The organism is Roseovarius amoyensis (assembly GCF_003260265.1).
GTDB lineage: Bacteria > Pseudomonadota > Alphaproteobacteria > Rhodobacterales > Rhodobacteraceae > Roseovarius > Roseovarius amoyensis.
Map to the genome: position 1 here is coordinate 1 of NZ_QITQ01000009.1, position 112,519 is coordinate 112,519.

At 64.9% G+C, this 112,519-nt stretch carries 111 protein-coding genes, 2 tRNA genes, 1 other RNA gene, 1 pseudogene and 1 riboswitch (1 of these 116 cut by a window edge); of the genes and pseudogenes, 63 read left to right on the forward strand and 52 right to left on the reverse strand.

Features of this window, described 5'->3' with window-relative positions:
* Positions 1–129: 129 nt before the first annotated feature.
* Together DL899_RS09455 and DL899_RS09460 are read left to right on the forward strand one after the other, a co-directional pair.
* A pseudogene (locus DL899_RS09455) lies at positions 130–990 on the forward strand (trimethylamine methyltransferase family protein); the annotation flags it as partial.
* A gap of 7 nt (positions 991–997) precedes the next feature.
* Positions 998–1,693 (forward strand): TetR/AcrR family transcriptional regulator, encoded by a 696-nt coding sequence (locus DL899_RS09460; protein WP_239494665.1) that lies wholly within the window; start codon positions 998–1,000, stop codon positions 1,691–1,693.
* A 594-nt stretch (positions 1,694–2,287) separates the two neighbouring features.
* On the opposite strand, the gene cueR is transcribed toward DL899_RS09460, so the two are convergent.
* The 7 genes from cueR to DL899_RS19860 all read right to left on the reverse strand — a co-directional run bounded on the left by cueR (position 2,288) and on the right by DL899_RS19860 (position 8,267).
* Complete coding sequence (gene cueR, locus DL899_RS09465; RefSeq protein WP_111734117.1) at positions 2,288–2,689, reverse strand: Cu(I)-responsive transcriptional regulator; 402 nt, start codon at positions 2,687–2,689, stop codon at positions 2,288–2,290.
* Positions 2,690–2,703: 14 nt separating this feature from the next.
* Positions 2,704–5,223 (reverse strand): heavy metal translocating P-type ATPase, encoded by a 2,520-nt coding sequence (locus DL899_RS09470; protein ID WP_111734118.1) that lies wholly within the window; start codon positions 5,221–5,223, stop codon positions 2,704–2,706.
* Positions 5,224–5,350: 127 nt separating this feature from the next.
* On the reverse strand, positions 5,351–6,694 hold the full coding sequence (locus DL899_RS09475) for a glycosyltransferase family 87 protein (RefSeq protein WP_111734119.1): 1,344 nt from the start codon (positions 6,692–6,694) through the stop codon (positions 5,351–5,353).
* 132 nt (positions 6,695–6,826) lie between these two features.
* Positions 6,827–6,902, reverse strand: a tRNA-Val gene (locus tag DL899_RS09480).
* 63 nt (positions 6,903–6,965) lie between these two features.
* Positions 6,966–7,544: a histidine phosphatase family protein gene (locus tag DL899_RS09485; RefSeq protein ID WP_111734120.1), complete on the reverse strand. Its 579-nt coding sequence runs from the start codon at positions 7,542–7,544 to the stop codon at positions 6,966–6,968.
* A gap of 26 nt (positions 7,545–7,570) precedes the next feature.
* Positions 7,571–7,645: transfer RNA gene (locus DL899_RS09490), tRNA-Val, on the reverse strand.
* A 19-nt stretch (positions 7,646–7,664) separates the two neighbouring features.
* Positions 7,665–8,267, reverse strand: a complete 603-nt coding sequence (locus tag DL899_RS19860; RefSeq protein ID WP_239494666.1) for an HU family DNA-binding protein — start codon at positions 8,265–8,267, stop codon at positions 7,665–7,667.
* Positions 8,268–8,305: 38 nt separating this feature from the next.
* Here DL899_RS19860 and DL899_RS19380 point away from each other — a divergent pair, with 38 nt between their 5' ends.
* Complete coding sequence (locus DL899_RS19380; protein ID WP_162685542.1) at positions 8,306–8,503, forward strand: hypothetical protein; 198 nt, start codon at positions 8,306–8,308, stop codon at positions 8,501–8,503.
* Positions 8,504–8,751: 248 nt separating this feature from the next.
* Here DL899_RS19380 and DL899_RS09505 read toward each other — a convergent pair whose 3' ends face one another.
* The 3 genes from DL899_RS09505 to tgt form a co-directional block, all read right to left on the reverse strand.
* The gene (locus tag DL899_RS09505; RefSeq protein WP_162685543.1) at positions 8,752–9,876 is read right to left on the reverse strand and encodes a hypothetical protein; all 1,125 of its coding nucleotides are present in this window, start codon (positions 9,874–9,876) and stop codon (positions 8,752–8,754) included.
* Between the two features lie 294 nt (positions 9,877–10,170).
* Complete coding sequence (gene lon, locus DL899_RS09510) at positions 10,171–12,582, reverse strand: endopeptidase La (RefSeq protein WP_111734124.1); 2,412 nt, start codon at positions 12,580–12,582, stop codon at positions 10,171–10,173.
* Positions 12,583–12,775: 193 nt separating this feature from the next.
* Positions 12,776–13,900, reverse strand: coding sequence for a tRNA guanosine(34) transglycosylase Tgt (gene tgt / locus DL899_RS09515; protein WP_111734125.1), 1,125 nt, complete (start codon positions 13,898–13,900; stop codon positions 12,776–12,778).
* A 105-nt stretch (positions 13,901–14,005) separates the two neighbouring features.
* Between tgt and DL899_RS09520 the strand changes: the two genes are divergently transcribed.
* From DL899_RS09520 to tpiA, 6 genes are all read left to right on the forward strand, one after another.
* Complete coding sequence (locus tag DL899_RS09520; RefSeq protein WP_111734126.1) at positions 14,006–14,899, forward strand: SPFH domain-containing protein; 894 nt, start codon at positions 14,006–14,008, stop codon at positions 14,897–14,899.
* Positions 14,899–15,174 carry a hypothetical protein gene (locus DL899_RS09525; protein ID WP_111734127.1) on the forward strand — a complete coding sequence of 92 codons (276 nt, stop codon included), beginning with the start codon at positions 14,899–14,901 and terminating at the stop codon, positions 15,172–15,174. Before DL899_RS09520 ends, DL899_RS09525 begins: the two co-directional genes overlap by 1 nt.
* Before the next feature lie 125 nt (positions 15,175–15,299).
* Positions 15,300–16,733: a 30S ribosomal protein S6--L-glutamate ligase gene (gene rimK, locus DL899_RS09530; RefSeq protein ID WP_111734128.1), complete on the forward strand. Its 1,434-nt coding sequence runs from the start codon at positions 15,300–15,302 to the stop codon at positions 16,731–16,733.
* 85 nt (positions 16,734–16,818) lie between these two features.
* Positions 16,819–17,181, forward strand: coding sequence for an SUF system Fe-S cluster assembly protein (locus DL899_RS09535; protein WP_111734129.1), 363 nt, complete (start codon positions 16,819–16,821; stop codon positions 17,179–17,181).
* A 30-nt stretch (positions 17,182–17,211) separates the two neighbouring features.
* Positions 17,212–17,562 carry a HesB/IscA family protein gene (locus DL899_RS09540; protein WP_111734130.1) on the forward strand — a complete coding sequence of 117 codons (351 nt, stop codon included), beginning with the start codon at positions 17,212–17,214 and terminating at the stop codon, positions 17,560–17,562.
* A 56-nt stretch (positions 17,563–17,618) separates the two neighbouring features.
* Positions 17,619–18,371 carry a triose-phosphate isomerase gene (tpiA, locus tag DL899_RS09545; RefSeq protein ID WP_111734131.1) on the forward strand — a complete coding sequence of 251 codons (753 nt, stop codon included), beginning with the start codon at positions 17,619–17,621 and terminating at the stop codon, positions 18,369–18,371.
* A gap of 60 nt (positions 18,372–18,431) precedes the next feature.
* Here the strand turns inward: tpiA and DL899_RS09550 are convergent, their stop codons facing one another.
* Positions 18,432–18,893 carry an Lrp/AsnC family transcriptional regulator gene (locus tag DL899_RS09550; protein ID WP_111734132.1) on the reverse strand — a complete coding sequence of 154 codons (462 nt, stop codon included), beginning with the start codon at positions 18,891–18,893 and terminating at the stop codon, positions 18,432–18,434.
* Between the two features lie 163 nt (positions 18,894–19,056).
* Here DL899_RS09550 and DL899_RS09555 point away from each other — a divergent pair, with 163 nt between their 5' ends.
* The 7 genes from DL899_RS09555 to DL899_RS09585 all read left to right on the forward strand — a co-directional run bounded on the left by DL899_RS09555 (position 19,057) and on the right by DL899_RS09585 (position 25,059).
* A complete protein-coding gene (locus DL899_RS09555) occupies positions 19,057–19,371 on the forward strand; it encodes a DUF2849 domain-containing protein (RefSeq protein WP_111734236.1) in 315 nt (104 codons plus the stop codon).
* Between the two features lie 19 nt (positions 19,372–19,390).
* The gene (locus DL899_RS09560; protein WP_111734133.1) at positions 19,391–21,058 is read left to right on the forward strand and encodes a nitrite/sulfite reductase; all 1,668 of its coding nucleotides are present in this window, start codon (positions 19,391–19,393) and stop codon (positions 21,056–21,058) included.
* Entirely contained in the window at positions 21,045–21,779 is a 735-nt protein-coding gene (locus DL899_RS09565; RefSeq protein WP_111734134.1) for a phosphoadenylyl-sulfate reductase, read from the forward strand. Before DL899_RS09560 ends, DL899_RS09565 begins: the two co-directional genes overlap by 14 nt.
* On the forward strand, positions 21,776–22,183 hold the full coding sequence (locus DL899_RS09570; protein WP_111734135.1) for a DUF934 domain-containing protein: 408 nt from the start codon (positions 21,776–21,778) through the stop codon (positions 22,181–22,183). Before DL899_RS09565 ends, DL899_RS09570 begins: the two co-directional genes overlap by 4 nt.
* Before the next feature lie 86 nt (positions 22,184–22,269).
* Positions 22,270–23,115, forward strand: a complete 846-nt coding sequence (locus tag DL899_RS09575; RefSeq protein ID WP_111734237.1) for a ferredoxin--NADP reductase — start codon at positions 22,270–22,272, stop codon at positions 23,113–23,115.
* Positions 23,116–23,293: 178 nt separating this feature from the next.
* Positions 23,294–24,595 (forward strand): SDR family oxidoreductase, encoded by a 1,302-nt coding sequence (locus DL899_RS09580; protein ID WP_111734136.1) that lies wholly within the window; start codon positions 23,294–23,296, stop codon positions 24,593–24,595.
* Complete coding sequence (locus DL899_RS09585) at positions 24,592–25,059, forward strand: DUF2269 family protein (RefSeq protein WP_111734137.1); 468 nt, start codon at positions 24,592–24,594, stop codon at positions 25,057–25,059. Before DL899_RS09580 ends, DL899_RS09585 begins: the two co-directional genes overlap by 4 nt.
* A 50-nt stretch (positions 25,060–25,109) precedes the next feature.
* Here the strand turns inward: DL899_RS09585 and DL899_RS09590 are convergent, their stop codons facing one another.
* Positions 25,110–25,886, reverse strand: coding sequence for a translation initiation factor 3 (locus DL899_RS09590; protein WP_111734138.1), 777 nt, complete (start codon positions 25,884–25,886; stop codon positions 25,110–25,112).
* Positions 25,887–26,011: 125 nt separating this feature from the next.
* On the opposite strand from DL899_RS09590, the gene infC reads away from it, so the two are divergent.
* The 8 genes from infC (at position 26,012) to cobT (ending at position 34,779) form a co-directional block, all read left to right on the forward strand.
* Entirely contained in the window at positions 26,012–26,632 is a 621-nt protein-coding gene (gene infC / locus DL899_RS09595) for a translation initiation factor IF-3 (protein ID WP_239494667.1), read from the forward strand.
* 229 nt (positions 26,633–26,861) lie between these two features.
* A complete protein-coding gene (locus DL899_RS09600) occupies positions 26,862–28,592 on the forward strand; it encodes a peptide ABC transporter substrate-binding protein (RefSeq protein ID WP_420820970.1) in 1,731 nt (576 codons plus the stop codon).
* A 22-nt stretch (positions 28,593–28,614) separates the two neighbouring features.
* Complete coding sequence (locus tag DL899_RS09605) at positions 28,615–29,631, forward strand: ABC transporter permease (protein WP_111734139.1); 1,017 nt, start codon at positions 28,615–28,617, stop codon at positions 29,629–29,631.
* On the forward strand, positions 29,628–30,518 hold the full coding sequence (locus DL899_RS09610; RefSeq protein ID WP_111734140.1) for an ABC transporter permease: 891 nt from the start codon (positions 29,628–29,630) through the stop codon (positions 30,516–30,518). The genes DL899_RS09605 and DL899_RS09610 overlap by 4 nt, the downstream gene beginning before the upstream one ends.
* Positions 30,519–30,583: 65 nt before the next feature.
* A complete protein-coding gene (locus tag DL899_RS09615; RefSeq protein ID WP_111734141.1) occupies positions 30,584–30,991 on the forward strand; it encodes a hypothetical protein in 408 nt (135 codons plus the stop codon).
* Between the two features lie 120 nt (positions 30,992–31,111).
* Positions 31,112–31,735 (forward strand): J domain-containing protein, encoded by a 624-nt coding sequence (locus DL899_RS09620; protein ID WP_111734240.1) that lies wholly within the window; start codon positions 31,112–31,114, stop codon positions 31,733–31,735.
* Positions 31,736–31,826: 91 nt separating this feature from the next.
* Complete coding sequence (cobS, locus tag DL899_RS09625) at positions 31,827–32,813, forward strand: cobaltochelatase subunit CobS (protein WP_111734142.1); 987 nt, start codon at positions 31,827–31,829, stop codon at positions 32,811–32,813.
* 97 nt (positions 32,814–32,910) lie between these two features.
* Entirely contained in the window at positions 32,911–34,779 is a 1,869-nt protein-coding gene (cobT, locus tag DL899_RS09630; protein ID WP_111734143.1) for a cobaltochelatase subunit CobT, read from the forward strand.
* Positions 34,780–34,788: 9 nt separating this feature from the next.
* On the opposite strand, the gene DL899_RS09635 is transcribed toward cobT, so the two are convergent.
* Genes DL899_RS09635 through DL899_RS09645 form a run of 3 tightly spaced genes read right to left on the reverse strand, consistent with a single transcriptional unit; the run spans position 34,789 to position 36,634 of the window.
* Positions 34,789–35,583 (reverse strand): DUF4336 domain-containing protein, encoded by a 795-nt coding sequence (locus DL899_RS09635; RefSeq protein WP_111734144.1) that lies wholly within the window; start codon positions 35,581–35,583, stop codon positions 34,789–34,791.
* Positions 35,584–35,586: 3 nt separating this feature from the next.
* Positions 35,587–36,135 (reverse strand): peptidylprolyl isomerase, encoded by a 549-nt coding sequence (locus tag DL899_RS09640; protein ID WP_111734145.1) that lies wholly within the window; start codon positions 36,133–36,135, stop codon positions 35,587–35,589.
* A complete protein-coding gene (locus DL899_RS09645) occupies positions 36,128–36,634 on the reverse strand; it encodes a peptidylprolyl isomerase (RefSeq protein WP_111734146.1) in 507 nt (168 codons plus the stop codon). Before DL899_RS09645 ends, DL899_RS09640 begins: the two co-directional genes overlap by 8 nt.
* Before the next feature lie 135 nt (positions 36,635–36,769).
* Here DL899_RS09645 and DL899_RS09650 point away from each other — a divergent pair, with 135 nt between their 5' ends.
* The 5 genes from DL899_RS09650 (at position 36,770) to ilvN (ending at position 42,901) form a co-directional block, all read left to right on the forward strand.
* Positions 36,770–37,984 carry a phosphoglycerate kinase gene (locus DL899_RS09650; protein WP_111734147.1) on the forward strand — a complete coding sequence of 405 codons (1,215 nt, stop codon included), beginning with the start codon at positions 36,770–36,772 and terminating at the stop codon, positions 37,982–37,984.
* A 110-nt stretch (positions 37,985–38,094) separates the two neighbouring features.
* Positions 38,095–38,985 (forward strand): fructose bisphosphate aldolase, encoded by an 891-nt coding sequence (locus DL899_RS09655; protein ID WP_111734148.1) that lies wholly within the window; start codon positions 38,095–38,097, stop codon positions 38,983–38,985.
* Positions 38,986–39,285: 300 nt separating this feature from the next.
* Entirely contained in the window at positions 39,286–41,043 is a 1,758-nt protein-coding gene (locus DL899_RS09660; RefSeq protein ID WP_111734149.1) for an acetolactate synthase 3 large subunit, read from the forward strand.
* A gap of 19 nt (positions 41,044–41,062) precedes the next feature.
* A complete protein-coding gene (locus DL899_RS09665) occupies positions 41,063–42,307 on the forward strand; it encodes a glycosyltransferase family 87 protein (protein ID WP_162685544.1) in 1,245 nt (414 codons plus the stop codon).
* Positions 42,308–42,340: 33 nt separating this feature from the next.
* Positions 42,341–42,901: an acetolactate synthase small subunit gene (gene ilvN / locus DL899_RS09670; RefSeq protein ID WP_111734151.1), complete on the forward strand. Its 561-nt coding sequence runs from the start codon at positions 42,341–42,343 to the stop codon at positions 42,899–42,901.
* Here the strand turns inward: ilvN and DL899_RS09675 are convergent, their stop codons facing one another.
* The gene (locus DL899_RS09675; protein ID WP_111734152.1) at positions 42,902–43,291 is read right to left on the reverse strand and encodes a hypothetical protein; all 390 of its coding nucleotides are present in this window, start codon (positions 43,289–43,291) and stop codon (positions 42,902–42,904) included.
* Positions 43,292–43,571: 280 nt separating this feature from the next.
* On the opposite strand from DL899_RS09675, the gene DL899_RS09680 reads away from it, so the two are divergent.
* The 6 genes from DL899_RS09680 (at position 43,572) to DL899_RS09705 (ending at position 48,342) form a co-directional block, all read left to right on the forward strand.
* On the forward strand, positions 43,572–44,342 hold the full coding sequence (locus DL899_RS09680; protein ID WP_239494668.1) for a helix-turn-helix domain-containing protein: 771 nt from the start codon (positions 43,572–43,574) through the stop codon (positions 44,340–44,342).
* A gap of 121 nt (positions 44,343–44,463) precedes the next feature.
* Complete coding sequence (locus DL899_RS09685) at positions 44,464–45,606, forward strand: acyl-CoA dehydrogenase family protein (protein ID WP_111734154.1); 1,143 nt, start codon at positions 44,464–44,466, stop codon at positions 45,604–45,606.
* A complete protein-coding gene (locus DL899_RS09690) occupies positions 45,603–46,646 on the forward strand; it encodes an enoyl-CoA hydratase/isomerase family protein (RefSeq protein ID WP_111734155.1) in 1,044 nt (347 codons plus the stop codon). Before DL899_RS09685 ends, DL899_RS09690 begins: the two co-directional genes overlap by 4 nt.
* Before the next feature lie 4 nt (positions 46,647–46,650).
* The gene (gene mmsB / locus DL899_RS09695; RefSeq protein ID WP_111734156.1) at positions 46,651–47,523 is read left to right on the forward strand and encodes a 3-hydroxyisobutyrate dehydrogenase; all 873 of its coding nucleotides are present in this window, start codon (positions 46,651–46,653) and stop codon (positions 47,521–47,523) included.
* A gap of 118 nt (positions 47,524–47,641) precedes the next feature.
* Positions 47,642–48,040, forward strand: coding sequence for a hypothetical protein (locus DL899_RS09700; protein WP_111734157.1), 399 nt, complete (start codon positions 47,642–47,644; stop codon positions 48,038–48,040).
* Positions 48,041–48,150: 110 nt separating this feature from the next.
* Positions 48,151–48,342 carry a YgaP family membrane protein gene (locus tag DL899_RS09705; protein ID WP_111734241.1) on the forward strand — a complete coding sequence of 64 codons (192 nt, stop codon included), beginning with the start codon at positions 48,151–48,153 and terminating at the stop codon, positions 48,340–48,342.
* A gap of 33 nt (positions 48,343–48,375) precedes the next feature.
* Here DL899_RS09705 and uvrA read toward each other — a convergent pair whose 3' ends face one another.
* Positions 48,376–51,258, reverse strand: a complete 2,883-nt coding sequence (uvrA, locus tag DL899_RS09710) for an excinuclease ABC subunit UvrA (protein ID WP_111734158.1) — start codon at positions 51,256–51,258, stop codon at positions 48,376–48,378.
* Positions 51,259–51,426: 168 nt separating this feature from the next.
* Positions 51,427–51,732, reverse strand: a complete 306-nt coding sequence (locus tag DL899_RS09715; protein WP_162685546.1) for a hypothetical protein — start codon at positions 51,730–51,732, stop codon at positions 51,427–51,429.
* Between the two features lie 237 nt (positions 51,733–51,969).
* On the opposite strand from DL899_RS09715, the gene DL899_RS09720 reads away from it, so the two are divergent.
* Complete coding sequence (locus DL899_RS09720) at positions 51,970–53,712, forward strand: pre-peptidase C-terminal domain-containing protein (RefSeq protein WP_111734160.1); 1,743 nt, start codon at positions 51,970–51,972, stop codon at positions 53,710–53,712.
* Positions 53,713–53,769: 57 nt separating this feature from the next.
* On the opposite strand, the gene lpdA is transcribed toward DL899_RS09720, so the two are convergent.
* The 5 genes from lpdA to DL899_RS09745 form a co-directional block, all read right to left on the reverse strand.
* On the reverse strand, positions 53,770–55,164 hold the full coding sequence (lpdA, locus tag DL899_RS09725; RefSeq protein WP_111734161.1) for a dihydrolipoyl dehydrogenase: 1,395 nt from the start codon (positions 55,162–55,164) through the stop codon (positions 53,770–53,772).
* Between the two features lie 164 nt (positions 55,165–55,328).
* On the reverse strand, positions 55,329–55,913 hold the full coding sequence (locus DL899_RS09730; protein WP_111734162.1) for a DUF924 family protein: 585 nt from the start codon (positions 55,911–55,913) through the stop codon (positions 55,329–55,331).
* 130 nt (positions 55,914–56,043) lie between these two features.
* Positions 56,044–57,300, reverse strand: a complete 1,257-nt coding sequence (locus tag DL899_RS09735; protein WP_111734163.1) for an MFS transporter — start codon at positions 57,298–57,300, stop codon at positions 56,044–56,046.
* Positions 57,301–57,401: 101 nt separating this feature from the next.
* Positions 57,402–58,451: a tRNA preQ1(34) S-adenosylmethionine ribosyltransferase-isomerase QueA gene (queA, locus tag DL899_RS09740; protein ID WP_111734164.1), complete on the reverse strand. Its 1,050-nt coding sequence runs from the start codon at positions 58,449–58,451 to the stop codon at positions 57,402–57,404.
* Complete coding sequence (locus DL899_RS09745; RefSeq protein WP_111734165.1) at positions 58,451–61,810, reverse strand: YhdP family protein; 3,360 nt, start codon at positions 61,808–61,810, stop codon at positions 58,451–58,453. Before DL899_RS09745 ends, queA begins: the two co-directional genes overlap by 1 nt.
* An 80-nt stretch (positions 61,811–61,890) precedes the next feature.
* On the opposite strand from DL899_RS09745, the gene DL899_RS09750 reads away from it, so the two are divergent.
* The 5 genes from DL899_RS09750 (at position 61,891) to DL899_RS20085 (ending at position 64,889) form a co-directional block, all read left to right on the forward strand.
* Positions 61,891–62,352 (forward strand): peroxiredoxin, encoded by a 462-nt coding sequence (locus tag DL899_RS09750; protein ID WP_111734166.1) that lies wholly within the window; start codon positions 61,891–61,893, stop codon positions 62,350–62,352.
* Positions 62,353–62,537: 185 nt separating this feature from the next.
* Positions 62,538–63,857 carry a M23 family metallopeptidase gene (locus DL899_RS09755; RefSeq protein ID WP_204355291.1) on the forward strand — a complete coding sequence of 440 codons (1,320 nt, stop codon included), beginning with the start codon at positions 62,538–62,540 and terminating at the stop codon, positions 63,855–63,857.
* Positions 63,847–64,404, forward strand: coding sequence for a bactofilin family protein (locus DL899_RS09760; protein ID WP_111734167.1), 558 nt, complete (start codon positions 63,847–63,849; stop codon positions 64,402–64,404). The genes DL899_RS09755 and DL899_RS09760 overlap by 11 nt, the downstream gene beginning before the upstream one ends.
* A gap of 78 nt (positions 64,405–64,482) precedes the next feature.
* Positions 64,483–64,620, forward strand: a complete 138-nt coding sequence (locus DL899_RS19385) for a hypothetical protein (RefSeq protein ID WP_162685547.1) — start codon at positions 64,483–64,485, stop codon at positions 64,618–64,620.
* 143 nt (positions 64,621–64,763) lie between these two features.
* A complete protein-coding gene (locus DL899_RS20085; protein WP_275426790.1) occupies positions 64,764–64,889 on the forward strand; it encodes a hypothetical protein in 126 nt (41 codons plus the stop codon).
* Between the two features lie 69 nt (positions 64,890–64,958).
* Here DL899_RS20085 and ndk read toward each other — a convergent pair whose 3' ends face one another.
* Positions 64,959–65,381, reverse strand: coding sequence for a nucleoside-diphosphate kinase (gene ndk, locus DL899_RS09765; RefSeq protein ID WP_111734168.1), 423 nt, complete (start codon positions 65,379–65,381; stop codon positions 64,959–64,961).
* Positions 65,382–65,517: 136 nt separating this feature from the next.
* On the opposite strand from ndk, the gene DL899_RS09770 reads away from it, so the two are divergent.
* From DL899_RS09770 to DL899_RS09790, 5 genes are all read left to right on the forward strand, one after another.
* Positions 65,518–67,377, forward strand: a complete 1,860-nt coding sequence (locus DL899_RS09770; RefSeq protein WP_111734169.1) for an ABC-F family ATP-binding cassette domain-containing protein — start codon at positions 65,518–65,520, stop codon at positions 67,375–67,377.
* A gap of 149 nt (positions 67,378–67,526) precedes the next feature.
* The gene (locus tag DL899_RS09775; protein ID WP_111734170.1) at positions 67,527–68,159 is read left to right on the forward strand and encodes a MarC family protein; all 633 of its coding nucleotides are present in this window, start codon (positions 67,527–67,529) and stop codon (positions 68,157–68,159) included.
* Positions 68,160–68,196: 37 nt separating this feature from the next.
* Positions 68,197–68,778 (forward strand): retropepsin-like aspartic protease family protein, encoded by a 582-nt coding sequence (locus DL899_RS09780; protein WP_111734171.1) that lies wholly within the window; start codon positions 68,197–68,199, stop codon positions 68,776–68,778.
* Positions 68,779–68,942: 164 nt separating this feature from the next.
* Positions 68,943–69,377: a DsrE family protein gene (locus DL899_RS09785; RefSeq protein ID WP_111734172.1), complete on the forward strand. Its 435-nt coding sequence runs from the start codon at positions 68,943–68,945 to the stop codon at positions 69,375–69,377.
* A gap of 14 nt (positions 69,378–69,391) precedes the next feature.
* Complete coding sequence (locus DL899_RS09790; RefSeq protein ID WP_111734173.1) at positions 69,392–69,985, forward strand: rhodanese-like domain-containing protein; 594 nt, start codon at positions 69,392–69,394, stop codon at positions 69,983–69,985.
* 243 nt (positions 69,986–70,228) lie between these two features.
* Here DL899_RS09790 and DL899_RS20240 read toward each other — a convergent pair whose 3' ends face one another.
* The 3 genes from DL899_RS20240 to DL899_RS09805 all read right to left on the reverse strand — a co-directional run bounded on the left by DL899_RS20240 (position 70,229) and on the right by DL899_RS09805 (position 72,639).
* On the reverse strand, positions 70,229–70,630 hold the full coding sequence (locus DL899_RS20240) for a type II toxin-antitoxin system PemK/MazF family toxin (protein WP_111734174.1): 402 nt from the start codon (positions 70,628–70,630) through the stop codon (positions 70,229–70,231).
* 63 nt (positions 70,631–70,693) lie between these two features.
* Complete coding sequence (locus DL899_RS09800; RefSeq protein ID WP_111734175.1) at positions 70,694–71,167, reverse strand: DNA polymerase III subunit chi; 474 nt, start codon at positions 71,165–71,167, stop codon at positions 70,694–70,696.
* Entirely contained in the window at positions 71,167–72,639 is a 1,473-nt protein-coding gene (locus tag DL899_RS09805; RefSeq protein ID WP_111734243.1) for a leucyl aminopeptidase, read from the reverse strand. Before DL899_RS09805 ends, DL899_RS09800 begins: the two co-directional genes overlap by 1 nt.
* A 148-nt stretch (positions 72,640–72,787) precedes the next feature.
* Here DL899_RS09805 and lptF point away from each other — a divergent pair, with 148 nt between their 5' ends.
* From lptF to rsmA, 6 genes are read left to right on the forward strand one after another with little or no spacing between them, the layout of a single operon-like run.
* Complete coding sequence (gene lptF / locus DL899_RS09810; RefSeq protein ID WP_111734176.1) at positions 72,788–73,909, forward strand: LPS export ABC transporter permease LptF; 1,122 nt, start codon at positions 72,788–72,790, stop codon at positions 73,907–73,909.
* The gene (gene lptG / locus DL899_RS09815; RefSeq protein WP_111734244.1) at positions 73,906–74,997 is read left to right on the forward strand and encodes an LPS export ABC transporter permease LptG; all 1,092 of its coding nucleotides are present in this window, start codon (positions 73,906–73,908) and stop codon (positions 74,995–74,997) included. Before lptF ends, lptG begins: the two co-directional genes overlap by 4 nt.
* Positions 74,994–77,174, forward strand: coding sequence for an LPS-assembly protein LptD (locus tag DL899_RS09820; RefSeq protein ID WP_111734177.1), 2,181 nt, complete (start codon positions 74,994–74,996; stop codon positions 77,172–77,174). Before lptG ends, DL899_RS09820 begins: the two co-directional genes overlap by 4 nt.
* A 17-nt stretch (positions 77,175–77,191) precedes the next feature.
* Positions 77,192–78,424 carry a peptidylprolyl isomerase gene (locus DL899_RS09825; RefSeq protein WP_111734245.1) on the forward strand — a complete coding sequence of 411 codons (1,233 nt, stop codon included), beginning with the start codon at positions 77,192–77,194 and terminating at the stop codon, positions 78,422–78,424.
* Entirely contained in the window at positions 78,421–79,392 is a 972-nt protein-coding gene (pdxA, locus tag DL899_RS09830; RefSeq protein ID WP_111734178.1) for a 4-hydroxythreonine-4-phosphate dehydrogenase PdxA, read from the forward strand. The genes DL899_RS09825 and pdxA overlap by 4 nt, the downstream gene beginning before the upstream one ends.
* The gene (gene rsmA / locus DL899_RS09835; protein WP_111734179.1) at positions 79,389–80,231 is read left to right on the forward strand and encodes a 16S rRNA (adenine(1518)-N(6)/adenine(1519)-N(6))-dimethyltransferase RsmA; all 843 of its coding nucleotides are present in this window, start codon (positions 79,389–79,391) and stop codon (positions 80,229–80,231) included. Before pdxA ends, rsmA begins: the two co-directional genes overlap by 4 nt.
* A 69-nt stretch (positions 80,232–80,300) precedes the next feature.
* Here rsmA and DL899_RS09840 read toward each other — a convergent pair whose 3' ends face one another.
* The 3 genes from DL899_RS09840 to prfA all read right to left on the reverse strand — a co-directional run bounded on the left by DL899_RS09840 (position 80,301) and on the right by prfA (position 83,011).
* Complete coding sequence (locus DL899_RS09840; protein WP_111734180.1) at positions 80,301–80,882, reverse strand: DUF4167 domain-containing protein; 582 nt, start codon at positions 80,880–80,882, stop codon at positions 80,301–80,303.
* A gap of 228 nt (positions 80,883–81,110) precedes the next feature.
* Complete coding sequence (gene prmC / locus DL899_RS09845; protein ID WP_111734181.1) at positions 81,111–81,965, reverse strand: peptide chain release factor N(5)-glutamine methyltransferase; 855 nt, start codon at positions 81,963–81,965, stop codon at positions 81,111–81,113.
* Positions 81,962–83,011: a peptide chain release factor 1 gene (gene prfA / locus DL899_RS09850; RefSeq protein ID WP_111734182.1), complete on the reverse strand. Its 1,050-nt coding sequence runs from the start codon at positions 83,009–83,011 to the stop codon at positions 81,962–81,964. The genes prmC and prfA overlap by 4 nt, the downstream gene beginning before the upstream one ends.
* Before the next feature lie 62 nt (positions 83,012–83,073).
* Between prfA and DL899_RS09855 the strand changes: the two genes are divergently transcribed.
* Positions 83,074–83,370: a hypothetical protein gene (locus DL899_RS09855; RefSeq protein WP_111734183.1), complete on the forward strand. Its 297-nt coding sequence runs from the start codon at positions 83,074–83,076 to the stop codon at positions 83,368–83,370.
* Here DL899_RS09855 and DL899_RS09860 read toward each other — a convergent pair.
* Genes DL899_RS09860 through DL899_RS09870 form a run of 3 tightly spaced genes read right to left on the reverse strand, consistent with a single transcriptional unit; the run spans position 83,305 to position 85,896 of the window.
* A complete protein-coding gene (locus tag DL899_RS09860; protein WP_111734184.1) occupies positions 83,305–83,718 on the reverse strand; it encodes a DUF1499 domain-containing protein in 414 nt (137 codons plus the stop codon). The genes DL899_RS09855 and DL899_RS09860 overlap by 66 nt on opposite strands.
* A gap of 7 nt (positions 83,719–83,725) precedes the next feature.
* On the reverse strand, positions 83,726–84,700 hold the full coding sequence (gene speB, locus DL899_RS09865) for an agmatinase (protein WP_111734185.1): 975 nt from the start codon (positions 84,698–84,700) through the stop codon (positions 83,726–83,728).
* Positions 84,701–84,732: 32 nt separating this feature from the next.
* Positions 84,733–85,896, reverse strand: coding sequence for a M20 aminoacylase family protein (locus DL899_RS09870; protein WP_111734186.1), 1,164 nt, complete (start codon positions 85,894–85,896; stop codon positions 84,733–84,735).
* Between the two features lie 62 nt (positions 85,897–85,958).
* Between DL899_RS09870 and mazG the strand changes: the two genes are divergently transcribed.
* Positions 85,959–86,783, forward strand: a complete 825-nt coding sequence (mazG, locus tag DL899_RS09875; protein WP_111734187.1) for a nucleoside triphosphate pyrophosphohydrolase — start codon at positions 85,959–85,961, stop codon at positions 86,781–86,783.
* 10 nt (positions 86,784–86,793) lie between these two features.
* Here the strand turns inward: mazG and DL899_RS09880 are convergent, their stop codons facing one another.
* The 6 genes from DL899_RS09880 to dtd form a co-directional block, all read right to left on the reverse strand.
* Positions 86,794–87,582 carry a DUF2189 domain-containing protein gene (locus DL899_RS09880; RefSeq protein WP_204355292.1) on the reverse strand — a complete coding sequence of 263 codons (789 nt, stop codon included), beginning with the start codon at positions 87,580–87,582 and terminating at the stop codon, positions 86,794–86,796.
* Positions 87,583–87,728: 146 nt separating this feature from the next.
* Complete coding sequence (prfB, locus tag DL899_RS09885; RefSeq protein ID WP_111734188.1) at positions 87,729–88,859, reverse strand: peptide chain release factor 2; 1,131 nt, start codon at positions 88,857–88,859, stop codon at positions 87,729–87,731.
* An 87-nt stretch (positions 88,860–88,946) separates the two neighbouring features.
* Positions 88,947–91,463: a penicillin-binding protein 1A gene (locus DL899_RS09890; RefSeq protein WP_111734189.1), complete on the reverse strand. Its 2,517-nt coding sequence runs from the start codon at positions 91,461–91,463 to the stop codon at positions 88,947–88,949.
* 91 nt (positions 91,464–91,554) lie between these two features.
* Positions 91,555–92,784: an N-acetylmuramoyl-L-alanine amidase gene (locus DL899_RS09895; protein WP_338049653.1), complete on the reverse strand. Its 1,230-nt coding sequence runs from the start codon at positions 92,782–92,784 to the stop codon at positions 91,555–91,557.
* A gap of 95 nt (positions 92,785–92,879) precedes the next feature.
* Positions 92,880–93,380: a DUF2244 domain-containing protein gene (locus tag DL899_RS09900; protein ID WP_111734191.1), complete on the reverse strand. Its 501-nt coding sequence runs from the start codon at positions 93,378–93,380 to the stop codon at positions 92,880–92,882.
* Between the two features lie 10 nt (positions 93,381–93,390).
* Positions 93,391–93,828, reverse strand: a complete 438-nt coding sequence (gene dtd / locus DL899_RS09905; protein WP_111734192.1) for a D-aminoacyl-tRNA deacylase — start codon at positions 93,826–93,828, stop codon at positions 93,391–93,393.
* A 74-nt stretch (positions 93,829–93,902) separates the two neighbouring features.
* On the opposite strand from dtd, the gene DL899_RS09910 reads away from it, so the two are divergent.
* Positions 93,903–94,925, forward strand: coding sequence for a GlxA family transcriptional regulator (locus tag DL899_RS09910; RefSeq protein ID WP_111734193.1), 1,023 nt, complete (start codon positions 93,903–93,905; stop codon positions 94,923–94,925).
* Here the strand turns inward: DL899_RS09910 and DL899_RS09915 are convergent.
* The gene (locus DL899_RS09915; protein ID WP_111734194.1) at positions 94,886–95,734 is read right to left on the reverse strand and encodes a pseudouridine synthase; all 849 of its coding nucleotides are present in this window, start codon (positions 95,732–95,734) and stop codon (positions 94,886–94,888) included. The genes DL899_RS09910 and DL899_RS09915 overlap by 40 nt on opposite strands.
* Positions 95,735–95,796: 62 nt before the next feature.
* Here DL899_RS09915 and DL899_RS09920 point away from each other — a divergent pair, with 62 nt between their 5' ends.
* Positions 95,797–96,246 (forward strand): nucleoside deaminase, encoded by a 450-nt coding sequence (locus tag DL899_RS09920; protein WP_111734195.1) that lies wholly within the window; start codon positions 95,797–95,799, stop codon positions 96,244–96,246.
* 11 nt (positions 96,247–96,257) lie between these two features.
* On the opposite strand, the gene DL899_RS09925 is transcribed toward DL899_RS09920, so the two are convergent.
* A complete protein-coding gene (locus tag DL899_RS09925; RefSeq protein ID WP_111734196.1) occupies positions 96,258–96,950 on the reverse strand; it encodes a metal-dependent hydrolase in 693 nt (230 codons plus the stop codon).
* Between the two features lie 162 nt (positions 96,951–97,112).
* On the opposite strand from DL899_RS09925, the gene gatC reads away from it, so the two are divergent.
* From gatC to argE, 6 genes are all read left to right on the forward strand, one after another.
* Positions 97,113–97,400, forward strand: a complete 288-nt coding sequence (gene gatC, locus DL899_RS09930) for an Asp-tRNA(Asn)/Glu-tRNA(Gln) amidotransferase subunit GatC (protein ID WP_111734197.1) — start codon at positions 97,113–97,115, stop codon at positions 97,398–97,400.
* A gap of 4 nt (positions 97,401–97,404) precedes the next feature.
* Positions 97,405–98,892 (forward strand): Asp-tRNA(Asn)/Glu-tRNA(Gln) amidotransferase subunit GatA, encoded by a 1,488-nt coding sequence (gene gatA, locus DL899_RS09935; RefSeq protein WP_111734198.1) that lies wholly within the window; start codon positions 97,405–97,407, stop codon positions 98,890–98,892.
* A 35-nt stretch (positions 98,893–98,927) separates the two neighbouring features.
* Positions 98,928–99,638: a hypothetical protein gene (locus DL899_RS09940; protein ID WP_111734199.1), complete on the forward strand. Its 711-nt coding sequence runs from the start codon at positions 98,928–98,930 to the stop codon at positions 99,636–99,638.
* Position 99,639: 1 nt separating this feature from the next.
* Entirely contained in the window at positions 99,640–100,332 is a 693-nt protein-coding gene (locus DL899_RS09945) for an N-acetylmuramoyl-L-alanine amidase (RefSeq protein ID WP_338049654.1), read from the forward strand.
* Positions 100,333–100,343: 11 nt separating this feature from the next.
* Positions 100,344–100,707, forward strand: an RNA gene (gene rnpB, locus DL899_RS09950) — RNase P RNA component class A.
* Between the two features lie 200 nt (positions 100,708–100,907).
* Positions 100,908–102,071, forward strand: a complete 1,164-nt coding sequence (gene argE, locus DL899_RS09955) for an acetylornithine deacetylase (RefSeq protein ID WP_111734201.1) — start codon at positions 100,908–100,910, stop codon at positions 102,069–102,071.
* A gap of 15 nt (positions 102,072–102,086) precedes the next feature.
* Here the strand turns inward: argE and trmB are convergent, their stop codons facing one another.
* From trmB to miaB, 9 genes are all read right to left on the reverse strand, one after another.
* Positions 102,087–102,800: a tRNA (guanine(46)-N(7))-methyltransferase TrmB gene (gene trmB, locus DL899_RS09960; protein WP_111734202.1), complete on the reverse strand. Its 714-nt coding sequence runs from the start codon at positions 102,798–102,800 to the stop codon at positions 102,087–102,089.
* A 207-nt stretch (positions 102,801–103,007) separates the two neighbouring features.
* Complete coding sequence (gene metK, locus DL899_RS09965) at positions 103,008–104,189, reverse strand: methionine adenosyltransferase (protein WP_111734203.1); 1,182 nt, start codon at positions 104,187–104,189, stop codon at positions 103,008–103,010.
* Between the two features lie 6 nt (positions 104,190–104,195).
* Positions 104,196–104,245: riboswitch (SAM-SAH riboswitch) on the reverse strand.
* A 37-nt stretch (positions 104,246–104,282) separates the two neighbouring features.
* Complete coding sequence (lnt, locus tag DL899_RS09970) at positions 104,283–105,800, reverse strand: apolipoprotein N-acyltransferase (protein ID WP_111734204.1); 1,518 nt, start codon at positions 105,798–105,800, stop codon at positions 104,283–104,285.
* Between the two features lie 6 nt (positions 105,801–105,806).
* The gene (locus DL899_RS09975; protein ID WP_111734205.1) at positions 105,807–106,691 is read right to left on the reverse strand and encodes a transporter associated domain-containing protein; all 885 of its coding nucleotides are present in this window, start codon (positions 106,689–106,691) and stop codon (positions 105,807–105,809) included.
* Positions 106,692–106,747: 56 nt separating this feature from the next.
* The gene (gene ybeY / locus DL899_RS09980) at positions 106,748–107,236 is read right to left on the reverse strand and encodes an rRNA maturation RNase YbeY (protein WP_111734206.1); all 489 of its coding nucleotides are present in this window, start codon (positions 107,234–107,236) and stop codon (positions 106,748–106,750) included.
* Between the two features lie 24 nt (positions 107,237–107,260).
* Positions 107,261–108,271 (reverse strand): PhoH family protein, encoded by a 1,011-nt coding sequence (locus DL899_RS09985; protein WP_239494669.1) that lies wholly within the window; start codon positions 108,269–108,271, stop codon positions 107,261–107,263.
* A 155-nt stretch (positions 108,272–108,426) separates the two neighbouring features.
* Complete coding sequence (locus tag DL899_RS09990; RefSeq protein ID WP_111734208.1) at positions 108,427–108,726, reverse strand: hypothetical protein; 300 nt, start codon at positions 108,724–108,726, stop codon at positions 108,427–108,429.
* A gap of 9 nt (positions 108,727–108,735) precedes the next feature.
* Positions 108,736–109,242 (reverse strand): OmpA family protein, encoded by a 507-nt coding sequence (locus tag DL899_RS09995; protein ID WP_111734247.1) that lies wholly within the window; start codon positions 109,240–109,242, stop codon positions 108,736–108,738.
* 276 nt (positions 109,243–109,518) lie between these two features.
* Positions 109,519–110,853 carry a tRNA (N6-isopentenyl adenosine(37)-C2)-methylthiotransferase MiaB gene (gene miaB, locus DL899_RS10000; protein ID WP_111734209.1) on the reverse strand — a complete coding sequence of 445 codons (1,335 nt, stop codon included), beginning with the start codon at positions 110,851–110,853 and terminating at the stop codon, positions 109,519–109,521.
* A gap of 130 nt (positions 110,854–110,983) precedes the next feature.
* Between miaB and DL899_RS10005 the strand changes: the two genes are divergently transcribed.
* Entirely contained in the window at positions 110,984–111,853 is an 870-nt protein-coding gene (locus DL899_RS10005; protein WP_111734210.1) for a hypothetical protein, read from the forward strand.
* 45 nt (positions 111,854–111,898) lie between these two features.
* Here the strand turns inward: DL899_RS10005 and DL899_RS10010 are convergent, their stop codons facing one another.
* On the reverse strand, positions 111,899–112,216 hold the full coding sequence (locus DL899_RS10010) for a hypothetical protein (RefSeq protein WP_111734211.1): 318 nt from the start codon (positions 112,214–112,216) through the stop codon (positions 111,899–111,901).
* A 65-nt stretch (positions 112,217–112,281) separates the two neighbouring features.
* Positions 112,282–112,519, reverse strand: the end of a protein-coding gene (locus DL899_RS10015; RefSeq protein ID WP_111734212.1) for an enoyl-ACP reductase FabI. It continues 554 nt past the right edge of the window; 238 of the gene's 792 nt are visible here — the last part of the coding sequence; its start codon lies off the right edge, out of view; it ends in the stop codon at positions 112,282–112,284.

Sequence of the window (112,519 nt, forward strand, 5' to 3'; positions counted from 1 at the left end):
GGCCCTTGGCGGCAGACCACCCGCCGTGGTCTATTGGCAGAGAAATGAAACAACCAACCCCGATCAGCAGATGCAAAGAGTAGCTTGAATTACGCCAGATCCTGTCCAACCGATGGGGAGTAGCTCAGTTACACCATCATCAACACCAACTCGCCCCGCCAGATCGACATCCCCATGGCGCAGGGGCTGATCGACTTTGCCCGCGCCGGGCAACTGGCGATTGTCACGCCCTTTACCCTGATGGGGGCAATGGCGCCGATCACCGTGGCCGGCGCGATCACCCTGTCGCATGCCGAGGCGCTGGCGGCGATCACGCTGGGCCAGCTTGTCCGCCCCGGAGCGCCGGCCTGCTATGGCACCTTCACCTCGAACGTGGATATGAAATCGGGGTCTCCGGCCTTTGGCACGCCCGAACATTTCAAGGCGTCGCTGGCGGCAGGGCAACTCGCGCGCCATATCGGCCTGCCCTGGCGTTGCGCCACCGGATCGGCGGCCAACATCAACGACGCCCAGGCCGCGCATGAAACCCAGTTCGGCCTTTGGGGCTCGGTTCTGGCCGGGGCCACGGTGATCATCCACGCCGCCGGTTGGCTGGAAGGCGGGCTGACGGTTTCCTATGAAAAGCTGATCACCGACCTTGAGGCGGTGCAGATGGTGGCCGATCTTTGCAGCCCGACCCCGGCAGGCCCCGCCGAAATCGCCCGCGAGGCGCTGGACGAGGTGGCGCCAGGCGGGCATTTCTTTGGTTGCGCCCACACCATGAGCCGCTATCAAAGCCAGTTCTACGAGCCGCTGGTGGCGGACTGGTCGAACTACGGCACATGGAGCGAGAACGGCGGCAAGACCGCCAGCGAACGGGCCACCGCCATCTGGCGCGAGATCGTGGAAAACCACACCCCGCCCCCCGCCGCCGACCCCAACCGGCTGGAGGCGCTGGATACCTACATCGCCCGCCGCACCAATGAGGGCGGCACCGCACCGATCAGCTGAGGACGGCATGACGAAAATGACCCCGGACGCCCCCGCCACGGCCACGACCACGACCACGACCACGACCACCCACTCCGATGATGCCCTGCCCGGCAACGTCAAGGTCACGCGCGAGGACTGGCTGAACGCCGCCATGGATATCCTGGTCAGTGACGGCGTGTCCGAGGTCAAGATCCTGACGCTGGGCAACCGGCTGGGGGTCTCGCGGTCGTCCTTTTACTGGTATTTCGAAAGCCGCGAGGACCTGCTCAACCAGTTGCTGGAAACTTGGGAGCAGACCAATACCGGCGTCATGATCCGCTCGACCGAGTTGGAGGCAAAAACCATCATCGAGGCGGTGAACAACTTCTTTCACTGCGTCGTTGACCCCGACGGGTTCGACTACCGCCTTGATTTCGCGGTCCGTGAATGGGCCCGACGCGACGAGGCGGTGCACCAAATCGTCCAGCGCAGCGACACCGCCCGGCACGAGGCACTGGCGCGGATGTTCCTGCGCTTTGGCTATGACGCGGCAGAGGCCGACATCCGCGCCCGCGTGCTCTATTACCAGCAGATCGGCTATTACGCGCTGGAGCTGTCGGAAACGATGGAAGAGCGGCTAACCCGCGTTGCGGGCTACCTTTACTGCTTTACCGGGGTCAAACCGTCACCCGCCGAGCTCGACGCCTTCTTCGAATATGCCAGGGCCGTGAACCAGACATGAAACGCTATAAACGCTATTCCGCTCTTTCACGCGCAGCCCAGGGGCTGCGCGGCCATCGCAGCTGGAAACCGGCCTGGCGCAAGGCCCGTCCGCAAACGCCTGCGACGCCATCGTGATAGGTGGCGGCGGACACGGGCTGGCCGCTGCCGCCGGAGATGTCGGATGCGGACCTTGAGCGGCTCCTCTATCCGCGAACTGCCCGGGAGGCGGCGCGGCGCGCATTTCAGCCAGAAGTTCGGTCGCCGCCCAGGCCGGCGACATCGCCAGCACCGCGGCCACGGCGCCCGCAGTCATGATATTTCTGTTGAACATCTCATATTGCCTGTTGATAGGGTGCCCCGCGCGATGTGCCGGATGCCCATGGCCCGAAAGGGCGGACATAGATGTCCATAGCTGTCAATCGGGATCACCCACGCCTCGAGACCCGGCGCTTATCCGTGCGCGACATCCGAAACAGGAAAGCGGCGCAGGCCCCTGCGGCCGGGCAGAAATAAGCCGCGCCGGGACCTGTCCTGTCAGCGGGACGAGGCCTCGGGTCAGGCCCGGGACGCGGGTGTTTCGATTGAACCCGGCACGCCCAGCAAGGGGAAAACGCTATCGGGTATCGGTTCCGGCGCAGGCCAGGTCCTGCAGGATCGGGCAGTCGGGACGCTCGTCACCGGCGCAGGCGTCTGTCAGGCGCGCGAGCGTCGCGCGCATCTGCTGCAACTCGGCAATCTTGGCGTCGATCTGGTCCAGATGCTGGCGGGCGATACGCTTGACGTCTGCGCTGGCGCGATCACGGTCCTCGTATAGCGCCAGCAGATCGCGGCATTCGCCGATCGAAAACCCCAGCGAGCGAGCGCGCCCGAGGAATGTCAGCTTGTGCAGGTCGCTGTCGCGGAACTGGCGATAACCGTTGGCGCTGCGCAGCGGGGCGATCAGGCCGATATCTTCGTAATAGCGGATGGTCTTGGCCGGCAGGCCAGAGGCTTGCGCCGCTTGCTTGATGTTCATCGCGTGCCTCCCCCCTATTCCGCCGGAGCGGCGCTGACCGCCGCAGCGGGCGCGCGTGCGGGCGTGCTGCTTTCATCCATCGCCGGGCGCACCCGGCGCAGCCGCAGCGCGTTGGTCAGGACAAAGACCGACGACAGCGCCATCGCGCCCGCCGCCAGCATCGGCGACAGCAACAGTCCCGTCGCCGGATAAAGCACCCCCGCCGCCACCGGAATGAGCAGCACGTTGTAGCCGAACGCCCAAAACAGGTTCTGCCGTATATTGCGCATCGTCCGGCGCGAGATTTCGAGCGCATTCACCACCCCGCGCAGATCGCCCGACATCAGCACCACATCGGCGCTCTCAATCGCGATATCGGTGCCGATACCAATGGCGATGCCCACATCCGCCGCCGCCAGCGCCGGGGCGTCGTTGATGCCGTCGCCGACAAAGGCCACCCCGGCGCCGCCCTTGCGCAGATCGTCCACCGCCGAAAGCTTGGCGTCGGGCAGCACGTCGGCGATGACCTCGTCGATGCCGGTCTCGCCGGCGATGGCGTGGGCTGTCTCGGGTCGGTCGCCGGTGATCATCACCACGCGCATCCCCTGTCCTTTCAACGCCGCAATGGCGGCCGCGCTTGATGGTTTCACCGGATCCGCCACCGCCAGCAGCGCCGCCGCGCGCCCGTCGACGGCGGCATAAAGCGCGGTGCGCCCGCGTGCTGCCAGGTCGGCCACCGCGCCCTCCAGCGCGCTGGTGTCGATGCCTTCGCGCGCCATCAGGCGGGCTGCGCCCACCAGCACGTCACGCCCCCCTGCCCGCGCCCGTGCGCCATGCCCGGTGATGGTCTCGAACCCCTCGGCCTGCGGCAGATCCAGCCCCTCGGCCTGCGCCGCGCGCAGGATGGCGCGGGCGACGGGGTGCTCGGATCGCGCCTCGACCGCCGCCGCCAGCGCCAGCACCTCGGCCCGCTCAAAGCCATCGGTCGGCACCAGGTCGGTCAGTTCGGGGCGCCCCTCGGTCACGGTGCCGGTCTTGTCCAGCGCCACCACGCCCACGGATGACAGCGCCTGCAGTGCGTCGCCCTTGCGAAACAGCACCCCCAACTGCGCCGCGCGCCCGGTGCCCACCATGATCGAGGTTGGCGTCGCCAGCCCCATAGCGCAGGGGCAGGCGATGATCAGCACCGACACCCCCGCCACCAACGCCAGCGTCAGCGCCGGGTCGGGGCCGGCAACCAGCCACACCACCACCGTCAGCGCGGCCGCCGCCATCACCGCCGGCACGAACCACAACGTGATGCGGTCGACCAGGCCCTGGATCGGCAGCTTGGCCGCCTGCGCATCGCCGACCATGCGCACAATCTGCGCCAGCGTGGTGTCGGCCCCCACCCGCGTCGCACGATAGCCGAGGCTGCCCGCCCCCATCACCGTGCCGCCGGTGATGGTGTCCCCCGGTGCCTTGGCCACCGGCAGAGGCTCGCCCGTGATCATGCTTTCGTCGATATGGCCTTCGCCCTCGGTCACCTCGCCATCGACCGCCGCACGTTCGCCCGGGCGCAGCAGGACGGTGTCGCCCGGCACGATATCGGCAATGTCGATGTCGCGGGGATTGCCGTCGCGCATCACCCGCGCGCTGCGCGGCTGCAGCCCCATCAGGCGCTCGATGGCCGCGCCGGTGCGGCCCTTTGCGCGCGCCTCCATCCAGCGGCCGACGAGGATCAGCACCACGATCACCGCCGCCGCCTCGTAATAGACCGCGCGCACCGCCACGGGCAGCAGGCCGGGCAGGAAGGTCGCCACCACCGAATAGGCCCAGGCCGCCCCGGTGCCCACGGCGACAAGGCTGTTCATGTCGGGCGCGCCGCGCAGCAGCGCCGGCACCCCCTTGGTGAAAAAACCCCGCCCCGGCCCGGCCAGGACGGCGGTGGTCAGGACGAACTGCAACAGCCAGCTCGCCTTGTGCCCGATGGTGGCGGCGATCAGGTGATGCAGGGCGGGAAAGACATGCCCGCCCATCTCTATGATGAATACAGGCAGCGTCAGTGCGGCGGCGATGATGGCCTTACGGGCCACCGCGCGCGCCTCGGCGGCATGGCGTTCGACGGCGGTTTCGCCGCTGTCCGTGCCACCCGCGGCATCTGCGACCTCTGCCGGATAGCCTGCCGCGCCGGACGCTGCCGCCAGCTCTGCCGGGGTTATCACCCCCTGGGCATAGCGCAGGCTGGCGGTTTCGGTGGCAAGGTTCACCTCGGCCTCCAGCACACCGGGTGCTGCCGCCAGCGCGCGTTCCACCCGCCCCACGCAAGAGGCGCAGGACATCGACGCCACCTTCAGCGTCGCGCGTTCGGTGCGCATGGGATATCCCGCCGCCTGCAGCGCCGCGGCGGCCCGCACCAGCGCATCCGCGCCGCTGACTGTCAGGCGGGCCTCGCCAGTGGCCAGGTTGACCGCCGCATCGGCGACACCCTCGACCCCGGCCAAGGCCTTTTGCGCACGGCCAACACAGGACGCGCAGTTGAGGCCGTCGATACGGATGGTCAGAGAGGTGGTCATGGCGGCGCTCCGGAATTGCTGGATACCACCAAGATAGGGCTTCCATTTACTGGAAGGTCAAGACCCCGCACCAGGAGTTTTTGCGCAGGAATGCCGGCCTGGCACCTACCGGATCATATCCGGTCGATCATGTGCCCTGCCTGGCCGGCTCGACACTGCCCAAACTGCAAAGCCGGGCGAAAAGGCATCCCCAATAGCAAACCGGCACGATGACGGACAGGGCCGTGGCATGCGCAGACGTCTGCACCAGAAACAGCACTGGCGCCGAAAGAAGGATCAGCGGAAACGCGATCCAGACGAGCGCCTCGTAACGCTGCATGAGGCCAGACAGAGCCGGCAGGAACAGGACAGGCAGCAGGTAGTAATGTGCCCAACCGACCGGTGCGGTCAGGGCAAGCATGATACCAACACCAAGAACACGTACCGCCAGGCGTGCGTGAACGTCCAACTGCCGGGTTTGCCGAAAGAGCACTAGCACGCTGCCAAGAAAGACAAGCTTCATGGCCGCGCCAAGGAAGGCGGGGTTCACGAGGGTCAGCATGGGCGTCTCGAGCTGCAATGCATCGGACACGGCAGGCCAATCGGAAATCTGTGCCCAGATCACCGAAAGGGAGTGGTTATGCGCCGTGGCAATGATGTGCCCGTCGAACTGCTGCACACGCTCGAGAAAGACGGTGTGCGCATCCCAGCCGACAAGCAGGATGCTCAGGAGCGCGAAGGCCGCAAAAGTCAGCACGAACGCGGCTGCGGCACGCAGATCACGATCATACAGGAAGATCAGCAGAAAGGCGGCCGGGGTCAGCTTGATCGCGGCAGCTGTCGCCAGTATCGCGCCGGCCTGCCCGCTCCGCCCGGCACTATAGCGCTCAAACGCAAGGACGATCAGCACCGTGACCAGGATCTGCGGCTGGTTCTGGAACAAGGCCAGCGCCGAGGGGAGCGAAAGGTAGAGAAGCGCATAGGCAATGGCTGTGTACGTCAGCTTGGCGTTGGCCCCACCCACTATGCGCCACACCAGAAAGGGCGCGATCGCAAGCACGACGATCTGCGTGATCTGGGTTGCCGAAAAGAACGCCTGTGCACTCATGACGGTGGTGAAAGGCGCCAGCAACGCCGCCCAGAGCGGGGGATAAACGTAAGGCACCAGCTTGGACGTGTCCGTCGCGCCCGAGGCCAGACCTCGCTCTGCCCATATCCCCGGCATCTCGCCGATAAAGAACCGGTCTGGCGCGAGGTACATGTAGTCCGGCTGCCCGTCGGCGAAAAACCCTGCGGCGATCCAGACGGCGCTCATGTCCTGGAACCAGTCATTGTGATAGACAAGATACGCCGCCAAAACGAACAAGATGCAGATTGCAGCGCTGAGCAGCGTTTCCTTGGACTGTGGCAATGATCGTGGTGAGGTCAATTTCGCGACAACATGATTGAGGGGCATTGCATCGGACCAGCTAGAACGAAGCGGCCTCCGCATTCAAGCACCTGGCGCAACAAGGCTGTGACGAACAGACACGCATCGACGCAATCCACCGAAGGGACACAGCCCGAATGGCATGCATGATCCGGAAACCTTTCGGGAGCCCACGCCGGAAAACAGGTGGCTGCTTGGTGGGTCGTGAGAGACTCGAACTCCCGACATCTTCGGTGTAAACGAAGCGCTCTACCAACTGAGCTAACGACCCGGTGACGCGCCTCATACAAAGACGGGCGCCGGCGCGCAAGCGGCAAGCGTCGCCAGGGGCGCACTATTGCGCAATCGTTCGCGCCACGCCGTCGCGCAGATGGTACACCATGCCCTGCCCGCCCGGCATCGATGCCAGATCGCTCGCCGGCCGGCCCAGCGCCAGGCAGCGCAGCACGCGTGACGTGACCCCGTGGGTGAACAGCACCGTCGGTCCGTCGAGCCGTGCGAGAATCCGTTCCAGCCGCGCGGTCATCGCCGCCATCCCCTCGCCCCCCGGAGCGTCGAATTTCCACAGATGCGGATCGTCCGCCGCGAGGTCGGGCAGTTCGGCGCGCAGGTCTTCGATCTGCCGACCGGACCAGTCGCCCAGGTCGATTTCCTGCAGGTCGGGATCGGGCAGAACCGTCAGGCCCAGCCCCTCGGTGGCGATCTGCGCGGTGCGCCACGCCCGGTCGGCCGTACTGGAAAGCACCGTGACACCGGCGGGCAGAATGCGCCGCAGGATCGCGCCCTGCGCGCGCGCCTGCAAAACACCGGTTTCGGTCAGCGGGCTGTCCAGCCTGCCCTGCAGGCGGCCGGCGGCGTTCCATTCGGTCTGGCCGTGCCTGAGCAGCCATAATTCCGGCAGGCGGCGGGACATGGGCGAACCTGTTCAAAAGGTGAAAATGGTGGGTGATAGAAGATTCGAACTTCTGACATCTTCGATGTGAACGAAGCGCTCTACCACTGAGCTAATCACCCGCCGAGCCGGTTATTAGCTTCACTCCGCGGCGTCTGCAACCGTCTCTTTCGATTTCCCGGCATCCGCTTTATCGGCCGGGTCGAACGCCGGTCCGGCAGCCTTGCTCTGGCGGATGCGGGCCATGGTCACGCGCGCATTGGCGGTGTCCTTGGTGCGCTTGCGGGTGATCTTGCCCAAGGGTTGCAGGTTCAGTTCGCGCCCCTCTGAAATCGCCTCACCCAGGATGTCGATCATCGCCTCGACCGCCGGCTTGGCGTATTTCTTGCGAACGCCAGAGCGTTCGACCACCGCATCAATCAATTCCCTCTTTTTCAATTCCTTCTGGGTGTCCGCCGCCGCCTTGAGCATGCTGCCGCTCGCGCCTTTGGCCTGGCTCATGGCCGGGGCCGGCGCTGCCTTGGTCTTGGCAGCGGTCCTGGTGACGGTTTTTGCAGGCTTGGCGGTCTTTGCAGGCGTGCTGCGCGGCTTGCTGCCGGCACCTGCGGCCGCGGTGGATGCCGTTGTTTTTCTCGATCTGCCCGTTGTCGTTGCCATGGTGTGCCCCATTTGTTGCATCTGCCAACAAACCCTAGCTGTTTTGCCTTGACATTGCCACCAGTCAGTTGACGCTACGCCAGCCACGCCGTTAAATCGCCGGGAACTGTATTTGGGGGACAGACGTGAAAAAGACACTTGCCATTGTCGCTATCGCTTCGATCCTAGTGGCCGGTACGGCCTATGCCGGATCGCTTTCCGATCCCATCGTTGCGCCCGACGTGATTGCCGCCGACACGATTCAGAGCGCCTCTCACGTCGAAACGATCATCGCCGCACTGGCGATCATCACCATCATCCTGGGCGCCGCCGGCGCGTTCTGAACGGCGCGGCACGCAAGCGCCGCTGCCCCCGCCTTGGCGGGTGAAAGCCGTTGTTCGGCGCCCCTTTGGTTAGCCGTCTGGCAGACATGTTTCGCCACGAGATAAAGCGCGCGGTGTAACCCGGTGTTCGATGATCAGACGCCCCCGCAGGAAACTGCGGGGGCGTCTGATGTCTGGCTGTCTGCGTTGCGTGACGGAGCGGCCATTCGCTGCAATTGCGCCAATGTCTGCTTTAACCCCAACCGCATCTAACTAATACCGTAAATCATGGCCGCATACTCGCGAACCTCATCTGGTGTTTGGCCTTCTATTTCCCGTAAGTATCCCAAGAATTCATCTGGGTCGCTCAGAGAGAATATACGTGCCTTGTACTCCAACTCAGCCCGCAGTGGTTCTTCCTTCAATAATGCAGCGCATCGCATGTCGATGAAGAGTGCATCCGCATAAGGAGCGTACGTCGAGATTGTCCTCACATCGTTCATGAGTCCACGATCAACTATTTTCTTATCGCCGATGACGACCCGCCTAGCTACAGCGGCAAATAAGTATGATGAAATCCTTCGATGTAGTATTTCGCGTTGCCGGTCCCAATGCCAAAACTTGATGATTTCAATCAAGTGTTTATCTTCATCAACTTCCCGATCTTTAAGAAGGTGGCAAAGCTCTCGATACTCACGAAATATCGGCCTGCCAGAACTCTCGAATAGTGCCAGAGGGTCACTTGGATCAGGATTTGAGACATCCTCAAACCACTTCGCTAAGGCCTGCTTCTTTGTTGGCCCAATTGCTGAAAACTCACTTTCAAGAACACCCGCGAACGACGCCTTCTTCTCAAGCCACGTGTCCGCAAGTTGTTTCAATTCATCATGCACTTCGCCTCTCACAGTTCGAATGTGATCCGCGAATTGGCTGTAGTCTGCCCGCACGCCAACGTGCATATCCGGCAACCACTCATTTCTTCGACTGTCCACAATCTCATCTATATCAAAAGAAACCTCAGGCTCTTTGCCATCAAAGTATGCCTTTGCAAACTGAATGTCCTGCAAGAGCTCCACATCGCGAGAATCCATTAGGGAAACGTCGCCACCGAAGAACTCATACAAGCCGCGCAAGTCTTTGGGACTGTGGAAGACCGTCGTCTCATCGTGGTGGATGTCGGAGTGAGGCAAGAAGACCTGCTGTAGAAGAACGCACCGTCTCAGCAGGGCGTATACTTCTTTTGCGAAGGCTTCATGCCCCTTTGGCAGGTTCCCTTCGTTCTTGACGTTGTAGATCATGCTGAACATGAACTGGTCCAGATAGATCGCCTTCTTGTCTAATTCGGGCAGAGGTAGTTGCACCGTCCTTCGGCAGTTGGTGCAGCGTTTGGTCAACAATTGCCCCCCGGCAGAGAGTATGCCCATTGTCGTTTGACCGCACTTGGCGCATCGTGTGAACGGCCCGCGTTCCCATGTAAATCCGTTCAATGTGAAACTTCCGCTTGCAAGTAGTGGATCTTGACCGTGCTCCTGAAAGCGAACCTTTGTGCAATTCGCAGCATCGGTCAATCTGGCTTCAAACCTGCCATTCCGACAAGACGGATCGCTGCCACCAACAGGCAAGATGTGGAAAGGGCGCCCGAACGGGGCGCCCTTTCTCTGTCACGGATCAAGTCGCCAGGCAGAAGGTCAGTGCGCGACCGCTCCCGCTCCTTCGCCGCCGGTCTTGCGCGCGGCCTCGGCGGCGGCGGCCTCTTCGGCGGCCTCGTCCCATTCGACCGGCTCGGGCTGGCGCACCAACGCCAGCCGCAGCACGTCGCGGACATGGTCGACGGGAACGATTTCCAGCCCTTCCTTGACGTTGTCGGGTATCTCGGCGAGGTCCTTTTCGTTGTCACTGGGAATCAGAACGGTCTTGATTCCACCGCGCAGCGCCGCCAGCAGCTTTTCCTTCAACCCGCCGATCGGCAGGGCATTGCCGCGCAGCGTCACCTCGCCGGTCATGGCGATGTCCTTGCGCACCGGGATGCCGGTCAGCACCGAGACGATCGAGGTCACCATCGCCAGACCTGCCGACGGCCCGTCCTTGGGCGTGGCGCCCTCGGGGACGTGGACGTGGATATCCCATTTCTCGAACTTGGGCGGCTTGACCCCGATCCGCGGTGCGATGGAACGCACATAGCTTGACGCGGCGTCGATCGATTCCTTCATCACGTCACCCAGCTTGCCGGTGGTCTTCATCCGGCCCTTGCCGGGCAGGCGCAGTGCCTCGATGTTCAACAGCTCGCCCCCGACCGAGGTATAGGCCAGCCCGGTGACGACACCGACCTGGTCCTCGTCCTCGGCCATGCCGTACTTGAACTTCCGCACGCCAAGGAACTCGTCCAGGTTGTCGGCCGTCACCTCGACCTTTTCGGCCTCGCGCTTGATCAGCTTGGTCACCGCCTTGCGGGCGATCTTGGCGATCTCGCGTTCGAGATTCCGCACCCCGGCCTCGCGCGTGTAATAGCGGATGATGTCGGTCACCGCGCCATCGTCCAGCGAGAACTCGGATTTTTTCAAGCCGTGGTTCTTGACCTGTTTGGGGATCAGGTGGCGGCGCGCGATCTCGCGCTTTTCGTCCTCGGTATAGCCCGCCAGCGGGATGATCTCCATCCGGTCCTTCAGCGGCTCGGGCATGTTATAGCTGTTGGCCGTGGTCAGGAACATCACGTTGCTGAGGTCGTATTCCACCTCAAGATAGTGATCGACAAAGGTCGCGTTCTGCTCGGGGTCAAGCACCTCAAGCATGGCGCTGGCCGGGTCGCCGCGAAAATCCTGGCCCATCTTGTCGATCTCGTCGAGCAGGATCAGCGGGTTGGTTGTCTTGGCCTTTTTCAGCGCCTGGATGATCTTGCCCGGCATCGAGCCGATATAGGTGCGCCGGTGGCCGCGGATTTCGCTTTCATCACGCACCCCGCCCAGGCTGATGCGAATAAATTCGCGGCCCGTGGCGCGCGCCACCGATGCCCCGAGCGAGGTCTTGCCCACGCCCGGCGGGCCGACAAGGCACAGGATCGGGCCTTTCAGCTTTTTCGACCGCTGCTGCACCGCCAGGTATTCGATGATCCGTTCCTTGACCTTTTCCAGGCCATAGTGATCGGCATCGAGGATCTTTTCGGCGCGGGAAAGGTCCTTTTTCACGCGGCTTTTCTTGCCCCAGGGCAGGCTGAGCATCCAGTCCAGATAGTTGCGCACCACGGTGGCTTCGGCGCTCATCGGGCTCATGGACTTGAGCTTTTTCAGCTCGCCCTCGGCCTTTTCGCGCGCCTCTTTCGACAGCTTGGTGGCGTTTATCTTTTCTTCCAGCTCGGCGATCTCGCCGGCGCCGTCTTCGCCGTCGCCCAACTCTTTCTGGATCGCCTTCATCTGTTCGTTGAGGTAATATTCGCGCTGGGTGCGCTCCATCTGGCTTTTCACGCGGGTCTTGATCTTTTTCTCGACCTGCAGAACGCTCATCTCGCCCTGCATCAGACCATAGACCTTTTCCAGCCTTTCGCTGACGCTCAGCGTTTCCAGCAGCTCCTGCTTGCGCGCGACATCGACGCCCAGGTGCCCCGCCACCAGGTCGGCCAGCTTGGCCGGCTCGTCGCTTTCGGCCACGGCCGACAGCGCCTCTTCGGGGATGTTCTTCTTGATCTTGGCGTAGCGGGCGAATTCGTCCGTCACCGTGCGCAGCAGCGCCTCGATGGTGGCGGCGTCGCCCGGCATTTCCGAAAGCGTCTCTGCCCGCGCCTCAAAGAAATCGTCGTTTTCGAGATACTCGACGATGCTGACACGGCGCACGCCCTCGACCAGCACCTTGACGGTGCCGTCGGGCAGCTTGAGCAGCTGCAGCACGTTGGCCAGCACGCCGGCGTCATAGATGCCGTCAGCGGTGGGGTCGTCATCGGCGGGGTCGATCTGGCTGGACAGCAGGATCTGCTTGTCGTCCGCCATCACTTCCTCCAGCGCGCGAACCGATTTTTCACGGCCCACGAAAAGCGGCACGATCATGTGGGGGAAAACCACGATGTCGCGCAGCGGCAGCACCGGGTAGGATTGGCTGAGGGTGTCTTGCATGCTCGTGTCCTGTTTTATTGGCAAGACGGCTCTGGCCCCGATAACACGGCAGCCCCGTCCGTCTCCGTCTTCTGAGGGCTGATGTGGGGACCGCGCGCGCCCCTTTCAACCACGGTGGGCGTGAGAATGCCTTGAGCGGGCCACGGGGGCAAGCAGCAATTCCGGCACATGCAGCCACATCCGCCCGCACGGCTTACAACGGTTCGATGTCACCCTCGGCCCGCCCGGCGTGAAAGGCGGCCTCCCACTCGGCAAAGCGGCCCTCGGAAATGGCCGCGCGCATGCCTGCCATCAGTTCCTGGTAATAGTGCAGGTTGTGCCAGGTCAGCAGCATCGAGCTGATGATCTCACGAGCCCGAAAGACGTGATGCAGGTAGGCACGGCTATACCCCCGGCAGGCCGGGCAAGTACAGTTTTCATCCAGCGGGCGGGGGTCGTCGGCATGGCGCGCGTTCTTGATGTTCACGACCCCGTGGCGGGTAAAGACCTGCCCCGTGCGCCCCGAACGGGATGGCAGCACGCAATCCATCATGTCCACGCCCCGTTTGACCGCGCCGACGATGTCGTCGGGCTTGCCCACCCCCATCAGGTAGCGCGGTTTTTCCTCCGGCAGCATCCCGGGCGCATAGTCAAGCACGGAAAACATCGCCTCCTGCCCCTCGCCCACCGCCAGCCCGCCGATGGCGTAGCCGTCAAAACCGATCTCGCGCAGCGCCTCGGCGCTTTCGGCGCGCAGATCGCGGTTTACCCCGCCCTGCTGGATACCGAACAGCGCGTGCCCCGGCCGGTCGCCGAACGCATCTTTCGATCGCTGCGCCCAGCGCATGCTGAGGCGCATGGCGCGCGCCACCTCTGCATCCGTGGCCGGCAGCGCGGGGCATTCGTCGAAACACATCACAATGTCCGACCCCAGAAGCCGCTGAATTTCCATCGAGCGTTCCGGCGTCAGCATGTGCCGCGCCCCGTCGATATGGGATTTGAAGGCAACGCCCTCTTCGGTCAGCTTTCGCAGCCCGGCAAGGCTCATCACCTGAAAGCCGCCCGAGTCGGTCAGAATCGGGCGATCCCAGTTCATGAACTTGTGCAGCCCGCCCAGCCGCGCCACCCGTTCGGCGCCCGGGCGCAGCATCAGGTGATAGGTATTGCCCAGCAGGATGTCGGCCCCCGTCGCCGTCACGCTTTCGGGCAGCATCGCCTTGACCGTCGCGGCGGTGCCCACCGGCATGAAGGCGGGGGTGCGCACCTCGCCCCTCGGGGTGCTGATGACACCGCTGCGCGCGTGGCCGTCCTGCGCCTTTATTTCGAAACTGAACCGCATGGATGCGCCTCGCCGTTGATTTCCTTGCCGCGCCCCCCTTTAATGCGCTTGGGCGGGCAGTGCCAAGCACGCCCTTCCTGCCTGTCGGCTGTTTAGGGGCCCCGCATGACCGAAGACATGATCCTTGACCTGATTTCCTCGAACCTCGTGCTGATCCTGATCGCCGTGCTGGTGATCCTGATCATCTTCCGCGGCATAAAGATCGTGCCGCAGTCCGACCAGTTCGTTGTCGAACGCTTCGGCCGCCTGCACAAGGTGCTGGGCCCGGGTATCAACCTGATCGTGCCGTTCCTCGACAAGGTGGCGCATCGCATCTCGATCCTGGAACGGCAGCTGCCCAACGCGACCCAGGATGCCATCACCCGCGACAACGTGCTGGTGCAGGTCGAAACATCGGTGTTCTACCGCATCCTTCAGCCCGAGCGCACGGTCTACCGCATCCGCGACGTGGATGGTGCCATCGCCACCACCGTTGCAGGTATCGTACGCGCCGAGATCGGGATGATGGACCTTGACGAGGTGCAGTCGAACCGCAGCCAGCTGATCTCGACCATCAAGGCGTCGGTCGAGGATGCGGTCGATGACTGGGGGATCGAGGTCACCCGCGCCGAGATCCTGGACGTCAACCTGGACGAGGCAACCCGCGCGGCGATGCTGCAGCAGCTCAACGCCGAACGCGCCCGCCGCGCCGCCGTGACCGAGGCCGAGGGCGAAAAGCGCGCCATCGAACTGCGCGCCGATGGCGAGCTTTACGCCGCCGAACAGGTCGCCAAGGCCCGTCGTGTCAGCGCCGATGCCGAAGCCTATGCCACCAGCGTCGTCGCCGCCGCCATCGCCGAAAACGGGCTGGAGGCCGCGCAATACCAGGTGGCGCTGAAACAGGTCGAGGCGCTCAACTCGCTTGGGTCCGGCGCCGGTTCGCAAACCATCGTCGTACCCGCCCAGGCGCTGGAGGCATTCGGCAACGCATTCCGCATGCTCAAGGGGCGAGACGGATGATGGAAGGCGATTTCTGGCATCTGTGGTGGGTGTGGCTGGCCGCGGCGCTGGCACTGGCGATTCTGGAAACGCTGGCGCCGGGGTTCATCTTTCTGGGCTTTGCCGCCGGCGCGGCGCTGACCGCGCTGGTAGTGCTGCTGCCATGGAAGCTGGGGATCGCCGCGCTGCTGGCAGTATTCGCAGTGCTGTCGCTGGTGTCCTGGCTGCTGCTGCGGCGCCTGTTCCGCACCCCCGATGACCAAACCCGCGTCATCCGCGAGGACATCAACAAATAGGCCGGCAGCGGCTGACAGGCCACCGCCGCCCTTGTCGCGCCCATGGTGTTTCCGCTAACATCAGTGTTTCCGCCAACAAGGGGCGCGGGCGGTCACAGCACCGCCGCCAGAGGAGGGCCACCGCCATGACCCGCACAGCTGACGACGCCGACGGCCCTGCCACGCCCGTAACCCTGCAATTCGGGTGGGAGGAATGGATCGCCCTGCCCGATCTGGGCGTGCCCGCGTTGCGGGCCAAGGTCGACACCGGCGCACGCACATCCGCGCTGCATGCCTTTGACATCGAAACATTCGGCCCGCAGGCGCGACCCAAGGTGCGCTTTACCGTCCACCCGATCCCGGGGCGCGACGACTTGGTCATCCCGTGCTCGGCCCCTATCGTCGACCGGCGCGAGGTGGCCTCGTCCAACGGCGAAAAAGAGCTGCGCTTTGTCATCGAAAGCACGCTGTCGGTGGGGGGCCAAAGCTGGCCCATCGAGATCACGCTGACAGACCGTTCGGCGATGGCCTCGCGCATGTTGCTGGGGCGGCAGGCGATGAAGGATCACATCTCGATCGTGGCGACCGACCGATTTCTGCAGCCGGAACTGAGCTTTGACATCTATCACACCACCCGCATGCGCGAGGCCCAGCCGCGCCGCGCGCTGCGTATCTGCGTGCTGTCGCGCGAAAACAACTATTCCACCCGCCGCCTGGTGGAAGAGGGCGAAAAACGCGGCCACACCATCGAGGTGATCGACACCGCCCGCTGCTACATGGCGATCAACGCGCTGGCGCCCGAGGTGCATTACGACGGCAAGCGCCTGCCGCGTTTCGACGCGGTCATCCCCCGCATCGGCGTCTCTATCACCGCCTATGGTGCCGCCATCATACGCCAGTTCGAAACCATCGGCACATATTGCGTCAACGGCTCGGCCGGGATCACCGCCAGCCGTGACAAGCTTTATGCCCATCAGTTGATGGCGAGGGCGCGCATCGGCATGCCCAACACCGCATTCGCCAATTCGCCGCGCGATACCAACAACATCATCGCCCTGGTCGGCACCGCGCCGCTGATCGTCAAGTTGCTGGAATCGACGCAGGGCAAGGGCGTGGTGCTGGCCGAAACCAAAAAGGCCGCCGAATCCGTCATCGACGCCTTTCGCGGACTCAAGGCCAATTTCCTCGTGCAGGACTTCGTCAAGGAGGCCGCGGGCGAGGACATCCGCTGTCTTGTGATTGGCGGCAAGGTCGTGGCGTCGATGAAACGCACCGGGGCCGAGGGCGATTTTCGCTCCAACCTGCATCGCGGCGGCACCGCACGTTCGGTCCGCATCACGCGCGAGGAACGCGAAACCGCGATCCGCGCCGCGCGTGCCTTTGACCTCAACCTTGCAGGGGTCGACCTGCTGCGATCCGAGTCGGGGCCAAAGGTGCTGGAGGTCAATTCATCCCCCGGCTTCGAGGGGATCGAGACCTCGACCGGCAAAAATATTGTGTCCGGGCTCTATGACCAGATCGAGACCCGGGGGCGCCCCGAGCCCATAAGACGGCGCAAACCGGCGGCATCGAAACGCTGATCGCGACAGTTTGCCCGCCCGCGCCTCTGGACGCTGGGGCCCTAGAAACTTATATGTTTGGTCAGAATAGAAGCAGGATACCCGGATGACTGAAAGTCCCGAACCGCTGGAAGGCGCACCGCTGATCGCCCCGTCAAGCACCGAACACCCGCTTTACGACACTATCGTAGAGGCGTGCCGTTCGGTCTATGACCCTGAAATCCCGGTCAACATTTATGATCTGGGACTCGTCTACACCATTGATATAAATGATGAAAACGCCGTCCATGTGACCATGACGCTGACCGCGCCGGGCTGTCCCGTGGCGGGCGAGATGCCCGGCTGGGTGGCCGACGCCATCGCCCCGGTCGAAGGTGTGCAGCAGGTCGATGTCGATCTGACCTGGGACCCGCCCTGGGGCATGGACATGATGAGCGACGAGGCCCGCCTCGAACTGGGCTTCATGTGACGCGCCCACAACGCTGAGAGGCAAAAACCGATGTTCGGCATTCCTGGCAAACAGGCCGTGACCATGACCCCCGCCGCCGCCGCCCAGATCGCCACGCTGATGCAGAAGGGCGGCACCAAGGGCCTGCGCATCGGCGTGAAAAAGGGCGGCTGCGCGGGCATGGAATACACGATGGACTATGTCGATGAAATCGACTCCAACGACGAGGTGATCGAACAGGAGGGCGCGCGCGTGATGATCGCGCCGATGGCGCAGATGTTCCTGTTCGGCACCGAGATCGACTATCGCAGCACGTTGCTGGAATCGGGTTTCGTCTTCAACAACCCCAACGTGGCCGAGGCTTGCGGCTGCGGTGAATCGATCCGCTTCGAAGACATGTGAACGTTGCGCCCCGGTCCCTCGCAGCCTAAAGACTGGGGAAACGAGGGGCACGAGGAATGAGACGCAAGCTGGCCGCAGGCAACTGGAAAATGAACGGCGACCGCGCGGCGCTGGCCGAGATCGAACAGGTGGCCAAGGCGCCGTCTGCCGCCGGGGTCGAGGTGCTGATCTGTCCGCCCGCCACCCTGCTGGCCGAGGCCGCCGCGCGCGCCGCCGGCACCACGGTGACGATCGGCGGGCAGGATTGCCACCCCGCCGCCGCCGGCGCCCATACCGGCGACATCTCGGCGCCGATGCTGGCAGACGCCGGTGCGCGCGCCGTCATCCTGGGCCATTCCGAACGCCGCGCCGATCATGGTGAGACCAGCAAACTAGTGCGCCACAAGGCCGAGGCCGCACAGGCCGCCGGCCTGGTCGCCATCATCTGCGTAGGCGAAACCGAGGCCCAGCGCGACGACGGCACCGCACTGGATGTGGTCGCCCGCCAACTGGCCGAGTCGCTGCCCGACAGCGCCGGCGCCGAAAATACCGTTCTCGCCTATGAACCGGTCTGGGCCATCGGCACCGGCCGGGTGCCCGACACCGCCCAGATCGCCGAGATGCACAGCCACCTGCGCGCCCGCCTGGCCGCGCGGCTGGGTACGAACGTGGCCCAGGGCATCCGCATCCTTTACGGCGGGTCGGTCAAGCCCGGCAACGCCACCGAGATATTCGCCACCCCGAACGTCGATGGCGCGCTGGTCGGTGGTGCATCGCTGAAGGCGGGGGATTTCATCCCCATCATCGACGCGCTCGCCGCCGCCGGCTGAGACGGGGCATCCATGCAGGTTCCCCTTCGCACGGCGGCACGCCGGGCGCGCGCCTGCCCTTCAGACCGGCAGCACTGTCGTCGACTTGATTTCTTCCATCGACAAGAGCGCCGTGACGGTGTGCACCTTCACCTCGGAAATTAGCGCCTGGTAGAACTCGTCATAAGCGCGGGCGTTGGGCACGACCACCTTGAGGATATAGTCGATGTCGCCGGCCAGGCGGTGCGCCTCCAGCACCTCGGCCCGGTCTTTCAGCGCCTTGAGAAACCGCGCCTGCCATTCGGCGTCATGCTCTGACGTGCGGATCAGGACAAAGAAACACGCCTCGAATCCCAGCTCGGCCGCATCCAGCAGGTAGGTCTGGCCACGGATGACCCCGCCTTCGCGCATCTTGCGGATGCGGTTCCAGACCGGGGTCTTGGAACTGCCGACAGCGCGCGCGATTTCGTCCAGCGACCGGCTGCCGTCCTGCTGCAGTTCCATGAGAATTTTCCGATCCAGCGCGTCGAGACGAACAGCCATTCCGGTTTCTTTCCTTTGCTGGAACGCCCCCGGCACACCCGGCCACACATGGAACGTTCGTTCTTATTTCTGCCGCCATATGGCGGTTTCGTGGGAATATTTTCTATATTGGCGGCAGAGTCAAATCGCTTCGTCAAACCGGTTGCAAGGGAATATCCGCATCATGGCCCGTGCCTTTACCCCCAAGGTCGTCACCGCCAATGCCCTGGTCGAGGGCGACGCCGTCTATCTTGCCGCCGATGGCACCTGGGTGCGCCACCTTTGCCAGGCAGAGCTGATCACCGACGAGGTCCGCGCCGACGCTCGCCTTGCGCTTGCCCAGGCCCAGCCAACCGTTGTCGTCGGCCCCTACCTGGCCGATGCGGTGGCCGGCGCGGACGGCCCCGAACCCGCCCATTTCCGCGAGGATTTTCGCCGCAAGGGCCCCTCGAACCTTTTCCACGGCAAGCAGGCAGAGCGTGCCGCGCCCCAACGCTGACCCCGCAGGAGGCCCGAGAATGTACCAATACAACGACTTCGACACCGCGTTCGTGAAAAACCGCGTCGCCCAGTTCCGCGCCCAGGTTGAACGCCGCATCGCCGGCACCCTGACCGAGGACGAATTCCGCCCCCTGCGCACCATGAACGGGCTTTACCTGCAACTGCATGCCTACATGCTGCGGGTGGCCATTCCCTATGGCTCGCTCGACCCGGCCAAGCTGCGCCAGCTTGCCTATATCGCCGAACGCTGGGACAAGGGCTATGGCCACTTCACCACCCGCACCAACATCCAGTTCCACTGGCCGCGTCTCAGCGACGTGCCCGACATGCTGGAGGCGCTGTCAGAGGTCGGCATGCACGCGATCCAGACCTCGGGCAACACCGTGCGCAACGTTACATCCGACCATTTCGCCGGCGCCGCCGAGGGCGAGATCGAAGACCCCCGCCCCATCGCCGAACTGATCCGGCAATGGTCGACCGACCACCCCGAGTTCCAGTTCCTGCCGCGCAAGTTCAAGATCGCCGTGATCGCCAGCGAGGCCGACCGCGCGGTGATGAAAAGCCACGACATCGGCCTGCGCATCGTCGAACAGGATGGCGCGCGCGGTTTCCAGGTCTGGATCGGCGGCGGCATGGGGCGCACGCCGATGGTGGCGCGGCTCTTGCGCGATTTCCTGCCGCGTGCCGACCTGCTGCCTTACCTGGAGGCGGTGCTTGCCACCTACAACCGGCTCGGGCGGCGCGACAACAAGTTCAAGGCGCGCGTCAAGATCACCGTGCATGAAAACGGTCTCGACGAGATCCGCCGCCAGGTCGAAGCCGAATTTCCCCGCCGCCGCGCGGTGTTCTCGGGCGTCGATCAGGACTGGCTGGCGCGCATCGAGGCGGCGTTCATCACCCCGTCTCTTTCGCCCCGCGACACGGCCGCCTATCACGCCGCACGCGACGCCGATCCGGTGTTCCGGTCGTGGTGCGACACCAATGTCGCGCCCCACCGCCGCGCCGATCACGGCATCGTCACGATCAGCCTCAAGGCGCACGGGCAGACCCCCGGCGACATGAGCGCCGAACAGATGCGGCTGGTGGCCGACCTGGCGGAACGTTACGGCCACGACGACATCCGCGTCAGCCACGCCCAGAACCTAGTGCTGCCGCATGTCGCGCTGACCGACCTTCCGGCACTGCACGCGGCATTGAAGCCGGCAGGCCTGGCAACCGGCAACATCGGCCTTGCGTCCGACCTCATCGCCTGCCCGGGGATGGATTATTGCGCGCTGGCGACGGCGCGGTCGATCCCGGTGGCAACCGGCATCGCCAAGCGGCTGCAAGAGTTGAAGATCGAACACGACGTGGGCCATCTGCAGATCAAGATTTCCGGCTGCATCAACGCCTGCGGGCACCACCATGTCGGCCATATCGGCATTCTCGGGCTCGACCGTGGCGGGGTGGAAACCTACCAGATCACGCTGGGCGGCGATGCGTCCGAGAGCACCGAGATCGGCACTCGCACCGGCCCCGGATTTGGCTATGACGAGATCGTGCCGGCCATCGAGAGGCTGATCTTTGCCTATCTCGACCTGCGCGAAGCCCCCAAAGAGACCTTTCTGGAAACCTATCGCCGGGTGGGCATGACCCCGTTCAAGTCGGCGCTTTATGACGAGGCCGCCGCCTATGCCGCAGAATGATCTGATCGCGCATGTCCGGGCATTGAACGAGCAGTTTCGCCACCACTCGGCCGTGCCGGTGCTGGCGCACGCACTGAGCGATCCGGCATTCGGGCGCATCGCGCTGGTGTCCAGCTTCGGCGCCGAATCGGTGGTGCTGCTGCACATGCTGTCGATCACCCGCCGCGATACGCCGGTGATCTTCATCGACACCCGGCTGCTGTTTGCCGAAACCCTGGTTTATCAGCAGGAACTGGCCGAACGCCTGGCGCTGAGCGACGTGCGCATCATCCGCGCAGGCCAGGCCGATCTGGCCCGCCACGACCCGGACGGCACCTTGCACCAGCGCGACCCCGATACCTGCTGCGCGCTGCGCAAGACCGCCCCGCTGGAGGCCGCGCTGACGCAATTCGGCGGCTGGATCACCGGGCGCAAACGCTTTCACGGCGCCACGCGGCAGGCGCTCGATTTCTTCGAGATCGAGGCAGAGACCGGGCGCATCAAGGTCAACCCGCTGGCGCATTGGCGGCGCGAGGACGTGCAGACCTATATCGAGGAAAACCGCCTGCCCCGGCATCCGCTGGTGGCGCAGGGGTACCCCTCGATCGGCTGCATGCCCTGCACCTCGTCGGTGCGCGAGGGCGAAGACATCCGCGCCGGCCGCTGGCGCGACCGCGAAAAGACCGAATGCGGCATCCATTTCGCCGCCGGCAAGGTGACACGCAACGGAGTAAGCGCATGAGCGTTATCGTGACCGACACGGGCTTTGCGCCCGACGACTGGCAGGGCGGCTTCACCCCCCTGGCCGAAGCTGGGCCCGAGCCCACAGCGCTGGACCTGCCCGACGACACCGACCCTTTGACGCTCGCGGACCGGCTGGCGAACGTGGCGATGATCCGGGTGGATTTCCCGGTATTTTCGAACGGGCGCGGCTTTTCCATCGCGCGCGAGCTGCGCCTGATGGGCTATGCCGGGCGGCTGAGGGCGCGCGGCCATGTCATTTCTGACCAATACGCCATGGCCCGCCGGTCGGGCTTTGACGAGGTCGAGATTTCTGACAATCTGGCCGCGCGCCAGCCCGAGCAGGATTGGCTTTTTCGCGCCGAATGGCAGAATTTTGATTACCAGGCGCGGCTGCGAGGTTAGGCTGGTTGCGCGGATAAGTCACCTTTGCCCTGATGTGGATCAAGGAATATCAGGCGTCTTTCGAATTATCCAAGCCCGAGGAACGAATGAACGAGACAACGACAGTGACGCAAGCAAAGGCCGAAACGGCCCGCACCCTGCCCGACGCCCAGACCGTGACCGCCGTCAAGCATTATACCGACCGGCTGTTTGCGTTCCGCGTGACCCGTCCCGCCAGCCTGCGCTTTCGCTCGGGCGAATTCGTGATGCTGGGCCTGATGCAGGAAGACCCCAAGACCGGCCGTGAAAAGCCGCTGCTCAGGGCCTACTCCATCGCCAGCCCGGCTTGGGATGAGGAGTTGGAGTTCTACTCGATCAAGGTGCAGGATGGTCCTCTGACCTCTCGCCTGCAGCATATCCAGCCGGGCGACCAGATCATCCTGCGGCCCAAGCCCGTGGGCACGCTGGTGCATGACGCGTTGCTGCCCGGCAAGCGCATCTGGTTCTTTGCCACCGGCACCGGGATTGCGCCCTTTGCCTCGCTCCTGCGGGACCCGCAGACCTATCACGACTATGACGAGGTGATCCTGACCCATACCTGCCGCGAGGTCGGCGAGCTGCAATATGGCGCCGATCTGATCGAAACGATCCGCACCGACGAGATGCTGGCCGAACTGATCGGCGAGGGCTTTCACGAAAAGCTGCGCTATTACCCCACCACCACCCGCGAAGAGAGCCCCAAGATGGGCCGCATCACCGACCTGATGCGCTCGGGCGAGGTATTCGCCGATCTGGGGGTGGAGCCGCTGTCGCCAGAGACCGACCGCGCGATGGTATGCGGCAACCTGGCCTTCAACCTCGAACTCAAGGACATGCTCGAGGGCTATGGCCTGACCGAAGGCGCCAATTCCGCCCCCCGCGAATACGTGGTGGAAAAGGCCTTTCTGGACTGAGCAGACCCCCGGTCGCGCGGCCAGCGCACCATCAAGGATTTCCGGACAAGAAAGCCACGCCCGCGGGGGCCGACCCGGCGGGCGTTTGATTTCTTTCGGCCATTCTTGATAGCATCCAAGCCATCCCGCAGGCGATCCGTTTCGCGGCATCACGGCCGGGAAAATCAAAGCGGGGCGCATGAGCGTGCAAAAAGCGGTTGTTCTTGGCGGCTATGGCCTGATCGGGTCCGCCTGCATGCGGGCCCTGGCTGATGCCGGTCTTGACGTGGTCGGGGTCGGACGCTCAACGCGGTCTGCCATGGCTGCGAGCCCGGCTGCCGATTGGGTGATCCGGGACATCCCGACAATCACGGTCGACGAGTGGCGCGATTTGCTGACCGGGGTCGATGTCGTGGTGAACGCCGCCGGGGCGCTGCAGGACGGCGCGCGCGATGATCTGGAGGCAATCCACGTGACGACGGTCTCTCGCCTGGTCGAGGCCGCCGCCGGAATGCCGGTTCGGGTTGTGCAGATATCCGCCGCGGGTGTCTCCGACACCGCTTCGACGGATTTCTTCCGCACCAAGGCGCGCGGCGACGGCATCCTGTCCGCGGGTTTGGACGACTGGGTCATCCTGCGCCCGACGCTGGTGCTGTCGGAAGAAGCCTATGGCGGTACAGCCCTGTTGCGCGCCGTTGCGGGTTTGCCCCTGGTCCTGCCCGTGGTCTTTCCCGACGCGAAGGTCCAGACGGTTCATGTCGGCGATGTCGCCTCTGCCGTTGTCGCCGCCGCCCGTGGACAGGTGGCCGCCGGCACGATCGCGGACCTGACGGAACACGACGCGCACAGCTTTCCCGACCTTGTCGAGGCGGTGCGGCGCTGGCAGGGCTGGGCGCCCCCGGTCTGGCGCCCGGCCATTCCCGGCCTCGTGCTTTCCATCCTGGACCGGGGCGCGGACCTGCTTGGCCATCTTGGTTGGCGCTCGCCACTGCGAACAACAGCGCTGCGGGCCCTTGCCGATGGCGTCCGGGGCGACCCGGCGGCGTGGGAAAAGGCGGGGGGCACGCCTTGCCGGTCGCTGACTGACACCCTCGCGCGCCTGCCCGCCACGCGGCAGGAAAGGCTGTTCGCGCGCGCCTATTTTGCCCTGCCCCTGGCCATCGGGACGCTGGCGCTATTCTGGTGCGTGTCGGGCCTTGTCACCCAGCTTGCCCCGTCTCGCGCGCTGTCAGTCCTCGCAGATCGCGGCGTGCCCATTTGGGTGGCGGGGCTGACGGCCATCGGCGGGGTGGTGGCCGACATCACGCTTGGCCTTGCGATTTTGTGGCGGCGCTGGACAAGGCCCGCCGCGCTGGGAATGCTGGCGCTGTCCGGCGCCTATCTGATCGGCAGCCTAGCCGTCGCGCCTGATCTCTGGACCGATCCGCTGGGTCCGATGGTCAAGGTCTTTCCCGGTATGGCGTTGGCGGCGCTGGTCTGGCTGCTGGTGGAGGACAGATGACCTATGACATCCTGCGCCTCTTGCATGTCCTCGGCGCGACGGTCCTGTTGGGAACCGGGGCCGGCATCGCCTTTTTCATGGTCATCTCGAATCGAAGCAGGGACGCGCGCCTGATCGCGCATGTCGCGGGCATCGTGGTGCTTGCCGACACCGTCTTTACCGCGACCGCTGCCGTCATCCAGCCGATCACCGGCTATCTGCTGGCGCGCGAGGCCGGCTGGCCATTGCTGACCGGATGGGTCGCGTGGTCGCTCGCGCTCTATGTCATTGTCGGGCTGTTCTGGCTGCCGGTGGTCTGGATGCAGGTGCGGATGCGCGACCTTGCAGTCACCGCGCGCGACGCCGGCACGCCGCTGCCGGCGCTGTACCATCGGCTTTATCGCTGGTGGTTCGCCTTTGGCTTTCCCGCTTTCGCAGCGGTCCTTGCGATCATCTGGCTGATGCTCACCAAGCCATCATTCTGATGGTGGTTCCGGGTGCCCCATCCGTATAGGGCACCCGTCTGGTCATTTGTTCAGAGCCCCAGCGCAGCGCGCGCCGATTCCAGCGCGGTGCTCAGCATCTCTGGGTTGTCGACGGCGCTGCGAATGGACTGCGTCAGCGCGGTCTTTTTGAGCGGGCTCAGGTCGGAATCCTCGATCGCCGACACCACGGTGTCGAGGTCAAAACCATCGACACTCAGCGCATCCATCAGGCTGCCGGACTGATCATCTGCCGCTTCCATCGCGTCGCCGGTGGCCTCTTCGGCCTGATCGGTCATCCCCTCGACGGCCTCGGTCGCCTCATCCGCCATCTCTTCGGCGTCTTGCATGGCATCATCCGCGGCTTCCCCGGCCTGATCGGTCACATCCTCGACCGCCTCTGCCGCCCCGTCAGCAGCCTCTGCCGCGGTATCGTTGGCCTCTTCGGCAACGTCCGTCACCGCATCGGCTGCCTCTTCGGCGGCGTCTTCAGTCGCCTGCATGGCGTCGTCTGCAGCTTCTTCAGCGGCTGTCGCGGCCTCTTCGGCGGCGGTGGCGGCTTCTTCCGCCGCGCCTTCGGCAGCAGTTGCCGCCTCTTCGGCAGCGCTTTCTGCCTCGGCTGCGGCTTCTTCAGCGGCGCTCTCAGCCTCGGTTGCGGCCTCTTCGGCAGCGCTCTCCGCCTCGGCTGCGGCCCCTTCGGCCTCGGTCGCGGCCTGGGTGGCCGCATTATCGGCTGCGCCGGTCAGATCATCCAGCGTCTTGCCGGTAAAAAGCATGTAACCGCCGCCGATGACCACGATGGCCACGACGATCCAAATCAGGTTTCTCATAAACTTCTCCAGGTCAGTTGCCGTCCGCGAGACATCGCGGACTTTGGCGCATTTGTCGCAGATGCCGTGTCTGGACGAAACCAGCAAGTGAAATCAACCGGCTTTTCGGCCCCGGACCGCCTATTTTGCAGCTTGAATCAGCACCAGTGCGCGGTTACGTTGCTGCCTCGAACGATTGCAATGTCAGAAGGACCAATACCATAGCCCGCAGACCTCACAACGCGCCGCCAACGCGCGACACCGGCCCCCGCGTCAATGATCGCATCCGTGCTGCCGAAATCCGCCTCATCGGCGCCGAGGGCGAGAACGTCGGCGTCGTGACCCCTGAAAGGGCCATGGAAATGGCCTATGAGGCCGAACTTGACCTTGTCGAGATTTCGCCCAACGCCAATCCCCCGGTCTGCAAGATCATGGATTACGGCAAGTTCAAGTATGAACAGCAAAAGCGCGAATCCGAGGCCCGCAAGAAGCAGAAGATCATCGAGGTCAAAGAGGTCAAGTTCAGGCCCAACACCGACACCCACGACTATGAAGTCAAGATGCGCAACGTCACGCGCTTTCTGGAAGGCGGTGACAAGGTCAAGGTGACGCTGCGTTTTCGCGGTCGCGAAATGGCCCACCAGCAGCTTGGCCGCGAGTTGCTGCAGCGCGTGGCCGGCGATGTCGAAGGGCTTGGCAAGATCGAGAACATGCCCAAGATGGAAGGCCGGCAGATGATCATGATCATCGCGCCTGCCGCCCGCTAGGGCACAGCCCCCCGAACCGGTTCACAAGGCGGTGCATCAGGGCGCAAACCCTGGTGCCTGCGGTGCCTTCTGATCCGATCCTGACGCGCCTGGAACAAGAGAACCCCTTGATATTCCAGCAGCAGACGTCACTATTCCGCCCTGACTGCCGGAATTCGGGCCCCTGCCCGGTACCGAATTCCGGTGCAAAACGGCGTAAAGACCGAACCACGAGGGAAGGAATTTCGGCATGAATTTCAGGCGCATCCGGCGTCTTGCGATGGCATTTCTGACGCTGGCAGGCACGCTGGCGGCGCCGTTGGCGACCGCGGACGAGGCCCAGCGCGGGCGTGATGGGCAGGTCAGCATCCTTTACTGGCAGGCCCCGTCGATCCTGAATCCCTATCTCAGCGGCGGCACCAAGGATCTTGAGGCGGCAAGCCTGGTGCTGGAGCCGCTGGCGCGGTTCGACGAGACCGGCACGCTGGTGCCCTGGCTGGCCGAAAGTGTGCCGAGCGTGGAAAACGGTGGCGTGTCCGGGGCGCGTGACACCATCACCTGGGTGCTGCGCGAGGGGCTGGAATGGTCCGACGGCACGCCGGTAACATCGGCCGACGTGGTCTTTACCTGGACCTATTGCATTGCCGAAGGCGGCGGCTGCGCCCTGCGTGAAAAATTCGACGGTATCGCCGCCATCGATACCCCCGATGCGCGCACCATCGTCATCCGCTTTGACGCGCCCCGCCCCAACCCGCATGTGGCCTTTGTCGGGGCGCAGTCGCCGATCCTGCAGGAGGCACAGTTCAAGGACTGTCTCGGACCGCGCGCGCCCACCTGCACCGGCGCCAATTTCAACCCCATCGGCACCGGCCCGTTTGTCGTCACCGATTTCCGGCCCAACGACGTGGTCCAGTTCGCCGCCAATCCGCACTATCGCGAGCCGGGCAAGCCCGCCTTTTCAGAGGTCGTGATCAAGGGCGGGGGCGACGCCACTGCCGCCGCGCGGGCGGTGCTGGAGACAGGCGAATTCGATTACGCCTGGAACCTTCAGATTGACCCGCATGTGCTGGCCAACATGGCGGCGGCGGGCCGTGGACAGGTGGTTTCGGCCTTCGGGACGCTGGTGGAACGGGTCGTGCTGAACCAGACCAACCCCGACGCGGCGCATGGCGCGCGGCGTTCGACGCTCGGTCATCCGCACCCGTTCCTGTCCGACCCGGCGGTGCGGCAGGCGCTGTCACTGGCGATCGACCGCGCATTGCTGGTCGAGATCGGCTATGGCCCGGCAGGGCGGATCACCTGCAACCTGATCCCGGCGCCTGATATCTATGTCTCGCAGGCCAATGATGGCTGCGCGATGCAGGATCTTGACCGCGCGCGCGCCCTGCTGGACGGTGCGGGATGGACGGACAGCGACGGTGATGGCGTGCGCGACCAAGACGGCGTGCCATTGTCACTGGTCTTTCAGACCTCGACCAACGCCGTGCGGCAGGATTTCCAGGCGCTGATCAAGCAGTGGTGGTCGCAGATCGGCGTTGCGACAGAGCTGCGCAACATCGACGCCAGCGTGTTTTTCGGCGGCGATCCGGGCAGCCCCGACACGTTTCAGAAATTCTATGCCGACGCGCAGATGTTCGCCGGCGCCTTCGATGGCACCGATCCCGAGTCCTATCTTTCCAGCTGGCGCTGCGACCGCATTCCCACCCCGGAAAACCAGTGGCAGGGCAGCAATATCGCGCGCTACTGCCAGCCCGCTTATGATGCGCTGGTCGAAGATATGCGCGAGGCCGGCGATATCGAGCGGCGGGCCGAACTGGCGCGGGCGATGAACGACATGCTGGTGCAGGATCACGTGATTCTGCCGCTGGTCAATCGCGGCCGCGTCTCCGCCCATGCCAACGACCTTGGCGGCGTGGTGCTCAACCCCTGGGACAGCGAGCTGTGGAACATCGCCGACTGGCACCGCAAGACGGCCGAGTAATGCCGCGCTGGCGGGCCGGGTCATGCTGAGCTATGCCCTTCGCCGGCTGCTCTTCGCGGTGCCGGCGCTGCTGTTCATCGCGCTGGTGCTGTTTGCGCTGCTGGAACTGGCGCCGGGCGACCCGATGGCGCAACTGCCGCTGACCATCCCGCCCGAGGTGCGCGCCGACATGCGCGCCGCGCTGGGGATAGGTGAGTCCGCCCATATCCGTTTCGGCAAGTGGCTGTGGCAGCTTTTCGCGGTCGAGCCGATGGCGCTGGCCGACCGCGCGCTCGGCACCGACATGGCCGCCGACAGCCAGCGCATGATCAGCTGGCAGACCCGCGGCCCGGTGATGGATACCATCATCCAGCGCCTGCCGCAGACCCTGTGGGTGGTGGGGATGGCCTATGTGGTGGGGGTGCTGATCGCGCTGCCGGTGGGCGTCATCTCGGCCTGCCGTCAGCATTCGGTCTTCGACCAGGCAGGGACCTTTGTCACCATGGTGGGCTATTCGGTGCCGCCCTTCTTTTCGGGGGTGCTGGCAATCGTGATCTTTTCGGTGCAGCTGGGCTGGCTGCCCTCGATCTATGACACCACCCACCAGGTGACGGACTGGCACAGTTTTACGGTTCAGTTACGGCAGATGGTGCTGCCGGTGATGGTGCTGTCGCTGCAGACCACGGCGCAGCTGTCGCGCTATACCCGCGCGGCGATGCTGGACAGCCTGCACCAGGACTACGTGCGCACCGCCCGCGCCAAGGGGCTGTCGGAAACCGCGGTGGTGCTGGGGCACGGGTTGCGCAACTCGCTGATCCCGGTGGTGACGGTGATCGCGCTGGGGCTGCCGCAGGTGTTCGGCGGTGCCATCATCACCGAGCAGATATTCAAGGTGAACGGTCTGGGACAATTGCTGATCACCGCAATCCAGGCGGGTGACCTGCCGATGGTGCAGACGATCACCTTTCTGCTGGCGGTGATGGTGGTGCTGGCCAATATCGCCGCCGATCTGACCTATGGCCTGCTGGACCCGAGGATACGACAGGAAGGAAGGCCATGACCCTCCTTTCCCCTCCCCGCCCCGGGCACACGGTCTGGCGCCGCTTTCGCCGCCATCGCGGCGCAGTCGCGGGCGCGGCGGTGCTGGGGTTCCTGGTGCTGGCCGTGCTGCTGGGCCCGTGGCTGTGGTCGCTCGATCCGACCTATATCGACGTGCGCGCGCGCAGCGCCGGGCCCAGTCCGGCCCATCCGCTGGGCACCGATCAGCTGGGCCGCGACATGCTGGCACGGCTGCTGGCCGGCGGGCGGGTTTCGATCGCGGTGGGGCTGGCGGCGATGGCGGTTTCGCTGGGGCTGGGCACGCTGATCGGCGTGCTGGCCGGTTTCTTTCGCCGCCTAGACAGCCTGCTGATGCGACTGACGGACCTCTTTCTGGCGCTGCCGGTAATCCCGTTGGTTCTGGTGGCGGTGATGCTGTTCCGCGAGCCGCTGAACCACAGCTTTGGGCCGCAGGCGGGGATATTCGTGCTGGTTGTCCTGGCCATCGGCCTGACCAGCTGGATGCCCACCGCGCGGGTTGTTCGCGGGGCCGTGCTGGAACTGAAAGAGCGCGAATTCATCCTTGCCGCGCGCGGGATCGGCACCCCCGATGCCGCGATCATCACCCGCCATGTCCTGCCCAACGTGGCCTCGCCGATCCTGGTGTCTGCGGCGCTGGGCACCGCCAACGCAATCCTCACCGAATCGGCGCTCAGCTTTCTCGGCCTCGGCTTTCCGCCCGATTTTCCCACCTGGGGGCGACTGCTGAGCGACGCCACTGTCTATCTGCAGGATTACCCCGGGCGCGCGCTGTGGCCAGGCGGGCTGATCTGCCTGACCGTGCTGGGCGTCAACTATCTGGGCGACGGGCTGCGCGACGCGTTCGACATCCGCGGCGACGCCAGGTGAAGCTGCCCTTGCGCCCACCGCCGGGCACGTTAGGATGCGTGCCCGGTTGAACAAGGGCAGGTAGCATGACGCAATATATCTACAGGGTCGTTCCGGCCCCGGCAAAGGGCGACAAATCCAGCGGCGCCAAAGGCGCCGAGGCGCGCTTTGCCCGCGGGCTGGAAGCGGTGATTAACACTCAGGCGCGCGACGGCTGGGAATACCTGCGCGCCGAAAACCTGCCCAGCCAGGAACGCAAGGGTTTGACCGGCACCCAAACCGTGCAACGCAGCGTGCTGGTCTTTCGCCGGCCCGCGGACGCGGCCAGTGAAACCGCGGCCGAAACCGCGCCCGCCAGATCGGCGCTTTTCGCCCGGCGCGAGCCGCCGCTCAACACCGGACCGATAAAGGAGGCCCCCGCACCACGCCGCGCGGACACCGACACCGGCCCCGAAAACGACGCCCCGGCCGGCGATGATACGCCCCGGCCCTGACCCCGCCTGCCCAACCGGCAGGCCGCACCCCGCCGATCGGGTGGTTTTGCCAACTGCCCCCTTCAATTTGACGCCCAATAATCTAAACTCACCGCTTCGACTCGCAGAGGGATGCGCCCCATGTCCAAAACCGACCCTTTCGGATTCGACCTTTCCGTAAGTTCCGCGAAGAAAAAGAACCCGCGCGGCCGGCGGGGCATGTCCGGGGCGTCGGAAACCTCTACCCGCGTCTGCGACCATCCGGGCTGTACCGAACCGGGTAAATACCGTGCGCCCAAGGCACCGGACGTGCTGGATGACTATTTCTGGTTCTGCAAGGACCATGTGCGCGAGTACAATCTCAAGTGGAACTTCTTCGACGGCACGACCGAGGCCGAAATCAACGCGCAGATGTCCAGCGACAAGGTGTGGGAACGGCAAACCCGCCCCCTCAACGACCCCGAGGCCCGCGCATGGGCGCGGCTCGGCATCGAGGACCCCCATCAGGTACTGGGCGAGAACGCGACCAAGAACCCCGGCAAGGGCCGCACCGGTCAGCGCAAACTGCCGCCGACCGAACGCCGCGCGCTGGAAATCCTCGAGGCCGAGGACAACTGGACCAAGGCGGATATCCGCAAATCCTACAAGGCGCTGATCAAGGTGCTGCACCCCGATATCAACGGCGGCGACCGCAGCCAGGAAGAACAGTTGCAACAGGTCGTGTGGGCCTGGGACCAGATCAAGCCGAGCCGCAACTTCAAATGACGCGGGCGCCCGGGCGCACGCCCTGCCCCTTGCCCTTTGGCGCCATATGTTGCACCACGAGGCCCGAAACTGAGTTGAAGGACAAGGCCCAATGGCGGACGGAAGCACCGATATGAACGCGCGCCCCACCGAAGAGATCTCGGTCAGCGACGTGTTCGGCATCGACAAGGACATGGTCGTAAAGGGCTTTGCCGAACGCACCGACCGCGTGCCCGATATCGACAGCACCTACAAGTTCGACCCCGACACCACGCTGGCGATTCTCGCGGGCTTTGCCCATAACCGTCGGGTGATGATCCAGGGCTATCACGGCACCGGCAAGTCGACCCATATCGAACAGGTCGCCGCGCGGCTGAACTGGCCCTGCGTGCGGGTCAACCTTGACAGCCATATCAGCCGTATCGACCTGATCGGCAAGGACGCGATCAAGCTGCGCGATGGCAAGCAGGTGACCGAGTTCCACGAAGGCATCCTGCCCTGGGCGCTGCGCAACCCCGTCGCCATCGTCTTTGACGAATACGACGCCGGGCGCGCCGACGTGATGTTCGTCATCCAGCGGGTGCTGGAACATGACGGCAAGCTGACGCTGCTGGACCAGAACGAAATCATCACCCCGCATCCCTGTTTCCGGCTGTTCGCCACCTCGAACACCGTGGGGCTGGGCGATACCACCGGGCTTTACCACGGGGTGCAGCAGATCAACCAGGCGCAGATGGACCGCTGGTCGATGGTGGCCACGCTGAACTATCTCAGCCACGACGCCGAAAGCGCGATCGTGCTGGCCAAGAACCCGCTCTACAACACCGAAAAGGGCCGGCGCACCATCGCCCAGATGGTGACCGTGGCCGACCTGACGCGTACCGCCTTCATGAATGGCGACCTGTCCACGGTGATGAGCCCGCGAACGGTGATCAACTGGGCACAGAACGCCCATATCTTCCGCGATGTCGGCTATGCCTTCCGGCTGACCTTCCTCAACAAGTGCGACGAGCTGGAGCGCCAGACCGTGGCCGAGTTCTATCAGCGCTGCTTTGACCAGGAACTGCCCGAAAGCGCCGCCAGCGTCAGCCTGGAATAAGGCGCCTTCACCGCCGTCAGGGCGCGGCAGGCTGGCCTTTGCCGCGTCCGGTCCCTAACCTGCCGGCCACACCAGTGATGCAACCGGGGGCACCGTCATGGCCCAGTCCGACAATCCCGCCGATCCCTTCAAAAAGGCCCTCGCCGAGGCCACCAAGGTGTTGGCCGACGACCCGGACCTGACCATCAGCTATTCGGTCGATCCCTCGGGGCAGACCGGCGAGGCGATGTGCCTGCCCCAGGTCAGCCGCCGGATGACCCGCGACGAGGTGCTGCAGGCCCGCGGCACCGCCGACGCGCTGGCGCTCAGGCACAAGTATCACGACGAAGCCACCCACGCCCGCTATGTTCCCTCGGGCGAGATGGCACGCGACCTGTACGAGGCGATGGAAACCGCCCGGTGCGAGGCCGTGGGCGCACGCGAAATGCCCGGCACCGCCGGCAACATCGACGCCCGCATCGGCGCCGAGGCGGTGCGCCGCGGCTATGACCGGATCAGCGACGCGTCAGAGGCGCCGCTCGCCACCGCGGCGGGATACCTTATCCGCCACCTGGCGACGGGGCGCACCCTGCCCCCGGCGGCCGACAACGTCATGCAGCTTTGGAAGGGGTTCATCGAAGACCGCGCCGACAGCACGCTGGAGGGGTTGCAGGACACCCTGGCCGACCAGGCCGAATTTGCCCGCTTCGCGCGCAAGATCATTGCCGATTTGGGCTATGGCGACCAGCTGGGCGACGACCCCGACGCGACCGAAGACGACGACCAGGACGAAGAATCCGAACCTCAGGAAGAGGAACAACCCGACAGCACCGGCGAGGACGACAGCGATGACGCCCAGGCCGATACCGACCCCGACACGCAGGAGCAGGACGGCCAGGACCAGTCCCAGGCCGAAATCAGCACCGACGACATGGCCGAGGACGAAACGGGCGAGGAAACAGAGCTGCCCGAGGGCGAAGCGCCGCTGGAACCGCCCCTGCCCCCGGTGTCAGAGGCCGATCCCGACTATGCCGTCTATACCACCGATTTCGACGAGGAAATCACCGCCGAGGACCTGGCCGAACCCATCGAACTGGAACGCCTGCGCGCCTATCTCGACCAACAGCTTGAGCCGCTCAAGGGCGCGGTCGGCCGGCTGGCCAACAAGCTGCAGCGCCGCCTGCAGGCGCAGCAGAACCGGAGCTGGGAATTCGACCGCGAGGAAGGCATCCTGGACGCCGGCCGCCTGGCCCGCGTCGTCGCCAACCCCACCACGCCGCTCAGCTTCAAGATAGAAAAGGACACCGAATTCCGCGATACCGTTGTGACGCTCTTGCTGGACAATTCGGGCTCGATGCGGGGACGGCCGATCTCGATCGCGGCGATCTGCGCCGACGTCCTGTCCAAGACGCTGGAACGCTGCCAGGTCAAGGTCGAGATCCTGGGCTTTACCACCCGCGCCTGGAAAGGCGGCCAATCGCGCGAGGCCTGGCTGAACTCCGGACGGCCGCAACTGCCCGGGCGGCTGAACGATCTGCGCCACATCATCTATAAGTCCGCCGATGCACCGATGCGCCGGACGCGCAACAACCTTGGCCTGATGATGAAAGAGGGGCTGCTCAAGGAAAACATCGATGGCGAGGCGCTGGAATGGGCCCACCGCCGGCTTGTCGCCCGCCGCGAGGCGCGCAAGATCCTGATGGTGATTTCCGATGGCGCCCCGGTCGATGACAGCACCCTCAGCGTGAACCCGGCGAACTACCTTGAAAAGCACCTGCGCGACGTTATCGACATGGTTGAACGGCGCGGCCAGGTGGAATTGCTGGCCATTGGCATCGGCCATGACGTGACCCGGTATTACCAACGCGCCGTGACCATCACCGATGCCGACCAGCTGGCCGGCGCGATGACCGAACAGCTGGCCGCGCTGTTCGATTCCGATCCGCGTGCGCGCGCGCGGATGATGGGGATCAGGAAGGCAAGCTGAGCAGACTGGTTACCGCGTCTTGTCGCGGTTTTTCTCGCGCGCCTCTTCATAGGCGACTTCCCAGCGCCTGGGGCGCAATACCCGGCGAAAGGCGCGCTCCAGTTCGGCCACGCCGTTGGTCTGGTACCAGCGCCCATGCGCCAGGATCACGCGTCGGGGGTCCCAGCCGATCATCTTTTCGACATCCTCGGCCAGGGCCACCTTGTCACGAAAGGTCCAGGCCATGTCGGGGGGCATCTTGCCGTCGCTGTCGTCGATGCCGACAAACCAGATCAGCGGCCGCGCCCAGACCGGCATGTGCCGCGTTTCATGCGCCTCGATCAGGTCGGTCAGGATCAGGCTGCGGGTGCTTTTGTGAAAGAACACCGCCTCGCGGTGTTTCTTGCTGCCGCGCACGATCATCTGCCTGATCTGGCCGCGCCAGGGCGGCTCGGCGCGCTCAGAATTCAGATCGCGGTCGAACGACAGCGTCAGCCCGTTCTTTGCCGCGCGTTCCGCCACCCCCGGCGCCGCCCAGGCGGTGGCCTTGGGCCATGCCGCCTGCCAGTCGGCGATATGTGCATAGTGCAGCCAGTTGGGCGCGATCAGGTGGCGCACGGGGCCCAGCGCGTCAAGCTCGGCCTTCAGCGCGTCGGTCAGCCGGGTCGGCGAATGGACCCACAGCGTGCCTTCCTTCAGCCGCACCACCGTGGCGCGGGTGGAAAACGGCAACCCGTAAAACCGGATCGCGGGGCCGTCGATCAGCCAGAGCCCGTCATCGACGGGCTTTGGCGTATTGAGCGGCTCGTACCCGGTCTTGCGCATCCGTCAGTCGGTCACGGTGACCCGGGTCATCACGTCGGGCTGCCCCTTGACCGCACCGTTGGGGCCGCGACCGCGCTTGATCTTGTCGACAATGTCCATCCCACCGGTCACGCGACCGACGACCGTGTACTGACCGTTCAGGTTCGGCGCGGGGGCAAACATGATGAAGAACTGCGAATTGGCGCTGTCGGGGCTCTGCGAACGGGCCATGCCGACAACGCCGCGTTCGTACGGCACATCGCTGAATTCTGCCTTGAGGTTGGGCAGATCGCTGCCGCCGGCCCCGGCCCGGATATAGCTGTCCTGCCCGGTGCGGCCGAATTTCACGTCGCCGGTCTGGGCCATGAAGCCCTCGATCACGCGGTGAAAAACGACCCCGTCATAGGCGCCTTCGCGCGCAAGGGTGGTGATGCGCTCGACATGGTTGGGCGCGACCTCTTCCAGCAGGTCGATTTCGATGGTGCCGTTGGCAACGCCCGAGACCTCGATCTGCAGGCCGGTGGCGGCGGCGGGCGAGGCAAGAAGCCCCAGGATGAACGCTAGTTTACGCATCGGCGGCCACCTTGACGCTGATCATCCGGTCGGGGTTCGCGGGCGGCTCGCCGTGGGTGATGGCGTCGACATGTTCCATTCCCGAAATCACCCGGCCATAGACGGTGTATTGACCGTTCAGGAAATGGTTGTCCTTGAAATTGATGAAAAACTGGCTGTTGGCGCTGTCGGGGTTCTGGCTGCGGGCCGCGCCCAGCGTGCCGCGATCATGGGGGATGTTGCTGAACTCGGCCTTGAGGTTGGGCAGGTCGCTGCCGCCGGTGCCGGCCATGCGCGGGTTCCAGCCCGATTCCATGTTGGCGTTCTGCACGTCGCCGGTCTGAGCCATGAAGCCGTCGATCACCCGGTGAAAGGCAACATTGTCATACTTGCCGGCGCGGGCCAGTTCCTTCATCCGGGCGCAATGGCCGGGGGCGATATCGCTGAGCAATTCGATCGTGACGGTGCCGTCCTTCAGCTCCATCAGGATGGTGTTTTCGGGGTCCTTGATCTCGGCCATCGGGGGCTCCTTTTCATTCGCGTTGCAGCGATACCTAAGGCGTTCGGCCCACGATGCCAAGCCGGGAGGTTGACGCCCCCGCCACGGCGGGCCAATAGGTGCGCGACAGATGCAGCAGCAAGGGGCGACGTGACGATGGCAGAGGCGGCGGCAAAGGTGCGCGCGACGCGCTGGAAAACCCTCGACGATCTGGACCTGAGCGGCAAGACGGTGCTGACCCGGGTCGACATCAACGTGCCGGTCGAGGCCGGGCAGGTCACCGACACCACCCGCATCGACCGCATCGTGCCTACGGTGGATGACATCATCGCCAAGGGCGGCAAGCCGCTGTTGATCGCCCACTTCGGCCGCCCAAAGGGCAAGGTGGTGGCCGAAATGTCGCTTAGGCAGGTGGTGCCGGCGCTGGCCAGCGCGCTGGGCCGCAAGGTGCAGTTCATCGAAACGCTCGAAGGCGCCGAAAACCCCACCGACGAGGCCCGCGCCGCCGAGGTGCTGTTGCTGGAAAACATCCGCTTTCATCCGGGCGAAGAGGCCAACGACGCCGATTTTGCCGCGCGACTGGCGGCGCTGGGCGATGTCTATTGCAACGACGCCTTTTCCGCCGCCCACCGCGCACACGCCTCGACCGAGGCACTGGCACGCCTGCTGCCGGCCTGTGCCGGGCGGCTGATGCAGGCCGAGTTGCAGGCGCTGGAAAAGGCGCTGGGCGATCCCGAACGCCCGGTCATGGCACTGGTCGGGGGCGGCAAGGTTTCGACCAAGCTCGACCTGCTCGACAACCTGGTGGAAAAGGTCGACATGCTGGTGATCGGCGGCGGCATGGCCAACACCTTTCTGGCCGCGCAGGGGCTGGGCGTGGGCAGGTCGCTGTGCGAACACGATATGACCGACACCGCCCGCGCCATCGCCGAAAAGGCCAAACGCACGGGGTGCGAGATCCTGTTGCCGCACGATGTCGTCATCGCCGAGGAATTGCGCGAGGGCGCCGAGAACGAGGTGGTCGCTGCCGGGGATTGCCCCGATGACAAGATGATCCTCGATGCCGGGCCTGACAGCGTGGCCCATATCGAACAGGCGATGGACCGGGCCCGCACGCTGATCTGGAACGGCCCGCTGGGCGCGTTCGAATTCGCGCCCTTCGACGCCGCTACCAATGCTGTCGCCGCCCATGCCACCGATCTTTGCCAGGCAGGCAAGCTGATCGCGGTCGCCGGCGGGGGCGACACGGTTGCCGCGCTCAACCGGACCGGCGCGGCGGAGAAATTCACCTATATCTCGACCGCCGGCGGCGCATTCCTGGAATGGATGGAGGGCAAGACCCTGCCGGGGGTTGCCGCGCTGGGGGGATAACCCCTCACGCCCCCCCGATGTTAGCGTCACCAGAATTGCAACCGCGCCCCCCCTCGCCTAGAAGCAGGCCTAAGCAGCGGCAGGGCCGCGAAAGATAGCGGAGCGTTTTCATGAGCAAGCAGGATCAAGCGAACCGGATGCGCACGGGCAAGGGTTTTGTCGCCGCGCTCGACCAGTCAGGCGGTTCCACCCCCAAGGCGCTGCGGCTCTACGGTATCGCCGAGGATCGCTATTCGAATGAGGCCGAGATGTTCGACCTCATTCACCAGATGCGCACGCGCATCGTACAATCGCCCGCATTTTCGGGCGAGCGCATCTTGGGCGCGATCCTGTTCGAACAGACGATGGAACGTGACATCGCCGGCAAACCCAGCCCACATTACCTGTGGCAGGAACGCGGCGTCGTGCCGTTCCTCAAGGTCGACAAGGGGCTGGACGAGGAAAAGGATGGCGTGCGCCTGATGAAGCCGATGCCGGGGCTCAAGGACCTGCTGGTGCGGGCCAATGCCGCCGGCATCTTCGGCACCAAGATGCGGTCGGTCATCGACGCGGCCAACCCCGGCGGCATCGCCGCCGTCGTCGGTCAGCAGTTCGAGATCGCCGGTGAAATCCTGGATGCCGGGCTGGTGCCGATCGTCGAACCCGAGGTGACCATCTCGATTTCCGACAAGCGCGAGGCCGAAGACTTGCTGCTGGCCGAAATCACGCGACATCTCGACGCACTGCCCGCCGACCGGCAGGTGATGCTGAAACTGACCCTGCCCGAGGCGGCCAACCTGTACCGCCCGCTGGTCGAGCATGACCGCGTGATGCGTGTGGTGGCCCTGTCGGGCGGCTATTCGAGGGACGAGGCAAATGCCCGACTGGCCGAAAATCCGGGCATGATCGCCAGTTTCAGCCGCGCCCTGACCGAGGGGCTGAGCGACGATCAGACCGACGAGGAATTCAACCAGGTGCTGCAAGCATCGGTCGACAGTATCTACGCCGCGTCAACCGCCTGATGGCGTTCCTTTCCGCTGGCGCGGCCCCGCGCCGGCACATAACGCGCAACTTTTGCAAAGCGTTCCGGCCACATTCGGCATCATTGTGAAAAATCTCGGTTGACGGGTCCGCCGCCCGCCCATAGTGTTCCGCGCACGAAAATCGGAGTAAACCCCGTGATCCGCATGATTGTACTTCTGGTAGGAACTTGGCGCATGGGCCGGTAACGGACACCCTGAACGGTACCCCATGCGCCCCCGTCTGACCGGGGGTTTTTTTATGCTCGAAAGAAAAGATGACGTCATGAACGGAGCAAACATATGACACGTCAGATGACCGGAGCGAAAATGGTGGTTCAGGCGCTGAAGGATCAGGGCGTGGATGTTGTATTCGGCTATCCCGGCGGGGCGGTGCTACCGATTTATGACGAGGTCTTTCAGCAAAACGATATTCGTCACATCCTGGTGCGGCACGAACAGGGCGCGGTGCACGCGGCCGAGGGGTATGCCCGTTCGACCGGAAAACCGGGTGTTGTGCTCGTCACCTCCGGCCCCGGCGCCACCAACGCGGTCACCGGCATCACCGACGCGCTGATGGATTCGATCCCGATCGTGGTGCTGTCAGGCCAGGTGCCGACCTTCATGATCGGCAACGACGCCTTTCAGGAGGCTGACACTGTGGGCATCACCCGCCCCTGCACCAAGCACAACTGGCTGGTGTCGGACACCGGCAAGCTGGCCGACACCCTGCACCAGGCGTTCCACGTCGCCACCTCGGGGCGGCCCGGGCCGGTGCTGGTCGACATCCCCAAGGATGTCCAGTTCGCCAGCGCCGAATACGTGCCGCCGCAAAAGGCGCGCACCTCGCACTATCAACCGCAGGTCAAGGGCGACACCGCCACGATCACCGAACTGGTCGAGGCGCTGGAAACGGCCGAGCGGCCGATCTTTTACACCGGCGGCGGGGTGATCAATTCGGGCCCGGCGGCCTGTCAGCTGTTGCGCGAACTGGTCGATGCCTCGGGCATTCCGATCACCTCGACCCTGATGGGGCTAGGCGCCTACCCGGCATCGGGCAAACACTGGATGGGCATGCTGGGGATGCACGGGCTTTACGAGGCCAACATGGCCATGCATGGCTGTGACCTCTTGATCAATATCGGCGCGCGTTTCGACGACCGCATCACCGGGCGCGTCGATGCCTTCAGCCCGCATTCCAAGCGCGCCCATATCGACATCGACCCCTCGTCGATCAACAAGGTGATCCGCACCGACATCCCCATCGTCGGCGACATCGCGCATGTGCTCGAGGATGTGCTGAAGATCTGGAAATCGCGTGGCCGCAAGGTCAACCGCGAAGGGCTGCAGAAATGGTGGGCCCAGATCACCGAATGGCGCAAGACCGATTGCCTGGCGTTCAGCCAGAAAGGCAAGGTGATCAAGCCGCAATACGCCCTGCAGCGGCTCGAGGAACTGACCAAGGGGCACGACCGCTATATCTGTACCGAGGTCGGCCAGCACCAGATGTGGGCGGCGCAGTACCTGGGGTTCGATGATCCCAACCGCTGGATGACGTCGGGCGGCCTAGGTACGATGGGCTATGGCCTGCCCGCCTCTGTCGGCGTGCAGGTGGCCCACCCCGACGCGCTGGTCATCAACGTCGCGGGCGAGGCTAGCTGGCTGATGAACATGCAGGAAATGGGCACCGCGGTGCAATTCAGGCTGCCGGTCAAGCAGTTCATCCTGAACAACGAGCGTCTGGGCATGGTGCGCCAGTGGCAGGAGCTACTGCACGGTGAACGCTATTCGCATTCCTGGTCCGAGGCCCTGCCCGATTTCGTCAAGCTGGCCGAGGCGTTCGGCGCCAAGGGCATCATCTGCACCGATCCCGCCGACCTGGACGACGCGATCATGGAAATGATCGAATATGACGGGCCGGTGGTGTTCGACTGCGTGGTTGAAAAGCACGAGAACTGTTTCCCGATGATCCCATCGGGCGAGCCGCACAACAAGATGCTGCTGGGCGCAGACGCCTCGACCAAGGACGTCATCGGCGCCTCGGGCGCGGTCCTGGTCTGAGTCCGGGGTGCAGCAGCCGGTGACCTTGAACCCCGCATCGACCGGCCCCGAGGCCGGTGATGCCCGGCTTGCGGTCTTTGACCACCGCCGCGGCTGGCAGTTGGGGCTGCTGGGTGCGGCACTGACGCTGATGTTCTGCGTCATCTTCATCGGCGGCGCCGTCGTCGAAATCGGCGAAAAGGGCCTGATATCGTTCTCGGTCGATTTCTACGTGTTCTGGGCCGCGGCAAAGCTGGCGCTGGCGGGCACACCGCTTGATGCCTTCAGTGTCGAGCGGATCACCGAGGCGGCGGGTCTGGTCAATTCGGACTGGATGCCCTGGGCCTACCCACCAGGTTTCCTGCTGATAATCTCACCTCTGGGGGCCCTGCCGTTTGCCCCCGCTTGGGCGGTCTTCACGCTGGTATCCCTGGCCGCCGTCATCTGGGCCACGCGGCCATTTGCCGGAGGACGGATACAGGTGGTGGCCGCTGCCGCGCTGGCCCCGGCGATGCTGCCATGTCTGCTGGTCGGACAAACGACGCTGTTGTGGATTGCGGGGCTGCTGGCCGCCCTCGCCGCCCTTCGTGACGGCCGGCCGGTCCTCGCCGGCTTGTTCATCGGGCTACTGACGCTGAAGCCGCAACTCGGGCTGCTGATACCGGTGGCGCTGCTGGCATGCGGCGCCTGGCGGACAATCATGTCGGCCACACTGACGGCGGTGGTGGCGGCCGGCATTCCGACGCTGATCTACGGCACTACCTACTGGGGCAGCATGTTGGCGATGATGTCCGAGCATGGCGAAATGGTACGCGGCGCGATCAGCCGCCTGGACCTGATGGTCAGCCCATATTCGGCTATTGCAAGGCTTGGCGTGCCGGAAACGACCGCACTGCTGCTGCAATGGACAATCGCCGCCGTTGCGGCCTGCGCTGTCTTTGTCGTCTGGCGCAACCCCACGGCTTCGTTCGACCCGCGCGCGGCGGTACTTCTGACGGCGATCCCGCTCGCCTCGCCCTATCTGTGGCACTACGAATCCGCGTTTCTCGCGCCGGCGGCATTGTTCATGCTGCGCGCAGGGGCGATCACCACCCGCCCCGCCGGCATCGTGCTGGCACTGGCGATGTGGCTAGGGCTTGCACCTTCGGCGCTGGCGATGCTCCATTCAGGCACGGCCGATGTCTTTCGCCTTGTCTTTTTGCCGATCGCATGTATCGCCTTTGCCGCCTGTCTGCGCCACGCATTCTTTCACCCCCGGGCGGGCACCCGCCCCGCGACGCCCTGACCACCTACCGTTCACGAGGAAAGGCACCAACGCATGTCCGCTCTGAAAATCAAGAAAGGCTCGACCAAGCATTCGGCCTATAACCTGCGCCCCACCTTTTCCGACACCACCGAGACGCACACGCTGGCGGTGATCGTCGACAACGAACCCGGCGTTCTGGCGCGGGTGATCGGGCTGTTTTCGGGGCGCGGCTACAACATCGACAGCCTGACCGTGGCCGAGGTCGACCACACCGGGCACACCAGCCGCATCACCATCGTCACCACCGGCACGCCGCAGGTGATCGAACAGATCAAGGCGCAGCTGGGGCGCATCGTGGTGGTGCACGAGGTCCACGACCTGACGGTCGAGGGCCGCTCGGTCGAGCGCGAATTGGCGCTGCTCAAGGTCGCGGGCGAGGGGGAAAAACGGGTCGAGGCGCTGCGGCTCGCGGATATCTTCCGCGCCAACGTGGTCGACAGCACGCTTGGCAGTTTCGTGTTCGAGATCACCGGCACGCCCGACAAGATCGACGCGTTCGCCGACCTGTTGCGCCCGCTGGGCCTGACCGAGATCGCGCGCACCGGCGTCGCGGCCCTGCCCCGCGGGGCCTGATCAACAGTAGGCGCGCGCCGCCAGCCGTTCTTCGACGCCGTTTCCGGGGTGCAGCACCACCACGCGCGCCGACTGCTTTTGCGGCCGGACGCGGGGATCGTGCGTTTCCGGACGGGGCAGAACGATCGGGTCGCGCTGCAGCCCGGCCGTGGCCGATTTCAGAGTGGCCGCAAGCGCGGGATATTCATGCGGCGCGACGACACAGGGGTCGACGGCGAGGCGCAGTTCGTTTTCTTCGCGCAGGTCGAATTCGACCAGATCGCCCGGGGCTAATTGTGACACCTCCGGGGCATCGCAATCGTGTTTGAAGAACGCGAGATTCTGGTGGTCTTCGCACCAGATTACCGCCTTGTTGCGCTTGCTGTCGCTCCAGAGCACCACACCGTACATGGCTTCCCCCAAGTGATTAATTACACTTGGAGTTTGAAGCAGATGCAGAAGAAATGAATGGGGCTATTTGAGTGCAGGAAAGAGAGATTTGTAACAGATACCCCCAATGGTGACGCTAATTAGCGTCAGCCCTGCCTCTTATTGGCGTCGAATGCGCTGGAAAGGGGCCGGAATCTCGTTTAGTTTCGCCCCAAAGCGCCCATCTAAACCGGAAGTTTATTTCATATTGTCAGAACAACGTAAAGAAGAACGGCATCGTTCCGCCGAAGATCCGGCAGCGTTGCGCAAGGTCTTCGGCGAGAACCTGCGCGTGCTTTGCCAGGGCTATCCGTCGATCTCGGGGCTGTGCCGCGACCTGGGTATCAACCGGACCCAGTTCAACCGCTATATTTCCGGGGAAAGCTTTCCCCGCCCTGACGTGCTGCACCGGATCTGTGGCTTTTTCGAGACCGACGCGCGCATCCTGCTTGAACCCGTCGCCGACCTGCAGGCCGCATCAGGCGACATGGTTAACCATCCCTTTCTGAGAGGCTTTTTCGGCAGCGCCACGATCGAGATTTCGGAGTCGCTCTTTCCCAGCGGATTCTACCGTTTTGCACGCCGCAGTTTTGTCGATGCGCACCGCTTTGTCCTGGGGCTGGTGCGGATTTCGCGCACCGATGGCTATACCTTTCTGCGCGGGTTCGAGCCGCGCAACGCCGTGCGGGAACAGGGCCTGTCGATGGCCCGCCGCGACCGCGAATACCGCGGCATCGTCATGCGCCAGGAAGAGGGCATCATGGCCATCGTCACACACCGCGATTCGCTGTCCTGCTCGTTCAACTTCCTGACTCCGGAAACCGCCTTTCAGTCGAACCTGTGGGAAGGCTATGCCAGCCGCACGGTGCGCGAAAAGGTCACCGGCGACCGCGCCACGCGGATGGTCTATGAACATCTCGGCGCCAGCGCCAGGCAGGCCTTGCCCTCGGCAAGGAAAACCGGCGTCGTGGGCGTCGATGAACTACCGCCCTTTTATGTGCATCTCCTGCGTCCCAACCAGCCCTTCCGCTAGGGGCTGGTCCGGGGTGGCGGCGTGTTGCGCCGTGCGGGGATGGTCTTTACCCTTGCATTGTGCCCTTCAGCGCAGGTAATTAAACATACGTTCAATTCCTCGAACGACAGGAGGCCAGCCCATGGATTTCGCCCTTTCCGAGGAACAGACCGCCATTTTCGAGATGGCCCGTGCGTTCGGACAGGAACACATCGCGCCCCATGCCCGCACCTGGGAACGCGAGGGCACCATCCCCCGCGAGTTGTGGCCGCAGCTGGCCGAACTGGGATTCGGCGGGCTTTACGTATCGGAGGGCGCGGGCGGATCGGGGCTTTCGCGGCTCGAAGCCACGCTGGTTTTCGAGGCGCTCAGCATGGCCTGCCCGTCTGTGGCCGCGTTCCTGTCGATCCACAACATGTGCGCACGGATGATCGACAGCTACGCCGACGACGCGTTCAAGGACCGGGTGCTGCCCGGCGCCCTGTCGATGGATACGGTGCTGTCCTACTGCCTGACCGAGCCCGGCTCTGGCTCTGACGCCGCCGCGCTGCGCACGCGCGCAAACCGCGACAATGCCGGCTATACCCTGAACGGCACCAAGGCGTTCATCTCTGGCGGCGGTTATTCGGACGGCTACGTCGTGATGGTGCGCACCGGCGAAGACAGCCCCAAGGGCATTTCAACCGTCTATGTCGAGGCCGGCACGCCGGGGCTGTCATTCGGCGCGCCCGAGGACAAGATGGGCTGGCGCGCCCAGCCGACCGCGCAGGTGCAATTCGATAATTGCACCATTCCCGCCGAAAACCTGATCGGTGAAGAGGGCAAGGGTTTCACATATGCGATGGCCGGGCTGGATGGCGGGCGGCTGAACATATCGGCCTGTTCGCTGGGGGCGGCACAGACGGCGATGGACGCAACCCGCGCCTACATGCGCGAACGCAAGACCTTCGGCAAAAGCATCGACAGTTTCCAGGCGCTGCAGTTCCGGCTGGCCGACATGGAGATAGAGCTGCAGGCCGCGCGCACCTTTCTGCGGCAGGCGGCGTGGAAGCTGGACACACAGGCGCCCGATGCCACCAAGTTCTGCGCCATGGCCAAGAAATTCGTCACCGAGGCCGGCAGCCGCATCGTCAACCAGTGCCTGCAACTGCATGGCGGCTATGGCTACCTTGCCGACTACGGCATTGAAAAACTGGTGCGCGACCTGCGCGTGCACGAAATCCTCGAAGGCACCAACGAAATCATGCGCATGATCGTGGCGCGTCAACTGATGGCCGAGACATGAACGACATCTCGATTCGAAAACAGGGCAAAGCCGGCCGGATCACCCTGACCCGTCCAAAGGCGCTGAACGCCGTGACCTATCGGATGTGCCTGGCGATCGAGGACGCGCTCGACGCCTGGGCCGCGGATGATACGGTCGACCTGGTGATCATCGACGCCGAGGGCGACAAGGCGTTCTGCGCCGGTGGCGACATCCAGGAACTCTACCGCGCGGCCATGGCGGGCGACTATGCCCTTGGTCAGAACTTCTGGCGCGACGAATACCGTATGAACGCCAAGATCGCCGAATACCCCAAGCCCTATGTCGCCATCATGCATGGCTTTGTCATGGGCGGCGGCGTCGGCATCTCGTGCCACGGGTCGCACCGGATCGTGGGCGAAACGACCAGGATCGCCATGCCCGAATGCGGCATCGGCCTGGTGCCGGATGTGGGTGGGTCGCTCTTGTTGGCGCGGGCACCCGGCCGGCTGGGTGAATACCTGGCGACGACAGCCTCTCGCATGGATGCGTCAGACGCGATTTTTGCGGGTTTTGCAGACAGTTACATTCCGCAATCAAAGTGGCCTGAGCTGATCTCGCAACTAGAGGAAACGGGCAGCACGGATGCCATTTCCAAGCAGCGAGAGACCCTGCCGCCCGGTCCGCTCAACCGTCTTGCCCCCAGAATTGACGCCCATTTCGGCGGTGAAACCCTGCTCGACATCGTCAGTTCGCTCAAGGCGGAAGACAGCGATTTCGCCCGCGACACGCTGGCGACGCTGGGGCGCAATTCGCCCCTGGCAATGGTCTGCGCCATCGAGATCATCCACCGCCTGCGTGACACATCCGCCGAGATTCGCAAGGCGCTGGAACTGGAATACCGCTTTACCTACCGCGCGCAGGAACACAGCGATTTCCTGGAAGGTATCCGCGCCGCCGTGATCGACAAGGACCGCAACCCGAAATGGCGCCATGACCTGACGAACCCGCCTTCGCTGGCGGCGACGCAGATGCTGATGCCGCTGGGCGCGGACACACTGACCTTCGACAGGAAAGGATGACACCATGAAGATCGGCTTTATCGGACTAGGCAACATGGGCGCGCCGATGGCGGCCAACCTCGCAAAGGCCGGTCACGAGGTGACAGGCTTTGACACCGCCGGGGTCGAGGTGGAAGGCGTCGCCAATGCCGCCAGCGCGGCAGAGGCCGCAAGCGGTGCAGAGGTGGTCATCACCATGCTGCCCAACGGCGATATCCTGCGCCGTGTCGCGGATGAGATCGTGCCGGCGATGGACAAGGGGGCTGTCTTTCTCGACTGTTCCACCGTCGATGTCGCCAGCGCCCGCGCCGTGGCGGAAAAGGCCCAAGAGGCCGGGTTGCTGGCGCTTGACGCACCGGTTTCGGGCGGCGTCGGCGGCGCGCAGGGCGGCACGCTGACCTTCATGGTCGGGGGCGATGAGAAGGGCTTCAACATCGCCAAGGAACTCTTTGACATTATGGGGCAAAAGGCCGTGCACTGCGGCCCGTCCGGCAATGGGCAGGCGGCCAAGATCTGTAACAACATGATCCTCGGCGCCACCATGATCGTCACCTGCGAGGCATTCGCGATGGCCGACAAGCTGGGCCTCGATCGACAGGCGATGTTCGACGTGGTGTCCACCTCGTCGGGCTATAGCTGGTCGATGAACACCTACTGCCCCGCCCCCGGCGTCGGCCCGCAAAGCCCCGCCGACAACGACTACAAGCCCGGCTTTGCGGCGGAGCTCATGCTCAAGGACCTGCGCCTTGCCCAGCAGGCGGCGACGGATGCCGATGCCGACACGCCGCTTGGGGCTGCGGCGATGCGGCTCTACGAAGAATTCGTCGAGCGCGAGGATGGCAAGGGGCGCGACTTCTCGGCCATGTTGCCGCGGTTCGAAAAACGCGGTCACAGCTAGACCCCGGTTGCGCCCGGCGTGAGCGCCGGGCGTTACTCACGTTGTCGTGAACGACAACTGCGACGGTTCGTCCCCCTACGTGCGTTTAACCCCGTATTCGCCAACAGGAGACGTACCGATGAAAAGATTGACCCTGACCACTCTTGCGACCCTTGCCGCGCTTTCGCCGGCCTTGGCCTCCACCGCCGAAGCCCGCGACCGCAGCGTGACCACCTGCAACGACCGTGGCCGTTGTGTCGAGGTCGAACGTAACCACAATGCCCACCAGCCCCAGAGGGGCAAGGTCAGCCGCGAGGTTGTCGTGAACAGGACCGTGGTGACGAAGAAACCCACCGTGGTCAGGACGACGCGCGCCCTGCCCGGTCGCGCCCTGACAGCGGCCGAACTCAGGCGCCTGCCACACCAGCCCAAGGGGAGAAATTACCGCGTGGTGAACAATAGGGTGGTCGTCGTTGACGACAACACAGCAGAAGTGGTCGCTGCGGTGGGTCTTCTGGCCCTGCTGCTGAGCCAGTGACCGCCCAATGACTGGCAGTCCGTCGCCGCTGAGACACTTTCGTTAATGCGGCACCGAACATTTGGATTAGACTGATCCCGGTACACGACTGATTCATGAAAGGATATGTCATGACCAAGAATGTCGGCAGTATTGATCGGATTCTGAGAATCGTCATTGGGGCGCTGCTGATCATCGGCGCGCTCATGGGCTATGGCTGGTGGATGTGGATCGGCGTGGTGCCGCTTGTCACCGGGCTGATGGGCAGCTGCCCGCTCTATTCTCTGTTCGGGATGTCCACCTGCCCGATGAAGCACGACTGATACGCCGGCGCGGGGGCCGTCCCCGCGCCCGCCTCATTCCGCGGCGACCCTGCGCGCCGCCAACATCTCTTTCAGGTAGCGGCCGGTGTGGCTGCGTTCCACCTGCGCCACATCCTCTGGCGTACCTTCGGCCACGATCTCGCCCCCGCCATCGCCGCCCTCGGGGCCGATGTCGATGATCCAGTCGGCGGTCTTGATGACGTCGAGGTTATGCTCGATCACAACGACTGTATTCCCGCTTTCCACAAGTTCATGAAGTACTTCGAGCAGTTTCTTCACGTCTTCGAAATGCAACCCCGTGGTTGGTTCGTCGAGGATATAGAGCGTCCGCCCCGTCGCCCGCTTGCTCAGCTCCTTGGCCAGTTTTACGCGCTGTGCCTCGCCCCCTGACAGGGTCGTCGCCTGCTGACCGACCTTGATGTAGTCCAGCCCGACGCGGTGCAGCGCCTCCATCTTGTCGCGGATCGACGGCACCGCCTTGAACGCCTCTCGCGCCTCTTCGACTGTCATGTCAAGAACGTCGGCTATACTCTTGCCTTTCCAGGTTATTTCCAGCGTCTCACGGTTATATCGCTTACCCTGGCAGGTCTCGCAGGTGACATAGACGTCGGGCAGGAAATGCATCTCGATCTTGATCACCCCGTCGCCCTGACATGCCTCGCAGCGCCCGCCCTTGACGTTAAAGGAAAACCGCCCCGGCTTGTATCCGCGCGCCTTGGCCTCGGGCAGGCCGGCGAACCAGTCGCGGATGGGGGTAAAGGCGCCGGTATAGGTGGCCGGGTTCGACCGCGGCGTGCGCCCGATGGGGCGCTGGTCGATGTCGATCACCTTGTCCAGATGCTCCAGCCCCTGGATGGTCTCGCAGGGCGCGGGGGTGTGGCGCGCCCCGTTCAGCCGCATCGAGGCGGTCTTGAACAGCGTCTCGACCGTCAGGGTCGACTTTCCGCCCCCCGAAACCCCGGTAACGCAGACGAACTTGCCCAGCGGAAATTCCGCGTCGAGGGATTTGAGGTTGTTGCCCTCCGCCTTGACGACCTTGACGGATTTCCCGTTCCCCTTTCGCCGCTCGGCGGGGATGGGTATCTCGCGCGCGCCCGACAGGTACTGCCCTGTGACCGACGCGGGATCGGCGGTGATCTCTTCGGGCGTGCCGTGGCTGACCACCCGCCCGCCATGCACCCCGGCGCCCGGCCCGATGTCAAAGACATAGTCAGCGGCGCGGATCGCCTCTTCGTCGTGTTCGACCACGATCACCGTATTGCCCTGGTCGCGCAGGTTTTTCAGCGTCTCCAGCAGCCGGCCATTGTCGCGCTGGTGCAGCCCGATAGAGGGCTCGTCGAGCACATACAGCACCCCCGTCAACCCCGAGCCGATCTGGCTGGCCAGGCGGATGCGCTGGCTTTCACCGCCCGACAGCGTGCCGGCATTGCGGCTGAGGGTGAGGTATTCCAGCCCGACATTGTTGAGAAATCCCAGCCGTTCGCGGATTTCCTTGAGGATCGGACGCGCAATCTCGTTCTTTTGCGGGCTCAGATGTTCGGGCACTTGCCCGCACCAGTCATAGGCCGCGCGGATCGACATCTGCACGACCTTCCCGATATGCAACAGCTCGTCCGGCCCACCATCGGCCGGACCGATCCTGACCGCCAGCGCCTCGTCCCGCAGCCGGTAACCGTGGCACGCGCCGCAGGGGCGGTTGTTCTGGTAACGCTCGAATTCCTCGCGGATCCAGGCGCTGTCGGTCTCGCGATAGCGCCGCACCATGTTGGGGATCACGCCCTCGAAGGTACGGGTAACCTGATAGACGCGCCCGCCCTCGTCATAGCGAAAGGGGATTTCCTCTTCCCCGGAGCCATAAAGAAACATCTGCTGCACGGAATCGGGCAGGTCTTTCCAGCGCGCGTTCTTGTCGAACCCGTAATGACGCGCCAGCGCCTCGATGGTTTGCAGGAAATAGGGTGACTTGCCCTTGCGCCAGGGGGCCAGCGCACCGTCGGCGATGCGCAACTGTTCGTCAGGCACCACCAGGCGTTCGTCAAAGAACAGCTCGACCCCCAGCCCGCCGCATTCCGGGCAGGCGCCGAAGGGCGCGTTAAAGGAAAACAGCCGCGGCTCGATCTCGGGTATGGTGAAACCGCTGACCGGGCAGGCGAAGTTCTCCGAAAAGGTGGTGCGCTCGGGTTCGCCCTCTTTCGGCGCGGTTTCCAGTACGGCAATGCCGTCGGCCAGGTCCAGCGCGGTGCGAAAACTGTCAGCCAGCCGCGTCTCGATCCCCTCTTTCACCACGATGCGGTCAACCACCACGTCAATGTCGTGGCGGAATTTCTTGTCCAGCGTCGGCGGCGCATCGAGGTCATGAAACGCGCCATCCACCTTGACCCGCTGGAACCCCTGCTTGCGCAGTTCCAGGAATTCCTTGCGGTACTCGCCCTTGCGGTCGCGCACGATGGGGGCCAGCAGGTAGGCGCGCGTGCCCTGCTCCATCCGCATCACCCGGTCGACCATGTCCTGCACCTGCTGCGCCTCGATCGGCAGGCCGGTGGCGGGCGAATAGGGCGTGCCCGCGCGCGCGAACAACAGCCGCATGTAATCGTAGATCTCGGTCACCGTGCCGACGGTCGAACGCGGGTTCTTGCTGGTGGTTTTCTGCTCGATGGAAATCGCCGGGCTGAGGCCGCTGATGTGGTCAACATCGGGCTTTTCCATCATATCAAGGAACTGGCGCGCATAGGCCGACAGGCTTTCGACATAGCGGCGCTGGCCCTCGGCATAGATGGTGTCGAAGGCGAGCGAGGACTTGCCAGACCCCGACAACCCGGTAATCACCGTCATCGTGTTGCGCGGAATGTCGACGTCGATGCCCTTGAGGTTATGCTCGCGCGCGCCGCGCACCTCGATATGCGTGAGTTCGGCCATCCGGTCCCCCGTTAAGGATGGTTAAGAGATAGTCGAGAGCCGGCAGTCTTCCAAGTCAAAACTGCGAACAAACCACGAACATCTGGGTTGTTGCAGCCGCCCTGCCGCGTCCCGCGTCTTTCTGGTTCTAAATACCCTCGCCGAAGGCGGCCCGCCAGCGGCGGCCTGTCATTCCTGAAAACCGAAGCGGTCGAGCAATTCCTGCCGGGTGAAAATCTCGGGCGCGCTGCCGGGCATGCGGCGCCTGATCAGCTGATACCGGCCATCCGGCATCCGCTCGTACCAGGCGATGCCGATTTCGCCCAGCTTTTCGAGATGGGCAAGGTAGGCGTCCAGCGTAGCAAAGCTCTGCCCCTCGGCATGGGGCAGGTCGCGGGCTGTTCCGTTGCTTTCGGCATCATTCGGCATAAGCACGACCGCCCCGGCCACCGCAAATATCACGGATGCTGAGAACAAAATGGACCTGAGTTTCATGTTAACAACCTTTAATACCGTGTGTTAGAAATATACTGCACAATGCAGTTCGCGAGAGCCTGTTTCATTTCTGAACCGCGCCTCGAGTGCTGCGCATATGGACCGGCAGGAGAAAAGGTCATCATCATCATGTCGGACACATCCTGCCCCCTGCCCCTGGTGGCCACCCCACCCAAGCATTGCAAGAATAAATCAGCGGCGTCTCTGCGTCGTTCGTAAACCCGAGGAATCCAACAGATGTGTATTGTATGTGATCAATTCAATCCCTTCGGGGCCGACGGCAACTGGCTGCATGACAACGACAGGGAGAACTCCCTGGCGGTCACCGAAACCACCGATGCTGCCGCCGGCATCGGCACCGCCTACACGATGTCCGCAGGCGACACCTTTAACGGCACGCTCGGCTTCGATGGCGACCAGGATTGGGTCGGTATCACCCTCACCGCCGGGGTCAGCTATACCATCGACATGACCGCGGGTACGATGGCAGATCCCTATCTCTGGCTGTTCGACAGCAGCGGCGGTTACATTACGCACAACGATGACAGCGCCGGGCTGAATTCGCAGATCGTATTCACGGCCAGTTCCACCGGCACCTACTACATCGCCGCCGACAGCTTTGAAAACAACGGCGGCACGAGCGTGGACACCGGCACCTATTCGGTGACGGTCACCGTCACCGAGCCGGCCGATCCGCTCGACTCGATCACCTGGGGCGATACCGCGCCGGCCGTAATCAACGTCTTTTTCGTTCCCGGCGGCGTCACCTTCGACGATGCCTATGGTGCGCCGCAGATCACCTCGACCTGGACGGCAGCCGAGATTGCACAGGCGATGGAGGCGTTTGAAGCCTTTGAGAATGTCGCCGATGTCACCTTCAACGTGGTCAACGACCCCAACCAGGCCGATTTCCTGATGGTCGAATCGACCGATCCGAATTCCGCGCTCGGCTATTGGGGCGTGGGCGGCGGCAGCATCACCGCCAACGGCACGCCCTATAGCGGCCTCGACGGCTGGGGCGTGTTCTATGGTGGCGATGCCAGTTGGACAACGGCCGGGCTGCAACAGGGCGGCTATGCCTTTATCACGCTGATCCACGAGATCGGCCACGGCATGGGGATGGCGCATCCGCACGACACCGGCGGTTCCTCCACGGTGATGGACGGAGTCTCCTCGGCCTTTGGCGACTTTGGCGACTACGACCTCAACCAGGGCATCTACACCACGATGAGCTATAATGACGGCTGGCAGACCGCCCCGCACGGGGCCAGTTCGTCATACGGCTATGGCTGGCAGGGCACGCTGATGGCGCTGGACATTGCGGTTATGCAAGACCTCTACGGCGCCAACATGTCGCACAACACCGGCAATGACGCCTATGTGCTGCCCTCGTCGAACGGGGCCGGCACATATTATTCCTCGATCTGGGATGCCGGTGGCACCGACACCATCGCACATACCGGCTCAGCCGCGGCGGTGATCGACCTGCGCGCGGCGACGCTGACCTATTCCGACGGCGGCGGCGGCTATGTCTCTTATGTCGAGGGCATCCACGGCGGCTTTACCATCGCCAACGGGGTGGTAATCGAGCGGGCCGAGGGCGGATCGAGCGGCGATGCGATCACAGGCAACGAGGCGTCAAACTGGCTGGACGGCAATGGCGGCAACGACATCATCCTGGGCGGCGAGGGCAACGACACCATTATCGGCGGCGGCGGCAACGACATGCTGACCGGCGAAGAAGGCGCAGACATCTTTGCCTTCGTCATGGGCGACAACACCATGACGATGACCGATTTCGAGCCCGGGGTGGATGATCTTGCCCTGGTTGGGCTGCGCGACGGCTTTACCGTGGCCAACCTCATCCCATTCATTTCGCAAGTCGGCGACGATGTGGTGATCGCTGCGGGCGGGCAGCAGGTTGTGTTCGAGGACACGCGGCTTTCCGAACTCAGCGCCGGCGACGTGATCTTCGTCTGAGGCGAACTGAAACGCAGGCCGCTGTCCGGCATCGAGGCCGGGTAGCGGCCTTTGTGATCAGATGTGGATCACACGGTCATAGGCATCCAACACCGATTCGTGCATCATCTCGCTCAGCGTCGGGTGCGGGAATACGGTGTTCATCAGATCTTCTTCGGTGGTCTCCAGCGTGCGGCCCACCACGTAGCCCTGGATCAGCTCGGTCACCTCGGCGCCGATCATGTGCGCGCCCAGCAATTCGCCGGTCTTGGCGTCGAACACGGTCTTGACCAAGCCCTCGGATTCGCCCAGCGCGATGGCCTTGCCGTTGCCGATAAAGGGAAAGCGGCCAACCCTGACCTCGTAGCTCTGCTCCTTGGCCTTGGCCTCGGTCAGGCCGACGCTGGCCACCTGCGGGTGGCAGTAGGTACAGCCGGCTATTGCCTCGGGCCGCACCGGGTGGGGATGACCGCCGGCCACCAGCTCGGCCACCATAACGCCCTCGTGGCTGGCCTTGTGGGCAAGCCATGGCGCACCGGCCAGATCGCCGATGGCATATAGCCCATCGACCCCGGTGCGGCAGTATTCGTCGACAACGACATGCGTCCGGTCGACTTTGACACCCAGGCTTTCCAGCCCGAGGTTCTCGACGTTGCCGACGATGCCCACGGCCGAAATCACGGTATCGAAATCGTGCTTTTCGGTCTTGCCGCCGATCTCGATATGGGCGGTCACCTTGTCCTTGGCGCGATCAAGCTGCTTGACCGTCGCCTTTTCCATGATGGTCATGCCCTGTTTCTTGAAACTCTTCTTGGCAAAGGCTGAAATCTCGGCGTCCTCGACCGGCAGGATACGGTCCATCACCTCGACCACGGTCGTCTCAGCCCCGAGCGTGTGATAGAAACTGGCGAATTCGATACCGATCGCGCCGGACCCGATAACCAGCAGTTTCTTGGGCATGTGCGGCGGCACCAGCGCGTGCTTGTAGGTCCAGACGCGTTTGCCATCGGCCTCAAGCCCCGGCAATTCGCGCGCCCGCGCGCCGGTGGCCAGCACGATGGCCTTGGCGGTCAATTCCTCTGTGCCCTTGTCGGTCTTGACGCTGACCTTGCCCTTGCCCGCCAGCGTCGCCACGCCCATGATCGTGGTCACCTTGTTCTTTTTCAGCAGGTGCCCAACGCCGGAGTTGAGCTGTTTCGAAACCCCGCGCGAGCGTTTGACCACGGCGTCGAGATCATAGCTGATGTTCTCTGCCTTGAGCCCGAATTCGCCGGCCCGGTGCATCAGGTGAAAAACCTCTGCCGAACGCAGCAGCGCCTTGGTGGGGATGCAGCCCCAGTTGAGGCAGATACCGCCCATATGCTCGCGCTCGACCACGGCGACGCTCAACCCCAGCTGTGCGCCGCGGATGGCGGCAACATAGCCCCCGGGCCCCGCCCCGATCACGATCATGTCAAAGGATTTCGCCGCCATTTCAGTCTCCGCCCAAGGTGCCGCTTGTGGTGTTGCGTGAAATTAGTTTGATGCTAAACTACTTTTATTGCCGTTACAACGTCACAGGCCGCCCCGCAGCGGATTGTTGCGGGGCGGCCTGTCAAGCGGTTGATGTCGCGCGCATTTTTCGACGCTATCGGCATTCAGGCAGCATCGGCCGCCTGCAGGTTGCGCAGGGCCGCGCCATAGCCGCCGTTTTCGGCAAAGCTGCGTTCGGACGCGGTCGAAACCCGCCCAAGCGCGGTGTTGCGATAGGGGAAGCGGCCGAAAAGGCGGATGACCTCTCGGTGTGCGCGCGCGTGCAACAGGTTGCCGGCGCCGGTCTTGGGCATCCGCTCCTTGATCAGGCGGATGCAGCGTTCCTGGTCGCACAGGTTCTCGGAGTGCATCAGCGGCAGGTAAAAGAACTGTCGCACCGGTTCGTCTATGCGCATGTCCCATTTGCGGTGGATGGCGGCCTTGGCCGCGGCCATCGCCTGCCGGTCGGTGGCAAAGGCATGCCCCTCGCCACGAAACATGTTGCGCGGAAACTGATCCATCAGGATGATATAGGCCAGCGCCCCGCTGGGATATGTCAGCCACAGCGCATAGGTGCCCTCTCGGGCCTTTTCCCACGCCGTCATGAACCGCTCGCGCATATCGGCATCCAGCGTCTCGGACGCTTCGTACCAACCTTCGGGTCCGACCTCATCAAGCCAGTACGTCAACACCTCTTCCGGGGTAGTCATGCGAGACTCCTTTCCTCCGCACCCGACAGGGAAAGCCTAGTCCCACATCCCCTTATTTGGACAGTAAAAATTTGCAACAATGGCAATCTTCCGTGACTGTGGATAACTTGTTAGCGCTACCCCGTCTGCGTCACTCTGTGCCAGCCTCCTCCTGGGCGGTTTCATAGTCGTATTCGGCGGCCAGATTGACCGCCACAGGCGAGGACGACATCGCCACCATGGTAAAGCTGTCCGTATCCTCGACCGAGGGAGACGGGCGCCGCGTCATCCGCCAGGCGGCATAGCCTGACATGGCAAATCCCAGCACCGCGATCACCAGGAAAAACGCCCACTCCCCGAATCGGCCCATCAGCCAGCCGATGACCAGCGGCGTCGCCACCGCGCCAAGCCCGTTGATAAAGACCATCGCGCCCGCGGCGGCCGGCATGTCATCACGTTCGAGCAGGTCGTTGGTATAAGCGATGATCAGCGAATAGAGCGGGTTCGACATCCCCCCGACCACCAGTCCCGCGGCCAGCAGCGCCGGAAACAGGCTGCCAAAGGCCATGCCGACCACGCCGCCGCTGCCGCAAATGGCCGCGCAGATCAGGATCAGCCGGCGGCGATCCATCCGGTCCGAAAGCCAGCCGATGGGATATTGCAGCACCAATGCGCCGACGAAGAAGGTCGAAACGAAAGTCGATATCTGGGCCACAGATAGCCCTGCCTCGGCGCCATAGACCGGCGCCATGCCGAACTGGGCCGAAAAGACCCCGCCCAGCAGGAACATGCCCACGCAGCCCAGCGGCGAGATCGCCATCATCTGCCGCAGGCTTAGCGGTTTGGCGGTCTCGAAGGCCGGCGTCGGGCTGATCGACAGCAGGATCGGCGCAAACGACAGCGAAATCAGCATCGAAGGGATGACGAACAACACGAACCCGCCAGGATCGGCGACCAGTATCAGCGCCTGCGCGGTGACGATGCCCACCATCTGGACGATCATGTAAAGCGACAGCGCCTTGCCCCGGTTTTCGTTGTCCGAGGCGTTGTTGAGCCAGCTTTCGGCGGTGACGTAGACGCCGGAAAAACAGAATCCAACCAACACCCGGCCCAGCCCCCAGACAGTGGGGTCCGTGATCGTCGGATACAGGATCATCACCGCCGAGATCATCGAGGCCAGCGCCGCGAAGACCCGCACATGCCCGACCCGGCGGATCATCTCGGGCGCCATGCGCGATCCGAACAGGAACCCCAGGAAATACCCCGACATGACCAGCGACATCTCGAGGGTGGAAAACCCCTCGATTTCGCCCCGGATGCCCAGAACCGTGCCCTGCATGCCGTTCCCGACCTGCAAGAGCATCATTCCCAATAGCAGCGCCCACGCGCTGGAAAGAACTGAAAACATGGCGCCACCCCTAAATTGCGCCGTTCATGCCCGAACCGGCCACCCGCGTCCGGCACGAACGCGACCCAAAGCGGTCTGTCCGCGCCTCCTTGACCAGCGATTCACTCCGGGATCAACAACGATGCGTCGCCGTAGGAAAAGAAACGGTATTCGGATTCAACCGCATGGGCATATATCTGCCGAATGCGTTCGTGCCCCATCAGGGCCGAAACCAGCATCAAAAGCGTCGAGCGCGGCAGATGAAAATTCGTCATCAGCGCATCGGTCACGCGAAAGCGGAAGCCGGGATAGATAAAGATATCGGTCTCGCCCTGCCACGGCGCGATGGCGCCGCCCTGTGCCGCGGTCTCGATCAGACGCAGCGCGGTGGTGCCGACGGGGATGATGCGCCCGCCCTCGGCGCGGGTCCGGGCGATCTCGGCCGCGGCCTGTTCGCTGACCTCGCCCCATTCGGCATGCATGCGGTGCTGGCGCACGTCCTCGACCTTGACCGGCAGAAAGGTGCCTGCACCCACATGCAGCGTGACATGGGTGAAATCGATGCCTGCCCCGGCCAGGCTGTCCAGCAGCGGGCGGTCGAAATGCAGCGACGCGGTGGGCGCGGCCACCGCGCCGGCGCGGCGGGCAAAGACGGTCTGGTAATCCTCGCGGTCCTGGTCGTCGGCGGCGCGGCGCGCGGCGATATAGGGCGGCAGCGGCATCGCGCCCGCGGCATCCAGCGCGGCGTCGAAGTCATCCCCCGACAGGTTGAACCGCAGTGCCGCCATGCCATCGGGTTTGTCGATGCAGTCTGCCTTTAGCCCGGCGGCGAAGTGCACCGTCTCGCCCACGCGCAGCTTTTTCAGCGGCTTGACCATCGCCGACCAGGCGCCGTCGGCGCGCGGCTCCAGCAATGTCACCTCGATGCGCGCCTCGGTCAGCCCCGCCGCCCCCTGCCGCGCGCGCATGCCTGACAGCCGCGCCGGGATGACGCGGGTGTCGTTCAGCACCAGCCGGTCGCCGGGGCGCAGCCAGCGGCCGATATCGGCAACGGTCGCGTCGGTCATGCGCGCCCCCTCTGCCACCAGCAGCCGGGCGGCGGTGCGCGGGCGCGCCGGGCGCGTCGCGATCAGCCGCTCGGGCAGATCGAAATCGAAATCGGCAAGCTGCATCAACGATCCTGTCCCTGCCGCAGCGGGCCCTGCCGCGGCTCTTCCGTATCCTCACCCGCCGACGGGGCAACCCCGCCGCGCTCCGGCGGCGGGCGGCGGAAAATCTCGCGGAACATTCCCGGCGTGAACACCGACAGCGGGTTCACCTGAACGCGCGGCGTACTGGCCGGCCCTTTCAGCGAATACTTGAAGCCCAGGAACCCCTCTCCCTGCCGCGACAGGAACCCGCCCAGCACGTTGACCGCATAGACCGGTGAAACCACGCCTTCGAGGTCGACAACCTCGGCCTCGGGCCAGTAATAGCCTTCGGCGGAAATGCCCATCGACGCACCGACCGCACTGGCCTTGTAGATGGTCACCTTTTCGGGGGCGAGTTGAAAATCGCTTTCGACGCGGGTGAAATGGATGCCCTCGCCCGCGAGCTGTTCGAGGATGCCGACAATGCTGAGCGCGTTGAGCAGCGCCGCGATGGCGGGCGCGTCCTTGACCCGCAGGTTATCGGCGGTCAGCTTGCCCTCGTAGACGTCCTTGCCCTGACCGGGGGTCAGCACCAGCGTCATCTTGCCGTCGCGCGCCTGCTTCAGCAGCCCTGCCGCGCGCAGCACCCGTCCTGCATCCTGCGAGCGGATCACGAAGACGCCGCGCCCGTCACCGGGAACGATCTCGCCGGTAACCGCGGCCTGGCCGTTGACCTGCCCCGAAAACGTGCCCTTGGTGCCTTGCGCCAGGTCGAGTTCGGCGTTGAAATCGGTCAGCGCGATCTTGTCCGACACCTGCAGCCGGTCAAGCCGCAGCGACACCGGCCCGCCGCCGCCCTGCCCCGTGCCATCGCCATCGCCGCCCAGCCTGATCCGCCGCAGGTCCAGCTCGCCCCCGGTCACCCGCACCAGCGGCACGCGCGCCGCGCCCAGCCCGACCAGGTCAACCGGCGCGTCCAGCCAGCCGCCCAATTGCACCCGCCCGAACCGCGCCTGTTGCAGGCTGCCATCGGCATTGAGCGTGACCGATCCCGCGGCACGCAGGCCTCCGGCATCAAGCAACAAACGGTCAATCGCGGGCGGGCTGCCCAGCGTTCCGGAGACCTCCAGCCGGCCGGTCCCGGCGGCGCCCAGTGCCCAGCCGATCGGTTTTATCCGCAGCCCCAGCCCGGCCAGATCGGTGTTCAGGGAAAAGGCCGGCGGCGTGTCGGCGGCAAAGTCGATCTCGACATCGCCCCAGCCGGCGCCCGACAGGCTGCCCGGCGGCAAACCGATACCGAACTCGTCGGAAAACCGCTCTGACAGCTCGATGCGGCCCACGACATGCGCTTCGCCCTTGCTACCGTCGGTCAGCGGCATGGCAAAACGCCCGTCAAAGGGCACGCGCCCGACCCGCCCTTCGCCGCCGATCCGCAGTGTGTCGCGGTCAGCCTGCAACGTCAGGTCGGATGCGGCAATGACGCGCCCGGCGATCAGCTTTTCGCTGCGCACGTCGCTCAGATGCCCGTTTGCCTCGAACGCCACTTCCTCGGGCGTCAGGTCGTCCTTGACCAGGAAATCCAGCGTGCCGTCCAAACGCGCGATTCCATCGGCCAGGGTCACCGGGCGCCCAGCCTTGTCGAGAAACCGGAACGGTTTCTCGTTCAAGAGCGACAGCGCGGCGGTAATGGTGCTGTGGGTGCTCAGGCGCACCTTGCCCGGGCCGCGCTTGATACGCAGGTCGGGCACGTCAAAGCTGGATCCGGCGATGTCGATGCGCCCGCCCTCGGCGGCGGTGACGTGGCCCTCGTGGGCGACGATGACGAAACGGTTGTCTTCGATGATGGCGTGGCCGCGCGCATCCTCGATCGGCGGCACATCCTTGATGAAACGCGTCGACAGCTCGGAAAAATCGAACCCCAGCGACAGGTCGGGCTTGTGCCCGGGCTCCGAGCGCAACGCGACCTGGATGTCGCTCAGCGTGGCGGCGATCACATTGTCGTTGATCCAGTCGCGCGTCTTGGGTTCCAGGCTTTCAGGCCAGAGTTCCATCAGCCGGTCCGGGTCGGCCCCCGGCATGTTGCCATCGACGCTGACATGCCAGCCGTCCGGCCCGACCCGGACATCGCCGCGCGCGACGAAGGTGCGGCCGCGATCGGACAGGCTGAGTTCGCCCAGCGAGACGTGAAACGGATCAAGCGCCAGGCGCATGCTCAGGTCGGCGCCTTCCAGCGTGACCGGCGCACTGTAAAGCTGCATCGGGTTGGCAGAGACCTCGCCCACCCGGAACTGCGACACCAGCGCATCGGGCCAGCCATCCTCCATCCCGGCAAGGCGGGTCTGCCCCTCGATCCGGGCGGTGACCCATTTGCTTTCGACTTCGAGGGCGTGAAACCGGATCAGGTGATCGGCGGATTCATAGGTGAAATGGCTGCCGGCGCGGTCGAACGCGACCGGCACCGCGCTGGGTGTCGGGCGCAGCGCGCCGGCCCCGATCTCAAGCTGCGCCTCGACCGGGCCCAGGCGGCCTGACGCCTCGACCTCGGCGCGGATCGACCCTGAAATGGGCGCCTCGAGCGCCGCCAGCCAGGTCAGGGCGGGGGACTGGCCGGCGATATCCTCGGCCGGCATGTCCTCGACGTCGATGGTAAAGGTCGCCGCGGTCTGCCCGATGCGGCTGGCATAGGACACCGCCAGCGTGGTGGCATAGTCGCGCGCGCCCAGCAGCGCGAAGTCGGACAGGATTTCAAGGTCGTCGCCCCTGCGCCGTATGGCGATGCGCCCGCCATCGACCGTCCATGCCTTGCCGACGCGGGCATCCTCGAACCGCAGGGTCAGGTTGTCGGCCAGCACCGTTTCCAGCGCGCTGAAATTTGGCCGCTGAAAGAACGCGTCGGCCTGCCCGATCAGCGCCGCCACGGTTTCGGCCTCTTCCACCGTGTCGGGGGTTTCGCCCACGCTCAGCCCCACCGCGCCGTCATTTGCGCGTCGCAGCGTCACCCGCGCCCCCGACAGGCTGATCCGGCCCGGTTGCAATTTCCCCCGCAACAGCGGACCCAGCGCCAGCGATCCGCGCAGATCCGACAGCCGTGCCAGCGGTGTCCCTTCGGCATCGCGGATCACTACCCGCTGCAGCGCCAGCTTGGGCACCCAGTCATCCCCGACCACGAATGACAGCTCGCCGAACCCTATCGAGACCTCGTCGATGCTCTGATCGATTCGCGCCGCTATACGTTCGCGCAGCCAGTCGGGTGCGGTCATGCGCGTGCCGATCAGCGCCGCCACCGCGATTGCCAGCCCCAGCCCCAGCGCCAGCAGGCCGGCCGCAAGCCAGAGGCCAACGCGCAGCACGCGCCGTCGGCGCGTCGCGCGCTCTTTCGGCTCTGTTCTATCTTCGGTCAATCCGCGGCCTGCCTTTGGCAATTTGTTCCTGCCCTATCCCATCTATATAAGACCCTGAATTCGAAACGAGGATCAATGCCATGCTGCAACCCGACAACGACGCCCCCGATTTCACCCTTCCGCGCGACGGCGGCGAGCAGGTGACGCTGTCGGCGCTGCGCCCCGCGCCGGTGGTTCTGTATTTCTATCCCCGCGACGACACCTCGGGCTGCACGCGTGAGGCGCTGGCCTTTACCGAACTGGCAGAGGCGTTCCGCGCCGCCGGCGCGCATGTCTTTGGCATTTCCAAGGACAGCGTGGCCAGCCATGACAAGTTCCGCGACAAGCACGGACTGGGCATTGCGCTGCTTCCGGACGCCGATGGCGACGTCTGCGAACGCTACGGCGTGTGGAAGGAAAAGAACATGTACGGGCGCAAGTTCATGGGGATCGAACGCACCACCGTACTGATCGGGGGCGACGGCCGGGTGGTACGTGTCTGGCCCAGGGTCAAGGTCGCAGGACACGCCGAAGAGGTGCTGGAAGCCGTGCGCGCATTGTAATCCGCCGTGCCCCGCACATCGGCAAGTTTCTGCCAATGCCGCGATAAATCGCCCAAATCGCATGGCCGACGGGGCAAAAGCCTTGCCGTAGCTTTGGCCAATGGGTAATCACGCACGAGGCTGCCGGTATGATCCAATCATGACAAGAGCGGCCCGAGGGACGGAAACGACGGAACGGGGACGACGTGCGAACACGGATCGCGATCAGATTCCATACCTGGCTCGAGGCCAGGTTTCCTGAACGCCGCGTTTTTCTGCGCTCCGAATCCGATACCCGGTTTATTCGTCTCAAGCCCGGCACACAGCTGATCGCGCTGCTTGGCGTTTCCGCTTTCGTCGCCTGGACGATCATCGCCACCGCCGTCCTGTTGATGGATTCGATCGGTTCGGGCAATTTCCGCGAACAGGCCAAGCGCGACCAGCGCACCTACGAGGCACGGCTGAACGCACTCGAGTCCGAGCGCGACCTGCGCGCGCACGAAGCCGCGGCCGCACAGCAGCGGTTCAGCTCTGCCCTTGAACAGATTTCAATGATGCAGTCCCAACTGCTGGCGTCCGAGACGCGGAGACGCGAGATGGAGACCGGCATCGAGGTGATCCAGTCGACCCTGCGGCGGGCGATGAAGGAACGCGATGCCGCCCGCGCCGAGGCCGCCGATCTGACGCTGGCCCTGCAGGAAAGCCGCCCCGACACCCGGCCGGGACAGGACGCCCCGGCCCTGGCCGCGACGATGCAGGTGCTGACCACGGCGCTGGCCGATACCGCGCGCGAACGCGACCGGATCAGCGAAAACGCGACCCTCGCCCTGCAAGACGCCGACGAGATGGCGATGCAGATCCGGCTGATGCAGGATCAGAACGACCAGATATTCCGCCAGCTTGAAGACGCGATGACGATCTCGGTCGAGCCGCTGAAAAAGATGTTCAGCGCCGCCGGGATGGATACCGAATACATGCTCGACACCGTGCGCCGCGGCTATTCCGGCCTTGGCGGGCCGTCGCTGCCCCTGTCCTTTTCCACCCGGGGCGAGGAACCCTCGCCCGAGGCGTTGCGCGCCAATCGCATCCTCAACCAGATGGACCGGCTGAACCTCTACCGTATCGCCGCGCAAAAGGTGCCTCTGGCAATCCCGGTCAAGACGCGCTTTCGTTACACCTCGGGATTCGGAATGCGCTGGGGCCGGATGCACAACGGCACCGATTTCGCCGGTGACCACGGTGCGCCGATCTATGCCACCGCCGATGGTGTCGTGACCCACGCCAAATGGCTGTCGGGCTATGGCCGGCTGGTCAAGATCCAGCATGATTTCGGTTTCGAGACCCGCTATGCCCATATGTCGCGCATTCGCGTGCGAGAAGGCCAAAGGGTCTCGCGCGGGGATCGGATCGGTGATATGGGCAACACTGGACGTTCCACAGGCACGCACCTACACTACGAGGTCCGTGTCGACGGCAAGGCCGTCAACCCCATGACCTACATCAAGGCTGCGAGAAATGTTTTCTAAAAGCAAGATCAACGACCCTGCCCCCAAACCCGAGAGCGCGGCCAAACCGACGCTGCCCGAGCGGAACGCGGATGCACAGCGCAGCGACTCCGCTTCGACCGAATTCCGCGCCGCCGCGCCCAAGGCCAAGCCGCCGGCGTCGGTGCTGTCCTCGGACCTGACGGTGACCGGCAACCTCAAGACGACCGGCGACATCCAGATCGAGGGCACGGTCGAGGGCGACATTCGCGCACATTTGCTGACCGTGGGCGAAGGCGCCACCATCCGGGGCGAACTGATTGCCGATGACGTGGTGGTCAACGGCCGGATCGTGGGCAGGGTGCGGGGCCTCAAGGTACGGCTGACCTCGACCGCCCGGGTCGAGGGCGACATCATCCACAAGACCATCGCGATCGAATCGGGCGCCCATTTCGAAGGCTCGGTTCAGCGCCAGGACGACCCGTTGAACGCCAAGACCAAAGGCCAGCAGCCTGCTGCCGGCCAGCAGGCGCCCCAGCCCCAGCGGCAGCAACCCGCCGCACCGGCGCAGGACACCGCCAAGGGCTGATCCGCCGACACGCGGCGACAGTTAGTTGACAAGGCGCCCTGCCAACGGCAGCGGCGCCTTTTTGCCGACCCGTTCGGGATGGTCATCGCCGAGCAGCCGGGGCCCGAACGGCCGGTGACCAGTGTCATCCTCCTGTCAGAGGTCTGCACCGCACTACGCGGCATGGGCGGTTTCCAGGGCAGCGGGGTAATCGGCATCGACCAGATGGATTGTTGACAAATCAGCAACGTTTCCCGGTTTCTACACTCGAACAAGGGCAGAAAACCTTTTGAATCCAAACCGAAATATGAAAGCCTTGAGACAATGCGCCGCACCGGCGTTGGGTCGGGCGGGGCTGTAACGCAGCCAAGGAGCCGACCATGGCCAGTTCATCCCCCAAGCCGGGTAACGGCGGCAAAGCCAAGCCCGAGCCCACGGCCAAGCCCGCGCCCCCAAAGACCAAGGTCGTCTCGGCAAGGGTGTTCAACGACTTCGCCGCCATCTGACGGCACGAAAAAGGCCGCCTCCCGGCGGGAAGCGGCCTGTCTGTTGACGGTCAAACCGGCTGGTGCGTGTCAGCCGACCAGTTCAAGACCCGAAAAGAAATAGGCGATCTCGACCGCCGCGGTTTCAGGCGCGTCCGAGCCGTGAACCGAGTTCTCGCCGACCGATTCAGCGAACTCGGCACGGATCGTGCCCGGCGCGGCCTCGGCAGGGTTGGTGGCGCCCATCACTTCGCGGTTCTTCGCGATGGCGTTCTCGCCCTCGAGCACCTGCACCACCACGGGCGCGGAGGCCATGAATTCGCACAGCTCGTCATAGAACGGGCGTTCCTTGTGGACCGCGTAAAAGACGCCGGCCTGTTCCTTGGTCAGCTTGATACGTTTCTGCGCGACGATGCGCAGGCCGGCATCTTCGAACTTGGCGTTGATCTTACCGGTCAGGTTGCGGTTGGTGGCATCGGGTTTGATGATGCTCAGCGTGCGTTCCAAAGCCATGTCAGCCTCTCGTTTGAATGGGTGTCAGGCGCGGGGCGGCAGCGCCCGCGCACAAGATCGCGGTGGCGATAACACGGGCACCCGTGTTTGAAAAGCGGCGATTGACGCCCCGCCGTGCATCGGGCATGCCCCGCGCATGCTGCGTATAGATGACATTTCCTTTTCGATGGCCGGGCGGCCGCTGCTGCAAAATGCTTCGGCGACCATTCCCGATGGTCACAAGGTCGGGCTGGTGGGCCGGAACGGCACCGGCAAGACCACGCTTTTTCGCCTGATCCGGGGTGAGCTGGCGCTGGATGACGGGCGCATCGAGCTGCCCGCCCGTGCCCGCATCGGCGGTGTCGACCAGGAGGTGCCGGGCAGCGAGGTGACGCTGCTCGACACGGTGCTGGCCGCCGACACCGAACGCGCGGAGCTGATGGAAGAGGCCGAAACCGCCACCGACCCCGCCCGCATCGCCGATATCCAGACCCGGCTGGCGGATATCGACGCCTGGGGCGCGCCCGCGCGCGCGGCGACGATCCTCAAGGGGCTGGGCTTTACCAACGAAGAACAGGCAATGCCGTGCTCGGCCTTTTCGGGCGGCTGGCGGATGCGGGTGGCGCTGGCGGCGGTGTTGTTCTCGGCCCCCGACCTGCTGCTTTTGGACGAACCGACCAACTATCTCGACCTCGAAGGCGCGCTGTGGCTGGAAAGCTATCTGGCCCGCTATCCGCACACCGCCATCGTCATCAGCCACGACCGCGGGCTGCTCAACCGGGCGGTGGGCGCGATCCTGCACCTGGAGGATCGCAAGCTCACCCTCTATCAAGGCGGCTATGACCGCTTTGCCGAAACCCGCGCCGCCCGGTTGGCGGCAGCCGAATCCGAGGCAAAGAAACAGGACGCACGGCGCGCGCATCTGCAATCCTATGTCGACCGCTTCCGCTATAAGGCAGACAAGGCGAAACAGGCGCAGGCCCGGCTGAAGGCGCTGGCACGGATGCAACCCATCACCCGCCCGCAAGAGGCCGCGCTGCGCGCCTTCAGCTTTCCCGAACCCGACGAGTTGTCGCCGCCCATCCTGCGCCTCGAAGGGGCGTCGGTCGGCTATGACGACAAGGCCGTTCTGGACCTGCTCGACCTGCGCATCGACCAGGACGACCGCATCGCGCTGCTGGGCCGTAATGGCGAGGGCAAGTCGACCCTGTCCAAGCTGCTGGCGGGACGTTTGCCACCCATGTCCGGACGCATCCACACCGCCGCCCGTCTGCGGGTGGGCTATTTCGCCCAGCACCAGCTGGACGAGCTGCGCGCCGATGAAACCCCGCTGGCGCATCTGCGCCGCCTGCGCCCCGACACCCCGCCAGCCAAGCTACGCGCCCAGCTTGGCGGTTTCGGTATCGGGGCAGAACAGGCCGAAACCGAGGCGAGGCAGTTGTCGGGCGGACAGCGCGCGCGCCTGTCGCTAATGCTGGCCACGCTCGATGCGCCGCACATGCTGATCCTCGACGAGCCGACCAACCACCTGGACATCGAAAGCCGCGAGGCGCTGGTAGAGGCGCTGACCGCCTATGGCGGCGCGGTGATCCTGGTCAGCCACGACATGCACCTGCTCAGCCTCGTGGCCGACCGGCTGTGGCTGGTCAAGGATGGCCGCGTCGCCCCCTATGACGGCGACCTGGAAAGCTATCGGCAAATGCTGCTGGGCAACAACAAGTCCACGCAGGAGACCGGGAAACCGGCCCCGAAACCGGCCAAGGCGCGGCGCCCCGACCGCAGCGACCGTGTCGCCCTGCGCCAGGACGTGCGCAAATGCGAAGAGCGGATCGAAAAGCTGAACGAGATGCGCGACCGCATCGCCGCCCGGCTGGCCGACCCAGTGCTTTACGAAGACGCCCGCGCCGCCGACATGGACGCCTGGCAAAAGAAATATGCCGAGGTGATGAACGGCCTCGACCGGGCCGAGACGCTGTGGCTGGCGGCGCTGGAACGGCTGGAGGCGGCGGGCGGATAGGGGCGCGCCCATTTCAGAGTACCCGCCCCGGACCTGACCCGGTGCCCCTTTCGTGCCAAGACCCCGGCTCGGGGGCCGGGGCGAGAACGATACCGAACCTGCCCCACACCCGGCATGGACGCAGCGGGGCCTTTGGGCGATAAGACCTCATGGACACCGGTTTTCTGATCACCGCCTTCGTCACCATGATCGTCATCATCGACCCGTTGGGGATGACGCCGATCTTTGTCGCCCTGACGCAGGGCATGGGGCCTGCACGGCGCCGGGCGGTGGCGCTGCGCGCCTCGATCGCGGCGGCGCTGATCCTGGCGGTGTTCGCCGCCTTCGGCGAGGCGGTGCTGGGCTTTGTCGGCATCTCGATGCCGGCCTTTCGCATCGCCGGCGGGATGCTCTTGTTTCTGACCGCGCTCGACATGCTGTTCGAACGCCGCACCAAGCGGCGCGAGGGCACCGCCGCACAGGCCGAGGACGAGGATGACGACGACGACGACCCGTCGATCTTTCCCATCGCCATCCCGCTGATCGCGGGTCCGGGCTCCATCGCCTCGGTGATCCTGCTGACCGGCCAGCGGCCGGGGCTTGAGGGGCTGGCGCTGGTGATGGGGGTGACCTTCACGGTGCTGGCGCTGGTGCTGGTGCTGTTCCTGACCGCCGGAATACTGGAACGCGTGCTGGGGCGCACCGGCATCAACGTGATCACCCGCCTGCTGGGCATGTTGCTGGCCGCGCTGGCGGTGCAGTTCGTGCTTGATGGGCTAAAGGGCGTCGGGCTGACGGGCTGACCTTTCCCCGCACGGCGCGCGCCCCTATATGCCAGACATGAGCGAATTCGATACTGCCCGCCTTCTATACCTCGTGCTGCTGGGCGGCGCGGTGGTGCTGTGGTTCTTTGCCCAGAACCGCAAATCCCTGGGCCACATCACCCAGCAGGCGCTGGTCTGGGGACTGATCTTTGTCGGCGTCATTGCGGCAGTGGGGCTGTGGGGCGATATCCGCCAGACGGTGCGCCCCGGCCAGGCCGTGCTGGCAGAGGCCGGGCGGATAGAGGTGCCCCGCGCGCCGGACGGGCATTATTACCTGACCGCCGAGGTGAACGGCACGCCGGTCGAATTCGTCATCGACACCGGCGCGAGCCAGATCGTTCTGAGCGAACGCGACGCCCGCCGCGCCGGGATCGATACCGAAGGGCTGGTCTATATCGGCCGCGCCATCACCGCCAATGGCGAGGTGCGCACCGCGCCGGTGCGGCTGGACCGGCTGGCCATCGGCCCCTTTTCGGATGAGCGCGTGCGCGCCGTGGTCAACGAGGGCGAGCTTGACCGTTCGCTGCTGGGCATGGACTATCTGCAGCGGTTTTCCAGTGTCGAGATCTCAGGCAACAGGCTGGTGCTGACACGCTGAACCCTGGCGCCGTGTCGGCCACTGAGACGCCTGCGACAAGGGCGCGCATCTGCCTTTGGGTATATTCACATTCAATAATTCATATCTATTTGTCCTGTGTCAAAGTCAGCCCCCCGAACCACCGATAGACCGGGCGGCGACACACATATGAAAGGGACAATTCCATGCGTCGTTTCCTAGCCGCGGCCGTGATGGCCACCTCTGCCCTTGCCGCGCCGGCCCTGGCCGATGACAAGCCGGCCCTCGTCACCATCCTGACCAGCGAAGAACCCCAGACCCAGTTGATGAGCATGGTTCTGACCATGCAGGCGCTCAAGCAGGGGGCGGAGACCTATACCCTGCTCTGTGGCCCCGGCGGCGACCTTGCGCTCAAGGAACCGCCCGAAACCGCCACCGCGCCGCAACAGCCCCAGGGCATGAGCCCGCAAAAGCTGATGCAGATGATCATGGCCCAGGGCGGCAAGGTCGAGGTCTGCGCGCTCTACCTGCCCAACAAGGGGGCCGGCGCCGAGGTGCTGCTGGACGGCATCGGCACGGCCAAACCCCCGGCAATGGCCGCGCGCATGCTGGCCGATGACACCCGCCTGCTGTCGTTCTGACAAGGAGATCACAGATGAACCGCCGTATTGCCGCTGGCCTGCTGGCCGCCGCGCTGGCCGCCATGTCGCTGCCCGCCTTCGCCGCGCCCGAGCCCGAAGACCCCGCGAAACAGACCGAATGGGGCCTCTACCTGACCTCCACAGAGGCCTACGAGATGAAACAGGCCATGGGGGACAAGGTGCTGTTCGTCGATGTGCGCGAACCGATCGAGATCATGTTCACCGGGTTCACCGACGTGGTGGACGTGAACGTGCCCTACATGCTGGTCAACCCGGCCAGGTGGAACCCGAAGAAGCCGGTCTTTGCGATGGAACCGAACCCCGATTTCGCCGACGGGGTAATGGCGGCGCTGACGGAACGCGGGCTGGACACCTCGACGCCGGTGATCCTGATGTGCCGCTCGGGCGGGACCCGTGGCGCGCCCTCGGCCAAGGCGCTGTCGGGGCTGGGGCTGGAAAAGGTCTATGTCGTGATTGACGGGTTCGAAGGCGGAACCGTCAAGGACCATCCCAACGGCCCCTGGCGGCTAAAGGACGGGTGGAAGAATTCCGGCCTGCCGTGGGGTTATTCGCTCAATCCCGACAAGGTTTACACCCGGCCTGAATAGGCCGGTGTGATCCGGCCCGCACCCGCCTCTCCCTCAGGGTGCGGCCGGTTTTTTGCATGACATGGACACCGGAGATCGCAGACGAACTAACCCGAATACAGAAAGGCCCCGCCGAGGCGGGGCCTATTAGTCGCTGCGGACGGCTTGCAATCACCCTTCCACAGAGGCCACCTTTCGGTGGACTTAAATGCCGGTGCTACCGGCGACACCCAACATATAGGCGGTCTGCACTTAACAATCAATTCACAAACCGAGTCCGGCCCTGACACAATTCCTGACCTGCTCAAAGACTTCCGGGTCCAGAACTCGCACATCGTACACGCGCTGTCCTGACTGTTTACGATCAAAGAGCAGCCGAAGGCGATGGAATGCTACCGTCAAAACGATATCGCCCTTCAGCCACGCCGTCGGAGACTGGTAGGGGTGTGGGAGTGGCGGGTCGAAAGATATTTCCATGTGGTGTGGAAGCAAGGTTCTGGGCGCGGCCGTACTCAACGGAACGACAGTACAAAGCTGCTGACGGCCTTTGATCGGCGGAGACAGCACGATGACTGGTCGCCTCTTCACCATTTCGGGTGGCCGAAAACCATCACTTAGATCGACGCGAACGATTGTGCCTGGTGCAGGATGGCTTACAACTGTCATGCGTAGTGATTACCGGTGAACTCTCCTAAAAGAAAGGTGCCTTTGAATTATCGATCCTGTTATTTATCGTCCCCCCGGCTGCGCCTCGGCCTTCTTCTCCCACCGGCCGCTTTCCTCGGACCAGTATTGCGCCGCACAGCCCGCCCTGGTCAGCGCCGCCCACTGACCGCGCGCACGGTCCTTGGCCGCTTCGTCATTGCCGTCGAACAGCACGCACACGCGCTCCAGCAGCTGCACCTCTTCCGCGGCCACCTCGGCCCCGTCCACCGCCATCAGGCATTGCGGGTCGTTTGCGCAAACCGCATCGGTGGTCAGCAGGATGGGCTGGCGTTCGGCATGGGGCGCGGTGGCCAGCCCGTGCGGCAAGAACCCCTCTTCCGGCCCCAACCACAGCTTTTCGTCCAGCCATTCCATGCGGCCCTGGTCCACCCCCCGCACCGCCACCCGCCAGCCTGCCCCGCGGGCCTTGCCCAGCAGGACCGGCAGCGTCGCCTCAAGCGGACGGCGGGTCAGGTGATAGAAATAGGCCGCCCCCATCAGCCGGCCTCGAAACGCTCCGCCACCAGGCGGTCGAGCGCACGCACGCCCCAGCCGGTCGCGCCCTTGGGCGCCAGCGCGGTTTCCTCGCCCGTCAGCGCCACGCCGGCGATATCGAGGTGAATCCACGGGCATCCTTCGCGCACGAAGCGCTGCAGAAACTGCGCCGCGGTGATCGACCCCGCGGGTCGCCCGCCCACGTTCTTGATGTCGGCGATGCGGGATTTGAGCTGCTTGTCATAGGCCTCGCCCAGCGGCATCCGCCAGGCGCCTTCGCCCTCGGCCTCGGCCGCCTTGAGGAAGGCCGCGCAGAACTGGTCGTCATTGGCAAAGACGCCCGCGTTCTCGTGGCCCAGCCCGATGATGATCGCCCCGGTCAGCGTCGCCAGATCGACGATGGCGGCGGGCTGATAGGTTTCCTGCGCGTACCAAAGCACATCCGCCAGCACGAGCCGCCCCTCGGCGTCGGTGTTGATGATCTCGACCGTGTCGCCCTTCATCGAGGTGACGACATCGCCCGGGCGCGTGGCGCGGCCCGACGGCATGTTTTCGACCAGCCCGACCAGGCCGACCACGTTGGCACGGGCCTTGCGCGCGGCCAGCGTGTGCATGACCCCGGTCACCACGCCGGCGCCGCCCATGTCCATGGTCATGTCTTCCATGCCCTGCGCGGGCTTGATCGAGATGCCGCCGGTGTCAAAGACCACGCCCTTGCCCACCAGCGCCAGCGGCGCGGCGCCCTTTTCACCGCCCGACCATTCCATCACCGCCACCTTCGAAGGGCTATCGCTGCCATGCCCTACTGAGAGCAGCAGGTTCATGCCCAGCTTTTCCATCTCGGCCTCGTCGAGGACCGTCACCTTGACGCCCAGTTCCTTGAGTCCCTCGATGCGGCGGGCAAATTCCTGCGTAGTCAGGTGGTTCGCCGGCTCGTTGACCAGATCGCGAGTCAGGTACACGCCCCGGGCCACGGCAAGGCGCGGCGCGGCGGTCTGCTGCAGGTCATCCGGCTTGCTGCTCATCACCGTCACGTCGCCGGGCGTCTTGGCCTCTTCTGTCTTGTGGGCGGTAAAGGCATAGGCGCGCAGCACCAGCCCCATCGTCAGCTCGGCCGCATGGCGCACCGGCCCGGCCATCACCAGCATGGCCGCGTCACCCTTGGCCTTGCCGAGCGCGGCACCGGCCTTGCGCACCTCGGCCATGCCGGCGCGGCGCGGCAGGCACACAACGTCCAGCGCCTGCGCCGCCATGCCCGCGGGCCAGTCCAGCGTGCGCATCTCGCCCGGCTTGAGCTTGGACCAGCCTTCATCCTCGGTCATCCGCTTGAGCGCGCCACGCGTCAGACGGTTGACCCGCCGCCCGGCGGGGTCAAGCGTACCCTCGGGGGTGACAAAGACGGCGACCCGGCCCTCGAACCCGGACAGGCTTTCGGTATCGGTTTCGGCAAAATTCACGGACGAAAGGGTTGTCATCATCGGCTCCTGGTTGCGCATCTTTCCCACACTCCTAACGCGGCCTCGCGTGCTTGGCCAGTTAGCAGTTTTCCCCCGCCGTCAATTCCGCTAGGCTGCCCCAAAGAGTACGCCTTGGGGGTAGAGCGTGACCAGATTCGACAGGTATATGCTGTCGCAATTCATGGTGCTGTTCGGATTCTTTGCACTGATTCTGGTTTCGATCTTCTGGATCAACAAGGCGGTGCGGATGTTCGACCGCCTGATCGGTGACGGCCAGCCGGCTTGGGTTTTCCTGGAATTCACTGCCCTGACCCTGCCGGGCGTGATCGGTATCGTGTTGCCGATGGCCACCTTTGCGGCGGCGGTCTATGTCACCAACCGGCTGGTCAACGAAAGCGAACTGACCGTGGTGCAGGCGACCGGCTATTCGCCTTGGCGGCTGATCCGCGCGGCGGCGGTTTTCGGCACCGTCATCGCGTTGATCATGTCGCTGCTCAGCCATTTCCTGATCCCGCTCAGCCTGGGCGAGCTGCGCCAGCGCGAGGCCGAAGTGCGCCAGAGCGTATCGGCCCGGTTCCTGGAAGAAGGCGAATTTCTGCACCCCGCCCCCGGCATCACCTTCTACATCCGCGACATCACGCCTGAGGGGGCGTTGCGCGATGTCTTTCTCTCCGACCGGCGCGACCCCGAAAGCCCGATGACCTATACCTCTTCGCAGGCCTACCTGGTGCAAGAGGGCGGCGGCACCAAGCTGGTGATGGTCAAGGGGCTGGCGCAGTCCCTGCGCCCCGAGGGGCAGCGCCTTTTCACCACCCATTTCGAAGACTTCTCCTATGACATCAGCCGGCTGATCGCGCAGAATCCGGCCAGCCTGAACAAGGTCGAATTCGCGCCCACCCCCGACCTGATCCTGCAGCCAGAGACGGTGGCGAAGAGCACCCGCGCCACCCCGGGCGAATTGCAGTATGCGCTGCATTCCCGTTTCTCTCAGGCGCTTTTGTGCGTCGTCGCGGCGCTGATCGGTTTTGCGACGCTGCTTTTGGGCGGATTCAGCCGCTTTGGCGTCTGGTGGCAGGTCCTGGCGGCGTTCGCCCTGTTGATCGTCGTCAAGCTGATCGAAAGCAGCGTGACCGGCGCCGTGATCGGCAATGCGGCGGCATGGCCCCTGATGTACCTGCCATCGGCGGCCGGGTTCCTGATCGCGTTCCTGATGCTCTATCTCGCCGCGCGGCCCGATCTGTGGCGACGGCCCTCCCTTTGGTGGCGTTCGGCCAGGGGGGCGACATGATTCTCGACACCTATCTTGCGCGCAAGTTCCTGTGGTCCCTCGCGCTGGTCTTTTCGGTCTTCATGGTGCTGCTCCTGCTGATCGACCTGATCGACGAGCTGCAGGATTTTCCCGACCTGCCCTTTGGCGACGTACTTTACACCGTCTTGCTGAACGTGCCGGCCTCGAATTACGAGATTCTGCCGCTGGTGGTGGTGCTGGCGACAGTGGCGCTGTTCATCCGGCTTGCGCGCTCGTCCGAACTGGTGGTGGTGCGCGCCACCGGCCGTTCGGCACTGCGCAGCCTGGCCGCGCCGCTGGCGGTGGTCGGGCTGCTCGGGGTGTTGACGGTGACCATGATCAACCCCATCGTCGCAGCGGCATCCAAGCGTCACAACGACCTGGTCAACAGCCACTATGGCGGCGGCGCGGCAATTCTGGTGATCGCGTCCGAGGGGCTGTGGCTGCGCCAGGGCGGGCCCGAAGGGCAGACCGTGATCCATGCCGAGCGCGCCAGTTCCGACCTGACGGTGCTGTTCGACACCACCTTCATGGATTTTGCCCCGGACGGTCGGCCGGCCCGGCGCATAACCGCCCGCACAGCGCGGCTGGACGGGGATGGCTGGACGCTCTACCGCACCAAGACCTGGGACCTGTCGCAAGGCGGCAACCCCGAGGCAAGCGCCGTCGAAACAGCGCAGATGCGCCTGAACACGGCCCTGACGCAGGACCGCATCCTCGACAGCTTCGGCAAGCCCGAATTCATCCCGATCTGGGATTTGCCGGCCTTCATCGACCAGCTTGAACAGGCCGGGTTTTCGGCCCGCCGCTATGCGATGTGGTACCAGATGGAGCTCGCCGCGCCGCTATTCCTGATCGCGCTGGTGATGATATCGGCGGCCTTCACCATGCGTCATGCCCGGCTGGCCAATACCGGCTTGTCGGTGCTGACGGCGGTGCTGCTGGGCTTTGGGTTGCATTACATCCGCAACTTTGCCCAGATCCTCGGCGAGAACGGCGAAATCCCCGTCATACTGGCCGCCTGGGCGCCGCCGGTGGCCGGCTTGCTGTTGGCGACGGGCATTCTTTTGCATATGGAAGACGGATGAAGCGCGCGGCGATCATATGGCTCTGGGTGCTGGCCATGGCGGCCGGCTGGTCCCCGGCTGCCCGGGCGCAGGACGTACCCCAGCCCGCGGTGCTGATCGCGGACGACGTCTATATGGATGGCAACGAGCGGCTGGTCGCCACCGGCAATGTCGAGGCCATCTATGACGGTCGCCGCCTGCAGGCCGAAGGGATCGTCTATGACCGCACCCAGGACCGGCTGATCCTGACGGGGCCGATCATCATCCGTGAAGGCGAGGAAACGCTGATCCTGGCGTCCTCGGGCGAGATCGACCAGGACATGCAGAACGGCATCCTGCGCGGCGCCCGCATCGTGATGAGCGATCACGTGCAACTGGCCGCGCGCGAGCTGAACCGCAGTGGCGGGCGCTTCAACCAGCTGGTCAAGGTCTCGGTCACATCATGCCGGGTCTGCGAAACAGGCCGTCCGCCACTGTGGCAGATCCGCGCCCGCCGGGTGATCCACGACCAGCAGGAACGCCAGCTGTATTTCGAGGATGCCCAGCTGAGGGTTCTGGATACGCCCGTATTCTACCTGCCGCGGCTGCGGCTGCCTGACCCGACGCTGGAACGCGCAACCGGTTTCCTGGTGCCATCGCTTTACAACTCGTCGCTTCTGGGGATGGGGGCGCGTGTGCCCTATTTCATTCGGATCGGCGACGACAAGGACCTGACCGTCACCCCGTTCCTGACCACCAAGACCCGCACGCTGGAACTGCGCTATCGGCAGGCGTTCCGTAACGGGCGGATCGAGTTCGAGGGCGCCGTTTCGGATGACGACGTCGCCAACAGCGGCCGGCGCGGATATCTGTTCGGCGAGGGCGCGTTCGACCTGAGAAACGATTTCAAGCTGCGCTTCGACATCGAGGCGGTGAACGACAAGACCTATCTGCTCGATTATTCGTATTACGAAAAAGACCGGCTCGACAGCGAGATCGAGATCGAACGCACCAGGCGCGATTCGTACATGCGCGGCGCCATCACCTATTTCCGCAGCCTGCGCACGGGCGAGATCAACAGCACCCTGCCGACCCTGGTCGGAAACGCCGAATGGGAACGGCGCCTGCATCCGGCGGGCATCGGCGGCGAGGTGCGGCTGGGGATTCTGGCCCATGCGCATGCGCGCTCGTCCGGGCTGGTGATCGACGGCGTGGATGCCGACACATGGGCCGACGGGCGCGATATCATGCGAATGACCTTCAGCGCCGAATGGCAGCGCGGCTGGACCCTGCCGGGCGGCGTTCTGGCATCCTTCAGCGCCGGCCTCGCGGCGGATCATTTCGAGGTCCACCAGGCGGGGCTGACAAGCCAGTCGTCGGCCACCGAAGTTACCCCCACGACCGAACTGGAACTACGCTGGCCGCTGCTGAAGGCCACCACCAGCGGGGCCACCCATGTGATCGAACCGGTGGTTCAACTGGCCTGGGCGGGGGGCAGCAACCCGTTCATTCCCAACGACGAAAGCACCCGCATCGAGTTTGACGAGGGCAACCTCTTTTCGACCTCGCGCTTTACCGCGCCGGACCGGCGTGAACGCGGGTTCAGCGCCGCCTACGGGCTGAGCTGGACGCGCTATGCCCCTTCGGGGCTGCAGACATCGCTGGCGATGGGGCAGCTGGTGCGCGACGAACAGCAGCTGGAACCGACCGGGCTGGACAGCTTTACCGACAGCTCGGGGATCAACGGCAAGGTCTCGGACATGCTGATCGCCGGCCAGGTCAGGACAGGCGGCGGGCTGGTGTTTACCGCGCGCGGGCTGTTCGACGACAGTCTCGACACCGCCAAGGCCGAGGCCCGCGCCGCCTGGTACAGCGACAAGGGCAGCCTGGGCGCCACCTATATCTGGCTCGGGCGCGACCTGGCGGAAAACCGCGCGGCGACGATCTCGGAATGGAACCTCGATGCCTCGTACCGGCTGTCTCAGCACTGGACCGGCAGCGCCAACTGGCGTTATGACGTTGTTGCCGACGACAGCGTGCGCGCCGGTGTCGGGCTGACCTATCTCAACGAATGCGTCGAGGTGAGCCTGTCCGCCTCGCGCCGCTTCACCTCTTCGGCGGTGCTTTCGCCGTCGACCTATATCAGCTTGACCGTCGGGCTGAGGGGGTTCACCACGAAAACTGGCGATAGAAGCTACGCCAGATCCTGTAACGACTAAACCGAATGGACGTGTTCATGCGTATTGCTCTTTTCAAGGCGGCCCTGTTCGCGCTGGCCTGCGCCCTGGTTTCCGGCCCGGCTGGACCGGCAACGGCCCAGGGGCTGTTCGAGCCGGTGATCAAGGTCAACGACAAGGCCATCACCCGCTTCGAGGTTGAACAGCGCGCGCGCATGCTGACCCTGTTCCGCACCCCCGGCGACCCGATCAGGATGGCGCGGGAACAGCTGGTCGAGGACCGCCTCAAGATGGGCGCCGCCGAAACCCTCGGCATCCAGATCAGCGAAGAGGCGATGGACGCCGCGTTGGAAGAGTTCGCCTCGCGCGGCGAGATGACCGCGGATCAGATGATCAGCCAGTTGCAGCAAGCTGGCGTCGATGAAAGCAGCTTTCGTTCCTTCGTGCGCGCCGGCGTGACCTGGCGCGAACTGGTGCGCGCACGTTTCGCCAACAGCATTACCGTGGGCGAGAACGACATCGAACGCGCCAAGCTGGCGCTGGCAGGCACCACCGGAGTGCGTGTCCTGCTGTCGGAAATCGTGCTGCCGGTGCCGCCGGGGCAGATCGAAGAGACGCAGCAGCGTGCGCGCGAACTGGCCGAAATCAAATCCATCGGCGGCTTTGCCGACGCGGCAAGGCGCTATTCCGCCGCGCCCTCCGCCGAACGCGGCGGGCGCCTGGAATGGACCTCGATCAGCCAATTGCCCGAGCCGCTGCGCCCCATCGTGCTGGCCCTTGCCCCGGGCGAGGTGTCCGACCCACTGCCCACCGAACAGGCGATCGTGCTGCTGCAACTGCGCGATATCGCCGAAACCGATGCGCCCGCACCGCGCTATTCGGCGATCGAATACGCGATGTATTTCATCGACGGCGGGCGCAGCGAACAGGCTTTGTCCCGCGCCGCCCAGGTTCGTGCCGCTACCGACACCTGCGACGACCTGTATGGCGTGGCCAAGGGCCAGCCGCCCGAGGTGCTGGTGCGCGAAACCAAGGCGCCCGATGAAATCCCCGCCGATGTCGCGCGCGAATTGCAACAGCTCGACCCCGGCGAAGTTTCGACCAACCTCACCCGCTCGAACGGGCAGACCCTGGTTTTCTTGATGCTTTGCGGGCGCTCGCCCCTGCTGGATGGCGAAGGCCCCTCGGCCGAGGATCTGAGCAATTTCGTGCGCAACCAGCGGCTGGCCTCTCTGGCCGACGGATACCTGGAACAGCTGCGCGCCGAGGCCCGGATCATCGAATTGCGATGACCGCGCCCGTCGCGCTGAGCTGCGGCGAACCCGCGGGCATCGGGCCGGAACTGGCTGCCGCCGCATGGGCACGGCTGGGGGGCGAGGTGCCGTTTTTCCTGATCGGCGATCCCGGCCACCTGCCGGCCGGCACACCCGTGGCCGAGATCGACGATCCTTGCGATGCTACCGCTGCCATGGCGCTGGGCCTGCCTGTGCTGCGCCACGATTTTCCCGGTGCATTGACCCCAGGCCGGCCCAACCCGGACCATGCCCAAGGCGTGATCGACGCCATCGCCCGTGGGGTGGAGCTGGTGCGCGCCGGCGCGGCATCGGCACTGTGTACCGGACCGATCCACAAGCAGGCGCTGCAAGAGGGGGCGGGCTTTGCCTATCCCGGCCATACCGAATACCTGGCCGCTCTGGCGGGGGTTGAACGGGTGGTCATGATGCTGGCCAGCGACATGCTGCGCGTGGTGCCGGTGACGATCCATATCCCCCTGCGCGACGTGCCCGACGCGTTGACGGCAGAGGGGCTGGAACACACGATCCGCATCACCCATGCCGCGCTGATCACCGATTTCGGCATTCCTGCCCCGCGGCTGGCGGTGGCCGGGCTCAACCCCCATGCCGGCGAAGGCGGGCGCATGGGGCGCGAAGAGATCGAGCTGATTGCACCGGTGCTCGACCTATTGCGCGGCGATGGCATGGACATACGCGGCCCGTTATCGGCCGACACCATGTTTCACGCCGCGGCGCGCGCGGGCTATGACGCCGCCATCGCCATGTATCACGACCAGGCGCTGATCCCGATCAAGACGCTGGCGTTCGACAGCGGCGTCAACGTCACCCTCGGCCTGCCGTTCGTGCGCACCTCGCCCGATCACGGCACCGCGCTGGACATAGCCGGGCGCGGGCTGGCCGATCCCGGCTCGCTGATCGCGGCACTGCGGATGGCGGCGCGGATGGCCGCGGCGCGCGGGACATGAGCGGCCTCGACACGCTGCCGCCCCTGCGCACGGTGATCGCCGCCCACGGGCTGGCGGCGCGCAAGTCGCTGGGCCAGAACTTCTTGCTCGACCTCAACCTGACCGCCCGGATCGCACGCGCCGCGGGCGACCTGACCGGCGCCGACGTATTGGAGGTCGGCCCCGGCCCCGGCGGGCTGACGCGGGGGCTGTTGTCCGAGGGGGCGCGCCGGGTGCTGGCGGTGGAAAAGGACAGCCGCTGCATCCCCGCGCTGCAAGAGATCGCCGCAACCTGCCCGGGACGGCTGACCATTATCGAGGGCGACGCGCTGGAAATCGACCCGCTGGCACATCTGACGCCGCCGATAAAGGTGGTGGCGAACCTGCCCTACAATGTCGGGACAGAGCTGCTGGTGCGCTGGCTGACGCCGCCGCAATGGCCCCCCTTCTGGCAAAGCCTGACGCTGATGTTCCAGCGCGAGGTGGCCGAGCGCATCGTCGCCCGCCCCGGCAGCAAGGCCTATGGCCGCCTTGCCATCCTGGCACAATGGCGGGTGGAGGCGCGCATCGTCATGCAGCTGCCCCCCGGTGCTTTTTCCCCCCCGCCCAAAGTGTCGAGCAGCGTGGTGCATATCACCGCCCTGCCCCAGCCGCGCTTTCCGGCCGATCCGCAGGTGTTGCAGGATGTCGTCGCGCGTGCCTTCAACCAGCGGCGCAAGATGCTGCGCGCGGCGCTGCGCGGTGTCGCCCCGGATATCGAGGACCGGCTCATTGCTGCCGGCATCGCCCCCACCGACCGGGCCGAGACGGTACCGCTGGAAAAATTCTGCGCGCTGGCCCGATCGCTGGCAAAGGTCTGAGTGAACACGAAAAAGGCGCCGCCCCATGACCGGGTGCGGCGCCTTGTTCCGTCAATCTGCTGCGGTCGCCTATTCGGCGGCTTCGCGCGGGGGGCCGCCAGCCTCGCCATTGCCATTACCGGCATCGCCGCCACCATCAGCCGCCAGTTTCGCCCTGCTGCGCGGCTTGCGCTTGGGCTTGGGCGCGGGTGCGGGCGCGGGTTCGTCCTTGGCCGACTGGCTTTCGGGTGTTTCCACAAGGCCGCTGTCGGCCTCGCCGCCCGTTTCAAGCACATCGGACTTCTGCTCGCCCTCGGCGGTCTCGCCGTTGTTTGATTCACGTTCCTGGCGGCGGGCGCGGTCACGGTCGCGTTCAGCCTGGCGTTCGCGGTTCTGGCGTTCCTGTTCCTCGCGCCGGGTTTCCTGTTCTTTCATGGCGGCGCTCAGCAGGCGCAGGTAATGTTCGGCGTGCTGCTGGAAATTCTCTGCCGCGACGCGGTCGCCCGACAACTGGGCATCGCGCGCCAGCTGATTGTATTTGTCGATGATCTGCTGCGGGGTTCCGCGCACCTTGCCCTCGGGACCGGAGCTGTCAAAAACCCGGTTGATCACATTGCCCATAGACCGGTTGCGGTTCGGCTTGTTCCGCGAACGTGATTTGGAAGATCTCATGATTTAGTCGTCAGCCCTGTGCTCGAAGCGTTTTTCGATCCGGCTGGCGCCCACTGCGCCTAGAAAACCGAAACCGTCATGTCTTGGCTTGGCATCAAGAGGGACCGCCACAAAATGGCATCCACCTGCTTGATCGCGCTTAGTAAACACGGCTGGCAGGCGTAGACAAGGGTTTTGCCCCCATTTTTATGCCCATGATGTGATTTTTGCCGATTCCGAGGCAATATGTCACCCTTGGGTTGAACCCCGCAGCGCCACCGCCACCCGGTCGCGCCCGTCGAGATCGGGCAGAATCCGCAGCCCCCCGAACCCGGCAGCACCCAGAATGGCCAGGACATCAGGCCCCTGACGCCAGCCGATTTCGACCATCAGCCGCCCGCCCGGGGCCAGGAAACGTCCCGCGCCCGCCGCGATGGCGCGATAGGCCGACAGCCCGTCGCCCTCGTCCGTCAGGGCCGCGCGCGGCTCGTGCCCCAGTTCGGGGGCAAGATCGGCCATCTCCCACGCGGCGATATAGGGCGGGTTCGACACGATCAGGTCGAATGTCCCGTCTGGCGCATCAATCCCCGCAAACCAGTCAGCGCGCTGGAACCGGCAGCGATCCTGCACCCCAAGAATGCGCGCGTTTTCCCTGGCCACGGCCAGCGCGGGGGCGGAAATATCGGTGCCCACACCCTGCGCCCCGGGCCGCGCCGCCATGAGCGACAGCAGGATACAGCCCGACCCGGTGCCAAGGTCGAGCACGCGTTCGAAAGGCGCATCAAGCGCGGCGGCGACCAGCGTCTCGGTTTCGGGGCGCGGGTCCAGCACATCCGCCGTGACACGGAATTCGTGGTCGAAAAATGCCCTGAGCCCCAGAATATGGGACAGCGGTTCGCGCGCGCAGCGCCGCGCCGCCATGGTGGCCAGCCGGTCCTCGGCCTCGGCCTCCAGCGGGTCGGCCTGCATCAGGGTGACCCGGTCGGGGACGACCCGCATCGCCGCCGCCACGATGCGGCGCGCCTCGCGCGGGGCGCCGTCGATACCGGCCGCCGCCAGCCGTCCGCTCAGCTCTGTCAGGGCCGCGCTGACGCTGCGGCTCACCCGTCCATCTCCGCCAGCATGCTGGCCTGCGCATCGGCGGTCAGCGCGTCGATCACCTCGTCCAGGTCGCCGCCGATGATCTGGTCGAGCTTGTAAAGCGTCAGACCGATGCGGTGGTCGGTCAGGCGGCCCTGGGGAAAGTTGTAGGTGCGGATACGCTCGGACCTGTCGCCGGTGCCCACCATCGCCGCGCGGGCCTCTGCCCGGCTGTCATGGGCCTTTTGCCGCTCTAGGTCGAAAAGGCGCGAACGCAGCACATCCATCGCGATCTCGCGGTTGCGGTGCTGGGATTTCTGCGACGAGGTGACGACGATGCCGGTGGGCAGGTGGGTGATGCGCACCGCTGAATCGGTGGTGTTGACGTGCTGTCCGCCAGCGCCCGAGGCGCGCATCGTGTCGATGCGAATGTCGTTCGTGTCGATCTGCACATCAACCGCCTCGGCCTCGGGCAATACCGCCACGGTGGCGGCCGAGGTATGGATACGCCCGCCCGATTCCGTTTCCGGCACCCGCTGGACCCTGTGCACGCCCGATTCGAACTTGAGCCGCGCGAAAACCCCGTCGCCCCGGATCAGCGCCACCAGTTCGCGGATGCCGCCCAGTTCGCTTTCCTGGGACTCGATGACCTCAAAGGTCCAGCCCTTGGATTCGGCATAACGCTGGTACATGCGCATCAGGTCGGCGGCAAAGAGCGCCGCCTCTTCACCGCCGGTGCCGGGGCGGATTTCCAGGATCGCGGGGCGCGCATCGGCTGCGTCGCGCGGCAGCAATGCGCGCTTCAGCTCTGCCTCCATCTCGGGGCGGCGCTGTTGCAGCTCTGTCAGTTCCTCTTGCGCCAGGTCGCGCATCTCGGGATCGTCAAGCATCGCCTCGGCCGCGTCGATCTCTTCCAGCAGCTTGCGGTAGGCGCGGATTTCCCCGACCACGGGGCGCAACTCGGCATATTCGCGGCCCAGCTGGGCGATGTCGCCGCCGCCCTCAGCCATCTGCGCCTCGATGTATTCGAAGCGGCGCACGATCTCGTCGAGTTTTTCCTGGCTTACCATCCCGCGGATTTGTCGCATTCGCGGCGCTTGGTCAAGCGCCAAGCCAGCGTTATACTGGGGACATGAAACCAGTCATTCCCCTTATCGGGCTAGGTCTGGCGCTTGGTGCCCCTGCCTTGGCGGACGGTCTCTATAACGGCAAGGCGGTCGATTGCTATTGCACCGACAGCAAGGGCGGTCGTGTCGAAATTGGCGAATCCATCTGCCTGCATGTCGATGGAAAATCATTCATGGCGCAATGCCAGATGTCGCTGAACAACCCGATGTGGCGCAAGATCAGCGACGGATGCCTGTCATCCTCGCTGCGCGAGGGCCTGCAACCAGCCGTCGATGCGCCGCGCGTTCACGCCAAGATCTGAACGACCAAAGCGCAGCCTGCCCCATATCTCGATGCGCCCGTCGCGGTGGCGCAGGGTGGTGTAGTCGGGAAAGCCGAACACGCGCGAGCGGGTGACAAAGGTGATCATTCCGGCGTCGGTCGACCCGGCCAGCACCCGCGTGCGGGCGGTTCGCAGGATGATATCGTGCAGGCGGCTGAAATCGGCCTCGTCCGCCTCGATCACCCGCAGCGCGCCCCCGGCGGTGTCCCCGGCGGTCACGGCCTCGGGCATCCGGTGCCAGCGCCCGGCATCCGACGGCGCAAGCCGGATATAGAGAGCAACCCCGATCAACCCGGCCAGGGCGACAAGTCCCACCATACGGATCATCGCGCCGTCATCCGGCGCCCTGTCGGCGGTTCCACCCCCACAGGCAGATCAGTTCGACCGCCACATGCGCCCCGGCAATGGCGGTGGCGCCGGTGGTATCGAATGGCGGGCTGACCTCGACCACGTCGCCCCCGATCATGTTGATGCCGGCAAGATCGCGCAGCATGATCGCCGCCTGGGCCGAGCTCAGCCCGCCCCAGACCGGCGTGCCGGTGCCCGGCGCAAAGGCCGGGTCGAGCGCGTCGATGTCAAACGTGACATAGACCGGGTGATCGCTCAGCACCTCGCGGATGCGGCGAGCAACCTCGGCCGGGCCCTGTTCGTGAACCGCGCGCGCGTCGATAATGTTGAAGCCCATCGTGTCGGGGTTGTCGGTGCGAATACCCACCTGGACCGAGCGCGCGGGATCGACCAGCCCCAGCTTGACCGCCTTGTACATCATCGTGCCGTGGTCGATGCGGTCCATGTCATCATCGACCCAGGTATCTGTATGGGCATCGAACTGCAGCACCGACAGCGGCGCGCCGTGCCGTTCGGCATGGGCGCGCAGGATCGGCAGGGTGATGGAATGGTCGCCCCCCAGCGCGATGCAGGCCGCGCCCTGATCCAGGATGCCGGCGACATGGGCGCGCAACCGTTCGGGAAACTCCGCCACCATCGCATAATCGAACGCGAGGTCACCATAGTCGATTATGCTGAACTCGCTCAGCGGGTCATAGCCCCAGCCATAGGGCGCATCGGGGCACTGCAGGACGCTCGCCTCGCGGATCGCGCGCGGGCCCAGCCGGGTGCCGGGGCGGTTGGTCACCGCCTGGTCAAAGGGGATACCGGTCACGGCGATATCGGCGCCAGACAGGTCCTTGGAATAGCGCCGCCGCAGGAAAGAGGCCGCGCCGCCAAAGGTGTTTTCATAGGACAGGCCGCGCGCATCCGATCTGGTAAACGCTTGGTCAACCTGGTTTTTCGCGTCTTCCAAAGCCATGGAACACCCCTTTTCGGCCCGGCCCGGGCCGCTCAGCCTGCCGGTTGCGCCCGCTCTACCAGCCGCGCCAGGAACGATGCCCCGACCGGCACCACGTCATCATTGAAGTCAAAGCCCTGGTGATGCAAGCCCGGCCCCTCGCCCTGCCCGAGGAACAGATAAGCCCCCGGACGTTTCGCCAGCATGAAGGCGAAATCCTCTACGCCCATCTCTGGCGTGCGGTCGGTGACGACGGCATTCGCGCCGGCCACCTCTCGCGCGACCTCGGCGGCAAACTCGGTGCGCGCGGCATCGTTGACGGTGGGTGGATAGCCCTCTTCGATGCGCAGGCGGGCGCGCACGCCAAGGGATGCCGCCTGCCCCTCGGCGATCTCTTGCAGGCGCTTCCACACCATCCGCTGCGGCCCGGCGTCAAAGCTGCGGATCGTGCCGCACATATAGGCGGTTTCGGGCACGATGTTGTCGGCGCTGCCGGTGTGGATCTGCGTCAGCGAAACCACCAGTTCGTCGCGCGCGCGCGCATTGCGGCTGAGGATGGTTTGTATCGCCTGCCCGATGGCGCAGGCGGCAATGACCGCATCGCACGTATCCTGCGGATAGGCGGCGTGCCCGCCCTGCCCCTCGATGTCGATGTGAAAAGGGTCCACCACCGCCATGATCGGGCCGGGGCAGGTTTCGAAATGCCCCTCGGGCGCACCCGGCAATGTGTGCAGGGCATAGACCTGGGCGATGTCGTAGCGGTCCAGCACCCCGTCATTGACCATCACCTGCGCCCCGCCCGGCCCCTCTTCGGCGGGCTGGAATATCAGCGCCAAGCGGCCGCAAAAGTTGCGTGTCTCGGCCAGGTAACGCGCCGCACCCAGCAGCATCGCGGTGTGCCCGTCATGGCCACAGGCATGCATCACGCCGGGGGTTTTCGAGGCATGCGCCGCCCCCGTCGCCTCGGCAATCGGCAACGCATCCATGTTGGCGCGCAACCCGATTGTGGGCCCCGGCCCGCGTCCCTCGATCACCGCCACGACACCGCTTTCGGTGATGCCTGTCTCGATCTTGTCGATGCCGAATTCGCGCAGCCGCGCACCCCCGAATTCCGCCGTCCGGTGACAGCCGAACCCCAGTTCAGGGTGCGCGTGCAGATGCCGGTGCCACGCCGTCATATGGTCTGAAAACCCTGCGATACGGTTCAATACCGGCACTGCTGGACTCCTTCGTTCTGACCCGGCAGTGTCCACTCAACCACGGAAAGGACACCTGCACCATGCCCGATGACGCCCTCGCTCACGACCCCTCCGGCGGCATGCCCCGGCTGATCGAGATCATGCGCCGCCTGCGCGATCCCGACACCGGCTGCCCCTGGGATATCGAGCAGGATTTCGACACCATCGCCCCCTACACGATCGAAGAGGCCTACGAGGTCGCCGACGCAATCGAACGCCAGGACTGGGACGAATTGCGCGGCGAACTGGGCGATCTGCTGTTGCAGGTGGTGTTCCACGCCCAGATCGCCCGCGACCGGGGGCTTTTCGGCTTTGACGAGGTGGCAGATTCCATCGCCGACAAGATGGTGGCACGCCACCCCCATGTCTTTGGCGACGAAAGCCGCGACAAGACCGCCGAACAACAGACCCGCGACTGGGAAACCGTCAAGGCCGCCGAACGTGCCGCGCGGGAACAGACCGGCGTGCTGGACGGGGTGGCGATGGGGCTGCCGGCGCTGATGCGGGCGGTCAAGCTGCAAAAGCGCGCCGCGCGGGTGGGGTTCGACTGGCCCGATGCCACCCAGGTGCTGGACAAGATCGCCGAAGAAGCGGCGGAACTGACCGAGGCCGCCGCCGACCAGCCACAAGAGCGGGTGGAAGAGGAAATGGGTGATCTGCTTTTTGTCGTGGCCAACCTCGCCCGGCATCTCAAGGTCGACCCCGAAATCGCGCTCCGGCGCGCCAATGCCAAGTTCACCCGCCGCTTTCGCCAGATCGAGGCGGCACTGTCAGATCAGGACCGCCGGCCAGAGGATGCCACCCTGGCCGAGATGGACGCGCTGTGGGACGCTGCCAAGGCGGCCGAAAAGGGCACGCCGGCATAGCGGGCGGGCGTCAGGCCTGCCCGGCCACCACCAGCTGGCGATAAAGGTGCCAAGTCGCATGCCCCAGAAGCGGCAGCACCACGAACAGCCCGGCAAAGACCGGGATCATCGCCACGAATGTCAGCCCCGCCACCAGCGCCGCCCAGGCCAGCATCGGCACCGGGTTTTCGGTCACGATGCCGAACGAGGCGATCATCGCGGTGACGAAATCCACCTCGCGGTCCAGCAGCAGCGGCAAGGCCACCACCGTGATCGCATAAAGCAGCAACGCAAAGCCCGCGCCCACCGCCGTGCCCACCGTCAGCATCGTCAGCCCCTCGCGGGTCAGGTAGATGTCGAACGAGGTCGAGACATTCGTCATCGTCGAAAAGCCCATGAACAGGGCAAAGATCATGTGCGCCAGGAAAAACCAGAACAGGAACATGATCACGATCACCGCGCAGATCGACGGCAACTGTCGCCGCCGCTGATGCGCGATCACCCCGAATATCGCCCTTGGCCTGAGCGCGCGGCCCTGTTCCAGCCGGTGACTGACCTCATATAGCCCCACCGCCGCGAACGGGCCGATCAGCGGAAACCCCACGGCGGCAAAGACCAGCCAATAGCTTTGCCCCGTGGCCCAGGTCACCGCGATCATGAACCAGCCGATCACCACATAGACCCCGGCGAATATCACCGCATATCCCGGCGCGCGCACCATATCGTGCCAGCCCCGGCGCAGCGCCTCGCCCAGCATCGCGAACGTCACCTCGCCCAGTTCGGGCACGCCCGGTTGCTTGTCCTCCAGGATATCCTGCATCGTCCCTCCTCCCCATTTTTCACAATAGGTTAGGGACAATTTTATCTTATGTCACGCCATCAGGGCGTGCATGTCTCACGGGCTTCTTTCTGGTCGGAAATACCCCGGGGGCGTCCCGGACCTGTCCTGGACGGGGGCAGCGCCCCCTACCCGCCTTCGGCCTGCGCCTCGGCGCGGCTCTTGCCGCTGACATTCATCGCCAGCGTGGCGGCCATGAACTCGTCCAGGTCGCCATCCAGCACGCCCTTGGTGTCGGATGTCTCGACCCCGGTGCGCAGGTCCTTCACCATCTGGTACGGGTGCAGCACATAGGATCGGATCTGGTTGCCCCACCCGGCCTCGCCCTTGGCCTCGTGAGCCTCGGCGATGGCGGCGTTTCGGCGGTCCAGCTCCATCTGGTAGAGGCGCGATTTCAGCGCCTTCATGGCGATGTCGCGGTTCTGGTGCTGGGATTTTTCGGAACTGGTCACGACGATGCCGGTCGGGTGGTGGGTGATCCGGACCGCCGAATCGGTCTTGTTCACGTGCTGCCCGCCCGCACCGGAAGAGCGGTAGGTGTCGATGCGGATATCGGCGGGGTTCACCTCGATCTCGATGGCGTCATCGACCACCGGGTAGACCCAGACCGAACAGAACGAGGTGTGCCGCCGGGCCGACGAATCGAAGGGCGAGATGCGCACCAGCCGGTGCACGCCCGATTCCGATTTCAGCCAGCCATAGGCGTTGCGGCCGGAAATCTTGTAGGCGGCCGACTTGATGCCGGCCTCTTCGCCCGCGCTTTCGGATTGCAGCTCAACCGTATAGCCGTGGCTTTCGGCCCAGCGCACATACATGCGCGCCACCATCGCCGCCCAGTCGCAGCTTTCGGTGCCGCCCGCGCCGGCGTTGATTTCCAGGAATGTGTCGTTGGCATCCGCCTCGCCGTTCAGCAGCGCCTCCAGCTCCTTGGCGGCGGCGCGTTTGGCCAGCGTCTTGAGCGCCGCCTCGGCCTCGGCCACCACCTCGGCGTCGCCTTCGGCCTCGCCCAGTTCGATCAGGCCGACATTGTCCTCCAGCTCGGCCTTGATGCTGTCATGGGTCTCGATCGCGTCGACCAGCGCCTGGCGCTCGCGCATCAGGCTCTGGGCACGGGCGGGATCGTTCCACAGGTCGGGGTCCTCGACCCGGGCGTTGAATTCTTCCAGCCGGTGTGGCGCCGTTTCCCAATCCATCCGCTGGCGCAACAGCTCCAGCGAGTTTTCGATCTCGGCCACGACGGATTCGATTTCGGCGCGCATGCACTGGGTCCTCGGGTGTTCGTCAGAAGCCGGTGATAACGCAGCGGCGCGGGCCGGACAAGGCGGCAACCTGTGCCTTTGCGCGGCTCAGTACAGCCCGCCGGAACTGAGGCTGCCAAAGCTGGCCTTGTCGCCGCCCTCGGTGTCCTCGACGGGCTGGCCGGTCTCCGGGTCGATCAGCCGGCCGCCATGGCGACCCCCTTCGTACAGCTCCAGGTCGTTGCCCATGGCAAAGCCGCCGTCATAGATGAAACCAAAGATCGGCTCTTCGCCCTCGCGGAAATACTCGGCCACCATATGCGGGCCGGTTTCGCCCTCCGGCAGGCGGGCGCCGGTATAGCGGTCGATCTTGATGAAATGGCCGCCTTCGGGCACGCGAAAGGGCCCGCCGCCGTATTTCTCGACCGCCTTGGTCATGAATTGCTGGAACACCGGCCCGCACATCGACGCACCATACGCGCCCCGGCCAAGGCCCCGCGGCTGATCATAGCCGATGTAACAGCCCGCGGCGATGTTCGAGGTAAAGCCCACGAACCACACGTCGCGCGCATCGTTGGTGGTGCCGGTCTTGCCGGCGGCTGGCACCGGCAGGTTGATCACCCCCGATGCGGTGCCGCGATTGACCACGCCTTGCAGCATCGAGGTGATCTGGTAGGCGGTGATCGGGTCGATCACCTGCCGGCGGTCCGACACGATGCGCGGGCCGCGCGCGGGCGGGATCGTCGGATCGCCGCAATCCAGGCATTTGCGCGGATCATGGCGATAGACGGTCTGGCCGAACCGGTTCTGCACCCGATCCACCAGCGTCGGCTCGACCCGCTCGCCGCCATTGGCGAACATCGCGTAGGCCGCGACCATGTTGTAAAGCGTGGTTTCATCCGATCCCAGCGAGTTGGCCAGGAACCGGCCCATGTTCTCATAAACACCAAAGCGCTCGGCATAGGCGGCGACCACATCCATGCCGACCTCCTGCGCCAGGCGGATGGTCATCAGGTTGCGCGACATCTCGATGCCGGTGCGCAGCGGCGTCGGCCCGTAGAATTGGTTGGACGAGTTGCGCGGCCGCCAGACGCCCTGCGGTGTGTCGATCTCGATCGGCGCGTCGATCACGATGGTGGCCGGCGAATACCCCGAATCGAGCGCGGCGGCATAGACGAACGGCTTGAAGCTGGAGCCCGGCTGACGCCGCGCCTGGGTGGCGCGGTTGAATACCGAATGCTGGTAGGAAAAGCCGCCCTGCATCGCCAGCACGCGGCCGTTTTCCACGTCCATCGCCATGAAGCCGCCCTGCACCTCGGGCACCTGCCGCAGCGTCCAGCGGACAAAGCTGCCATCGCTGTCTGCGGTCATCTTGCGCACATGCACCACGTCGCCGGGCTTGAAGGTTTCGGTGAAATCGCCAGGCAGCCAGACGATGTCCTTGCGCGGAACCGACTGGACGCCCTCGACATCCTCGATACCGATCTGCATCTCCTGCGCGTCGGTTTTCAGCACGACCGCCGGGTACCAGCGGCCGTCTAGGTCGATGTCGCGGGCCACGTCCGCCGCTGCCAGCGCCGCGCGCCAGTCGGCCTCGTTTTCCAGCACCTCGGCCGGCAAGGTGATGCCGGTGCCGCGCCATTCCTTGCGCCCGCGATCGTATTTCTCCAGCTGCCGGCGCAGCGTCGTCGCCGCAACCTGCTGCATTTCGGGGTCGATGGTGGCACGCACGGCCAGACCGCCGGTAAAGAATTCGCCTTCGCCGAAATCCTGGCTCAGCTGGCGGCGGATCTCGTCGGTGAAATAGTCACGCGGTGGCAGGCTCTCGTTCCAGGGCGGGAAATCGCCATTCTGGACCGAGCGCACCGGCTGCTCGATCTCGGCCTCCATCACCTCGCGGCTGATATAGCCGTTCTCGTACATCTCCCGCAGCACATAGTCGCGCCGCTCGCGCAGGCGTTCCTTGTTGCGCACGGGGTGGAAATCCGACGGCGCCTTGGGCATCGACGCCAGGAACGCCGCCTCGTGCGGGGCCAGTTCGCTGAGTGTCTTGTTGAAATAGGTCTGCGCCGCCGCCGTCACGCCATAGGAGTTCTGGCCCAGAAAGATTTCGTTGAGGTACAGCTCAAGGATATCTTCCTTGTCCAGCGTCTCTTCGATGCGGGTGGCGAGGATGATTTCCTTGATCTTGCGCTCGATCCGGCGGTCGCCCGACAGCAAAAAGTTCTTCATCACCTGCTGGGTGATGGTCGAGGCCCCGCGAACCACCTCGCCACGGGTGCGCACCGCCTCGACGATCGCAGCCGCGATACCGCGCGCATCATAGCCGCCGTGTTCGTAGAAATTCTTGTCCTCGGCAGAAATGATTGCCTGCTTGATCAGGTCAGGGATTTCCTCGGCCGGGGTGAACAGACGGCGTTCCTGCGCGAATTCGTCGATGATCCTGCCCTCGACCGAATAGATGCGGCTGATCGTCGGCGGGGTGTAGTTGGCCAGCGATTCATGGCTGGGCAGGTCCTTGCCATAGATGTGGAATACCGCGCCGATGCTGAGCGCGATCATGATGACGCCAAGCGTCACCAGGCTGAAGATTGTCCCCAGCAGCGTTAATATCGGTCTGAACAATCCGTCGCTCCCGATCAGGATGAGCCAAGCATATATGCGCGCGCCAGGCCCCCGTCAAAACACAATGCCGCCGCCACCGGCACCCGGCCGCCTATTGCCGCACCAGCCGCGCCGCCGCGGCGTCGGCCATGCGCCACGCGATCAGCGCATCGCGGATGCCGTTGGCCATGCGCGCGCGCCAGGCATCGTCCAGCAGGTTGTCGCGGTCTTTCTGGCTGGACAGAAAGCCCAACTCGACCAGGACCGAGGGAATATCGGCAGATTTCAGCACCGAAAATCCGGCCTCGCGCAGCGGGCGGGAATGCAGCGGCAGGCCCTGTTCCTCGATCCCCAGGCGAATGGCCCGCGCCAGCCTGTCCGCCCGCGGGCCGGTTTCCTGCCGCGCTAGGTCGATCAGCACACCGGCGACAATATCATCAGCCTTCGTCAGGTCGACACCAGCCAGGATGCCGGCCCGGTTGTGGCGTTCGGCCAGCGCGGCGCTGGCCTCGTCGCTGGCGCTGTCGGCCAGGGTATAGACCGTGGCGCCATGCGCGCGCCCCTCGCTCAGCGCGTCGGCATGCAGCGAGATGAACACATCCGCGCCCAGTTGCTGCGCGATCGCCACCCGACGTTCGAGCGATACGAACTCGTCGTTTTCGCGGGTCAGCGCCACGTCAAACCCGCCGGCGCGCAGCAGCACCTCGCGCAGTTCGCGGGCGAAACGCAGCATCAGGTTCTTTTCGTTGTGACCCTCGCGCTCGGCCCCCGGGTCAATGCCGCCATGACCGGGGTCGAGCACCACCAGCAGCCGCTCTTCGCCGGCCTGGCGCGCGCGCTTGACCGCCGGCAGCCCGCCCTGCACGTCCTCCCAGCCGGGCAGCGGCGGCGCACCCGCACGGGCGGCAAATGCCTCGGCGTCGATCTCTGTCAGCTCGACCTCGATCAGAACGCCGCCGGTTTCATGGTCGGTGGTGGCGTTCGCGCTTTCGACCGCATACGGCCCGGCAAGATCGACCACCATACGCGACCAACCGGGGCGAAAAGCCCCCATCCGCACCGCCCTGGCCCGTTCGGCCCAGTCGATCATCCCGGCGTCGGCGCCGCGCCAGTCGACCTCGCGGAAATCCAGCACCAGCCGGGGTGGCCCGTCCAAGGTGAACACCCGGAACGGCACGCCCTGCGTCAGCCCCAGCCCCAGCCGCAGCCCGTCGCGCGTGTCATCCAGCCGGGTCTGGACCATATCGACCCGCGCTAGCGCGCCAAAGCTGCTGTCTTGCGCCGCAACCGGCGCGATCTGCACCAGAGCGCCGATGATCAGCGCCATTGTCATCCTGAACATTCTGCCCGCCTGCCCACCGTTTTCGTGGTTCTTGCTTTCTTGCGGCCAGTCTACACCACCAGGCGGCACTTGCCCACCATCGAAGATGGCAAGGCTCAGCGCGCAGCCACCTGCCGCAGGGCGATGGCCAGTTCGCCGTAAAGCGCGCGGCGTTCGTCCTGCGACAGGAAGGCGCCGATCTCGACCTCGCGCCCCTTGCCCGACAGGGTGACGTAATCAGGTACCGGCCCGCCGGTCTGGTGAAGCTGCACCCGCGCCCAGTAGCTTTCACAGGACCATTCCCGCCGCTGCCCGTTGGCCTCGACGCGCACCAGCTGCGCCTCGTCGCGATCAATCGTCAGTTCCTCCGACAGCCGCGCATCGCGATAAGAGCGTTCCAGCCCCCACCACACCCCCGCCACCGCCAACAGAAGGAAGGGCAGCAGCCCCCACAGCAGCACCGTCCCCAGGAGTGGATAAAGCGGCAGCGTAATCAGCGAAAATGTCACCAGGACAAAGGCCGCAAACCCCTTGCGCGGCAACGACCGGTGCGGCCAGAGCCGCAGCCGCCGGGCGGGGCCGGCGGCATTCTCGGTGGTGCTCCATTCATAGGGCATGGCGGCGCGCTCAGACCTCCATCCAGATCGTGACCGGCCCGTCATTGCACAGGTCCACCTGCATGTCGGCCCCGAATTTCCCGGTTTCCACCGCCACCCCTTGCCCCGACAGACAGCGGGCGAAATGTTCATACAGCCGCTCGCCATCCTCGGGGGCGGCGGCGGTGGAAAAGCCGGGGCGATTGCCGCGCGCGGTATCGGCCGCCAAGGTGAACTGGCTGATCACCAGCGCCGAGCCGCCGGTATCGAGCAACGAGCGGTTCATGCGACCCGCCTCGTCGGCGAAGATGCGCAGCTTGGCGACCTTGGCCGCCAGCTTGTCGGCCTGTTCCCCGGTATCACCGCGCATGGCGCAAACCAGGATCATCAGCCCCGGCCCCGTGCGCCCGATCACCTGCCCGCCGACACTGACCGAGGCATGGCTGACCCGTTGCAGCACTGCGCGCATGGCGCCTCTCCTTGTGGTCGCATCCCGTTCATCAGCGGTTTCGCACGGGCACGGGGCCATGGTAAAGAGCCCCCATGCAAGAGCGCTCTTTCGTTCCGCGCGGGGCGGCCAGCCTGGCGCTTTCCTATGACGGGCCGCCGCGCGACTATTATTTCCTGCTGCTGCCAAAGCTGACGCTGTTGGCCTTCACCTCGGCGCTCGAACCCTTGCGCATGGCCAACCAGGTGACCGGCAAGGAACTTTATCGCTGGTACATGATGACCGGCGACGGCGCCCCGGTCATCTGTTCCTGCGGCATTACCATCACCCCCGATACCAGGCTGGGCGACGTGCCCCGCGACGCCACCGCATTCATCTGCGGCGGGATCGAGCCGCTGGAAAGCACCTCGCGACGGGCGGTGACATGGGTGCGCCGCCAGCACGCGTTCGGCTGCCGGGTGGGTGGCATCTGCACCGGCGCGTTCGCGCTGGCGCGCGCGGGCCTGCTGGACGGGCGGCGTTTTACCCTGCACTGGGAAAACCAGCCCGCCTTTGTCGAGACCTTTCCCGACCTTACCCCCACAGAGATGCTGTATGAGGACGACCGCGGCCTGCTGACCTGCGGCGGCGGCAGCGCGGCGACCGACATGATGCTGGGGCTGATCGAGCGCGACCACGGCGCCGGGCTGGCCGCCATCGTGGCCGACATGTGCCTGCACGGGCGATCCGAGATCCGCGCGGTGCCGCAGCGGTCGGCCTATTCGGCGGCCATCGGCAGCCGCAATCCGCGCCTGCTGGCGGCAGTGGAATACATGCGCGAGCACCTGGAGGAGCCGGTGGACATGGCCCAGGTGGCCCGCCACATCGGCCTGTCGCGCCGGCAGATGGAGCGGCTTTTCCGTCGCCATGCCGGTGTCACCCCGGCGCAGTTCTACCTGGACCTGCGGGTGGCGCGGGCGCATGCGCTGCTTAATGAGACCGGGCTCAGCGTGGCCGAAATCGCGGCGGCAACGGGATTTGCCAGTTCCTCGCAGCTGTCACAGCGGTTTCGCCGGCGCTATGGCGCCTCTCCGGCGGCCTATCGGCGCGGATGGGCCCGCCCCGAGGGCGCCGACTGATCGCGCCGGGGGCGGCGCTGGCGGCGGACCACCGGTTTTCCGGACGGGGTGTCGTCACTCTCTGCCTGCTCCAGCCCCAACTGGTCGCGCAGCACCTTGGGGCGAATTTCCTCGACCGCACCGGGCTTTAACTGGCCCAGCTGAAACGGGCCATAGGACACCCGGATCAGCCGGTTGACGCTCAGCCCCAGCGCCGCCATGGCGCGGCGGACCTCGCGGTTCTTGCCCTCGCGGATGGCCACCGTGGCCCAGGCATTGGCGCCCTGCTGGCGGTCCAGCGTCACCGTCATCGGCTGGAACCGCTCGCCATCCAGCACCAGCCCCTCGCGCAGCGGTGCAAAGGTGGCGTCGTCGGGCCGCCCCCTGAGCCGCACGCGATAGCGGCGCATCCAGCCGGTCGCCGGCAATTCCAGCCGCCGCTTGAGCGCGCCGTCATTGGTCAGCAGCAACAGCCCTTCGGAGCTGATGTCGAGCCGGCCCACGCTCATCACCCTTGGCATGTCGTCGGGCAGGTCGTCATAGATCGTCTTGCGGCCCTTTTCGTCGCGCGCCGTGCTGACCAGCCCCACGGGCTTGTGATAAAGCCACATCCTGGGCGGTGCCGGCGCATCCAGAGCCCGGCCATCCACGGTGATACGGTCATCGGCGCTGACGTTCAGCGCGGCGCGGTCAATGACCTTGCCGTTGACGGTGACGCGGCCGGCGATGATCAGGCGTTCGGCCTCGCGCCGGCTGGCAATGCCTGCGCGCGCAATGACCTTGGCGATGCGTTCGCCCTTGGGGGGTTCAGCGGGTTTCTCGATGCTCATGCAGGGCGCTTAGCGCAAAAGCCGCGCTTGCGAAAGCACGGCCTTCACGGCAATGAGGCGTCATGACCTTTCGCAGCCACATGGAACAGGCGCTGGCCGAAGCCCGCGCCGCCGCGGATCGCGGAGAGGTGCCGGTGGGCGCCGTGGTGGCCGATCCAGGCGGCAAGGTGGTCGCCGCCGCCGGGAACCGCACGCGCGAGCTGTGCGACCCCACCGCACATGCCGAGATACTGGCCCTGCGCGCCGCCTGCCGCGCCGCGGGCAGCGAACGCCTGCCCGGCTACAGCCTTTACGTCACGCTGGAGCCCTGCCCCATGTGCGCCGCCGCCATCTCTTTCGCGCGCATCGCCCGGCTATATTACGGCGCCGACGATCCCAAGTCGGGCGGCGTGGCGCATGGGGCGCGGGTCTTTTCCCACCCCCAGTGCCACCATATGCCCGAAATCTGCGACGGCATCGCGGCGCAGGCGGCAGAGGCGCTGCTGAAGGACTTCTTCGACAAGCGCCGCTGACCGCCACAGGATCAGATCTCGATCGGTTCCATCACCTGCGGTTCGATGACGTTGACGCCGGGCAGCGCCTTGACCAGTTCCTCAGCCGATTGCGCCAGCACCGGGAAGGTGCGGTAGTGGCAGGGAATGACGGTCTTGAAGTCAAAGAACGTCTTGGCCGCATAGGCCGCGCGCGCCATGTCCATGGTGAAATACCCGCCAGCGCACAGGATGCCGATGTCGGGCGCGTGCAGATCGTTGAACACCTTCATGTCGGCCATCACGTCGGTGTCGCCCGAGAAATAGATCGTATGCCCCTCACCCGCGATCATGTAGCCGCATTCGCTGCCCGGCACGTGGGGGCCGTTTTCGGTGGCGATGCTGGAAGAATGGGTGGCATGCACCATCGTCACCTTGACCCCGTCCAGGTCGACCGTGCCGCCCTTGTTGAAGCCGACGACCTGCAGGCCCTCGGCCTGTTCCCACCACGACATCAGGTCGAACTGCCCCACCACCGGGACATTCAGCCGCTTGGCCAGTGCGACCACGTCGCCGGCGTGGTCGAAATGGGCGTGCGTCAGCACGATGTGGGTTGCGCCCTCCAGCGCCGCATCGTGGCTGTCCTCGGGCAGAATCGGGTTGCCGGTCAGCCACGGGTCAACCAGCAGCACCTGCCCGCCAATCGCGATTTTAAAGGATGAATGGCCAAGCCATGTAATCTGCATTGGAATCTCCTGATTTTTTCATGCCATATCTAGCAGCTCTCGCGCCCCGGGGAAACCCGGCGCGCCCTTTCGGAAAGGCCGCCGCCGCCACATGCTTGCAGTGCGTCCGGCGCGGCGGTAAACGCGGACAACAACGAAACCGACCTTGAGAGGCCCGACCAGATGTCCATCGACACCGAGACCGCAGCCCGCGTGGCCAAGCTCGCGCGTATCCGCGTCGATGACGCGGACCTGCCGGCGCTGGCACAGGAATTCAACACCATCCTGGGCTTTATCGAACAGCTGGGCGAGGTCGACGTCGATGGGGTGGAACCGATGGTCAGCGTCACCCCGATGCGGCTGAAGCGGCGCGAGGATGTCGTGACTGACGGCAACATGGCCGACAAGATCCTCTCGAACGCGCCCGACGCGCGCGAGGGCTTTTTCGCCGTTCCCAAGGTGGTGGAGTAAACCGATGACAGACCCTACCGATCTGACCATCGCCGAGGCCCGCGACCGGCTGCGCGCTCGCGACATTTCGGCGCCTGAGCTGACCGAGGCCTGCCTTTCCGCCGCCCAGGAGGCCGGCGCGCTCAACGCATTCGTGCATTCGACGCCCGACACCGCGCTGGACCAGGCCCGCGCCGCCGACGAACGGCTGGCCAAGGGCGACGCGCCGGCAATGTGCGGCATCCCGCTGGGCATCAAGGACCTGTTCTGCACTCGCGGCGCACCAAGCCAGGCCGCCAGCGGCATCCTGAAAGGGTTCCGCCCCGAATACGAATCGACCGTCACGCAAAAGCTGTTCGACGCCGGCGCGGTGATGCTGGGCAAGCTGAACATGGACGAATTCGCCATGGGCTCGTCCAACGAAACCTCGGTCTATGGCAATGCCGTCAACCCGTGGCGGCGAAAGGGCGACGACACGCCCCTGACGCCGGGCGGCTCGTCCGGCGGTTCGGCGGCGGCGGTTGCGGCCGGCCTGTGCCTGGGCGCGACCGGCACCGATACCGGCGGCTCGATCCGCCAGCCAGCGGCATTTACCGGTATCACCGGGCTAAAGCCCACCTATGGGCGCTGTTCGCGCTGGGGGATCATTGCCTTTGCCTCGTCGCTCGACCAGGCCGGACCGATGACCCGCACGGTGCGCGACGCCGCCATCATGGCCACCGCCATGTGCGGGCATGACCCCAAGGATTCCACCTCGGCCGACCTGGCCGTGCCCGATTTCGAGGCGATGCTGACCGGCGACATCCGCGGCAAGGTGATCGGCATTCCCCGCGAATACCGCATGGACGGCATGCCCGACGAGATCGAAACGCTCTGGACACGCGGGCGCGAGATGCTGGCCGATGCCGGCGCCGAGATCCACGATATCTCGCTGCCCCATACGAAATACGCCCTGCCCACCTACTACGTCATCGCCCCGGCAGAGGCGTCATCGAACCTCGCGCGCTATGACGGCGTGCGCTATGGCCACCGCGCCAAATTGGATGCCGGCGACGGCATCACCGAGATGTATGAAAAGACCCGCGCCGAAGGGTTCGGGGCAGAGGTCAAGCGCCGGGTCATGGTCGGCACCTACGTTCTGTCGGCCGGTTTCTACGACGCCTATTACAACCGCGCCCGCAAGGTGCGCACGCTGATCAAGCGCGACTTCGAACAGGTCTTTGCCGATGGCGTCGACGCGATCCTGACCCCGGCCACGCCCTCGGCCGCGTTCGGGCTGGGCGAGATGGCGCAGGCCGACCCGGTGGAGATGTATCTCAACGACGTCTTCACAGTGACGGTGAACCTTGCCGGGCTGCCAGGTATCTCGGTGCCGGCGGGGCTGAACGACCAGGGCCTGCCGCTGGGGCTGCAGCTGATCGGCCGTCCGTGGGAAGAGGGCGATCTGCTCAACACCGCCTACGCGCTGGAACAGGCGGCGGGTTTTGTGGCCAAGCCGGCGAAATGGTGGTAGTCTGCGCCAAAAGACAAATGGCAGGACAACAGCAGATGCGTTTCATTTCCCTTCTTGCCGCCGCTGCGGCCGTGGCGGCGTGTTCGCCCAGCATTCCCGACAGCGCCGCCGGGGTATCACCGTTGCCGCCGGCGCGCGCGATTTCAGACGAATCGTCCGCGGGTTCGAGCGATATCATGATCTCGGCCAAGCCGCTGACGGACACCACGGCTACGGCATCGACGGACAGCACCGACCCCGCCGATATCGCCGCCGAAACCCAGGCCGCCCTGGCCGCCGCACGGGCCAACTCCGGGCAAGTACCGCTGGAGGCCAGCCCCAACAACCCACCACCACAGACGGTTGAAACCTCGACCGGCATTTCCGAAGAGAACGATTTCGACGCAGTCGACAGTGTTCGCTCGATCGAAAGCGACGCCGCGCTGATCGCGCGCAACCGCGAACAGTACCAGGTGATCCAGCCCACCGCCCTGCCCTCGCGCAGCGGCGCTTCCGGGCCCAACATCGTCTCTTACGCGCTCTCGACCTCGCACCAGGTGGGCACCAAGGTCTATACTAGGATCGGCATCAACAAGCAGGCCCGCTTCCAGCGCAACTGCGCCAAATACGCCTCGGCCGACCTGGCGCAACTGGATTTCCTGGAAAAGGGCGGGCCTGAGCGCGACCGTCTGGGCCTCGACCCCGATGGCGATGGCTTTGCCTGCCGCTGGGATCCGACCCCGTTCCGCATGGCCGTGCAGAACTGACGTGACGCCCGACCACAGCGGCGCGCGCCCCTTCCCCTCGCCCAATTGCGGGCCGCGGCGGGACGGGGCGACGCCTGATATGATCGTGCTGCACCACACCGGCATGCCCGACTGCGACGGCGCGCGCGCCCGCCTTTGCGACCCTGAGGCCGCGGTTTCAGCCCATTACCTGATTTCCGAAACCGGAACGATCTGGCAGCTTGTGCCCGAGGCGCTGCGCGCATGGCACGCCGGCACCGGCCGCTGGGGTGCGGTCTGCGACGTCAATTCCCGTTCCATCGGGGTTGAGTTGGCCAGCCCCGGTAACACCCCCTTTTCAGAGCCGCAGATGGCCGCGCTGGAACGGCTGATGCGCGACGTGATGGCGCGGTGGAACATCGCCCCCGCCCGCGTCATTGCCCATTCCGACATGGCGCCGGGGCGCAAGTTCGACCCGAGCGCGCGCTTCGACTGGCGGCGGCTGGCATTGTCGGGACTGTCGGTCTGGCCGGAATGCGCAGCACAGGATGGCGATTTCCTGGGCCACGCCCGCGCCTTTGGCTATACCGCCGAAGCGGATGAGGCGACGATCCTCTCTGCCTTTCGCCTGCGGTTTCGCCCTTGGGCATCGGGGCCGTGCGATGCCATCGACACTGGCCTTGCCGCCGACCTCGCGCGCCGCTTTCCGGTTGACCGGGCGACCCCGGCTGCATAACTGGGGCCTGCGCGGAGGGCCGGATGGCCGCACCTTTCGGGGTGAGGAAAGTCCGGACTCCACAAGGCAACGGTGCCGGGTAACGCCCGGCCGGGGCAACCCGAGGGAAAGCGCCACAGAAAACAGACCGCCCTGGGCATTGTTCCGGGGTAAGGGTGAAACGGTGGGGTAAGAGCCCACCGCGGGACGGGCAACCGGACCGGCACGGCAAGCCCCACCGGGAGCAATGCCGAATAGGGACCGCATCACGGGCCGCCTTGGCCCCGCGGTCCGGGTTGGCAGCAAGAGCGCGCCGGTAACGGCGGGCCCAGAGGAATGGTCATCACCGGGGCGCAAGCCCCGGTACAGAATCCGGCTTACAGGCCCTCCGCGCATGTTTTCCTGACCAGTACCCCCTTGAACCGGCAGTTTTACGCCGGATTTCGGCAATCTGTCAGGTCGTATCATCGTAACGCACCCACATATCGACACTTCGTCATTTCCCCCTGCGTGCTCTTCCGGCCCAGTTTTGCCTTGACGGGGCGGCGCGGCCTCAACAGAGTCGCCGGTGGTTTTCCGGCAAAGGGGTAACGCGCGTGGCAGCTCAGCTATCCGAGGCAGTGGCTCTTCTGGGCGATCTGGTCGCCTTTCCCACGGTTTCCGAACTCAGCAATCTCGACATGATCGCCTATCTCGCCCACCGGCTCGAGGATGCCGGCGCACGGGTCGACATCTTTCACGACGAGATCGGCCACAAAGCCAATCTTTTCGCTACCATAGGACCCGAAGTTGATGGCGGTATCGTGCTGTCCGGGCATTCCGATGTGGTGCCGGTCAAGGACCAAGACTGGGCCAGCGACCCCTTTCAGATGATCGAACAGAATGGCCTGCTCTATGGCCGCGGCACCTGCGACATGAAGGGGTTCATCGCCTCCGCCGTGGCCATGGCGCCCATCTTTGCCGAACGCATCGGCAGCCGCCCGGTGCATTTCGCCTTCACCTATGACGAAGAGGTCGGCTGCCTGGGTGGGCAAGCGCTGGTAAAGTCATTGCAGGAAAAAGGGTTGCGCCCCGCTGTTGCAGTTATCGGTGAACCCACCTCAATGCGCATCATCGAGGGGCACAAGGGCTGTTACGAATACACCACCCGTTTTACCGGGCTGGCCGGTCACGGCTCGGCCCCCGACCGAGGTGTGAACGCGGTGGAATACGCCGTGCGCTATGTAAACCGCCTGCTGGAACTCAAGGACGCGCTGCGCGCCCGCGCGCCCGGGGACAGCCGTTTTGATCCGCCCTGGACGACCATCAACACCGGCAGCCTCAAGGGCGGCGTGGCCCATAACGTCATTGCTGGCCATGCAGAGGTCGAATGGGAAATGCGCCCGGTTCAGACCGAGGATGCCGAGTTCGTCAAGGCGGACCTCAGGGATTATTGCGAAAACAATCTGCTGCCGGCGATGCGCGCGATCTGCCCCGATGCCGGCATCGTCACCGAAACCATCGGCGAGGTCGAGGGCCTGATCCCAGCCGACGCGAACGAGGCCCGCGATATCCTGATGGAACTGACCGGTGCCAGCACCGCCGAACTGGTTGCCTTCGGCACCGAGGCCGGGCTGCTACAAGGTTCTGGCATGTCGGCGGTGGTGTGCGGTCCCGGCTCGATCGAGCAGGCGCACAAGCCCGACGAATTCGTCTCGATCGACCAGCTTCAGCAATGCCTCGACATGCTTGGCCGGCTGGGTGACAAGCTCGCGGCATAAGCCGCGCTTACCCCATCATTCACGCCGGAACGTCAGGTAGTGGGGCACACGGCCCTCTCGCAGCGCCTTTTGTTCATAGCGCGTCGGCAGCCAGTCCTCCCACGGCTCGCGCCAGGCGCCGGGACGCTCTGCCAGCCAGGCAAAGCCCTGTTTTGGCACCTCTTCCAGCGTCTGGCGGACATAGTCGGGAATGTCGGTGGCCACCCGCAGGATCGCCCCCGGTTTCATCACCCGCGCCAGCGGCTCCAAATGCTCGGGCGTGACGAACCGGCGCCGGTGATGGCGTTTCTTGGGCCAGGGGTCGGGATACAACAGGAACGCCCGCGTGATCGAACGGTCAGGCAGCACATCAAAAAGGTCGCGCGCATCGCCGGGGTGGACGCGAATGTTTTCGCAACCTGCGCCGCGGATCTTTCCCAGCAACGCCGCTACCCCATTGATATAGGGCTCGCACCCTATCAGCCCCACTTCGGGGTGGGTCACGGCCTGGTGCACCAGATGCTCGCCACTGCCAAAGCCGATTTCCAGCCAAACATCACGCCCACCGAAAACCGCTTCCAGGTCAAGTTTCCTGCGCTCGGGGTTCTCGTCCCACCCGACCGGGCCGGGTGACAGCCGCTCCAGATCCTCCTGCAGATAGGTCTCTTGCGACCTGCGCAGTCCCTTGCCCTTTAGACGGCCATAAAAGTTGCGCCAGGGCGCGCCGGACTGGTGCGAGGTTCCGCTCATGCCGACTGCCCCACGCCGCGGGCACAGGAAAATCCATCCTCGACGACCGACTTATCCAGAGAAAGACCCATAAAACCACTCATTTCCCGATCTACGTCAGATTTTCCCCAAAACCTGAATCCCCGCTTTCCCACGGCTTCATCTGGCCCGAAATACCTCGGGGGAGGCGCGCGCAAGGCGCGCGACGGGAGCAGCGCCCCCTGCGCTCTAGATCGCCTTTTTCAGCGTCTCAACCAGGTCGGTGCGCTCCCAGCTGAAACCGCCATCGTCCTGCGGGTCGCGCCCGAAATGGCCATAGGCCGCGGTGCGCTGATAGATCGGCCGCGCGAGGCCCAGATGTTCGCGGATACCACGCGGGGTCAGGTCCATCGAGCCGCGGATCGCTTTTTCGATCTCGGCGGGCTCTACCTCGCCCGTGCCGTGGGTTTCGGCGTAGATCGACAGCGGTTCCGCCACGCCGATCGCATAGGACAGCTGAATGGTGCAGCGATCGGCCATCCCGGCGGCGACCACGTTCTTGGCCAGGTAGCGTGCCGCATAGGCCGCCGATCGGTCGACCTTGGTCGGGTCCTTGCCCGAAAACGCCCCGCCGCCATGGGGTGCGGCGCCGCCATAGGTGTCGACGATGATCTTGCGACCGGTCAGCCCGGCGTCGCCATCCGGCCCGCCAATCACGAACTTGCCGGTGGGGTTGACGTGCCAGACCGTTTCATCGGTCAGCCAGCCGTCGGGCAGAACCTCGCGGATATAGGGCTCGACGATCTCGCGGATGTGATCGCTCGACAGATCCTCGTCGAAATGCTGGGTCGACAGCACGAGCGACGCCACGGAGACCGGCTTGCCATTCTCGTATCGCACCGACAGCTGCGATTTCGCGTCCGGACCCAGCGTCGGCTCCTTCCCGGATTTGCGCACCTCCGCCAGCCGCCGCAGGATCGCATGCGCGAACTGGATCGGCGCCGGCATCAGCGCCTGCGTCTCATTGGTGGCAAACCCGAACATGATGCCCTGGTCGCCTGCACCCTCGTCGCGGTTGCCGCCACCGACCACGCCCTGGGCAATATGGGCGGACTGTTCATGCAGCAGATTGGTGATCTCGCAGGTATTCCAGTGGAATTTCTCCTGCTCGTAACCGATGTCGTGGATACAGTCGCGCGCGATCTGCTCGACCCGGCCCATAAATTCGTGCAGTTTTTCCTGATCCGTCAGGCCAACTTCGCCCCCGATGATCACGCGATTGGTGGTGGCAAAGGTTTCGCACGCCACCCGGGCCAGCGCATCCTCGGCAATGAAGGCATCAAGCACCGCATCCGAGATACGGTCGCACACCTTGTCGGGGTGCCCCTCCGAAACGGACTCGGAGGTGAAGACATAGTTCTGACGGGTCATGAAAGTTGCTCCGTTAAATGTTTCGCCGTCACGCCAGGAAGCCGTTGTGACGGATCGCAAATGCATATTCGCGGGGTGGATAGGCGTCAACGCCTAATTGCGCGGGGCAACCCGCAGCCCGCCGTGGCAGCGCAGCCAGGAAAAGGCAAGCAGAATCAGCGAAATAAGGATAACCGGCGTGTCACCCGTCCGGGCATAAGGCGTCACAGGCAGCGCCGGCGGCAGGGGTGCGTCAATCCATCCCGCCTCGCCCAGCGGCAGATGTGCGCGCACCTGCCCGCCCGCGTCGATCATGGCCGAGACACCGGTATTGGCCACGCGGATCATCGGCAGGCCCTGCTCGGCACTGCGCAGCCGCGCCTGGGCGAGGTGCTGATAGGGCCCCGACACCTGCCCGAACCAGGCATCGTTGGTGATCAGCAGCAACAGGTCAGGCCGTTCGTCATAGCCGCCTACATCCTGTGGAAAGACGCCCTCGTAGCAGATCAGCGGCAGTGCCTGGCCCAGCGCGCCGAGGTCGATCACCTGCGGCCCCGGTCCGGCCGAATACCCATGCCCCTCATTCGCGGCCAGTCCGTAAATTCCCAGATTTTCCAGAAAGTTGCCGAACGGCACATATTCACCGAATGGCACCAGGTGGTGCTTGTCATAGACCGCTGTCACCGCCCCCCCGGCATCCAGCCGAATGAGCGAGTTGTAATAGCGCACACCATCGAGCCGCTGCAAACCCAGCACCACCGGCGTGTCACCGGCGGCGCGCGTGATCGCGTCAAGGGCTGGGCGCGCGTCGTCCAGCGGCCAGGGCACCGCCGTTTCGGGCCAGACGATCAGCGCCGGTGCCGGACCTTCGGACGGCGCGGCGGTAAAGCTGATCTGGCGCTCGAAAAAGATGCGGATGTTGGCAGGGTCCCATTTTTCGTGCTGAGGGGCGTTGGGCTGAACCAGGCGGATCACCGGCGCGCCCTCGCGCGGGGCGGTATCAGGCGCCAGCGGCCCGGCCGCGACATAGAACACCGCAGGCAGCGCCATGATCGCCAGCCCCCGCCAGACACGCCGCGACAACAGGTGCCACAGCCCCGCCGCCGCCATCGCGATCAGCGCCGTCAGCCCCAGCGACCCCGTCCATGACGCCCAGTATAGCAGCGGCGAAGAGACGAGCGCGTGGCCAACCTGCGCCCAGGGAAAGCCGGTCAGCGCATAGGTGCGCACGGCCTCGACCAGCACGAATGCGGCAATGAACGCTGCCGCGCCGCCGCCCGCCGCCCGCGTCATCGCCAGCGCCGCGCCCCAGAATAGCCCCATGCCCAGCGCCAGAAAAACCAGCGCAAAGGGCGCCATCCAGCCATCGCGCGCGGCATCGACGAAAAACGGCTCTACGATCCAGAAAAGCGACGCGGCAAAATAGCCAGTGCCCGCCGCCAGCCCGATCAGCCCGGCCCAGCGCCAGCCCGGCGTGGCCCGGCCAAGCCCCCAGACCAGCGCCAGCGACAGCACTGTCGCTGGCCAGAACCCCACCGGCGCCTGCCCCAGGGCGCCCACGGCCCCGGCCAGCAGGGCCAGCGCCAGCCGCTTGCGTGGCGAAAGATGAGACAGGCGTTGGGGCGCAAGCATCCGCGCCTAGCCTTCCACGACCCCGGGCAGGCGCACCCGCAGCCGCTTTATCCGGCGGGGGTCGGCCTCGATCACCTCGAAAACGGTGCCGCCGGGATGTTCGACCATCTCGCCGCGCACCGGCACCCGGCCCAGCAGCATGAACACCAGCCCACCAAGCGTGTCGATTTCTTCTTCGTCGATTTCCTCGGCGTCGGTCAGAGACAGGCCGATTTCCTGCTCGAACTCGTCCAGCGGGGTCTTGGCCTTCGCCAGGTAGACGCCGGGTTTTTCCCGCGTCCAGAACGTATCGTCCTCGACGTCGTGTTCGTCGGCGATCTCGCCCACCACCTGTTCGATCAGGTCCTCGATCGTCACCAGACCGTCGACGCCGCCATATTCGTCGATCACCAGCGCCATGTGCCGGCGTTCGTTCTGCATCTTCTGCAGCAGCACACCGATGGGCATCGAGGGCGGCACGTAAAGCAGCGGCCTCAGCAGCGGGCGCAGCGAAAATCGCCCGCCCTTGCCATTGAAACCATAGCGCAGCGCCACGTCCTTGAGGTGCGCCATGCCCACGGGGCTGTCCAGCGTGCCCTCATAGACCGGCAGGCGCGACAGCCCGCTGTCGCGAAAGACCTGCACCAGATCCTCTTTGGAAACATCGACCGGAACCGCGACGATATCGGCCTTGGGAATGGCGACATCCTCTACCGTGAGGCAGCTGAGATTGCCCAGTCCCGGCCCACTGACCATGCCTGTCTGTACCTTGCCGTTCTGATGGCTTTCATCGCCGGAACTGAACGCATCGAAGATGCGACGGAAAAACCCACCATTGTCGTCGTCTTCATCATGGCTGTCCGCCTGCGCGCCCTGCGCCGCGATAGAAGACGCCTCTGTACTGTCGCTCATTTGTTCCTTGTCCAATTCTGACTGGCCCGCACACACCGGCGCGCGCCCTGTTCCACTCAATATGGGTCCGGTATCCCCAGTTTGCCAAGTATCTGCACCTCGCATGCCTCCATCAAAGTGGCATCTTGGTCACGAACATGGTCATAACCAAGCAGGTGCAGCGTGGCGTGAACGAACAGATGCGTGGTGTGATCGGCCAGGCTTCGGCACGCCGCGGCGGCCTCTTGCGCGCAAGTGTCATAGGCGATGGCAATATCGCCCAGCTCGCCGTCGGTGCCGGGCACCGGTTGTGCCGGGCGGGTGCCGGGCTGGTCGGCGCCGCGCTCGGCGCTGGGCCAGCTCAGCACGTTGGTGGGCTGTGGCTTGTCGCGGAAATCGGCGTTCAGCTCGGCGATGCGGGCATCATCGCAGGCCAGAACCGCAATTTCCCAGTCATCTGGATCAAGGCCGAGGTGCCGCAGCGTGGCCACCGCCGCGCGCTCAGCCAGGGCCGGTAGGTCGACCTCTTGCCAGCGACCGTCCTCTATCAGGGTATCGGTTACCACGGCAGTACGGTGCGCGCGCTCATTTCAGCTTTCACGTTCATAGGCGTCAATGATGGCCGCAACCAGTGGATGCCGCACCACATCGCGGGAAGTGAAATAATTGAACGATATTCTGGGGATATCTTTCAACAGACGCTCGGCATCGTGCAAGCCACTGGTGATACCGCGCGGCAAGTCGACCTGGCTGCGGTCACCGGTGATCACCATGCGGCTGCCCTCGCCCAGCCGGGTCAGGAACATCTTCATCTGCATCGAGGTGGCGTTCTGCGCCTCGTCCAGGACCACAAAGGCATTGGACAGCGTGCGCCCCCGCATAAAGGCCAGCGGCGCGATCTCGATGCGCTTTTCCTCGATCAGCTTGGCCACCTGCTTGGCCGGCAGGAAATCGTTCAGCGCGTCGTAGAGCGGCTGCATGTAGGGGTCGACCTTTTCCTTCATGTCGCCGGGCAGGTAGCCCAGCTTTTCGCCGGCCTCGACCGCCGGGCGGGCCAGGATGATGCGGTCGACGCGGCCCTCGATGAACATCGCCACGCCCACCGCCACCGCCAGATAGGTCTTGCCGGTGCCGGCCGGCCCGATGCCGAACGCCAGGTCGTTATTGTAGAGCGACAGCACATAGGCCTTTTGCGCGTCGGTGCGGGGTTCGACCACTTTCTTGCGGGTCTTGATTTCGACCGGGCCGCCGCGGAACATTTCCAACTGGTCGCCATCGCAGGTTTCGTCGTCGGTTCCCGCCTGATCGCCCATGCGCAGCACCCGGTCGATGTCACCATGTTCCACCGAACGCCCCGATTCCAGCCGGGCATAAAGGGCACGCAGCACCGCCACAGTTTCGGCCGCCATCGCCGGCTCGCCCACCACGGCCAGCTGATTCCCCCGCCGCAGAATCTGCACGCCGAGCTGGCGCTCGATCTCGGCAAGGTTGCGGTCATGCTCACCGCACAGGTCTATCAGCAGGAAATTGTCGGGAAATTCAACGCACTCTTCATGCAGGGATGAGGCGTCGTCGATCGGGGGCAGCGCGGTCGTAGCCAAGCAATTCTCCTGAGCCAGCGTGACACAGATATGGTGCCAAGATGCAGGAGCAACTGCAAGATAAAGCATGCCGAAACAATGCCCGGAACGTGAAAAGGCCGCGGGCGTGACACCCGCGACCCCATGCGCGACGCCTGTCGCGTATCGTTGTGCGATCAGATCGGGTCTGACACCGACGAGCCGCGCTTGAACGAGCCGGTCGCAACGTTGGGCGGCGCGGTGCCAGAGCAGACCGGCTTGCCATATTTGTCGAGCCGCTGTGACAGGTACCCTTCGGCCCCATCGTCGATGATCCAGTGGTCACACCCGTTGGGATCGACCCAGATGCCGGCCTGAAGCTGGCTGAGATGCTTGGAATCGATGCCACGGTCAACGGTCTTGTCGACCTTGCTTCCCATGCAGCCCGAAACCAGCATTGCAGCGCCAAGCACGGCGCATATTTTGGCGAATTTCATGTCGTCCCCCTAACGAATGCAGATGATCTCGACCCGGCGATTCTGCTGCATCCCGGCCGCTGTGGTGTTGGGCGCCTTTGGCATGCGCTCGCCGTAGCCGCGCACATCCGCGATTCGCGCGCCGCTCTGGGCCGCAACCCGCGCGACCGAATTGGCACGGCGCAGCGACAGGTCGAGGTTGTACTCGTCCGAGGCACGGCTGTCGGTATGACCGGTGATGATATAGGAAATCGCGTTGGTCTTGCGGAAGAAATCCATCAGCCGGGCACGGCCCTGGGCGTTGATATGTGCGCTGTCGGTGGCAAACAGCTGATCGCTGTTCATGACCCCACAGACATTGCCCCGGCGGCAGACGGGAATTCCCTGACGGGTGACATGCGGGGTCATGTACCCCTCCCACCCGTCGTCCATCACCCAATGTTCGCATCCGTCGGGATCGACCCAGATTGTCGGCACGTATCGTTCACCGACAATCACACGCTGTCCGCTTTGCGCCTCGGCCGGGTCTGCCATCATCGAAATACCGATGACGGCGGCAGCCACCCCACCAAGGACGCTGCGGACCGTTCTAAAAAGATATCCGGTCACAGCCACTGTCCTTTCATTTCCCCCAAAAGGTCCGGTCGAGCAGAGAATCCGAACCTGATGAAATTATCGTTTGAGTGTAACAAGTTTGGAATGGTTGTGAAGCCTTATTGGCGGACTCGGACACAGAAACGCCCCATTGGGCGGGCGAAGCGGCATTGAGCATCCGGTCCGACGCGGTCAGCACGACAAAGGTGAAACGCAGCTTCAGGTAGCCGGCGCGATCACCCGGCCGGCCAGTGAATTCGACCCGCTTTCGACAATTTCAACCTGTACCAGATCACCAGGGCGCAGATCGGGATCGGTGACGTGAACGGCGTGCAGGTGATCGGATTTTCCCACCATCTGCCCCGGCAGACGGCCCGGCTTTTCGATCAGAACGCCAACCTCGCGACCGATCATGGCGTCCTGCGCGGCGCGTTGCTGGCGGGTCAACAATGCCTGCAAACGCTGCAGGCGCTCCGATTTCACGTCTTCGTCCAACTGATCGCGCTCAGCCGCCGGGGTGCCGGGGCGCGGCGAATACTTGAACGAATAGGCATAGCCATAGCCCACCGTCTCGATCAGATCGAGGGTGGCCTGGAAATCCTCTTCGGTCTCTTCGGGGAAACCGACGATGAAATCCCCCGACATCAGGATATCGGGACGCGCGGCGCGGATGCGTTCGATCAGGCGAATATAGGATTCGGCGTCGTGGCCGCGATTCATCCGCTTGAGGATGCGGTCGCTGCCCGACTGCACCGGCAGATGCAGATAGGGCATCAGCTTGTCGCAAGCCCCATGCGCGGCGATCAGGTCATCCTGCATGTCATTGGGGTGCGAGGTGGTATAGCGGATCCGCACCAGCCCGTCGATTTCCGCCAGCGCCCCGATCAGGCGCGCCAGCGACCAGTCGCTACCATCCTCGCCCGCGCCGTGATAGGCATTGACGTTCTGGCCCAGCAGCGTGACCTCGCGCACACCGCGTTCGACCAGGTCGCGCGCCTCGGCCAGGATGCGCGCGGCAGGGCGGCTGGCCTCGGCCCCGCGCGTATAGGGCACCACGCAGAAGGCACAGAACTTGTCGCAGCCTTCCTGCACGGTCAGGAACGCAGTCGGGCCGCGTTTTGCCTTGGGACGCTCGGACAGTGCGTCGAACTTATCGATAGCGGGAAAATCGGTGTCGAGCGCCTTTTTTCCCTCGCGCACCAGCGCCTCCATCTCTGGCAGGCGGTGATAGCTTTGCGGTCCGACCACCAAGTCGACCAGCCCGGCGCGGCGCATGATCTCCTCGCCCTCGGCCTGCGCCACGCAGCCGGCAACGCCGACCTTCAGATCGGGGCGCGCCTCTTTCAGCGGGCGAAAGCGGCCCAGTTCGGAATAGACCTTTTCAGCCGCCTTTTCGCGGATATGACAGGTATTGAGCAGGATCATGTCGGCATCTTCGGGCGTTTCCGTGCCGACATAGCCCGCGCGCGCCATGACCTCGGTCATGCGCTCACTGTCATAGACGTTCATCTGGCATCCATAGGTCTTGATGTAGAGTTTTTTCTGCCCGGCCATGATCCGCCTGTCTCCCACCCGTCGCAGGTATCAGGCCGCCTGACTACATCAAGGTCCGGGTCACTTGCAATGCGTGCTGAATTGACCGAGTTTCGGCAACGGTCGCATCGTGGGCAGTTCGAGGTGGAAAATGCACTATCCCAGCCTTAACGCACTGCTGGCGAATGGGCGTCAGGCGCTCACGCCGGGGCCGGTGGCGATGATCCTGGTCGAGGACGATATCGAGGTCGCCAGCACCCTGCGCCACCACCTGGACCTGGGGTTTCGCAGCGTCATCGCCTTTATGCCGGCCGAATTCGACCTGGCCGCGAACCTTGGCGAACAGGTGATCCGCGTCGATCACGACCTCAAGCGCAACGCCGATTTCAGCCAGGTCGTGAACCGCGTCATCGCCGCCGCGCAAGGAACATGGCTGTATTACTGTTTCAACGCCGAATACCTGTTCTTTCCGTTTTGCGAAACGCGCACCGTGGGCGAATTGCTACGCTTTCACACAGAGGAACGGCGCGAGGCGATGCTGAGCTACGTCATCGACATCTATGCCGGCGACCTGCACCGCCACCCCAACGCCGTATCGCTGGAGAATGCCCACCTGGACCGGTCGGGGTATTACGCGCTGGCCCGCCTCGACCCCGAGAATCACAACCACCCCAAGGAAAGGCAGCTGGATTTCTTTGGCGGGTTGCGCTGGCGGTTCGAGGAACATATCCCCGCCGACCGCCGCAAGATCGACCGGATATCGCTGTTTCAGGCCAAGCCGGGGCTCAAGCTGCTCCGAGATCACACCTTTTCGGACGAGGAATACAACACCTATGCCTGCCCCTGGCACAACAACCTGACGGCGGCGGTGGTGTCGTTCCGCACGGCAAAGGCGCTCAAGGCCAACCCCGGCTCGACCTTCGAGATCGACGATTTCCGCTGGCACAACTCGACGCCGTTCGAATGGCATTCCCGCCAGCTGCTCGACTTGGGGCTGATGGAACCGGGGCAGTGGTTCTGAAAGGCGGGCGCTGGTTAGCCCGCCCGGGCCAAATGCCTGACCGGATCAGCGTTCGAATTGCAGCAGAAAACGCGTGACAGGGTCGTGCTGCGGCTTGGCCGAAGTGCCCGAAGAGCTGCGCATCAGGCCCTGGATAGAGGCACGCACTTCGTCGGTGTTTTCGGCCATCCAAACGACGCGTTCGACCGTTACCTTCATGCCGTCGTGCACCGGCGGGGCCAGCGCCCTGTCCTGCCACGTCGCGAACAGGAACAGCACCACCAGCACAGCATAGGCCAGCCGCGCCCAGCCGCGCGCACGGGCGGCGCGGGCGCCAAAGGCTCGCTCTCGATCCTCGGCCAGGGCTTTGCGCGCATAATCCATGCCTGTCGCCTATCACCCCGGCTGGGCGAAAGCGGGGCAATGCGATGGCCGGATTTGGGCCTATCTCAGAGGTTTTCGGCCTGCGGCATGCCCAGAACGTGAAAGCCGCCATCGACGCGAATGATCTCGCCCGTGGTATAGGCGCCGGCGGGAGAGGCCAGATAGACGGCCGTGCCGCCGACCGCGTCCAGCGTGGCGTTTGACCGAAGTGGCGCGTTGGCCTCGGTATGCTTGAAGGTGCGCCGCGCGCCGCCGATGGCCGCGCCGGCCAGCGTCTTCATCGGGCCAGGGCTGATGGCGTTG

What these genes read in the sequence shown, in the direction of transcription:
- DL899_RS09460 (WP_239494665.1), top strand. Translation starts at nt 998, where the DNA reads ATGACGAAAATGACCCCGGACGCCCCCGCCACGGCCACGACCACGACC.
- cueR (WP_111734117.1), bottom strand. Translation starts at nt 2,689, where the DNA reads ATGAACATCAAGCAAGCGGCGCAAGCCTCTGGCCTGCCGGCCAAGACC.
- DL899_RS09470 (WP_111734118.1), bottom strand. Translation starts at nt 5,223, where the DNA reads ATGACCACCTCTCTGACCATCCGTATCGACGGCCTCAACTGCGCGTCC.
- DL899_RS09475 (WP_111734119.1), bottom strand. Translation starts at nt 6,694, where the DNA reads ATGCGGAGGCCGCTTCGTTCTAGCTGGTCCGATGCAATGCCCCTCAAT.
- DL899_RS09485 (WP_111734120.1), bottom strand. Translation starts at nt 7,544, where the DNA reads ATGTCCCGCCGCCTGCCGGAATTATGGCTGCTCAGGCACGGCCAGACC.
- lon (WP_111734124.1), bottom strand. Translation starts at nt 12,582, where the DNA reads ATGCAAGACACCCTCAGCCAATCCTACCCGGTGCTGCCGCTGCGCGAC.
- tgt (WP_111734125.1), bottom strand. Translation starts at nt 13,900, where the DNA reads ATGCGGTTCAGTTTCGAAATAAAGGCGCAGGACGGCCACGCGCGCAGC.
- DL899_RS09520 (WP_111734126.1), top strand. Translation starts at nt 14,006, where the DNA reads ATGACCGAAGACATGATCCTTGACCTGATTTCCTCGAACCTCGTGCTG.
- DL899_RS09525 (WP_111734127.1), top strand. Translation starts at nt 14,899, where the DNA reads ATGGAAGGCGATTTCTGGCATCTGTGGTGGGTGTGGCTGGCCGCGGCG.
- rimK (WP_111734128.1), top strand. Translation starts at nt 15,300, where the DNA reads ATGACCCGCACAGCTGACGACGCCGACGGCCCTGCCACGCCCGTAACC.
- DL899_RS09535 (WP_111734129.1), top strand. Translation starts at nt 16,819, where the DNA reads ATGACTGAAAGTCCCGAACCGCTGGAAGGCGCACCGCTGATCGCCCCG.
- DL899_RS09540 (WP_111734130.1), top strand. Translation starts at nt 17,212, where the DNA reads ATGTTCGGCATTCCTGGCAAACAGGCCGTGACCATGACCCCCGCCGCC.
- tpiA (WP_111734131.1), top strand. Translation starts at nt 17,619, where the DNA reads ATGAGACGCAAGCTGGCCGCAGGCAACTGGAAAATGAACGGCGACCGC.
- DL899_RS09550 (WP_111734132.1), bottom strand. Translation starts at nt 18,893, where the DNA reads ATGGCTGTTCGTCTCGACGCGCTGGATCGGAAAATTCTCATGGAACTG.
- DL899_RS09555 (WP_111734236.1), top strand. Translation starts at nt 19,057, where the DNA reads ATGGCCCGTGCCTTTACCCCCAAGGTCGTCACCGCCAATGCCCTGGTC.
- DL899_RS09560 (WP_111734133.1), top strand. Translation starts at nt 19,391, where the DNA reads ATGTACCAATACAACGACTTCGACACCGCGTTCGTGAAAAACCGCGTC.
- DL899_RS09565 (WP_111734134.1), top strand. Translation starts at nt 21,045, where the DNA reads ATGCCGCAGAATGATCTGATCGCGCATGTCCGGGCATTGAACGAGCAG.
- DL899_RS09570 (WP_111734135.1), top strand. Translation starts at nt 21,776, where the DNA reads ATGAGCGTTATCGTGACCGACACGGGCTTTGCGCCCGACGACTGGCAG.
- DL899_RS09575 (WP_111734237.1), top strand. Translation starts at nt 22,270, where the DNA reads ATGAACGAGACAACGACAGTGACGCAAGCAAAGGCCGAAACGGCCCGC.
- DL899_RS09580 (WP_111734136.1), top strand. Translation starts at nt 23,294, where the DNA reads ATGAGCGTGCAAAAAGCGGTTGTTCTTGGCGGCTATGGCCTGATCGGG.
- DL899_RS09585 (WP_111734137.1), top strand. Translation starts at nt 24,592, where the DNA reads ATGACCTATGACATCCTGCGCCTCTTGCATGTCCTCGGCGCGACGGTC.
- DL899_RS09590 (WP_111734138.1), bottom strand. Translation starts at nt 25,886, where the DNA reads ATGAGAAACCTGATTTGGATCGTCGTGGCCATCGTGGTCATCGGCGGC.
- DL899_RS09600 (WP_420820970.1), top strand. Translation starts at nt 26,862, where the DNA reads ATGAATTTCAGGCGCATCCGGCGTCTTGCGATGGCATTTCTGACGCTG.
- DL899_RS09605 (WP_111734139.1), top strand. Translation starts at nt 28,615, where the DNA reads ATGCTGAGCTATGCCCTTCGCCGGCTGCTCTTCGCGGTGCCGGCGCTG.
- DL899_RS09610 (WP_111734140.1), top strand. Translation starts at nt 29,628, where the DNA reads ATGACCCTCCTTTCCCCTCCCCGCCCCGGGCACACGGTCTGGCGCCGC.
- DL899_RS09615 (WP_111734141.1), top strand. Translation starts at nt 30,584, where the DNA reads ATGACGCAATATATCTACAGGGTCGTTCCGGCCCCGGCAAAGGGCGAC.
- DL899_RS09620 (WP_111734240.1), top strand. Translation starts at nt 31,112, where the DNA reads ATGTCCAAAACCGACCCTTTCGGATTCGACCTTTCCGTAAGTTCCGCG.
- cobS (WP_111734142.1), top strand. Translation starts at nt 31,827, where the DNA reads ATGGCGGACGGAAGCACCGATATGAACGCGCGCCCCACCGAAGAGATC.
- cobT (WP_111734143.1), top strand. Translation starts at nt 32,911, where the DNA reads ATGGCCCAGTCCGACAATCCCGCCGATCCCTTCAAAAAGGCCCTCGCC.
- DL899_RS09635 (WP_111734144.1), bottom strand. Translation starts at nt 35,583, where the DNA reads ATGCGCAAGACCGGGTACGAGCCGCTCAATACGCCAAAGCCCGTCGAT.
- DL899_RS09640 (WP_111734145.1), bottom strand. Translation starts at nt 36,135, where the DNA reads ATGCGTAAACTAGCGTTCATCCTGGGGCTTCTTGCCTCGCCCGCCGCC.
- DL899_RS09645 (WP_111734146.1), bottom strand. Translation starts at nt 36,634, where the DNA reads ATGGCCGAGATCAAGGACCCCGAAAACACCATCCTGATGGAGCTGAAG.
- DL899_RS09650 (WP_111734147.1), top strand. Translation starts at nt 36,770, where the DNA reads ATGGCAGAGGCGGCGGCAAAGGTGCGCGCGACGCGCTGGAAAACCCTC.
- DL899_RS09655 (WP_111734148.1), top strand. Translation starts at nt 38,095, where the DNA reads ATGAGCAAGCAGGATCAAGCGAACCGGATGCGCACGGGCAAGGGTTTT.
- DL899_RS09660 (WP_111734149.1), top strand. Translation starts at nt 39,286, where the DNA reads ATGACACGTCAGATGACCGGAGCGAAAATGGTGGTTCAGGCGCTGAAG.
- ilvN (WP_111734151.1), top strand. Translation starts at nt 42,341, where the DNA reads ATGTCCGCTCTGAAAATCAAGAAAGGCTCGACCAAGCATTCGGCCTAT.
- DL899_RS09675 (WP_111734152.1), bottom strand. Translation starts at nt 43,291, where the DNA reads ATGTACGGTGTGGTGCTCTGGAGCGACAGCAAGCGCAACAAGGCGGTA.
- DL899_RS09685 (WP_111734154.1), top strand. Translation starts at nt 44,464, where the DNA reads ATGGATTTCGCCCTTTCCGAGGAACAGACCGCCATTTTCGAGATGGCC.
- DL899_RS09690 (WP_111734155.1), top strand. Translation starts at nt 45,603, where the DNA reads ATGAACGACATCTCGATTCGAAAACAGGGCAAAGCCGGCCGGATCACC.
- mmsB (WP_111734156.1), top strand. Translation starts at nt 46,651, where the DNA reads ATGAAGATCGGCTTTATCGGACTAGGCAACATGGGCGCGCCGATGGCG.
- DL899_RS09700 (WP_111734157.1), top strand. Translation starts at nt 47,642, where the DNA reads ATGAAAAGATTGACCCTGACCACTCTTGCGACCCTTGCCGCGCTTTCG.
- DL899_RS09705 (WP_111734241.1), top strand. Translation starts at nt 48,151, where the DNA reads ATGACCAAGAATGTCGGCAGTATTGATCGGATTCTGAGAATCGTCATT.
- uvrA (WP_111734158.1), bottom strand. Translation starts at nt 51,258, where the DNA reads ATGGCCGAACTCACGCATATCGAGGTGCGCGGCGCGCGCGAGCATAAC.
- DL899_RS09715 (WP_162685546.1), bottom strand. Translation starts at nt 51,732, where the DNA reads ATGAAACTCAGGTCCATTTTGTTCTCAGCATCCGTGATATTTGCGGTG.
- DL899_RS09720 (WP_111734160.1), top strand. Translation starts at nt 51,970, where the DNA reads ATGTGTATTGTATGTGATCAATTCAATCCCTTCGGGGCCGACGGCAAC.
- lpdA (WP_111734161.1), bottom strand. Translation starts at nt 55,164, where the DNA reads ATGGCGGCGAAATCCTTTGACATGATCGTGATCGGGGCGGGGCCCGGG.
- DL899_RS09730 (WP_111734162.1), bottom strand. Translation starts at nt 55,913, where the DNA reads ATGACTACCCCGGAAGAGGTGTTGACGTACTGGCTTGATGAGGTCGGA.
- DL899_RS09735 (WP_111734163.1), bottom strand. Translation starts at nt 57,300, where the DNA reads ATGTTTTCAGTTCTTTCCAGCGCGTGGGCGCTGCTATTGGGAATGATG.
- queA (WP_111734164.1), bottom strand. Translation starts at nt 58,451, where the DNA reads ATGCAGCTTGCCGATTTCGATTTCGATCTGCCCGAGCGGCTGATCGCG.
- DL899_RS09750 (WP_111734166.1), top strand. Translation starts at nt 61,891, where the DNA reads ATGCTGCAACCCGACAACGACGCCCCCGATTTCACCCTTCCGCGCGAC.
- DL899_RS09760 (WP_111734167.1), top strand. Translation starts at nt 63,847, where the DNA reads ATGTTTTCTAAAAGCAAGATCAACGACCCTGCCCCCAAACCCGAGAGC.
- DL899_RS19385 (WP_162685547.1), top strand. Translation starts at nt 64,483, where the DNA reads ATGGTCATCGCCGAGCAGCCGGGGCCCGAACGGCCGGTGACCAGTGTC.
- DL899_RS20085 (WP_275426790.1), top strand. Translation starts at nt 64,764, where the DNA reads ATGGCCAGTTCATCCCCCAAGCCGGGTAACGGCGGCAAAGCCAAGCCC.
- ndk (WP_111734168.1), bottom strand. Translation starts at nt 65,381, where the DNA reads ATGGCTTTGGAACGCACGCTGAGCATCATCAAACCCGATGCCACCAAC.
- DL899_RS09770 (WP_111734169.1), top strand. Translation starts at nt 65,518, where the DNA reads ATGCTGCGTATAGATGACATTTCCTTTTCGATGGCCGGGCGGCCGCTG.
- DL899_RS09775 (WP_111734170.1), top strand. Translation starts at nt 67,527, where the DNA reads ATGGACACCGGTTTTCTGATCACCGCCTTCGTCACCATGATCGTCATC.
- DL899_RS09780 (WP_111734171.1), top strand. Translation starts at nt 68,197, where the DNA reads ATGAGCGAATTCGATACTGCCCGCCTTCTATACCTCGTGCTGCTGGGC.
- DL899_RS09785 (WP_111734172.1), top strand. Translation starts at nt 68,943, where the DNA reads ATGCGTCGTTTCCTAGCCGCGGCCGTGATGGCCACCTCTGCCCTTGCC.
- DL899_RS09790 (WP_111734173.1), top strand. Translation starts at nt 69,392, where the DNA reads ATGAACCGCCGTATTGCCGCTGGCCTGCTGGCCGCCGCGCTGGCCGCC.
- DL899_RS20240 (WP_111734174.1), bottom strand. Translation starts at nt 70,630, where the DNA reads ATGACAGTTGTAAGCCATCCTGCACCAGGCACAATCGTTCGCGTCGAT.
- DL899_RS09800 (WP_111734175.1), bottom strand. Translation starts at nt 71,167, where the DNA reads ATGGGGGCGGCCTATTTCTATCACCTGACCCGCCGTCCGCTTGAGGCG.
- DL899_RS09805 (WP_111734243.1), bottom strand. Translation starts at nt 72,639, where the DNA reads ATGACAACCCTTTCGTCCGTGAATTTTGCCGAAACCGATACCGAAAGC.
- lptF (WP_111734176.1), top strand. Translation starts at nt 72,788, where the DNA reads ATGCTGTCGCAATTCATGGTGCTGTTCGGATTCTTTGCACTGATTCTG.
- lptG (WP_111734244.1), top strand. Translation starts at nt 73,906, where the DNA reads ATGATTCTCGACACCTATCTTGCGCGCAAGTTCCTGTGGTCCCTCGCG.
- DL899_RS09820 (WP_111734177.1), top strand. Translation starts at nt 74,994, where the DNA reads ATGAAGCGCGCGGCGATCATATGGCTCTGGGTGCTGGCCATGGCGGCC.
- DL899_RS09825 (WP_111734245.1), top strand. Translation starts at nt 77,192, where the DNA reads ATGCGTATTGCTCTTTTCAAGGCGGCCCTGTTCGCGCTGGCCTGCGCC.
- pdxA (WP_111734178.1), top strand. Translation starts at nt 78,421, where the DNA reads ATGACCGCGCCCGTCGCGCTGAGCTGCGGCGAACCCGCGGGCATCGGG.
- rsmA (WP_111734179.1), top strand. Translation starts at nt 79,389, where the DNA reads ATGAGCGGCCTCGACACGCTGCCGCCCCTGCGCACGGTGATCGCCGCC.
- DL899_RS09840 (WP_111734180.1), bottom strand. Translation starts at nt 80,882, where the DNA reads ATGAGATCTTCCAAATCACGTTCGCGGAACAAGCCGAACCGCAACCGG.
- prfA (WP_111734182.1), bottom strand. Translation starts at nt 83,011, where the DNA reads ATGGTAAGCCAGGAAAAACTCGACGAGATCGTGCGCCGCTTCGAATAC.
- DL899_RS09855 (WP_111734183.1), top strand. Translation starts at nt 83,074, where the DNA reads ATGAAACCAGTCATTCCCCTTATCGGGCTAGGTCTGGCGCTTGGTGCC.
- DL899_RS09860 (WP_111734184.1), bottom strand. Translation starts at nt 83,718, where the DNA reads ATGATCCGTATGGTGGGACTTGTCGCCCTGGCCGGGTTGATCGGGGTT.
- speB (WP_111734185.1), bottom strand. Translation starts at nt 84,700, where the DNA reads ATGGCTTTGGAAGACGCGAAAAACCAGGTTGACCAAGCGTTTACCAGA.
- mazG (WP_111734187.1), top strand. Translation starts at nt 85,959, where the DNA reads ATGCCCGATGACGCCCTCGCTCACGACCCCTCCGGCGGCATGCCCCGG.
- DL899_RS09880 (WP_204355292.1), bottom strand. Translation starts at nt 87,582, where the DNA reads ATGCAGGATATCCTGGAGGACAAGCAACCGGGCGTGCCCGAACTGGGC.
- prfB (WP_111734188.1), bottom strand. Translation starts at nt 88,859, where the DNA reads ATGCGCGCCGAAATCGAATCCGTCGTGGCCGAGATCGAAAACTCGCTG.
- DL899_RS09895 (WP_338049653.1), bottom strand. Translation starts at nt 92,784, where the DNA reads ATGTTCAGGATGACAATGGCGCTGATCATCGGCGCTCTGGTGCAGATC.
- DL899_RS09900 (WP_111734191.1), bottom strand. Translation starts at nt 93,380, where the DNA reads ATGCCCTATGAATGGAGCACCACCGAGAATGCCGCCGGCCCCGCCCGG.
- dtd (WP_111734192.1), bottom strand. Translation starts at nt 93,828, where the DNA reads ATGCGCGCAGTGCTGCAACGGGTCAGCCATGCCTCGGTCAGTGTCGGC.
- DL899_RS09910 (WP_111734193.1), top strand. Translation starts at nt 93,903, where the DNA reads ATGCAAGAGCGCTCTTTCGTTCCGCGCGGGGCGGCCAGCCTGGCGCTT.
- DL899_RS09915 (WP_111734194.1), bottom strand. Translation starts at nt 95,734, where the DNA reads ATGAGCATCGAGAAACCCGCTGAACCCCCCAAGGGCGAACGCATCGCC.
- DL899_RS09920 (WP_111734195.1), top strand. Translation starts at nt 95,797, where the DNA reads ATGACCTTTCGCAGCCACATGGAACAGGCGCTGGCCGAAGCCCGCGCC.
- DL899_RS09925 (WP_111734196.1), bottom strand. Translation starts at nt 96,950, where the DNA reads ATGCAGATTACATGGCTTGGCCATTCATCCTTTAAAATCGCGATTGGC.
- gatC (WP_111734197.1), top strand. Translation starts at nt 97,113, where the DNA reads ATGTCCATCGACACCGAGACCGCAGCCCGCGTGGCCAAGCTCGCGCGT.
- gatA (WP_111734198.1), top strand. Translation starts at nt 97,405, where the DNA reads ATGACAGACCCTACCGATCTGACCATCGCCGAGGCCCGCGACCGGCTG.
- DL899_RS09940 (WP_111734199.1), top strand. Translation starts at nt 98,928, where the DNA reads ATGCGTTTCATTTCCCTTCTTGCCGCCGCTGCGGCCGTGGCGGCGTGT.
- trmB (WP_111734202.1), bottom strand. Translation starts at nt 102,800, where the DNA reads ATGAGCGGAACCTCGCACCAGTCCGGCGCGCCCTGGCGCAACTTTTAT.
- metK (WP_111734203.1), bottom strand. Translation starts at nt 104,189, where the DNA reads ATGACCCGTCAGAACTATGTCTTCACCTCCGAGTCCGTTTCGGAGGGG.
- lnt (WP_111734204.1), bottom strand. Translation starts at nt 105,800, where the DNA reads ATGCTTGCGCCCCAACGCCTGTCTCATCTTTCGCCACGCAAGCGGCTG.
- DL899_RS09975 (WP_111734205.1), bottom strand. Translation starts at nt 106,691, where the DNA reads ATGAGCGACAGTACAGAGGCGTCTTCTATCGCGGCGCAGGGCGCGCAG.
- DL899_RS09990 (WP_111734208.1), bottom strand. Translation starts at nt 108,726, where the DNA reads ATGAAATTCGCCAAAATATGCGCCGTGCTTGGCGCTGCAATGCTGGTT.
- DL899_RS09995 (WP_111734247.1), bottom strand. Translation starts at nt 109,242, where the DNA reads ATGATGGCAGACCCGGCCGAGGCGCAAAGCGGACAGCGTGTGATTGTC.
- miaB (WP_111734209.1), bottom strand. Translation starts at nt 110,853, where the DNA reads ATGGCCGGGCAGAAAAAACTCTACATCAAGACCTATGGATGCCAGATG.
- DL899_RS10005 (WP_111734210.1), top strand. Translation starts at nt 110,984, where the DNA reads ATGCACTATCCCAGCCTTAACGCACTGCTGGCGAATGGGCGTCAGGCG.
- DL899_RS10010 (WP_111734211.1), bottom strand. Translation starts at nt 112,216, where the DNA reads ATGGATTATGCGCGCAAAGCCCTGGCCGAGGATCGAGAGCGAGCCTTT.